The organism is Mycolicibacter sp. MU0083 (assembly GCF_963378075.1).
GTDB classification, from domain to species: Bacteria; Actinomycetota; Actinomycetes; order Mycobacteriales; family Mycobacteriaceae; genus Mycobacterium; species Mycobacterium kokjensenii.
This window is the reverse complement of sequence record NZ_OY726394.1, coordinates 3,885,498-4,000,840: the sequence shown is the minus strand read 5'-3', so window position 1 is coordinate 4,000,840 and position 115,343 is coordinate 3,885,498. Positions and strand designations below refer to the sequence as shown.

75 protein-coding genes, 5 tRNA genes, 1 other RNA gene and 1 pseudogene (2 of these 82 cut by a window edge) are annotated in these 115,343 nt (G+C 70.9%); 45 read left to right on the top strand and 37 right to left on the bottom strand.

The window, feature by feature from the left end:
• The 8 genes from RCP38_RS18610 to RCP38_RS18580 form a co-directional block, all read left to right on the top strand.
• Positions 1 to 2,042 carry the final stretch of a beta strand repeat-containing protein gene (locus RCP38_RS18610; RefSeq protein ID WP_308474377.1) on the top strand. 14,839 nt of this gene lie to the left of the window's left edge, so 2,042 of the gene's 16,881 nt are visible here — the last part of the coding sequence; its start codon lies off the left edge, out of view; its stop codon occupies positions 2,040 to 2,042.
• 618 nt (positions 2,043 to 2,660) lie between these two features.
• Positions 2,661 to 5,537, top strand: a complete 2,877-nt coding sequence (locus RCP38_RS18605) for a PGRS repeat-containing protein (protein WP_308474376.1) — start codon at positions 2,661 to 2,663, stop codon at positions 5,535 to 5,537.
• A 528-nt stretch (positions 5,538 to 6,065) separates the two neighbouring features.
• Positions 6,066 to 6,998 carry a PGRS repeat-containing protein gene (locus RCP38_RS18600; protein ID WP_308474375.1) on the top strand — a complete coding sequence of 311 codons (933 nt, stop codon included), beginning with the start codon at positions 6,066 to 6,068 and terminating at the stop codon, positions 6,996 to 6,998.
• A complete protein-coding gene (locus tag RCP38_RS18595) occupies positions 6,995 to 8,317 on the top strand; it encodes a hypothetical protein (protein ID WP_308474374.1) in 1,323 nt (440 codons plus the stop codon). The genes RCP38_RS18600 and RCP38_RS18595 overlap by 4 nt, the downstream gene beginning before the upstream one ends.
• 509 nt (positions 8,318 to 8,826) lie before the next feature.
• Positions 8,827 to 19,113 (top strand): hypothetical protein, encoded by a 10,287-nt coding sequence (locus RCP38_RS18590; RefSeq protein ID WP_308474373.1) that lies wholly within the window; start codon positions 8,827 to 8,829, stop codon positions 19,111 to 19,113.
• Between the two features lie 240 nt (positions 19,114 to 19,353).
• Positions 19,354 to 26,697, top strand: coding sequence for a PGRS repeat-containing protein (locus RCP38_RS18585; protein ID WP_308474372.1), 7,344 nt, complete (start codon positions 19,354 to 19,356; stop codon positions 26,695 to 26,697).
• A gap of 38 nt (positions 26,698 to 26,735) precedes the next feature.
• The gene (locus tag RCP38_RS20000; RefSeq protein WP_373692530.1) at positions 26,736 to 26,858 is read left to right on the top strand and encodes a ribbon-helix-helix protein, CopG family; all 123 of its coding nucleotides are present in this window, start codon (positions 26,736 to 26,738) and stop codon (positions 26,856 to 26,858) included.
• Entirely contained in the window at positions 26,852 to 27,163 is a 312-nt protein-coding gene (locus tag RCP38_RS18580) for a type II toxin-antitoxin system VapC family toxin (RefSeq protein ID WP_308474371.1), read from the top strand. The genes RCP38_RS20000 and RCP38_RS18580 overlap by 7 nt, the downstream gene beginning before the upstream one ends.
• 14 nt (positions 27,164 to 27,177) lie before the next feature.
• Here the strand turns inward: RCP38_RS18580 and RCP38_RS18575 are convergent, their stop codons facing one another.
• From RCP38_RS18575 to RCP38_RS18540, 8 genes are all read right to left on the bottom strand, one after another.
• Positions 27,178 to 27,573, bottom strand: coding sequence for a PIN domain-containing protein (locus RCP38_RS18575; protein WP_308477416.1), 396 nt, complete (start codon positions 27,571 to 27,573; stop codon positions 27,178 to 27,180).
• Positions 27,570 to 27,797, bottom strand: a complete 228-nt coding sequence (locus RCP38_RS18570; RefSeq protein WP_308474370.1) for a type II toxin-antitoxin system VapB family antitoxin — start codon at positions 27,795 to 27,797, stop codon at positions 27,570 to 27,572. The genes RCP38_RS18575 and RCP38_RS18570 overlap by 4 nt, the downstream gene beginning before the upstream one ends.
• Positions 27,798 to 27,862: 65 nt before the next feature.
• Positions 27,863 to 28,273, bottom strand: a complete 411-nt coding sequence (locus tag RCP38_RS18565; RefSeq protein WP_308474369.1) for a GtrA family protein — start codon at positions 28,271 to 28,273, stop codon at positions 27,863 to 27,865.
• Between the two features lie 238 nt (positions 28,274 to 28,511).
• Complete coding sequence (wzm, locus tag RCP38_RS18560) at positions 28,512 to 29,342, bottom strand: galactan export ABC transporter permease subunit Wzm/RfbD (RefSeq protein ID WP_308474368.1); 831 nt, start codon at positions 29,340 to 29,342, stop codon at positions 28,512 to 28,514.
• Positions 29,339 to 30,250, bottom strand: a complete 912-nt coding sequence (gene glfT1, locus RCP38_RS18555; protein WP_308474367.1) for a galactofuranosyltransferase GlfT1 — start codon at positions 30,248 to 30,250, stop codon at positions 29,339 to 29,341. Before glfT1 ends, wzm begins: the two co-directional genes overlap by 4 nt.
• Positions 30,247 to 31,050: a galactan export ABC transporter ATP-binding subunit Wzt/RfbE gene (gene wzt, locus RCP38_RS18550; RefSeq protein WP_308474366.1), complete on the bottom strand. Its 804-nt coding sequence runs from the start codon at positions 31,048 to 31,050 to the stop codon at positions 30,247 to 30,249. Before wzt ends, glfT1 begins: the two co-directional genes overlap by 4 nt.
• An 18-nt stretch (positions 31,051 to 31,068) precedes the next feature.
• On the bottom strand, positions 31,069 to 31,644 hold the full coding sequence (locus RCP38_RS18545; protein ID WP_308474365.1) for a bacterial proteasome activator family protein: 576 nt from the start codon (positions 31,642 to 31,644) through the stop codon (positions 31,069 to 31,071).
• Complete coding sequence (locus RCP38_RS18540; RefSeq protein WP_308474364.1) at positions 31,620 to 33,578, bottom strand: DUF6541 family protein; 1,959 nt, start codon at positions 33,576 to 33,578, stop codon at positions 31,620 to 31,622. Before RCP38_RS18540 ends, RCP38_RS18545 begins: the two co-directional genes overlap by 25 nt.
• 108 nt (positions 33,579 to 33,686) lie before the next feature.
• On the opposite strand from RCP38_RS18540, the gene RCP38_RS18535 reads away from it, so the two are divergent.
• Positions 33,687 to 34,883, top strand: a complete 1,197-nt coding sequence (locus RCP38_RS18535; RefSeq protein WP_308474363.1) for a cysteine desulfurase-like protein — start codon at positions 33,687 to 33,689, stop codon at positions 34,881 to 34,883.
• 563 nt (positions 34,884 to 35,446) lie between these two features.
• Positions 35,447 to 37,321 carry a fatty acyl-AMP ligase gene (locus tag RCP38_RS18530; RefSeq protein ID WP_308474362.1) on the top strand — a complete coding sequence of 625 codons (1,875 nt, stop codon included), beginning with the start codon at positions 35,447 to 35,449 and terminating at the stop codon, positions 37,319 to 37,321.
• A 4-nt stretch (positions 37,322 to 37,325) separates the two neighbouring features.
• Here the strand turns inward: RCP38_RS18530 and RCP38_RS18525 are convergent, their stop codons facing one another.
• Positions 37,326 to 39,125 (bottom strand): fatty acyl-AMP ligase, encoded by a 1,800-nt coding sequence (locus RCP38_RS18525; RefSeq protein ID WP_308474361.1) that lies wholly within the window; start codon positions 39,123 to 39,125, stop codon positions 37,326 to 37,328.
• Positions 39,126 to 39,378: 253 nt separating this feature from the next.
• On the opposite strand from RCP38_RS18525, the gene RCP38_RS18520 reads away from it, so the two are divergent.
• The 3 genes from RCP38_RS18520 (at position 39,379) to RCP38_RS18510 (ending at position 55,579) form a co-directional block, all read left to right on the top strand.
• On the top strand, positions 39,379 to 41,688 hold the full coding sequence (locus RCP38_RS18520) for an autotransporter outer membrane beta-barrel domain-containing protein (RefSeq protein WP_308474360.1): 2,310 nt from the start codon (positions 39,379 to 39,381) through the stop codon (positions 41,686 to 41,688).
• A 49-nt stretch (positions 41,689 to 41,737) separates the two neighbouring features.
• Positions 41,738 to 44,155, top strand: a complete 2,418-nt coding sequence (locus RCP38_RS18515; RefSeq protein WP_308474359.1) for a hypothetical protein — start codon at positions 41,738 to 41,740, stop codon at positions 44,153 to 44,155.
• 84 nt (positions 44,156 to 44,239) lie between these two features.
• A complete protein-coding gene (locus RCP38_RS18510) occupies positions 44,240 to 55,579 on the top strand; it encodes a hypothetical protein (protein ID WP_308474358.1) in 11,340 nt (3,779 codons plus the stop codon).
• Between the two features lie 26 nt (positions 55,580 to 55,605).
• Here RCP38_RS18510 and RCP38_RS18505 read toward each other — a convergent pair whose 3' ends face one another.
• Entirely contained in the window at positions 55,606 to 56,235 is a 630-nt protein-coding gene (locus RCP38_RS18505) for a GNAT family N-acetyltransferase (protein ID WP_308474357.1), read from the bottom strand.
• A 272-nt stretch (positions 56,236 to 56,507) separates the two neighbouring features.
• On the opposite strand from RCP38_RS18505, the gene RCP38_RS18500 reads away from it, so the two are divergent.
• Complete coding sequence (locus RCP38_RS18500) at positions 56,508 to 65,597, top strand: hypothetical protein (protein ID WP_308474356.1); 9,090 nt, start codon at positions 56,508 to 56,510, stop codon at positions 65,595 to 65,597.
• A gap of 242 nt (positions 65,598 to 65,839) precedes the next feature.
• Here the strand turns inward: RCP38_RS18500 and RCP38_RS18495 are convergent, their stop codons facing one another.
• Positions 65,840 to 66,466, bottom strand: coding sequence for a GNAT family N-acetyltransferase (locus tag RCP38_RS18495; RefSeq protein WP_308474355.1), 627 nt, complete (start codon positions 66,464 to 66,466; stop codon positions 65,840 to 65,842).
• Positions 66,467 to 66,668: 202 nt separating this feature from the next.
• Positions 66,669 to 67,637: an NAD(P)H-quinone oxidoreductase gene (locus RCP38_RS18490; protein WP_308474354.1), complete on the bottom strand. Its 969-nt coding sequence runs from the start codon at positions 67,635 to 67,637 to the stop codon at positions 66,669 to 66,671.
• A gap of 68 nt (positions 67,638 to 67,705) precedes the next feature.
• Between RCP38_RS18490 and RCP38_RS18485 the strand changes: the two genes are divergently transcribed.
• From RCP38_RS18485 to RCP38_RS18460, 7 genes and pseudogenes are all read left to right on the top strand, one after another.
• Positions 67,706 to 67,795: transfer RNA gene (locus RCP38_RS18485), tRNA-Ser, on the top strand.
• A gap of 50 nt (positions 67,796 to 67,845) precedes the next feature.
• Positions 67,846 to 68,028 (top strand): annotated as a pseudogene (locus RCP38_RS19995) (hypothetical protein); the annotation flags it as partial.
• Between the two features lie 278 nt (positions 68,029 to 68,306).
• The gene (locus RCP38_RS18480) at positions 68,307 to 68,804 is read left to right on the top strand and encodes a MarR family winged helix-turn-helix transcriptional regulator (protein WP_308474353.1); all 498 of its coding nucleotides are present in this window, start codon (positions 68,307 to 68,309) and stop codon (positions 68,802 to 68,804) included.
• A gap of 495 nt (positions 68,805 to 69,299) precedes the next feature.
• Entirely contained in the window at positions 69,300 to 69,806 is a 507-nt protein-coding gene (locus RCP38_RS18475; RefSeq protein ID WP_465270692.1) for a MarR family winged helix-turn-helix transcriptional regulator, read from the top strand.
• 93 nt (positions 69,807 to 69,899) lie between these two features.
• Positions 69,900 to 70,439, top strand: a complete 540-nt coding sequence (locus RCP38_RS18470) for a MarR family winged helix-turn-helix transcriptional regulator (RefSeq protein WP_308474352.1) — start codon at positions 69,900 to 69,902, stop codon at positions 70,437 to 70,439.
• A 503-nt stretch (positions 70,440 to 70,942) separates the two neighbouring features.
• A complete protein-coding gene (gene gjpA, locus RCP38_RS18465) occupies positions 70,943 to 72,076 on the top strand; it encodes an outer membrane porin GjpA (RefSeq protein ID WP_308474351.1) in 1,134 nt (377 codons plus the stop codon).
• Positions 72,077 to 72,134: 58 nt separating this feature from the next.
• Positions 72,135 to 75,263, top strand: a complete 3,129-nt coding sequence (locus RCP38_RS18460) for a PGRS repeat-containing protein (protein ID WP_308474350.1) — start codon at positions 72,135 to 72,137, stop codon at positions 75,261 to 75,263.
• A 131-nt stretch (positions 75,264 to 75,394) separates the two neighbouring features.
• On the opposite strand, the gene lipE is transcribed toward RCP38_RS18460, so the two are convergent.
• Genes lipE through RCP38_RS18440 form a run of 4 tightly spaced genes read right to left on the bottom strand, consistent with a single transcriptional unit; the run spans position 75,395 to position 78,646 of the window.
• Positions 75,395 to 76,636, bottom strand: a complete 1,242-nt coding sequence (lipE, locus tag RCP38_RS18455) for a lipase LipE (RefSeq protein WP_308474349.1) — start codon at positions 76,634 to 76,636, stop codon at positions 75,395 to 75,397.
• Positions 76,633 to 77,502 carry an acyl-CoA thioesterase gene (locus RCP38_RS18450; RefSeq protein ID WP_308474348.1) on the bottom strand — a complete coding sequence of 290 codons (870 nt, stop codon included), beginning with the start codon at positions 77,500 to 77,502 and terminating at the stop codon, positions 76,633 to 76,635. The genes lipE and RCP38_RS18450 overlap by 4 nt, the downstream gene beginning before the upstream one ends.
• Complete coding sequence (locus tag RCP38_RS18445; RefSeq protein WP_308474347.1) at positions 77,499 to 77,822, bottom strand: DMT family transporter; 324 nt, start codon at positions 77,820 to 77,822, stop codon at positions 77,499 to 77,501. The genes RCP38_RS18450 and RCP38_RS18445 overlap by 4 nt, the downstream gene beginning before the upstream one ends.
• Entirely contained in the window at positions 77,822 to 78,646 is an 825-nt protein-coding gene (locus tag RCP38_RS18440; protein WP_308474346.1) for a crotonase/enoyl-CoA hydratase family protein, read from the bottom strand. Before RCP38_RS18440 ends, RCP38_RS18445 begins: the two co-directional genes overlap by 1 nt.
• A 22-nt stretch (positions 78,647 to 78,668) precedes the next feature.
• Here RCP38_RS18440 and RCP38_RS18435 point away from each other — a divergent pair, with 22 nt between their 5' ends.
• Positions 78,669 to 79,244 carry a TIGR03086 family metal-binding protein gene (locus RCP38_RS18435; protein WP_308474345.1) on the top strand — a complete coding sequence of 192 codons (576 nt, stop codon included), beginning with the start codon at positions 78,669 to 78,671 and terminating at the stop codon, positions 79,242 to 79,244.
• Positions 79,245 to 79,300: 56 nt separating this feature from the next.
• Positions 79,301 to 80,512 carry a TerC/Alx family metal homeostasis membrane protein gene (locus tag RCP38_RS18430; protein ID WP_308474344.1) on the top strand — a complete coding sequence of 404 codons (1,212 nt, stop codon included), beginning with the start codon at positions 79,301 to 79,303 and terminating at the stop codon, positions 80,510 to 80,512.
• On the opposite strand, the gene RCP38_RS18425 is transcribed toward RCP38_RS18430, so the two are convergent.
• From RCP38_RS18425 to RCP38_RS18415, 3 genes are read right to left on the bottom strand one after another with little or no spacing between them, the layout of a single operon-like run.
• Positions 80,488 to 80,952, bottom strand: coding sequence for a DUF4334 domain-containing protein (locus RCP38_RS18425; RefSeq protein ID WP_308474343.1), 465 nt, complete (start codon positions 80,950 to 80,952; stop codon positions 80,488 to 80,490). The genes RCP38_RS18430 and RCP38_RS18425 overlap by 25 nt on opposite strands.
• A gap of 12 nt (positions 80,953 to 80,964) precedes the next feature.
• Positions 80,965 to 81,378, bottom strand: a complete 414-nt coding sequence (locus RCP38_RS18420; protein WP_308474342.1) for an SRPBCC family protein — start codon at positions 81,376 to 81,378, stop codon at positions 80,965 to 80,967.
• A gap of 13 nt (positions 81,379 to 81,391) precedes the next feature.
• Positions 81,392 to 82,438 (bottom strand): pyridoxal phosphate-dependent aminotransferase, encoded by a 1,047-nt coding sequence (locus tag RCP38_RS18415; RefSeq protein WP_308474341.1) that lies wholly within the window; start codon positions 82,436 to 82,438, stop codon positions 81,392 to 81,394.
• A 101-nt stretch (positions 82,439 to 82,539) separates the two neighbouring features.
• Here RCP38_RS18415 and RCP38_RS18410 point away from each other — a divergent pair.
• Together RCP38_RS18410 and RCP38_RS18405 are read left to right on the top strand one after the other, a co-directional pair.
• Positions 82,540 to 82,628: transfer RNA gene (locus RCP38_RS18410), tRNA-Ser, on the top strand.
• Positions 82,629 to 82,665: 37 nt separating this feature from the next.
• Positions 82,666 to 82,738 (top strand) — tRNA-Arg (locus tag RCP38_RS18405).
• A gap of 164 nt (positions 82,739 to 82,902) precedes the next feature.
• On the opposite strand, the gene RCP38_RS18400 is transcribed toward RCP38_RS18405, so the two are convergent.
• From RCP38_RS18400 to RCP38_RS18365, 8 genes are all read right to left on the bottom strand, one after another.
• Positions 82,903 to 83,649 (bottom strand): hypothetical protein, encoded by a 747-nt coding sequence (locus tag RCP38_RS18400; protein ID WP_308474340.1) that lies wholly within the window; start codon positions 83,647 to 83,649, stop codon positions 82,903 to 82,905.
• A gap of 7 nt (positions 83,650 to 83,656) precedes the next feature.
• The gene (locus tag RCP38_RS18395; RefSeq protein WP_308474339.1) at positions 83,657 to 84,382 is read right to left on the bottom strand and encodes a hypothetical protein; all 726 of its coding nucleotides are present in this window, start codon (positions 84,380 to 84,382) and stop codon (positions 83,657 to 83,659) included.
• Positions 84,379 to 84,648: a hypothetical protein gene (locus RCP38_RS18390; RefSeq protein WP_308474338.1), complete on the bottom strand. Its 270-nt coding sequence runs from the start codon at positions 84,646 to 84,648 to the stop codon at positions 84,379 to 84,381. The genes RCP38_RS18395 and RCP38_RS18390 overlap by 4 nt, the downstream gene beginning before the upstream one ends.
• Before the next feature lie 9 nt (positions 84,649 to 84,657).
• Positions 84,658 to 85,410: a hypothetical protein gene (locus RCP38_RS18385; RefSeq protein WP_308474337.1), complete on the bottom strand. Its 753-nt coding sequence runs from the start codon at positions 85,408 to 85,410 to the stop codon at positions 84,658 to 84,660.
• 28 nt (positions 85,411 to 85,438) lie between these two features.
• On the bottom strand, positions 85,439 to 85,747 hold the full coding sequence (locus RCP38_RS18380) for a hypothetical protein (RefSeq protein WP_308474336.1): 309 nt from the start codon (positions 85,745 to 85,747) through the stop codon (positions 85,439 to 85,441).
• Positions 85,748 to 85,814: 67 nt separating this feature from the next.
• Positions 85,815 to 87,071, bottom strand: coding sequence for an amidohydrolase (locus RCP38_RS18375; protein WP_308474335.1), 1,257 nt, complete (start codon positions 87,069 to 87,071; stop codon positions 85,815 to 85,817).
• Positions 87,068 to 88,066 (bottom strand): phosphotransferase family protein, encoded by a 999-nt coding sequence (locus RCP38_RS18370; RefSeq protein ID WP_308477414.1) that lies wholly within the window; start codon positions 88,064 to 88,066, stop codon positions 87,068 to 87,070. Before RCP38_RS18370 ends, RCP38_RS18375 begins: the two co-directional genes overlap by 4 nt.
• 50 nt (positions 88,067 to 88,116) lie before the next feature.
• Positions 88,117 to 88,461, bottom strand: coding sequence for a nuclear transport factor 2 family protein (locus tag RCP38_RS18365; RefSeq protein ID WP_308474334.1), 345 nt, complete (start codon positions 88,459 to 88,461; stop codon positions 88,117 to 88,119).
• Between the two features lie 75 nt (positions 88,462 to 88,536).
• Between RCP38_RS18365 and RCP38_RS18360 the strand changes: the two genes are divergently transcribed.
• The 5 genes from RCP38_RS18360 to RCP38_RS18340 all read left to right on the top strand — a co-directional run bounded on the left by RCP38_RS18360 (position 88,537) and on the right by RCP38_RS18340 (position 93,754).
• Positions 88,537 to 89,241: a response regulator transcription factor gene (locus tag RCP38_RS18360; protein ID WP_308477413.1), complete on the top strand. Its 705-nt coding sequence runs from the start codon at positions 88,537 to 88,539 to the stop codon at positions 89,239 to 89,241.
• Entirely contained in the window at positions 89,219 to 90,733 is a 1,515-nt protein-coding gene (locus RCP38_RS18355; protein ID WP_308474333.1) for a sensor histidine kinase, read from the top strand. Before RCP38_RS18360 ends, RCP38_RS18355 begins: the two co-directional genes overlap by 23 nt.
• 277 nt (positions 90,734 to 91,010) lie before the next feature.
• Positions 91,011 to 91,145 carry a hypothetical protein gene (locus RCP38_RS18350; RefSeq protein ID WP_308474332.1) on the top strand — a complete coding sequence of 45 codons (135 nt, stop codon included), beginning with the start codon at positions 91,011 to 91,013 and terminating at the stop codon, positions 91,143 to 91,145.
• A gap of 44 nt (positions 91,146 to 91,189) precedes the next feature.
• Entirely contained in the window at positions 91,190 to 93,067 is a 1,878-nt protein-coding gene (locus RCP38_RS18345; RefSeq protein WP_308474331.1) for an alkyl/aryl-sulfatase, read from the top strand.
• 33 nt (positions 93,068 to 93,100) lie between these two features.
• On the top strand, positions 93,101 to 93,754 hold the full coding sequence (locus RCP38_RS18340; protein ID WP_308474330.1) for a histidine phosphatase family protein: 654 nt from the start codon (positions 93,101 to 93,103) through the stop codon (positions 93,752 to 93,754).
• 1 nt (position 93,755) lies between these two features.
• On the opposite strand, the gene RCP38_RS18335 is transcribed toward RCP38_RS18340, so the two are convergent.
• On the bottom strand, positions 93,756 to 94,085 hold the full coding sequence (locus tag RCP38_RS18335; protein WP_308474329.1) for a LapA family protein: 330 nt from the start codon (positions 94,083 to 94,085) through the stop codon (positions 93,756 to 93,758).
• Positions 94,086 to 94,187: 102 nt separating this feature from the next.
• Here RCP38_RS18335 and RCP38_RS18330 point away from each other — a divergent pair, with 102 nt between their 5' ends.
• Complete coding sequence (locus RCP38_RS18330; protein ID WP_373692394.1) at positions 94,188 to 94,784, top strand: putative glycolipid-binding domain-containing protein; 597 nt, start codon at positions 94,188 to 94,190, stop codon at positions 94,782 to 94,784.
• Here the strand turns inward: RCP38_RS18330 and RCP38_RS18325 are convergent.
• Positions 94,750 to 95,691, bottom strand: coding sequence for a prephenate dehydrogenase (locus RCP38_RS18325; protein WP_308477411.1), 942 nt, complete (start codon positions 95,689 to 95,691; stop codon positions 94,750 to 94,752). The two genes, RCP38_RS18330 and RCP38_RS18325, sit on opposite strands and share 35 nt — an antisense overlap.
• Before the next feature lie 84 nt (positions 95,692 to 95,775).
• Between RCP38_RS18325 and RCP38_RS18320 the strand changes: the two genes are divergently transcribed.
• The 3 genes from RCP38_RS18320 to RCP38_RS18310 all read left to right on the top strand — a co-directional run bounded on the left by RCP38_RS18320 (position 95,776) and on the right by RCP38_RS18310 (position 96,881).
• The gene (locus RCP38_RS18320; RefSeq protein ID WP_308474328.1) at positions 95,776 to 96,297 is read left to right on the top strand and encodes a tRNA adenosine deaminase-associated protein; all 522 of its coding nucleotides are present in this window, start codon (positions 95,776 to 95,778) and stop codon (positions 96,295 to 96,297) included.
• Positions 96,294 to 96,761 carry a nucleoside deaminase gene (locus tag RCP38_RS18315; protein WP_308474327.1) on the top strand — a complete coding sequence of 156 codons (468 nt, stop codon included), beginning with the start codon at positions 96,294 to 96,296 and terminating at the stop codon, positions 96,759 to 96,761. Before RCP38_RS18320 ends, RCP38_RS18315 begins: the two co-directional genes overlap by 4 nt.
• 29 nt (positions 96,762 to 96,790) lie before the next feature.
• Positions 96,791 to 96,881 (top strand) — tRNA-Ser (locus RCP38_RS18310).
• A gap of 134 nt (positions 96,882 to 97,015) precedes the next feature.
• Here the strand turns inward: RCP38_RS18310 and RCP38_RS18305 are convergent.
• The 3 genes from RCP38_RS18305 to RCP38_RS18295 are packed head-to-tail and all read right to left on the bottom strand — an operon-like array spanning position 97,016 to position 100,096.
• Complete coding sequence (locus tag RCP38_RS18305) at positions 97,016 to 97,879, bottom strand: DUF4333 domain-containing protein (protein WP_308474325.1); 864 nt, start codon at positions 97,877 to 97,879, stop codon at positions 97,016 to 97,018.
• A gap of 13 nt (positions 97,880 to 97,892) precedes the next feature.
• Complete coding sequence (locus tag RCP38_RS18300; RefSeq protein ID WP_373692529.1) at positions 97,893 to 99,353, bottom strand: neutral zinc metallopeptidase; 1,461 nt, start codon at positions 99,351 to 99,353, stop codon at positions 97,893 to 97,895.
• A gap of 2 nt (positions 99,354 to 99,355) precedes the next feature.
• Positions 99,356 to 100,096 (bottom strand): Rv3717 family N-acetylmuramoyl-L-alanine amidase, encoded by a 741-nt coding sequence (locus RCP38_RS18295; RefSeq protein WP_308474323.1) that lies wholly within the window; start codon positions 100,094 to 100,096, stop codon positions 99,356 to 99,358.
• Between the two features lie 50 nt (positions 100,097 to 100,146).
• On the opposite strand from RCP38_RS18295, the gene RCP38_RS18290 reads away from it, so the two are divergent.
• Positions 100,147 to 101,514, top strand: a complete 1,368-nt coding sequence (locus tag RCP38_RS18290; RefSeq protein ID WP_308474322.1) for a WS/DGAT/MGAT family O-acyltransferase — start codon at positions 100,147 to 100,149, stop codon at positions 101,512 to 101,514.
• An 8-nt stretch (positions 101,515 to 101,522) separates the two neighbouring features.
• Here RCP38_RS18290 and RCP38_RS18285 read toward each other — a convergent pair whose 3' ends face one another.
• A complete protein-coding gene (locus RCP38_RS18285; RefSeq protein ID WP_308474321.1) occupies positions 101,523 to 103,025 on the bottom strand; it encodes a serine/threonine-protein kinase in 1,503 nt (500 codons plus the stop codon).
• Positions 103,026 to 103,256: 231 nt separating this feature from the next.
• Positions 103,257 to 103,661 carry a DUF302 domain-containing protein gene (locus RCP38_RS18280; RefSeq protein ID WP_308474320.1) on the bottom strand — a complete coding sequence of 135 codons (405 nt, stop codon included), beginning with the start codon at positions 103,659 to 103,661 and terminating at the stop codon, positions 103,257 to 103,259.
• 77 nt (positions 103,662 to 103,738) lie between these two features.
• Here RCP38_RS18280 and RCP38_RS18275 point away from each other — a divergent pair, with 77 nt between their 5' ends.
• The 6 genes from RCP38_RS18275 to RCP38_RS18250 all read left to right on the top strand — a co-directional run bounded on the left by RCP38_RS18275 (position 103,739) and on the right by RCP38_RS18250 (position 110,940).
• Entirely contained in the window at positions 103,739 to 104,644 is a 906-nt protein-coding gene (locus tag RCP38_RS18275) for a haloalkane dehalogenase (protein WP_308474319.1), read from the top strand.
• A 24-nt stretch (positions 104,645 to 104,668) separates the two neighbouring features.
• Positions 104,669 to 105,703 carry an ATP-dependent DNA ligase gene (locus RCP38_RS18270; RefSeq protein WP_373692393.1) on the top strand — a complete coding sequence of 345 codons (1,035 nt, stop codon included), beginning with the start codon at positions 104,669 to 104,671 and terminating at the stop codon, positions 105,701 to 105,703.
• 1 nt (position 105,704) lies between these two features.
• Entirely contained in the window at positions 105,705 to 106,736 is a 1,032-nt protein-coding gene (locus tag RCP38_RS18265; protein WP_308474316.1) for a DNA polymerase domain-containing protein, read from the top strand.
• 190 nt (positions 106,737 to 106,926) lie between these two features.
• The gene (locus RCP38_RS18260) at positions 106,927 to 107,349 is read left to right on the top strand and encodes an MmpS family transport accessory protein (protein WP_308477410.1); all 423 of its coding nucleotides are present in this window, start codon (positions 106,927 to 106,929) and stop codon (positions 107,347 to 107,349) included.
• Positions 107,346 to 110,255: an MMPL/RND family transporter gene (locus RCP38_RS18255; RefSeq protein WP_373692392.1), complete on the top strand. Its 2,910-nt coding sequence runs from the start codon at positions 107,346 to 107,348 to the stop codon at positions 110,253 to 110,255. The genes RCP38_RS18260 and RCP38_RS18255 overlap by 4 nt, the downstream gene beginning before the upstream one ends.
• A 217-nt stretch (positions 110,256 to 110,472) precedes the next feature.
• Positions 110,473 to 110,940, top strand: a complete 468-nt coding sequence (locus RCP38_RS18250; RefSeq protein ID WP_308474315.1) for a DUF5078 domain-containing protein — start codon at positions 110,473 to 110,475, stop codon at positions 110,938 to 110,940.
• Positions 110,941 to 110,959: 19 nt separating this feature from the next.
• Here the strand turns inward: RCP38_RS18250 and RCP38_RS18245 are convergent, their stop codons facing one another.
• The 3 genes from RCP38_RS18245 to RCP38_RS18235 all read right to left on the bottom strand — a co-directional run bounded on the left by RCP38_RS18245 (position 110,960) and on the right by RCP38_RS18235 (position 112,216).
• Positions 110,960 to 111,298, bottom strand: coding sequence for a DUF4226 domain-containing protein (locus RCP38_RS18245; protein WP_308474314.1), 339 nt, complete (start codon positions 111,296 to 111,298; stop codon positions 110,960 to 110,962).
• 30 nt (positions 111,299 to 111,328) lie between these two features.
• Positions 111,329 to 112,048: a lipid uptake coordinator LucA gene (locus tag RCP38_RS18240; RefSeq protein ID WP_308474313.1), complete on the bottom strand. Its 720-nt coding sequence runs from the start codon at positions 112,046 to 112,048 to the stop codon at positions 111,329 to 111,331.
• An 82-nt stretch (positions 112,049 to 112,130) separates the two neighbouring features.
• A tRNA-Ser gene (locus tag RCP38_RS18235) sits at positions 112,131 to 112,216 on the bottom strand.
• 91 nt (positions 112,217 to 112,307) lie between these two features.
• Here RCP38_RS18235 and ffs point away from each other — a divergent pair.
• From ffs to RCP38_RS18215, 4 genes are all read left to right on the top strand, one after another.
• Positions 112,308 to 112,402, top strand: an RNA gene (gene ffs, locus RCP38_RS18230) — signal recognition particle sRNA small type.
• Positions 112,403 to 112,434: 32 nt separating this feature from the next.
• Positions 112,435 to 113,709, top strand: a complete 1,275-nt coding sequence (locus RCP38_RS18225) for an aspartate aminotransferase type Ic (RefSeq protein ID WP_308474312.1) — start codon at positions 112,435 to 112,437, stop codon at positions 113,707 to 113,709.
• 1 nt (position 113,710) lies between these two features.
• Positions 113,711 to 114,316 carry a CHAP domain-containing protein gene (locus RCP38_RS18220; RefSeq protein ID WP_308474311.1) on the top strand — a complete coding sequence of 202 codons (606 nt, stop codon included), beginning with the start codon at positions 113,711 to 113,713 and terminating at the stop codon, positions 114,314 to 114,316.
• A 54-nt stretch (positions 114,317 to 114,370) separates the two neighbouring features.
• Positions 114,371 to 115,343: the 5' end (the start) of a DNA polymerase III subunits gamma/tau gene (locus tag RCP38_RS18215; RefSeq protein WP_308474310.1), read on the top strand. The gene runs 1,028 nt beyond the window's last position; 973 of the gene's 2,001 nt are visible here — the first part of the coding sequence; it begins with the start codon at positions 114,371 to 114,373; its stop codon lies off the right edge, out of view.

The following is a 115,343-nucleotide window of genomic DNA, read 5'->3' as shown; positions in this document are numbered from 1 at the left end:
GCGGAACCGACGCGGTGGGTGGTAACGGCGGTAACGGTGGCCAGGGCCTGGTCCAGGGCTACGGCTCCACCACGACTGACGCCACCGCGGCCGGCGGTAACGGCGGCAACGGCGGTAACGCTGGCACCGACGGCGCAACCGGCGGCACCGGCGGCGAAGGCGCAATGGGCCGCGTGCGAGGCAGCGCCGACGGCGTGGAGGCCATCGGCGGTGCCGGCGGCGACGGTGGTGACGGTGGTCAGGGTGCCGCTAATGCCGGCGGTTCCGGCGGTGCCGGTGGCATGGGTGACGCGGGTGGCATCGACGGCGACGGCAGCACCGTCACAGGAGGTGCAGGCGGCGCAGGCGGTGACGGCAGCGCCGACGATGCCGGCGGTGACGGCGGTCAGGGTGGTGCGGCCACCCTCACCGGTGGCGGCACCGGTGTTGCGCACGACAGCGAGGTGACCGGTGGTGCCGGTGGCGATGCGATCGGCAACGGCACCGGTGGTGCGGGTGGCGCCGCGAACGTCTCGGTGACGCAGGACAGCACGTTGGAAGACAGCTCTGCCACAGGTGGCGCTGGCGGTGACGGTAGTGACGGGGGCACCGGTGGCGCCGGTGGTGAGGCGGTCCTGACGGTCAGTGACGGCAGCACGGTCTCCGACGTGCACAGCATCGGTGGCGCCGGCAGTGACAACGCTGCTGACGCAGAGGCCGGTACCGACAGTGCCGGCGGGCACGCCGGTCTCCAGGCCTTCGCCAAGTTCGGCGTCATGAGCGACGGCGACGACGGTGCCGGGATCAACGGCGGCACCGGCGGAGCCGGCGGCAAGGCCGAGGTCATCGTCGGGGGCGGTGGCTCGGTCGACGGCGTCACGGCTCAGGGCGGCAACGGTGGTTACGGCACCGACGGTGGCGTCGGTGGTGCCGGCGGTGTGGCCAGCGTGCAGGCGGAGAACGGCGGCAAGATCGACGGTGTCGAATCCACCGGCGGTAATGGTGGTGACGGTAAGAACGGCGGTGATGGTGGTGCCGGCGGCCGAAGCCTGGTCCAGGCCAACAAGGCCGGCAGCACCGCGACCGGTATCTCGACCGCCGGCAACGGTGGCGTGGCCGACGGTGAGGGCAGTGAAGGCGGTGACGGCGGCCAGGCATGGCTGGGCGCGATCGCAGTCGACAGCAGCGTCGAAGGTAAAGTCATCGGCGGCAACGGCGGTACCGGTGAGGACGGCGGCGTCGGCGGCGCCGGTGGCGAGGGCATCCTGCTGTCGCACTCGCTGGCCGTTGGTAGCAGCACCGGTGATGCCGACACCCTCGCGCAGGCCGGCAACGGTGGGAATGCCACGGGAGAAGGCAGCGTCGGTGGTAAGGGCGGTAACGGCAATATCGGCACCTACGGCAACGGTGACGCGGTCGTGACCGGTATCGCTCAGGGCGGTACCGGTGGTGACGCCAGCAACGGTGGCACCGGTGGTAACGGCGGCGAGGGTCACGTGTCCGCTGAGGTCCCCGGAGCAACTGCGTCGGGTACCGGCATCGGCGGTAACGGCGGCGAAGGTGACGGCGCTACCGGAGGCAACGGTGGTCAGGGCTGGGTGCAGGCCACCGGTGGCGGTACTGCGGGAACCGCCTCCGGAACCGGTATCGGCGGTAACGGCGGTAACGCCGGCGGCGAGAACGGTGGTAACGGTGGCAACGGTGGCCAGGGTTTGGTCCAGGGTTACGGCGGTACCACCACCGACGGCACTGCGACCGGTGGTAACGGTGGCGACGGTGGTGCCGGTGGCGAGAACGGCGCTGTCGGCGGTAACGGCGGAAACGGCGGTCTGGGCAGTGTCAAGCACGGCGACGAACTGACCGCGACCGGCGGTAATGGCGGTGGCGGCGGTGCCGGCGGTACCTACGTCGACGCGACCAACGATGGGGCCGGCGGCGCCGGTGGTGCCGGTGGTGCTGCGGCCAATATCGATGGCATCGGCGGCAACGGTGGCAACGGCGGCAACGGTGGCGCCGACGGCGAGCGCGGCGCCGACGGCGAGGCAGGCACCCCCGCTTCGTAACGCACCGTCGAAGAAGTCGCTGCGGCCCGGTCCTCCCGACCGGGCCGCAGCGCGTTTGTGGGTATTGCGGGCGCCCCCGCGGTGAGCCCACGGATCGGCTCCCGCCTCCCAGCCCACATCCAGGAAACGTCTGCGGCCCGGTCTCCCGACCGGGCCGCAGCGTTTTCCGGGTTAGCTGGCAACGTCGGGGGCACCGGGCGGGCGTCGCTGATCGTCCATTCGACCCCACCAGCCTCAACATCCCCAGAACCGGCGAGAACTCCGAAAGGCCCGGGCTTTCGGGCCACAAACTGCGTCGAACGTCCGAATATGTCCACCTGTAATCATAACTTTCGTACGTTACGCAAGCGTAAATATGACTCGTGGTCTTAGGTGTGCGCCGCGTGGCCAGAATATGCGGAGTTTCGCGTTAACTGGCGTCGAAGTCAGCAAACAACTCGACTTATTATCACGGCAAACATGCCCGTGACCTGCAGCAACGTATTACATCCACGAAGCGATAAGACATCTGATCGGTAATTTTGGAATTCCTTTGACTAACGCCGATAAGCGGCTTAACGTCCTTCGCTATCAGCTTTTGTCGAATGTCCGTTATGTCCCCGTTAAGGAGCAGAGATCATGTCTCGTCGCCATCGGAGTGAATCCACCAAGCGTCGCTACCGCCGGGTGATCGGCGCGAGCAGCGCGGCCGCCGCATTCCTGGCCTTCGGTATGGCGCCCGCGGTCGCACCGCCGGCCCAGGCCGACGACTTCGGGCTGGACTGGTTCTGGGATCTGTTCGACCCCAACACCTGGGCCGACCCGGGCACCGCCGACGGCGGCCTGGCCGGCCCCGACTTCGCGATCATGTGGCAGGAGAACGCCTACCTGCCCTTCCACGACTTCCTGCAGGACTGGATCAACTCCGACTTCGGCCAGGTCGTGAACGGCGTGATCAACGACCTGTTCGCGCCGTTCACGGGGGACGCCTGCGGCGTGATCTGCAACGGCGCCGACGGCACCGAGGACAGTGTCGACGGCCAGACCGGCGGGCTGTGGTTCGGCGACGGCGGCGACGGCTGGAACTCCGACATCGAAGGAGTGGCCGGCGGCAACGGCGGCCTGGCCGGCGGCATCGGCAACGGCGGTGACGGCGGCTCGGGTGGCCTGGGTGCCGACGGCGGCAACGGCGGGCACGGCGGCGAGATGTGGGGCAACGGCGGCGACGGCGGTGCCGGCGGCGCGGGCACCGCACAGTTGGCCGGTGGCAACGGCGGCAACGGCGGATCCTCGGGCCAGGCGCAGGACTCGCTGGGCTTCGGCGCCTGGGGCAACGGCGGCAACGGCGGCGCCGGCGGTGCCGGCTGGTCGGGCACCGATGGCGCCACCGGCAGCTTCGAGGACGGCGGGACCGGTGTCGGCGGTGACGGTGTCGCCGGTGGCATCGGCGGCCAGGGCGGTAACGGCGGCGACGGTTCGTCGTGGATGGGCATCGGCGGCACCGGTGGTGTCGGCGGCGCCGGCGGCAACGGCGGTAACGGCGGGACCGGGGCCGAGGGTCTGGCCGGAACCTTCGCCAACGGCGGCGACGGGACCGGCGGCGTCGGAGGCACCGGCGGCAACGGTGCCGCCGCGGGCCAGGCCGGCCAGGGCGGTCAGGGCGGTAAGGGCGGCTCGGCCGACGGTGCCGCGGGTGCGGTCGGTGACGCCGGTGTGGACGGCCGTGGCGGTGACGGCGGCGTCGGCGGCCGCGGTGCGAACGGTGCGGACGGCACCGTCGATGACGAGGGCTTCGTCGTCGACGCCCCGACCGCCGGCGGTAATGGTGGCACGGGTGGCGCCGGTGGCCTGGGCGCCGCCGACGGCCTCGGCGGCAACGGTGGCACCGGTGGCCAGGGCGGCGACGGTGGTGCCGGTGCGGGCCTGCTGTTCGACGGCTACGCGCAGACGGGTGCGGCCGGCGGGACCGGCGGTGACGGCGGACTGGGAACCGACGGCGGCGCCAACGGTGCCGGGGGCGACGGCGGTTCCGGCGGCAACGGTGCCGGCGAAGGCGACGGAGCCACCGGCGGTAACGGCGGGACCGGCGGCAGCGGCAGCGCCGGCACCGCCGACGGGGTCGGTCACGGCGGCGGTGGCGGCGGCGGAGGCGGCGGCGCCAGTGTGAGCGGCGGCGGCACCGCCGACATCACCGGCGGGGACGGCGGTGCCGGCGGTGACGGCACCGCGGACGGCCCCGGAGCCACCGGCGACACCGGCACCAGCGTGCGGGCCTTCGTCGACGAAGACAGCACGATCACCGGCAACACCATCGCCGACGTTCTCGGGCCCAACGGCGGTCGCGTAGAACTGATCGCCACCGGCGGCGGCTCCATCACCGGCAACACCCTGGGCGGTGGCGCCGGCACCGACACCGCACTGGGCGGCGATGTCACGGTTGTCGCCTACGGCCCCGGTAGCACCGTCACCGGCAGCACCGTGACCGGCGGCAACGCCGGAGCCGGCAGCGACGGCGGGAACGGGGGCACCGCACTGGCCGGTGCCGAAAGCGGCGCGGTCATCGACAACGTCACCGTGACCGGCGGTGACGGCGGCGCCGGCGGTAACGACGGCACCGGCGGTGACGGTGGATCCGCTGAGGCCGTGGCCATCGGCGCGGACTCCACCATCACCAACGCCTCGGCCACCGGCGGCAACGGCGGCGACGGTGACGGCGGCGACGGCGGCGACGGGGGTTCCGGCTTCCTGGTGGTCGACTCGGCAGGCGGCACCATCGGCGGCACCGACGTGACCGCTGAAGCCGTCGGCGGCAACGGCGGTAACGGCACCGACGGCGGCCAGGGCGGTGACGGTTCCTGGGGTGAGCTCGAGGCCACCCAGGGCGGGCTCGCCTACGGCAGCGCCACCGGCGGCAACGGTGGTGATGCCACCGGCACCGACAGCGTCGGCGGCGCCGGCGCCAGCGGGGTGATCGAGGCCGGTCGTCCCGACGGCGGCGGCGGGGGCACCGCGCACGGCACCGCCCAGGGCGGCCACGGCGGCGACGCTGAAACCGGCGGCCTCGGCGGCGCCGGCGGCAAGGGCAGCATCCTGGCCGGCGGCGACGGCGCCGAGGCCAGCGGTACGGTCACCGGCGTCAACGGCGGGTCCGGCAGCAACGGCGGCACCGGCGGCAGCGTCTTCAACGGACAGTCCACCCAGATCTCCGCGCTCGGCGACGGTGCCACCGCCACCGACAACACGGTGGTCGGTGGGACCGGCGGCGACGGCATTGACGGCGGCCAGGGCGGCGCAGCCGGCTACGTCCACGTCGGGGCCTTCGGTCCGGGCGGCCCGGTCGCGTCCACCGAACCGGGCAGCTACACCAACGGTGATGTGACCGGCGGGGACGGCGGCTCCGGCACCGGAGTCGGCATCACCGGCGGCGACGGCCAGTCCTACGAGACCATCAACAACGACGGGACGGTCTCCGACGGCGACACCTTCACCGGCACCAACGGAGCCAACAACCCCTGATGACGACTTCCTTTCACTAACCCCCTGGAAGGCGCCTCGACCCGGTCACCCCCTGGCCGGGTCGAGGTGTTTTCGGGGGTGGCCTGGCAACGGTTCGGGGTGTCGGCCCGACGGAGACGGTCGCCGATTCGACGTTTGCCGCATAGCTCCCCCGAAAGCGGCGAGAACTCCGATCAGCTGGAGCGTACGGGAATCCGTGACCCCGAATTTCCGAATATCTCTACCCGCGGACGTAATTTTCGTATGACGCAGCCGCGTAATTCTGACTCGCGGTACCGCCGAATTATCGCACGCCGGGAAATAACGAGATCGTTCCGCGATCCGGCGTTGCATTCAGCAAACATTTGCGCCCATGTACCCGGCTATCTGAGCCTGTGAACTGCGGTGACGCGTTACCCGAGTCCGCCGGCAATAGCGATATCCGGTAATTATTCGATTTGTCGGACGAACTCCCGATAAGCGATCTACGGTCCCTCTTTATCAGGTTCTACCGAGTGATCGTTATGCCCCCGTTAAGGAGCTCTGGTCATGTCTGGTCGTGCGAGGAATGAATCCACCAAGCGCCGCTACCGCCGGCTGATAGGCGCCAGCAGTACCGTCGCCGCTTTCCTGGCATTCGGTGTCGCGCCTGCGGCGGCACCACCCGCCCAGGCCGATGAGCTGTTCGGGCTGGACTTCGCGTGGCTCACCGACCTGTTCACCGCGGACCCGGGGGCGTCCGAGGGTGGCTGGGGTGACGCGGACTTCGCGCAGAGCTGGCAGGAGACCTTCTACCTGCCACTGCACGAGATGATGCAGGACTGGATCACCAGTGACTTCGGTTCCAGCGTCAACGACGTGGTGAACTTCCTGTTCGCGCCGCTGACCGGGGACGCCTGCGGGCTGATCTGCAACGGTGCCGACGGCACCGAGGGCAGCGTCGACGGCCAGACCGGTGGGCTGTGGTTCGGCGACGGAGGCAACGGCTGGTCGTCGGATGTCGAAGGGGTGGCCGGCGGCAACGGTGGTCTGGCCGGTGGTTGGGGCAACGGTGGTGACGGCGGTGCCGGTGGGCTGGGTGCCGACGGCGGCAACGGTGGCCACGGCGGCGAGATGTGGGGCAACGGCGGCAACGGCGGGGCCGGGGGCAACGGCTGGAACGGTGTCGACGGCATAACCGCGGGCATCCTCGGCGCCGATGGCGGCGACGGCACGGCCGGCGGTGCCGGCGGCAACGGCGGGATGGGTGGTTCGGCAGACGGTGCCGCGGGTGCGCTCGGGGCGGCGGGGGTGGACGGCCGCGGCGGCGACGGCGGGGTCGGCGGCCGGGGTGCCGACGGTGCGGACGGCACCGTCGACGACGACGGCATGGCGCTCGAGCCCCGACCGCCGGTGGGACCGGCGGCCACGGCGGTGCCGGGACCGCGGACGCCGGGGGCAACGGCGGCGGGGGCGGCGGCGGGGGCGGTGGCGCCGTCGTGACCGGTGGCGGCGCTGCCGAGATGGCGGGCGGCGACGGCGGTGCCGGGGGCGACGGGACCGCGGACGGCCCCGGAGCCACCGGCGGAACCGGCACCGGCGTGCGGGCCTTTGTCGATATCGACAGCACGATCAGCGGCAACACCGTCGTCGACGTCCCCGGCTCCGGTGGCCATGTCGAGCTGGTCGCCGTTGCCGGTGGCTCGATCACCGGCAACACCCTGCAGGCGGGCGTGGGTACGGGCGTCAGCGGAGGCGGTGACGTGCTGATCGTCGCCGAGGGTGCCGGGAGTGCGGTCACCGACAGCACCTTGATCGGGGGCAACGCCGGGGCCGGCAGCGACGGCGGCACCGGAGGATCGGCGACCGCCCGCGCCTCAGCCGGCGGCGTCATCGGCGATGTCACCCTGCAAGGCGGGAACGGCGGGGCCGGCAACAACGGTGGCATCGGCGGCGCGGGTGGGGTAGCCCAGGCATGGGTCGCCGGCACCGACAGCACCATCATCGCGGCGTCGGCCACCGGTGGTGATGGCGGTTGGGGCAACGCCGGTGTCGGTGGTTTCGGTGGGTCCGGCTTCCTGACCGTCAGCAACCCCGGCGGCAGCATCGACGGCACCGAGAGCACCACCGTGGCGCAGGGCGGCGCCGGCGGCGACGGTATCGACGGCGGCCGGGGCGGCGACGGGTCTAGGGGTGAGCTCGCCGCCCTCCAGGGTGGGCTCGCGCACGGATCGGCCACCGGCGGCAGCGGTGGTGACGCCACCGGCACCGACAGCGTCGGCGGCAACGGCGCCGGCGGGATGGTCTACGTGGGCCACCCCGACGGTGGCGCCGGGGGTATCGCACACGGCACCGTCCACGGCGGCAACGGTGGCAACGCCACGGGCGGTGGTACCGGCGCCGACGGCGCCGGCGGCAGCATCTTGGCCGGTGGCGAGGGCGCCGAGGCCAGCGGCACGGTGACCGGCGCCCACGGCGGGGCCGGTATCGACGGTGGTATCGGTGGCGGCGTCCCCCGCGGTGCGGAGACGTCGCTCTTCGCGTTCGGTGACGGCGCCACCGCCACCGACGGCGTGATGGCCGGCGGTACCGGCGGCGACGGCATCGACGGCGGCCGGGGCGGTGCGGCGGGATATACCAGTGGCGGGGTGCGCGGCGTCGACGGCACCTATATCAACGGCAACCACCAGGCCGGCAACGGCGGCAATGGCACCGGCGCCGGCAACACCGGCGGCGCCGGCCAGTGGTTCACCGTCGAGGTTCACGGCGGCACCACCGACGGCATCGTGTGGACGGGCTATAACGGCGCCGACGTTCCGTGATGCGGGGTGGTGATCGCGGCCCCCGCTTGCGCGCCCCACGAGTCCGACGTGACCGACAACACTAGTGATGTGAATCCCGCCGGTGTCGTGGCCACCGGAACCGACGGAGCTAACGGCCCGTAGTGCTCGGGGAGGCTCCGGCCGCTCCGGCGGGTGCCTGGGCGTGGTGCCTCGGCCCGGACCCTCGACCGGGCCGAGGTGCCTTGGCGTTGCGCAGGAAGCGGTCGCAACCCAGGGTGCCGTCGGCGCGTGGGGCCCGGCGCGGCCGCGTCGTCGTCAACCGCGGACCAGCAAAATCAGGGCACCGCAAATTATTTGAAAAAACTGAGCGTATTTATCCGCAAAATCACCTGAATGGCGTTGCGGCCGGCCATGGGGTCGCGCGAAGAATCAGCAATGATAGCCACATTCTGGTGTTTTACGCGCATTAGTTGACTAACCATTCAACTTTGCTAACCTACCGATTCACAGTTTTTTCTAAGCAAAACCAAGTTTTCAGGAGAGTGCCTGTGTCCCGTCACCGTCGTAGTGGGTTCAGCGGCCGTCGCAGTAGCCGGGTGATCGGGGCCGGTACCGCGGTCGGGGCCTTCCTGGCGTTCGGAATGGGGCCGCTGGCTGCGGCGCCGACCGCGCACGCCGACATCGACGACGTGTGGGCGGACTTGTTCGGTGCCGACCTCGGTGGCGCGGTCTCCGACCTCGGCGTGGACTGGACGGATCAGGCCGCGTGGGGCGTGGTGTTCGATCCGGCCTCCTGGGACGGAGTCTTCGAAGGCTTGGGTGACCCGGCCGCCTGGGATGCGGTCTTTGAAGGTTGGGACTGGAGCGGTCCGGGGGCCGCGGATGCCTCCTTCGACTGGGGCCAGATCAACTGGCTGATGCCGTTCGGCGACGGTGCCGACGGCACCGCGGACAACCCCGACGGTGGGGCCGGTGGCTGGCTGTTCGGTTCCGGCGGTGCCGGCTGGGACGCCGATGGGACCGGTGCCAGTGATGACGGCGGCGCCGGTGGCCAGGGCGGCCTGTTCGGCGGCAACGGCGGCGACGGCGGTGACGGCTTCGGGTCCGGCAACGGTGGCGACGGCGGCGCGGCGGGCCTGTTCGCGTGGTTCAGCCACGGCGGTGACGGCGGTGACGGCGGCAGTGCCGTCACGGCTGGCGGCGACGGTGGCGCGGGCGGTGCCGGTGGTGACGCCGCGCAGTGGGGCCTGTTCAGCACGGCCGGTGCCGGTGGTCTCGGTGGTGACGGCGCCCTCGGACTGGCGGGTGTGACGGCGGGCTTGGCCGGCGCATCCGGCGGTGATGGCCAAAACGGTGGTGCCGGCGGCGCCGGTGGTGCCGGCGGCAAGGGCTCGGTGCTGTTCGGCAAGGGCGGTGCCGGCGGCAACGGTGGCGCCGGCGCAGACGGTGGTGTCGGCGGCGACGGTGCCGACGGCTCGGACGGCACGACCGCGCAGACGGATGCGACATCCGGTGGCAACGGTGGTGCCGGCGGTAACGGCGGTGCCGCGGGTAAGGCCGGGGCCGGTGGTGCCGGCGGCTGGTTCGCCGACGCCGGAGCTGCGGGCGCGGCGGGAACGCAGGGCGAGGGCGCGGCCGGCGGTAACGGTGGCACCGGTGGCGACGGCGCCGACGGTGCCGACGGTGCCGACGGCGACGCCACCCATCGCGACGGCTACGACGGTCAGGCCGGCGGCGTCGGTGGCAACGCCGGTCTCGGTGGTGCCGGTGGCGTAGGTGCAGGCGGGCAGGCCGCCGACGGCGAGGACGGCGTCGCGGGCGCCGGCGGTGCCGGTGGTAATGGCGGTGCGGGCTTTGCCGGCGCCGACGGAACCCTGGCCGACCCAGACGGGCAGGCCGGTGGCGCCGGTGGTGCCGGTGGCAACGGTGGCCTGGGTGGCCTGGAAGCCGACGGAGTGACCCGCGCCGCCGAGGGCGACGGCGGCAACGGTGGTGCCGGTGCGGCCGGTGGGCACGGTTTCGACGCGCTGGCCGAAGGGGCCGGCCCGGGGATCTCGGGTGGTCACGGCGGTGCCGGTGGTTCCGGCGGTGTCGGCGGTAGTGGTGCCGTCGCGGGTGTCCACGGCGCCGGCGGCGCCGGCGGAAACGGCGGTAGCGGCACCGATGGCGCCGACGGCGCCGACGGTGGCACGGGTGCGGCCTACGACCCGACCGGTCAGGCCGGTGGCAACGGCGGCGACGGTGGGAACGCCGGCGTCGGCGGCGTCGGCGGCGCCAACGGCGACGGCACCACTGCGGCCGGGGGCCTCAGCGGTGTGGCCGGTGCCGGTGGTGACGGCGGCCGGGGTGGCGACGGCTATGACGCGGCCTCCGACAGCGGTGCGCTGGCCGGCACCGCCGCCGGTAACGGCGGTGTGGGCGGTAACGCGGGCCGCGGCGGCCTGGAGGCCGACGGCGTCACGCGTGCGGCCGCGGGTGTCGCCGGTGACGGCGGCGACGGCGGCGACGGGAAGGACGGCGTCGACGGAATCGACGGCGACGCCACCGACATCGACGGCACAGCAGGGCAGTCCGGCGGCCGCGGCGGCAACGGCGGCCTCGGTGGTCTGGAGGCCGACGGCGTTACCCGCGCAGGCACCGGCACCGGTGGTGACGGCGGCGACGGCGGCAAGGGCGGCCACGGTTGGGATGCGGTGGCCGCCGGGGCGGGACCGGGCACCGACGGTGGCGCCGGTGGTGCCGGCGGCCACGGTGGCCTGGCCGGCACCGGTTCGGTTGCCGGCAACCACGGCGTCGGCGGTGCCGGCGGCAACGGAGGTTCCGGTACCGACGGCGTCGACGGGGTTGCCGGTACCGCGGGCACCGCGGCCGACCCCGACGGCACCGCCGGCACCGACGGCACCGACGGCGGCAACGCCGGAGCCGGTGGGCTCGGCGGCGACTCCGGCAACGGCACCCGTGCAGCCGACGGCGTCGACGGTGTCGGCGGGCGTGGCGGTAACGGTGGTGCCGGCGGCGCCGGCTACAACGCCGCAGCCGATGCCGGTGCGGCGGCGGGCACCGATGGCGGGCACGGTGGTGCCGGCGGTAACGCCGGTAAGGGCGGCGCGTTCGGTGTCGATGGCCAGGCCGGCGTGGGCGGCAACGGCGGCGCGGGTAAGGCCGGCGCGGCGGGCGCCGCAGGTGACGCGGCCGACATCCACGGGCAGACCGGTGGTGCCGGCGGTAACGGCGGTAACGGCGGCCAGGGCGGCCTGCAGGCCGACGGCACCACGCGGGTGGCCGACGGTGTCGGTGGCGCCGGTGGTGCCGGTGGTGCCGGCGGCAGTGGATTCCAGTCCGCGGTGGCCGGTGCCGATGGCGGCAACGGTGGTGCCGGTGGGATCGGCGGCAACGGCGGTACCGGTTCGACGGCCGGCGCCGGCGGCGTCGGCGGTAAGGGCGGTACCGGCGCGGCCGGTGTCAACGGTGCCGCCGGTGCGGCCGGCACCGCGGCCGACCCCGACGGCACAGCCGGTCAGGCCGGTGGCGACGGCGGTAACGCCGGCGCCGGTGGTGCGGGCGGCCTCTCCGGTACGGGCGTGCAGGCGGCCTCGGGTGCGGCCGGCGGTGCCGGTAAGGGCGGCAACGGCGGTGTCGGCGGTGCCGGCTACAACGCTTCCGCGGACGGAGCTGCGGCGGCGGGTACCTCCGGCGGCAACGGCGGGGCCGGCGGTGACGCGGGCAAGGGTGGCCAGCTGGTCGGAGGCGGTAACGCCGCCGACGGCACCGCCGGTGTCGGCGGCAACGGTGGCGCGGGCAAGGCCGGCGCGGTCGGTGCCGCGGGGACCGCAGCCGATCCCCACGGCCAGGCCGGTGGCACCGGCGGTAACGGCGGTAACGGCGGCCAGGGCGGACTGCAAGCCGACGGCACCACGCGGGTGGCCGACGGTGTCGGTGGCGCCGGTGGTGCCGGTGGTGCCGGCGGCAGTGGATTCCAGTCCACGGTGGCCGGTGCCGACGGCGGCAACGGTGGTGCAGGTGGCACCGGCGGCAACGGCGGTACCGGTTCGACGGCCGGTGCCGGCGGCGTCGGCGGTAAGGGCGGTACCGGCGCGGCCGGTGCCAACGGTGCGATCGGTGCGGCCGGCACCGCGGCCGACCCCGACGGCAAGGCCGGACAGGCGGGCGGCGACGGCGGTGACGCCGGTGCCGGTGGTGCGGGTGGCTTCTCCGGCGCGGGCGTGCAGGCGGCCTCGGGTGCGGCCGGCGGTGCCGGTAAGGGCGGCAACGGTGGTGCCGGTGGTGCCGGGTACGACGCTGCGTCTGATGCCGGTGCGGCGGCGGGAACCGCCGGTGGTGACGGCGGCGCCGGTGGCGACGCCGGTAAGGGCGGTCAGCTCGTAGGCGGCGGTACCGCGGCCGACGGAGTTGCCGGTGTCGGTGGTGCCGGTGGTGACGGTAAGGATGGCGCGGCGGGAACTGCCGGTAATGCCAGCAGCATTCACGGTGGCGCCGGCACGGCCGGTGGTAACGGCGGTAACGGTGGCCAAGGTGGCCTGGAGGCTGACGGCAGCACTCGGGCGACCAGTGGTGCCGGTGGTGACGGCGGCAAGGGTGGTGCCGGTGGCGCCGGGTATGACGCGGTCGCCGATGGCGCGGCAGCAGGTACTTCCGGCGGTAACGGTGGTGTCGGCGGCAACGGTGGCACCGGTGGGAGCGGTTCGACTGCGGGTTCGTTCGGTGCCGGTGGTGTCGGCGGCAAGGGCGGTTCGGGTACCGACGGTGCCCACGGTGCGATCGGCACGGCCGGGGATGCTGCGAATCCCGATGGCGGCAAGGGCGGTGACGGCACCGACGGCGGTAACGCCGGTGCCGGTGGTGCGGGCGGTTTCGCCAACGGCGGCAGTGGAACTCAGGCCGCGAGTGGTGGTGACGGTTCGGCCGGTAAGGGCGGCAACGGTGGTGCCGGTGGTGCCGGGTACGACGCTGCGTCTGACGCCGGTGCGGCGGCGGGAACCGCCGGCGGTGACGGCGGCGCCGGAGGTAACGCCGGTAAGGGCGGTCAGCTCGTAGGCGGCGGTACCGCGGTCGACGGTGCCGCGGGTGTCGGTGGTGCCGGTGGTGACGGTAAGGATGGCGCGGCGGGAACTGCCGGTAATGCCAGCAGCATTCACGGCACCGATGGCACGGCCGGTGGTAACGGCGGTAACGGTGGCCTAGGTGGCCTGGAGGCCGACGGCAGCACGCGGGCGTCCAGTGGTGTCGGTGGATCTGGTGGCCAGGGTGGTGCCGGTGGTGCCGGCTATGACGCGGTCGCCGATGGCGCGGCAGCAGGTACTTCCGGTGGTAACGGTGGTAACGGTGGTAACGGTGGTACCGGTGGGAGCGGTTCGACTGCGGGTTCGTTCGGTGCCGGTGGTGTCGGCGGCAAGGGTGGCTCGGGTACCGACGGTGCACACGGTGCGATCGGTACGGCCGGGAATGCTGTGAATCCCGATGGCGGCAAGGGCGGCGATGGCACCGACGGCGGTAACGCCGGTGCCGGTGGTGCGGGTGGTTTCGCCAACGGCGGCAGTGGAACTCAGGCGGCGAGTGGTGGTGACGGTTCGGCCGGTAAGGGCGGCAACGGTGGTGCCGGTGGTGCCGGGTACGACGCCGCATTGGATGTCGGTGCGGCGGCCGGAACCGCCGGTGGCGACGGTGGCGACGGTGGCAACGCCGGTAAGGGCGGCCTGGAGGCCGACGGTACGTCTCGTGCCGACGATGGTGCCGCGGGTGTCGGTGGCAACGGTGGTGACGGCAAGGACGGTGCCGTCGGCACCGCCGGCGATGCTCTCAACGTCGTTGGCGGCACCGGCACGAACGGTGGTAACGGCGGTAACGGTGGCGTCGGCGGTCTAGAGGCTGACGGCAGCACTCGGGCTGGCGCCGGTGTCGGTGGTGACGGCGGCAAGGGTGGTGCCGGTGGCGCCGGCTATGACGCGGTCGCCGATGGCGCGGCAGCGGGTACTTCCGGCGGTAACGGTGGTGTCGGCGGTAACGGTGGCACCGGTGGCGGCGGCTCGGTCGCCGGCTCCGACGGTGCCGGTGGCGTCGGCGGCGACGGTGGCTCGGGTACCGATGGTGCCCACGGTGCGATCGGTACCGCTGGTGACGCCGCTAACCCCAACGGCGGCAAGGGCGGTGACGGCACCGACGGCGGTAACGCCGGTGCCGGTGGTGCCGGTGGCTTCGGTGGCGATGGCACTCAGGCCGCCGACGGCGACAACGGGTCGGCCGGCAAGGGCGGCAACGGTGGTGCCGGTGGTGCCGGGTACGACGCTGCGTCTGACGCCGGCGCGGCGGCGGGAACCGCCGGCGGTGACGGCGGCGCCGGAGGTAACGCCGGTAAGGGCGGTCAGCTCGTAGGCGGCGGTACCGCGGTCGACGGTGCCGCGGGTGTCGGTGGTGCCGGCGGCGACGGTAAGGACGGCGCGGCGGGAACTGCCGGTAACGCCAGCAGCATTCACGGCACCGATGGCACGGCCGGTGGCAACGGCGGTAACGGCGGCCAGGGTGGTCTAGAGGCTGACGGCAGCACTCGGGCGTCCAGTGGTGTTGGTGGATCTGGTGGTCAGGGTGGTGCCGGTGGCGCCGGGTATGACGCGGTCGCCGATGGCGCGGCAGCAGGTACTTCCGGTGGCAACGGTGGTGTCGGCGGCAACGGTGGCACCGGCGGTACCGGTTCGACTGCCGGCTCCGACGGCGCCGGTGGCGTCGGTGGTGACGGTGGCTCGGGTACCGATGGTGCCCACGGTGCGATCGGTACCGCCGGGGACGCGGCTAACCCCAACGGCGGCAAGGGTGGTGACGGCACCGACGGCGGTAACGCCGGTGCCGGTGGCGCCGGTGGCTTCGGTGGCGACGGTGCTCAGGCCGCAAACGGCGACAACGGTTCGGCCGGTAAGGGCGGCAACGGTGGTGCCGGTGGTGCCGGCTACGACGCCGCCTCTGACGCCGGTGCGGCGGCGGGAACCTCCGGTGGCGACGGTGGTGCCGGTGGTAACGCCGGCAAGGGCGGCCTGGAGGCCGACGGCACGTCGCGGGCCGACGACGGTGCTGCCGGTGTCGGCGGCAACGGTGGCGACGGTAAGGACGGTGCCGTCGGCACCGCCGGCGATGCCCTCAACGTCGATGGCGGCACAGGAACGAACGGCGGTAACGGCGGTAACGGTGGCCAGGGCGGCTACAACACCGACGGCAGCCAGGCGCTGCAGGGCGACGGCGGTAACGGTGGCGACGGTGGCGCCGGTGGCCAGGGCTTCAACGGGACGGCCGGTGCGCTCGGCAGCCCCGACGGTGGCCACGGCGGCAGCGGTGGCGTCGGCGGCACCGGTGGCGCCGGCGGTAGCGGCCACGTCGCCGGTAGCGGCGGAAACGGCGGTACCGGTGGCGCCGGTGGTGACGGCGGTGCGGGCCTGAACGCAGCCGCGGGCAGCGGCGAGGCCGGCGGCGACGGCGGAAACGCCGGCGCAGGTGGCCAGGGCGGCCTCGGTGGTAACGGTGGTAGCAGCGATTCCGGCGTGAACGGCAACGGTGGCAACGGCGGCGACGGCGGTAACGCCGGCACGGCCGGAACCGGTGGTGACGGTGCCGGCGGCGGCACGGCCAACACTGCCGGCGCCGGTGGTAGCGGTGGTGACGGTGCCAGCGGCGGGGATGTCGGTGTGGGCGGTGCGGCCGGCACGGGTACGGGGTCGGACGGCAGCGCCGGTGCGTCCGGTGCCAACACGGGTACCAGCAGCGACGGCGGTGCCGGCGGTGACGGCGGTGACGGTGAGGGCTACACCACCGTCGGTCTGACCGACACCGGCCAGCACGGTGGCGCCGGAGGTGCCGGTGGCGCCGGAGGCGACGCGGTCGGCACCGGAACGGCCGGCGCCGGTGGTGCCGGTGGCGACGGCGGTGCGGGTGCCGCCGGTGACGAAAGCAACCCGTCGCGCCTGCACGGCGTCGACGGCGGCAACGGTGGCGCCGGCGGCCAAGGCGGCCAGGGCGGCCTGAACGCCGACACCACCCGTGCGGCGACCGGTGACGGCGGCGACGGTGCTGCCGGTGGCGAAGGCGGTACCGGAACCCTCACCGGCGGTGACGGCGGCACGGGCGGTGCCGGCGGGTCGGGTGGCCTCGGCGGTGTCGGCGGCGCCGGCGGTGACGGTGCCGATCCCCTCCCCGGCGGATTCGGCGGCGGCAAGGGCGGCGCCGGTGGTGTCGGCGGCGATTCCGACGCCGGTGACGGGGCCGCTGGCGGTCACGGCGGCCAGGGTGGCGCGAACATCGGCCTCGGTGGCGCCGGCGGTGCTGGCGGCAATGCCACCGGCGATGTCGGCAACGGTGGTGCCGGCGGCAACGGCGGCCACGGCGGCGACGGGCTGTTGTCGGGTCCGGGTGCGGGAGTCTCCGGTGGTGCCGGTGGCGTCGGCGGCGACGGCGGCGACAGCAAGGTCGGCACCGGTGGTGCCGGCGGTACGGGCGGCAACGGCGGCGTCGGCAACATCGGTGCGGGCAAGGGTGGCGCCGGTGGAGCCGGTGGCGACAGCCAGTCCGGTGACGGCGGTACCGGCGGTGACGGCGGCAACGGTGGCGACGGACTCACCGGCAGCTTCGGCGGTGGACCCGGCGGCAACGGCGGTGCCGGTGGTGCCGGCGGATCCAGTGACTCCGGTAACGGTGGTGCCGGCGGCCACGGCGGTGACGGCGGCATCGGCGCCGATGGTCCCGCGGGCACCATGAACGGCAGCCTGACCGGCCCCGACTGGAGCGCCGGCGGCAACGGCGGTGACGGTGGTACCGGTGGATCCAGCAACACCGGCAACGGCGGCCGCGGCGGTGACGCCGGAAACGGCGGCGCCGCGGGCAACGGCGTCGGCCTCGACACCGACGGCGTCACCGGGCAGACCGGTGGTGCGGGCGGCGCGGGCGGCACCGGTGGCGCCGGCGGCAGCAGCGTGGACGGCGACGGCGGTAACGGTGGCCAGGGCGGCATTGGTGCTGCCGGTGGCAACGGCTCCGACGGTGCAGATGCTGCAGCCGGCACCGACGACGACGGTGGTAACGGAGGCAACGCGGGTGCCGGTGGTGCCGGTGGCAACGGTGGCGCCGGCGGTACCAGCGTCACCGGGGCCGACGGGACCGCGGGTAGTGGAGGTAACGGCGGCAACGCCGGAACCGCCGGTGACGGCGGCGACGGCGCCGGTGGCGGCGGCAACGCCACCGCCGGTGACGGTGGCAATGGCGGTGACGGTGCCCTCGGTGGTGCCGGCGGTGCGGCCGGTGCCGATAGCAGCGGCAGCAACGGCACCGACGGCGCCGACAGTGCGGGCGGTACCGGCGGCAACGGCGGCAACGGGGACGACATGAGCGGCCTGCTACCGCAATCCGGTGGTACCGGCGGCCACGGCGGCCGCGGTGCCGGAACCGCCAGCGGTGGCGCCGGTGGCGCCGGCGGCCAGGGTGCGGGCCTCGGCCCGGACGCGGTCGGTGGTCTGGGCGGTGACGGCGGTGCCGGCGCAGCAGCAGGCGGCTTCGGTGGCGGCGGCGGTGGTGGTGGCGGTGGCGCCCTGGTCTTCGGCGGCGGCACCATCGACGGCAGCACCATCACCGGTGGCGCCGGCAGCAACGGCGAAGACGGCACCGCAAGCGCACCCGGTGCAGCGGGCCAGACCGGTGGCGCCGTCGTCGTCCAAGCCCAAGGTGACCTGTCCAACGTGACGATCACCGGTGGCGCGGCCTCGGCCACCGCGGCAGGCGGCACCGCAACCGTCACCGTGGACGCCGGCAGCAGCATCGAAGACAGCACGGTCACCGGTGGCGCGGCCGGCGACGGCGGCGCCGGCGGCAACGCGTCGCTGGTCGCCACCGGCGGCAGCAGCATCACCGGCAGCCACGCCATCGGCGGCAACGGCAGCGACAGCGCGGCCGGCGGTGCCGCCAACGTCATCGCCGTCGACGGTGCCGAGATCACCGACGTCACCGCCACCGGCGGGCACGCCGGGGCCGGATCCGACGGTGGCACCGGCGGTGCCGGCGGTATGGCCGAGATCTACGCCAACGGCGCGGGCTCGAGCATCACCAACGCGTCGGCGACCGGTGGCGAGGGCGGCGCCGGTGACGGCGGCGTCGGCGGCAACGGTGGCGCCGGTTTCCTGGTGGTCGACAACGCCGGTGGCACCATCGGCGGGGCCGGCTTGACCGCCGAGGCGACCGGCGGCAACGGCGGCGACGCCACCGATGCCGGCAGCGTCGGCGGTAACGGCGCCAGCGGTGTGATCGAGGCCGGTCGTCCCGACGGGGGCGGCGGCGGTACCGCCCACGGCACCGTGCAGGGCGGCAACGGCGGCGACGCCGAAACCGGCGGCACCGGCGGCAACGGCGGCAAGGCCAGCATCCTGGCCGGCGGCGCCGGTGCAGAAGCCAGCGGTTCGGTCACCGGCGTCCACGGCGGCGCCGGTAGCGACGGCGGCAAGGGCGGCAGCGTGGTCGCCGGAGCCTCCACCCAGATCACTGCGCTCGGTGATGGTGCGATCGCCACCGACAACGTGATCGCCGGTGGTACCGGTGGTGACGGTGTCGCCGGCGGCCAGGGTGGTGCAGCCGGTTACGTGCACGTCGGGGCAACCGGTCCGGGTGGACCGACCAGTCCGACCAGCCCGGGTAGCTACACCAACGGGGCCTTGCAGGCCGGTGACGGCGGTAGCGGCACCGGGACGGGAAACACCGGTGGTACTGGCCAGTCTCAGGAAACCGTCAACAAGAACGGTCAGACCTCCGACGGTGTCACCTGGACCGGCAGCAACGGCGCCGACGTGCCGTAACACCGGCGGGGCGGATCCCTCCGTTCCACCCAATCCCGAGGCAGGCACCTCGGCTCAGACTTCGGTCCGAGCCGAGGTGTTTTGCCCTGTCAGATAGTCCGCTATATCGAGCCGTGACATAAACATGTAGTACGAACGTCTGTATTTATCTCCTGTAGTCGATTAATTCGGAATCGCTGCTAACGTCGCCCTTAAGTGAGTTCTAGGTATCTATGAACTCTTTATTAAGGGGATGCGTTTATGGCCGGTCGCCGTCAGATCACCCGTCGCGGCAGCCGGCTGATCGGCGCAGGCAGCGCCATCAGTGCCTTCCTGACCCTCGGACTCGGGCCGTGGACCGCGGCGCCCGCCCACGCCGACCTCGACGACGTGCTCATCGACCTGCTCGGCTCCGAGCTGGCCGGCGGCTTCGTCGGCCTGAGTGTGGACTGGGCCGACCAGGATGCCTGGGCGACCGTGTTCGACGCCGACGGTTGGTCGACGTTCTTCGACGGCTTCGGCGCAGAGGTGTTCGACCTGCCCGGGCCGGCGGCGGCTTTCAGTTGGAGCGAGATCAACTGGGCGATGCCGTTCGGTGACGGCGCCGACGGCACCGCCGAGCACCCCGACGGCTACGCCGGCGGCTGGATGTACGGCAGCGGCGGCGACGGCTGGGATGCCGACGGGGTGGCCGGCGTCAACGGCGGTGCGGGCGGTCAGGGCGGGTTGTACGGCGGCGACGGTGGCGCCGGCGGTGACGGCTACGGCAGTGGCTCCGGCGGCGATGGCGGTGCCGCGGGCATGTTCTCGTCGTTCAGCTCCGGCGGTGCCGGCGGCAACGGTGGTGCGGCCGGCGGCCACGGCGGCGACGGCGGTGACGCCGCCCAGTGGGGCATGTTCAGCGATGCCGGTGCCGGCGGCAACGGCGGTGCCGGGCTGGCCGGTGCCGCGGGGGCTACGGGCCTGCTGGCCGGTGCCGCCGGTGGTGCCGGATCCAACGGCGGCACCGGCGGCAACGGTGGTGCGGGCGGGCGCGGCTCGGTGTTCGGTACCGGCGGCAAAGGTGGTGCCGGGGGAATTGGCGGTGCCGGGGGAGCCGGCGGTGACGGTGCCGACGGCGCGGCCGGAACCGCCGTCGCGGCGGCCGGCAGCGGTGGCAACGGCGGTGCCGGCGGGGACGGTGGCGCGGCCGGTCAAGCCGGTGCCGGCGGTGCGGGTGGTTGGCTCGGTGACAGCGGCGCCGCGGGTGCGGCCGGCAGCCAGGGCGCCGGAGGACTCGGTGGCGACGGCGGATCCGGCGGTGCCGGGGTCGACGGCGCCCACGGTGCCGACGGCACCGCCACCCACCTCGACGGCTACGACGGCACGGCCGGCGGCGCCGGGGGCAACGCCGGAGCGGCCGGCAGCGGTGGCCACGGTTCCGGCGGGCAGGCGGCCGCCGGGCAGGACGGCCTCGCGGGCGTCGGCGGCCGGGGCGGCAACGGCGGCGCGGGCTTCGCGGGCTCGGCCGGTACCGCAGCCCAACCGCACGGCAGCGCCGGCGGAAACGGTGGTGCCGGTGGCGCCGGCGGGCTGGGCGGCTTGACTGCCGGCGGTGCCGGCCGCGGTGCGCAGGGTGCCGGCGGTGACGGCGGTGCCGGTGGCGTCGGCGGTGCGGGATACGACGCCCGGGCCGATGCGAATGCCGCCGCCGGGACATCCGGTGGCAACGGCGGGGCCGGAGGTTCCGGCGGGTCCGGGGGCCAGGGCGCGACCAACGGTGCCCACGGCACCGGTGCTGCCGGCGGCGCCGGGGGCAGCGGCACCGACGGCGCCCACGGTGGGTCGGGTGCCCGCGGTGTGGCCGGCGACCCCGACGGGCGTGCCGGCCGCGCCGGCGGCAACGGTGGCGACGCCGGGCACGGTGGCGCCGGGGGCTTCTCCGGCAACGGGAGCTTCGCGGCCGACGGCGCATCGGGTTCGGCGGGCAAGGGCGGCAATGGCGGGGGCGGCGGCACGGGATTCCGCGGTGCCGACGGCTCGCTGGGGGTGGCCGGCGGCAACGGCGGTCGCGGCGGTGCCGGCGGCGCCGGTGGCCTGGGTGGCCAGGAGACCGACGGCACCCGTGCCCTGCAGGGCGCCGGCGGCAACGGCGGTAACGGCGGGGCCGGCGGCCGGGGCTATGACGGCGCGGCCGGCGCCGACGCGACGGCCGGATCCGGAGCCGGGGCGACCGGTGGCGCCGGTGAGTCCGGTACCGCCGGCGGCAACGGAGGCTCCGGCGGTGTCGCCGGTGCCGGCAGCACATCCGGAAATGCCGGTGCCGGTGGTGTCGGCGGTGCGGGTGGTTCCGGTGGCCGGGGTGGGCATGGTGCCGCGGGCGCCGATGGCGGTGTGACCCATGTCGACGGCTACGCCGGTGGTGCCGGCGGTACCGGTGGACATGCGGGGGCCGGCGGGCTAGGTGGACTCAACGGCGATGCGGGACGTGCGGCCACCGGTGCCGACGGGCTCGCCGGTGTCGGTGGCAACGGCGGTGCCGGCGGTGCCGGGTTCCGCGGCGCCGACAGTACGAGTGCCGGGGTTGCCGGTGGCGCCGGTGGCAGTGGTGGTGCCGGTGGTGACGGCGGCCTGGGTGGCCTGAAGGCCGATGGTTCGGGCCGTGCCGAGCAAGGTGTCGGCGGCGCCGGCGGCGACGGTGCTGTCGGTGGTGCCGGATACAGCGGCAAGGCGGGCACCGATGCGGTGCTCGGTTCCGGTGCGGGGGCTGCCGGTGGTGTCGGCGAGTCGGGAACCGCGGGTGGTGCCGGCGGTTCCGGTGGCCTCGGTGGCGGTGGCCGGACCGTCGGCCTGGACGGTCTTGGCGCGGCCGGTGGTGCGGGTGGTTCGGGCGGCCGGGGCGGTCACGGTGCCGCGGGCGCCGACGGCCATGCCACCCATGCCGACGGCTACGCAGGCGGTTCCGGCGGCGCCGGTGGCGCTGCCGGTGCCGGCGGCGCGGGCGGCTCAGGCCGGCAGGGCGTGGCCGCCGACGGCGCCGATGGCGCTGCCGGTGCCGGCGGCAACGGTGGTGCCGGTGGTACCGGCTATGACGCTGCCTCGGATGTCGCTGCGGCTACCGGTACTGCCGGTGGTCATGGTGGTGTCGGCGGCGATGCGGGCCTGGGCGGCTTGCAGGCCGATGGTGTCGCGCGCGCGGCCGCGGGTGTGGCCGGTGTCGGTGGTGATGGCGGGGATGGCAAGGACGGTGCCGACGGTGCGGCGGGCACTGCTTTGCATCTCGATGGTGGCGCGGGTCAGGCCGGTGGCGCCGGCGGCAACGGCGGCCTGGGTGGCCTGAACGCTGACGGGCAAACCCGTGCAGCACAAGGCGATGGCGGAGACGGTGGTGCCGGTGGGCGCGGTGGTGCCGGATTCCAGGGCCGCGACGGCGCGCAGTTGGGTGCGGCTGGGGAGAACGGCGGAACCGGTGGCGCCGGTGGGGCCGGTGGTGTCGGCGGCCGCGGAACCCAGGACGGCGTTGCAGGTGCCGGAGGTGTCGGCGGAAACGGTGGCGCCGGTGGCGCCGGTGCCGACGGCGCGGCCGGTGCGGCGGGTACTGCAGCGGATCCCGATGGTGGTGCGGGTCAAGCCGGTGGTGCCGGCGGCAACGGCGGCCAGGGCGGCGTCGGCGGGCTCAGCGGAGCCGGCGTCCGAGCCGCCGCGGGCACCGTCGGCGTCGGTGGCAACGGTGGTGCCGGTGGCCGCGGCGGTGACGGCTATGACGCGGTGGCTGCGGGTGCAGGGCCGGGTGTTTCCGGTGGCCATGGTGGTGCCGGCGGTGACGGTGGTGTCGGCGGTAGCGGTAGTGCTGCGGGTCGTCACGGTGCCGGTGGTGTCGGTGGTGATGGCGGTAGCGGCACCGATGGCGCTCATGGTGCTGCCGGTGATGATGGCACTGCGGAAAATCCTGATGGCACAGCGGGTCACGCCGGCGGTGATGGCGGTGATGCCGGTCGCGGTGGTGTCGGCGGCAATAACGGTGACGGAACTCGGGCTGGATCCGGCGAAGACGGCTCTGCCGGTGTCGGTGGCAATGGTGGTGCCGGCGGCGCTGGCTACGACGCTGCCTCGGATGTCGCGGCGGCTGCAGGCACCGCCGGTGGTCATGGTGGAGTCGGTGGCGATGCCGGCTTGGGTGGCCTGCGGGCCGATGGTGTCGCGCGCGCGGCCGCGGGTGCGGCCGGTGTCGGTGGTGATGGTGGGGATGGCAAGGATGGTGCCGCCGGTGCGGCCGGAACCGCTTTGCATCCGGACGGCGTGGCGGGTCAGGCCGGTGGTGCCGGCGGTAACGGCGGCCTGGGTGGTCTGAACGTTGATGGGGAAACCCGTGCGGCACGAGGCGATGGCGGCGATGGTGGTGCCGGTGGTCGTGGCGGTGCCGGGTATGACGCGGTGGCTGCGGGTGCGGGGCCGGGTGTTTCCGGTGGCCATGGTGGTGCCGGCGGTGACGGTGGCCTCGGCGGTTCCGGCACCAATGCTGGCGCGCACGGCGCTGGTGGTGTCGGTGGTGATGGCGGTAGCGGCACCGATGGCGCTCATGGTGCTGCCGGTGATGATGGCACTGCGGAAAATCCTGATGGCACAGCGGGTCACGCCGGCGGTGATGGTGGTGATGCCGGTCGCGGTGGTGTCGGCGGCAATAACGGTGACGGAACTCGGGCTGGATCCGGCGAAGACGGCTCTGCCGGTGTCGGTGGCAATGGTGGTGCCGGCGGCGCTGGCTACGACGCTGCCTCGGATGTCGCGGCGGCTGCAGGCACCGCCGGTGGTGACGGTGGTGTGGGCGGTGATGCCGGCTTGGGTGGCTTGCAGGCCGATGGCACGTCCCGTGCGGCCGCGGGTGTGGCCGGTGTGGGTGGTGACGGCGGGGATGGCAAGGATGGTGCGGCCGGGGAGGCGGGTACTGCGGCGGATCCCGATGGTGGTGCGGGTCAGGCCGGTGGCGCCGGTGGTAATGGCGGCCTGGGTGGTCTGAACGTTGATGGGGAAACCCTTGCGGCACAAGGCGATGGCGGCGACGGTGGTGCCGGTGGTCGCGGCGGTGACGGGTATGACGCGGTGGCTGCGGGTGCGGGGCCGGGTGTTTCCGGTGGCCATGGTGGTGCCGGCGGTGACGGTGGCCTCGGCGGTTCCGGCACCAATGCTGGCGCGCACGGCGCTGGTGGTGTCGGTGGTGATGGCGGTAGCGGCACCGATGGCGCTCATGGTGCTGCCGGTGATGATGGCACTGCGGAAAATCCTGATGGCACAGCGGGTCACGCCGGTGGCAATGGTGGTGATGCCGGCCGTGGTGGTGTCGGCGGCGACAACGGTGACGGGTCCCGGGCTGCATCCGGTGAAGACGGCTCTGCCGGTGTCGGTGGCAATGGTGGTCACGGCGGGACGGGCCGCGCCGGTGACAACAGCACCACCGCGGGCGTTGCCGGCGGCAACGGTGGCGCCGGCGGTTCCGGCGGCGACGGCGGCCTGGGCGGCCTGAGAGCCGACGGTCAGACCCGCGCTACCCAGGGCGTCGGCGGCAACGGTGGCGCCGGCGGTGCCGGCGGACTCGGCTACACCGGCAAAAACGGCGACCACGCCGTTTCCGGCGTCGGCAACGGCGCCGCCGGCGGTGCCGGCGAATCGGGCACCGACGGTGGAAACGGCGGCTCCGGCGGTAAAGCCGGTTCCGGCAGCACCAGCGGCACGGCCGGCGCCGGTGGCGTCGGCGGAAACGGGGGCAACGGCGGCCGCGGCGGTAACGGCGCCACCGGCGCCGACGGCACCGCCGGCCACCTCGCCGGATACGACGGCGGTGCCGGTGGGGACGGCGGCCACGCCGGCGCCGGCGGACTCGGTGGCCTCAACGGCGACGCGGGCCGCGCCGCAGACGGCACCGACGGCACGGCCGGCAACGGGGGCAACGGCGGCGCCGGCGGTACCGGAGCGGACGGCCGGAACGGCACCGCCGAAGACGGCGTCGTCACCTCCGCCCCGACCGCCGGCGGCACCGGCGGCACCGGTGGCAACGGTGGCCGCGCCGGCCTCGGTGGCAGCACCCCGGCCGTCGGCGGTAACGCCGGTGCCGGCGGCACGGGCGGCAACGGCGGCCACGGCGCCACCGAAGCCCTCCTGGACGACGGCTCGAGCTCCGGCTGGGCCGACTACATCCCGTTCGCACAGGACGGCGCGGCCGGCGGCACCGGCGGACAGGGCGGCATCGCCTACGACGGCGGCCGCTACGGCGACGGCGGCGACGGCGGCACCGGCGGCACCGGCGGCAGCTACGGCCCGGGAGCCGGCGGCGGCGTCGGCGGCTCCGGCGGGCAGGGCAGCCACGGCAGCACCACTGCGGCCGGCAACGGCGGTGGTGGCGGCGGCGCCGGCGGTGGCGCCGCGGTCGTGGGCGACGGCGAGGTCATCGACGGACTCCAGGGCGGCGCCGGCGGAACGGGCGGAGACGGCACCGCGGCCGGCGTTGGCCAGACCGGCGGCACCGGCAGCGGCGTGGCCGTCGAAGTCGACGCCGACAGCCTCGTCGCCGACAACACCTTCATCGGCACCACCGGCGGGCTGGGCGCCGACGCCGGCGACATCGCCATGCGCGCCACCTGGGGCGCGGCGATCGTCGGCAACACCATCGCGGCCGGGCAGGGATCGACCACCAACGAGGCCGGGAACGTCTTCGTCCGGGTCGAAGGCCTCGACGCCCTGGTCATCGACAACACCATCACCGGCGGCAGTGCCGGCGCCGGCGTCGACGGCGGTGTGGGCGGCGCCGGCGGCGAAGCCTACGTCCAGGTGTACGACGGTGGCCTGCTGCAGGACGCCACCGTCACCGGTGGCAACGGCGGCACCGGTTCCCACGGTGGGCTCGGCGGCGACGGTGGCAGCGCGCAGGTGCTGGCCCTGGGCTTCGGCTACCTCGTCACCGGCGACGTCACCGGCGGTGACGGCGGCACCGGTGACGGCGGGTTCGGCGGCACCGGCGGCTCGGGCTACTTGATCGCCGTCGACGGCAGCATCTTCGCGCAGGTGACCGGCGGCGTCGGCGGCATGGGCGTCGACGGCGGCCAAGGCGGCATCGGCGGCGAGGCCACCGCGTTCGCGGTCGACGGCTACGCGGAGGGCACCGTGACCGGCGGCAACGGCGGCGCCAGCGGTGCCGCGGCCGGCGGCCACACCGGCGGTGACGGCGGCTACGGCGGCGACGCCGAAATCAGCGTCGACTCCGGCGGCATCATCCTCGACAGCGCCGCGACCGGCGGCAACGGGGGTACCGGCGGTGCCGGATCGGCGATCGGCGACGGTGGCGCCGGCGGAAACGGCGGCAGGGCGACCATCTCGGTGACCAACGACGGCCTGCTCGACGGCGACCGGGCGGCCGGCGGGGGCGGGGGTAACGGCGGTTCCAACGGCATGCCCGGCGGCGACGGCGAGGACGACATCGTCAACGTCGACGGCGCCGACACCGGAATCGGCGGACCGGGTACCGGCGGCGGCATCGGTGGACCGGGTACCGGCCCCGGTCCGGGTCCCGGCATCGGTCCCGGCATCGGGATCGGCGGCATGGACGTCGTACCGACAAACCCCAAACGGTCCTAGGGGGCCGAAGGGTTTTTCGCGGGCGGAAGGAAACCCGGATCAATATCTACCTCGACGAGGAACAGGCTGCGCACCTGGACGTTTTGGCGGCGGCAGAAGGCATCTCACGTCACGCCGAAAGGGCCCTCGATAGCGGCCAGATCCGTGTCGCGCGATGCTGACGCCCCCGCTCGGGGCCCGGATGAGCGCGGTCTCGGTGGTGGAGGTGACCGGTGGTATGCGTTCCGCGGAACGGCGTGCGGTGTCGGCGTTGCTCTCGGCTTTCCGGATCGAGGAGGTCACCGAAGTAGTCGCGCGTCGTGCCGGTGATCTGATGCGTCATCGCCGGCGGGCGCACAGCGGGATTGGGCTCGGGGATTACCTGATCGCGGCGACGGCGGAGATCAACGGGTTAGAACTCGCCACTCTCAACGTGCGGCACTTTCCGACGTTCCCCGACCTGCGTCCCCCGTCTACGCTCGGCTGATCTCTGCTGCCCACTCACGTCAGCTCGCGAACCTGCAAGCCCGGACGCACCGCGGCGATCCGCGGGTAGTCGCGGTCGGCGTGCACCACGCCGGCCCCGTGGTGCAGGGCGGTTTCGGCGATGAACAGATCGGGGAGTGGCGTTCGATGCCACATCCCGTGGTGATGGGCTAAATCGTGCTGCAGGCGGCGCACCCGGCCGAAGATATCCTGCGGTGTGGCCAACACCGGGAATGCCCGACGCAGCGAGGTGGCCTGACTGTCGTAGTCGGATGCCGAGCGCGCCGAGTACAACCATTCGAGTTCACTCATCTCGCAGAGGGCCAGATCGGCGATGTCGATACCGTCGGGTAGTGGTGCACCGCCCGCCAGTCGCACATGGGCGCTCTTATCGAGTAGCCACCGCGTCACCGCCACGCCCGATCTGAGAGCAGAACCTCGGTGTCGACCTGTGCGTCGGTGTCCGCGAGATGCTCGGCGATCCGCCGGCGGCGCTCGGCGGTGGCGCTGTCGGACTCGGCGATCAACTGTCGCAGCGCGGCCTCTACCGTCGACCGCAGTGTCTGTCCTGTCACCGACTGGGCTTCCCGCACCAAGTCCTCGTCAAGCTCGATCGTCGTCCGCTTCACCGCCATGCGTACATATTAATCCAAGATGCGTACATATGCTCGCGGACCAGCTCTCCCACGTTGGGGGCGGCTCAGCGGGACCGGAAGATCAGCGTCCGCTGCACCACGAAGTTGATAACGGTCGCGGTGCCCTGCGCCACCACGAACGCCACCGGCAGCGCCCAACGCTGGTAGTCCAAGAGTTCCAACACCAGATGGTTGATGCCCACCTGCACCGCGAACGTCACCGCGTACAGCGCCATCACCGCCACGAAACGTCCGGCGTGCGCCGAGGATTGGAACGTCCAGCGCCGATTGATCAGATAGGCGGTGGTGGTGCCGGCGACGAAACTGCACGCCTTGGCCGCATCGACCGGGACGTCGAACACCAGGTACAGCAGCAGATACAGCCCGAAGTCCACCGCCGCCGACAGCGCACCGGTCACCAGGAAACGCCACACCTGCGTCGACAGTTGCAGGGGGCCGCGGTTGGCTTCGGTCACCCGGGCAGCTTAATGAGCGCCATCGAAGCCGGCGTGCCACGGGTCATCCGGTGGGAGATCGCTGCGCCAGCGCATTTACCTCCTGACAGCAGTGCTATCAGGCTAGGCGGGACGCCGTTCTTCTGCACCGTGCTATCGCCGGTGATATCCGATTCTGCAAGATCCACATGGTCGCCCGACGGTACGCACGGGACGGATGGGACGACGCGGACAGCCCGGGACCCGAGGTCCCGGCTCGCTACACCCAGTACGCCACCCGCGACCGGTACTTGCGCAGCACCAGCGCCGCCACCGCCCAGCCCACCACGGTCAGCACCAGCACCACCGCCCAGTGCCGCAACGGCTGATGCGCCCCCAGCAGCGGCAGCCGCACCAGATCCAGGTAGTGCATCAGCGGATTGAACTCGATCACCGTCGTCCAGCGCGACGCGCCCTGGGCGCGCAGGGTGTCGTAGTTCCAGATGATCGGCGTCATCAGGAACAGCAACTGCACCACCGAGAACAGCAGCGGGGCGATATCGCGGTAACGGGTGGCCAGAATCCCGAAGCACAGCGACACCCACACACAGTTCAACGCGATCAGCGCCAGCGCGGGAATCACCGAAAGATCCGCCCACGACCAGGGTTTGGGAAAGATCATCGCGATCGGTATATAGATGACGATGTTGTGCGCGAACAGGATCATCTGCCGCCACACCAGCCGGTAGACGTGCACACTCAACGGGGTCGGAAGTTGTTTGATCAGGCCCTCGTTGGCGACGAACACATCGGCGCCCTCCAGGATCGCCGCGTTCAGCAGGTTCCACACGATCAGCCCCAGCGTCACGTACGGCAGGTGCACGGCCAGGTCCAGGTGGAACAGCTTGGAGTACAGCCCGCCCATCGCCACCGCGGTGGTGGCGGTGCCGATGGTGATCCAGAACGGGCCCAACACGCTGCGCCGGTAGCGCTGCTTGATGTCCTGCCAACCCAGGTGCAGCCACAGCTCATGGCGGCGGAAGCCGTCCACCAGGTCGGCCCGCGCCCGGGCGAACGTGTTGGACTTCGCGGCAACGTCGTCGAAACTCATTGCTGCCTCTCCGGTTTGGCGAACTGTTCGCGGCGGCCCAGTCCGCGCAGTCGGGCCCACTGGATCAGGCCGGCCGGATCGCGGCGCGACACCAGGAAGAACCAGCCGAACCGCAGCCACTCCTGCAGCAGCAGTCGCCGCATCCCGGGCTGGGCCATCAGGTAGCCGCGGTTGCGGTAGGTGTAATAGCGCTTGGCGGCGTTGTCGGGGTACTGGGTGTGCATCCGCCCACCCAGGATCGGCTTGAACTCCTCCGACCCGCACGGGTGCAGGTACGCGGCGGTCAGGCAGGTGCCGAACGGCAGCCCGGAGCGCACTAGCCGGCGGTGGATCTCCACCTCGTCGCCGCGCATGAACAACCGCAGATCCGGTACGCCCACCGCATCCAACGCGTCGGCGGTGAACAGTGCCCCGTTGAATAGCGACGCGATTCCCGGCAGCAGGTCGCCGCCGGTCGCGCCGTCGCGCAGGTCGGCGACTTCGCGCCGCCACACCAGGCCGCGCCGCAGCGGGAACGCCAGCCGCGACGGATCGTCGATGTTGCACACCGTCGGCGACACCTCGGCCAGGCCGTGGCGGGCCGCACACGCCAGCAGGGTGGCCAGCACGCCGGAGTCCGCCGGCCGCCCGTCGTCGTCGGCCAGCCACACCCAGTCCGCGCCGGCGGCCAGCGCGTGCAGCATGCCCAGCGCGAAACCGCCTGCCCCGCCCAGGTTCCGGCGGGACCCCAGATAGGTGGTCGGCACCGGTTGCCCGGCCACCAGGTCGGCCACCGCGGGATCGGCGTCGTTGTCGACGACGATGATGTGGTCCGGTGTGCGGGACTGCGAACACAGCGCCTGCAGGGATTCGGCCAACTGCTGCGGGCGCCGGTGGGTGACGACGACGGCGTAGACGGTCTCGGTCACGCCCGGCCCTGCGTCTCGGCAAGCACCTCGCGGACATGCCGGGCGGCGTCGGGCCCCTCGTAGGCGCCCACCACCTCCTCGATCCCGCCGGTCATCCGCACCGCGCCGTGGTCGATCCACATCGCCGTCTTGCACAGCCGGGCCAGGAACTCGTTGGAATGGCTGGCGAACACCAGGATTCCGGATCGCTCCACCAACGCCTGCAAGCGGGTCTGCGCCTTCTTCAAGAACTCCGCGTCCACCGCGCCGATGCCCTCGTCGAGCAGCAGGATCTCCGGGTCGATGCTGGTGACCACGCCCATCGCCAACCGCACCCGCATGCCGGTGGAGTAGGTGCGCAGCGGCATCGCGAGATAGTCGCCCAGCTCGGTGAACTCGGCGATCTCGTCGACCTTGGCGGCCATCTGCTTGCGGGTCTGCCCGAGGAACAACCCGCGGATGATGATGTTCTCGTAGCCGGAGATCTCCGGGTCCATGCCCACACCCAGATCGAAGACCGGGGCCACCCGGCCCACCACCCGCGCCGATCCGCGGGTGGGCTCGTAGATGCCCGAAAGTAGCCGCAGCAGAGTCGATTTGCCCGCACCGTTGTGGCCCACCAGGCCCACCCGGTCGCCGAGCTTGAGTGACATGGTGATGTCGCGCAACGCCTCGACCACCACCACGTTGGCGTTGTTGCGCCCGATCGCGCCGCCGGCCTTGCCCAGGAACGCCTTCTTCAGCGACCGCGACTTGGCGTCGAAGATCGGGAACTCCACCCAGGCGTCCCGGGTTTCGATGTGAGGATCGTTGCTAGACAAGGGGATTCCGCTTTACCGTTACAGGTACTGGCCGGAGCCGGTGTGGCCGTGACCGTGGCTGGACCCGCCGGGATGCTGGCCGGACGGCAGGGCGCCGTGGCGCATCTGCTCCAGCTGTGCGCGAGCCGCCATCTGCTGGGCGAACAACGCGGTCTGGATGCCGTGGAACAACCCTTCCAGCCAGCCGACCAGCTGTGCCTGGGCGATCCGCAGCTCGGCGTCCGACGGGGTGGCGTCCTCGCGCAGCGGCAGCGTCAGACGCTCCAACTCCTCGCGCAGCTCCGGGGCCAGGCCGTCCTCGAGTTCGCGGATGCTCGCCGCGTGGATCTCCCGCAGGTGCGCCCGGCTGGCGTCGTCCAGCGGTGCGGCGCGCACCTCCTCGAGCAGTTGCTTGATCATGGTGCCGATCCGCATCACCTTGGCGGGCTGCTCGATCAGGTCGGTCACCGACCGCTCGTCGTCGTCGCCGGTCTCGGCGTCGGTGTCCGTGCCGGCGGCCAGCAGCCGCGGGTCGGCGCCGCTGATGATCTCGACGCCGTCCGCGTCGTCGGAGCCGTTACCGCCGATGCTCAACGTGCTGCCCCTCCCTGCCATTCGTAGATGCTTGCCCCGCCATTGTCGTAGATCTTGGCCCAGGACCGTGATTTCTCCAGTGACACTAGCCCGTCGGGCAGCGGGAAACCGCGCACCGTCGGACTGCTGATCAGCACATAGCGGATATTGAGGTCGCGCACCGCGGCGGCCACCCGCGGATCGGTGTCGGCGTCGTCGGCGTAGGCCCAGAAGATGAAGCGCTGCGGGCCGGGGCCCTGCTGCTGCGGATAGTCGTAGTGCGTCCACAGTGGGTGCAGGCCGGCCACCGCGTACATCCACGCACTGCCGTCGATGTTGGCGTTGCCGATCACGGTGTCGCGGGCCCCGGGCAGTTGCCCCAGGTGTGAGTAGGCCTCCAGGTCGCGGGCGTCGACCAGCACCGAGTCGTATTTGTCGCCGAACAGGAACGCGTGCCGCGGCAGGTAGTGCCAGCCCAGTCCGACCGCCGTCGCCGCCACCAGCACCGCGGCCGCTACCTGCGGCCGCGGCAGTCGGGAAGCCGCCATCGCGGCCAGCCAGGCCAGGCCCACCCCGGCCATCGGCACCAGCAGCAGCGTCATCGCCGCCATGATCCGGCGCGGATCGCTGTAGAACAGGTCGGTGAACGGGCCCAGCGCCGCGCCGACGAACCCGCCCGTCGGCGCCGAGGACTGCACCACCGCCACCGCCAGCAGCGCCCACAGCGCCAGCGGCCACCACACCCTGCGCACCGCCAGCCATCCCGCGCCGGCCAGTGTCAAAGCCACCAGCGCGTACTGGATCGGGAAGTCGTTGAGGTGGCGGGTGTGCATCAGCAACGCGTCGAGCACCGCCGACTTGCGGCCCTCATGGGTCAAGAAGGCGTGCCCGGCGATGATCTCGGCCTGCTTGCGCACGCTGAGCAGTTGCGGCATCAGCAGCAGCACCGTCGGCACCAACACCCCGGCCAGCGCCAGCGCGTCGCGCCGCTTGCCCCGCAGCGGGTTCCACAGCGCACCGTCGCGCGGGCACAACCACCAGGCACCCAGCAGCAGCAACGCCACCACGCCCCCGGTCAGGTGCACCGAGAACACCCCCAGCAGGGCCAGGGTGGCGACCGGAATCCGATCGCGCAGGGTCCGCACCGCGGTGGTCAGCGCGAAGGCCGGCACCACCAACCCGTAGGCGACCAGGTTGGGCATGGCCGCGGTGCCGAACTCGACATAGGGCAGGGCGGTGAACGACGCCGACAGCGCGCCGGCCGCACCCGAGGCCAGCGCGGTGCGCCCGGCCGTGGTGACCCGCTGCAGCAGATTCCAGGTCAGCAGCGCGGCGCCGACCGGGAACAGCCAGACCGAGGCGGCGACGCCGGCCACCGTATAGGCGGTGGTGGGCGCGGCCCCGGTGAGCTGACACAACACCGCGGTCAGCGCATGGAACGCCGACGGGTAATACAGCGGGGCGTGGGTCTCCACGTTGCGCAGTTCGCCCATATGGGTGGGGGAGGCCTGCCCGGTGTCGAGGATGAAACGCACGGTGTTGGCGTGCCACACCGCGTCCCAGGTGCTGGGGATGGATTGCCAGTCGGGGATGCCGCGCACCGCCGCCCAGCCGATCAGCACCACCCCGATCAGGGTGCCCGCCGCGACGGTCAGCGTCGGCCCGATCGCGGTGGCGGCCGCCGCGACGTGGATGCCGGGACGACGGTCGAGAGCCCGCCGGATCCCGGTCGCCGACGCGTAGGCCAGGGCGCCGACGACCAGCAGGGCGACCAGGGCGGTGGTCGCGTTCCACGGGATGCCGAGGGCGCCCAACGGCACGATGGCCAGGCCCACCACGCCGTAGGTCAGCGCCGGGCCGACGGTCAGGGCCAACGGCCGATTCAGGCCGGCGCCGATGCCCACCAGGGTGCCGGGAAGTACCAGGAGTAACAGCGCTGCGGCCAACGCCCAGACCGTTCCAAACCCCGGAAGCACTGCACTAGTATGTCTGCAAAGGTCTTACCAGCCGGTAACGCGGGCAGCTATCTCGCTCTCCGAGAGGTTCACCCGAGGCCGATTTTTCAGAGTTCTAAGGTACTTGCCATGACCTATGACGTCGCTCGCGTGCGTGGTCTGCACCCGACGCTGGGTGACGGATGGGTTCATTTCGATTCGCCGACGGGAATGTTGATCCCGGATTCGGTGGCGACCACCGTGTCGACCGCGTTCCGCGGATCCCTGGCAAAGGCGTCCGGTCCGCACCCCGGTTCCCGGCGCAGTGCCGCGGTGCTGGTGGCCGCGCGCCAGGCGGTGGCCGATCTGTTCGGTGCCGACCCGGCCGGGGTGGTGCTGGGCCCGGATCGTGCGGTGCTGCTCAGCGCGCTGTCGGATGCCGCGTCGTCACGGGTCAGCTTGGGCTACGAGGCCGCGGTGACCCGCCTCGACGACGAGGCCAACATCGCGCCGTGGGTGCGCGCCGCCAATCGCTACGGCGCCAAGCTCAAGTGGGCCGAGGTCGACATCGAGACGGGCGATCTGCCGAGCTGGCAGTGGGAGAACCTGATCACCCCGGCCACCCGGCTGGTGGCGCTGACGTCGGCGTCCGGGGTACTGGGCACCGTGGTGGATCTGCGGCCGGTGACCAAGCTGATCCACGAGGTGGGCGGCGTGGCGGTGGTCGACCACTCCGCGGCGGCCCCCTTCCAGCTGCTCGACATCAACGATGTCGAGGCCGACGTGGTGGCCGTCAACGCGGCCTGCTGGGGCGGGCCCCCGGTGGGGGCGTTGGTGTTCCGGGATCCGGCGCTGATCGACACGTTCGGTTCGGTATCGCTGAACCCGCATGCGGCCGGGCCGGCGCGGCTGGAGGTCGGCCTGCACCAGTACGGGCTGCTGGCTGGACTGGTGGCCAGTGTGGAGTACCTGGCCTCGCTGGACGAGTCCGCGCGGGGGAGCCGGCCGGAGCGGCTGGCGCTCTCGATGCGCTCGGCCGGTCAGTACCTCAACCGGCTGTTCGACTATCTGCTGGGCTCGCTGCGGTCGCTGCCGCTGGTGATGGTGATCGGCAGCCCCGAGGCGCGCATCCCGGTGGTCAGCTTCGCGGTGCAGAAGGTGCCCGCCGAGCGGGTGGTGCAGCGACTGGCCGACAACGGTGTGCTGGCGATCGCCAACGCCGGCTCCCGGGTGCTGGACGCCATCGGTGTCAACGACATCGGGGGAGCGGTGACCATCGGGTTGAGCCACTATTCGACGACGGCCGAGGTGGACCAGTTGGTGCGTGCCCTGGCGTCGTTGGGCTGAGTCGGTCAGGGCTCCCAGCCGTCACCGCAGTGTCGTCATCCTCAAATGTCCCAATTGTCACCGCAGGTGAGGGTGTGGTGTGGTGCCCGCCTCTGAGCGACAGTTGATCGTTATGTCAAGTTGATTGGCGTTGATTGGCGGTCGACTCGGGCTCGGTGGTGGGGTCGGTGGTGACTGGCGCCGCGGAGTGTGGCGGCACCGATGGTGACTGGCGCCGCGGAGCGTGGCGGCGGCCGGTGGGCGGCGGTTATGTCGGTAATGGCCGTCGCACGCTGTGCCGACAAGTCGACTAACACCCGTTGTCGCTCAGAGGCGGGCACCACGCCATGTACTCCTGACCGGTTACTGACGAGACTGGTGTGTCGTCCCGGATGCATGGGGTGATTGGGGTGTGTGAAGTCCGAGCGCACGGCAGGGGGTGGAGTCGGTGGGCCGGGCAAGCGCGGAAACCGGACGCCCAGCAGCGGGGACGGGCGGGCGCCCCCACTTCGCCCGACGTCGCCGCCGTCGCGAGCTACGCTGTGGGCCGTTCCCCACGCACTTGTTGAAGGCAGACGTAGAACATGGCAGAACTGACGAGCTCCTTGGCGCCCCTGGAGCTGGACACCCTGGTTGACCTGATGCAGCAGCAGGCTGCGCGTTTTCAGGACACCCCGGCGTTCATCTTCTGCCCGGAGGGCGACACCGAAGAGGCGAGGGTCACCTACCGGGATCTGGATCGGCGCGCCCGCTCGATAGCAGCCAGCCTGCAGCGTCGCGGCGCCGGCGGACAGCGGGTGCTGGTGTTGTGCCGCCCCGGGGTGGACAGCGTCGTCGGATTGTTCGGCTGCTTCTACGCCGGTGCCGTCGCGATCCCGGTCGACGAGCACTGGCCGATCCGCCGGATCGAAACGGTAGTCCCCGAAGCAGATGCCCGGTTCGCCCTGGCGACCGCCAAGACCCAGGCCAAGATGAAGGCTGCCGTCGACGGATTGAGCGACGGTCCAAAGCTGACGTGGCTGGCCATGGACGAGGTCGAGGACGACGGTTCGAGCTGGGAACTGCAGAACATCAGCGGCGACAGCCTCGCGATGATCCAGTACACCTCGGGCTCCACCGGGGTGCCCAAGGGGTGCGTGCTCACCCACCGCAACTACCTGGCCAACCTCGAAGTCATGCGTTGGGCGTTGAACCCCCCGGACGATGCGCCCGTGATGAACAGCCCGATCAGTGGAGTGTCCTGGTTGCCGCAGTACCACGACATGGGATTCGTCGGCGGCATCCTGGGCACCATTTACGGGGGACGCAGCACCGTCTTGATGTCGCCGAGCGCGTTCCTGATGCGCCCGATCCGCTGGATGCAGGCGATCTCGCGTTTCCAGGCGACCATCACCGCCGGGCCCAACTTCGCCTACGAAGCCTGCGTCAAGCGCAGCACCGCCGAGCAGCGCGCGGAACTAGACCTGTCGAGTCTGTCGATCGCGGTGCTGGGCGCCGGACCGATCAACCCCGAGACGCTACGGTCCTTCACCGAGGCGTTCGGTCCGTCCGGATTCCGCCCCGAGGCCTTCATTCCCGCCTACGGACTGGCCGAGGCCACCCTCGGCGTGACCGGCATGTCCAAGTCGCCGGTCCCGGTGGTCACCTACTTCGACCGGAGCGCCATCAGCGAGGACAAGGTGGTCGAGACACCCGCCGATGCCGAAGGGGCCGTCGGCCTGGTGGCGTGCGGGGTACGGCCCGCCAATCAGCAGGTGCTGATCGTGGACCCCGATACCCGGTTGCGTCGTAGCGCCGAAGAGGTCGGCGAGATCTGGGTATCCGGACCCAGCGTCGGCGTCGGCTATTGGAACCGCCCCGAAGAGACCGAGCACGCGTTCAACGCCCGCCTGGCCGACACCGGGGAGGGTCCCTTCCTGCGCAGCGGCGACCTCGGGTTCTTCCGGGACGAGGAACTCTACGTCACCGGCCGCTACAAGGACCTGATGTCGATCGCCGGCTACAACCACTACCCCAACGACATCGAGCTGACGGTGCAGGCCTGCCACCCGGCGTTGATGCCCAGTCGTGGCGCGGTGTTCCTACTGCCGACCGAACCCTATGCGCCCGAGTACATGGTGGTGGTGCAGGAGGTGCACCACCACGAGGCGGCCGGCACCGATCTCGACGAGCTGATCGCATCGATCCGCGAACAGGTCCGGGCCCGGCACGGCATCGACGCGCAGGCGGTCGTGCTGCTCAAGCCGATGCGGATTCCCACCACCACCAGCGGCAAGATCCAGCGCAGCGCGTGCCGGGACCAGTACCTCGCCGGGGAACTGTCGGTGCTGGCGGAGTGGGCCGAACCCAAACCGGCGACCAACGCCGCGAACGGGGTCCAGCGTGCGTTGATGGCTGGGCTGGGCCGGCTCGTCGCCAATCAGCTGGGGCAGCGGGTGCCCCGCCCCGGAAACAACTGAGGGCCTATCGACCCTGCCGTGACCGCCGTTGCGCGGCGGCTTTGAACGCACTGCCCAGTAGGCCCAGGTCGGGGCGCCCGGCATTGGCCTTGGGTGCGGGTTGCGCATGCCATTCGGCGACCGGGGTGAAACCGCCTGCCTGGAAACGTTCCCGGGCCGCACTGCGCTGGATCTTGCCGCTGGTGGTGGTCGGCACGTGGGTGGGCTCGACCAACAGCACGTCGTTGACCGCGATGCCCTGGGTGGCGAGGATCCGCGCACGGATGGCTTCGATGGCACCGGTCAGGTCCGTCTCCAACGACGCACGGTTGACCTCCTGGACCACCACCAACTGCTCGTCGGCCCCTCCGCCCGGTCTGACCGTGAACGCCGCGCAGCGGCCCGGCATCAGCGCCGGATCGCTGCGGCTGGCCGTGTCCTCGATGTCGTTGGGGTAGTAGTTGACATCGCGGATCGTGATCAGGTCACTCCACCGGCCGGTGACGAACAGTTCTCCGGCGCAAAGGAAGCCGAGGTCGCCGGTGCGCAGGTACGGGCCGTCGTCACTGTCGGCCAGTCGTGCGCCGAAGGTTCGTTCGGTCTCCTCGGGCCGTCCCCAATAGCCGAGCGCGACGCTCGGGCCCGAAGTCCAGATCTCACCGACCCGATCCGGCGGGCACTCGAGCCGAGTCTCCGGATCCACGATCAGTACCCGCATGTCGTCCAGCGCCGGGCCGCAGCTGACCAATGGCACCGCGTCGGGGTGATCCGCGGGGACGTCGACCAGGTGATTGCGACTGAGCTCGCCGCGATCGACATAGCGGGCGCCCCCGACCTCCGGGCTCTGCATCGCGGTCACCAGTAGCGCGGCCTCGGCCAAGCCGAATGCCGCCTGAATGCTGTTCAGCTGAAAACCCGCCGGCGCGAATGCCGCGGCGAAGTCCTGCAACGTTGCGGCGCGTACCGGTTCGGTGCCGATCCACGCGTGTATCACGCTGGACAGGTCGAGGGCCGCACGCTGTGCGGGTGTTGTGGTCTTGACGCACAGATCGAAGGCGAAAGTCGGGCCGCCGGTGATGGTGACCCGGTGCCGCGAGAGCATCTCCAGCCAACTCAGCGGCCGTTTGATGAACGTGTTGGGCGCCATGAGATAAGTGGTGATGCCGGTGTAGAGCATCTCCAGCATGCCGCCGATCAGACCCATGTCGTGGTGCTGGGGTAGCCACCACATCGCGATATCGCCGTCGTGGCCGTTCCAGCGCCGGCGGGACACCTCCATGTTGTGCAGCAGATTCCGGTGGCTGACCATCACGCCCTTGGGAGCCTTGGTGGAACCGGAGGTGTACTGAATGAGCGCGACGTCGTCGGGGCCGAGCTGCGGCGGCATCCAGCCGTGGGCGTCGTGGGCGTCGTCGTCGAGGAGGCACCACTGCGGTGGGTTGTCGGGTGTCAGAGCGTCGATCGGTCCGCGGATCCGGGTCTGCATGGTCGTGGTCGCCAGCACGAACCCGGCGTTGATGTCGGCGGCGATCAGCTTGAGTCTGGTGATGTTCTCGTTCATCGGCGCGGGAATGGCGCCCGCATAGATACAGCCGAAGTAGCCGATGGCGTTGTATATGCCGGGTTCGCACGCCAACAGGACATGGCGGCCCGCGGCACCGCGGCGCTGGAGGTCGGCGGCTATCGCGCGGGCTCGCACGTCGAGTTCCCGGTAGCTGATTCGGTCCTGTTCGGCCGTGCCGTCGGGCCAGTAGCTCAAGGCGGTTTTGTCGCCGTAACGGTTGGCCTGCAGCTGGAGCATGTCCATCAGGTTGGTCGCGATCATGGTGCCCCCTACCTTAGCGATCGGCCAGGTCGTCGACAGACCATGAGTGACGGCTGAACAAACATCGGAAAATAACGCGAACGTCACCGCGACATGGGGATACACTCGTCCGCGACGGTGCACTCCTATCGCATCACGTGCGATTCAACCGGGTTTCTACGAAGTTTTTCCTTACAACGTTTCCCGTTAGACAATCGGAAAAACTCATGTAAGTTTAAGCAACGTCCGTAGTCAGTACCCGTAGGAGAGCATGATGCAGCTGGCGCTTCGCCCGTACGTCACCCCCGGCGTCGCCATCGCTGGTGCCGCATTGATCGCGGTAAACGGTGTGGTCCCCACGGCTGTACTGCGGCCTCAACTTGAGCCCCAACGGGGCCTTCCGGCCGTTCAGAACCATGCGGTTCAGCTCACCGCGGACTTCTTCACCCCGTGGACCGACCTGTTCGAGAACACCGCCAACAACCTGGTGGCGATGGGCACCGACAACGGCTGGGGCAACCTGCTCGAGCAGATCTTCACCGACCCGAGTTCGCTGTCGCGACTGCCGGAGGTCTTCGACTTCCTGGGCCAGATCATGCCGACGATCAGCGGCGAAGACCCGGTCATGGTGCTGCTGTCGCCGATCCTGACCATCGGCATGGGCATCATCGGTCCGCTGGTCACGGTCAACGACGAGATGCAGAAGATTCTCAACGAGATCTTCAACCCGACCGACCCGATGGACCCGTTCGCGGCCATCTTCACCGCGTTCCCGCGGTTGCTCGACGCGTTCCTGAACGGCACCAGCACCATCGACATCGCCGGCATCAGCATCCCGGCCTTCAACGGCATCTTGGCCGCCGGTCAGAACCTGGTCATCGACATGACCGGCAACGACCTGGTCGAAGGACTCGGCATCGGTGACGAGACGATCGCCAGCCTGCTGGACCAGACCGGCATCGGCACCATGGAAGTCTCGGCCATGCTCACCGGCCTGCTCGACACGGTGGGCTTGGGCGATCAGACCCCGGTCGACGTGGTCGACCTGCTCGGCCTGGGCGACATCGAGGCCGCCAGCGCCTTCCTGACCATCCTCGACGCGGTGGGCATCGGCAACCCCACCATCGACGAGATCATGGACATGCTGGGCATCGGCGACGTCGCGGTGGCCGACCTGGTCATCGACATCACCGACGCGCTGGGCTTCGACAACACCACGGTCGTCGACATCACCGACGACCTGGGCATCTCCGACCTCAAGCTGGCCGACCTGGGTGTGTCTGTCTTCAACGCGATGGGGATCGGCGACCCGACGGTCAACGAACTGCTCGGCGACATCGGCGCCGATGACCTGACCCTCAACGGCCTGCTGCAGACCGCGCTGGACGCCTTCGGCCTCGGCGGCCAGACCCCGGCCTCGCTGATCGACGCGCTCGGCGGCGGCGACCTCACCTCTCACGAGGTCATCACCTCGCTGCTCAACGGCCTGGGGCTGGGCGACCAGACCATGATGGACCTGCTGAGCTCCGCCGGGATTGCCAACGCCGACGTGGGCGCCATGATCGTCACCATCCTCGGCGACGCCGGCAACACCACCATGAACGACGTCCTGACCTACGCGGGCTTCGGCACCGTCACCCTCGCCGACGTCGTCCAGCTGATGGGCATCTACGACATGTCGATCGGCGATCTGCTCACCAACATGCAGAACATGGGCATCATCGGCAGCCTGACCATCGACGACGTGCTCCGGGCCACCGGGGCCACTCCGCTGGACAAGGGCGGTGACGCGGATCTGGCCGAGTCGCTCGCCGGCATGACCATCGGCTCCATGCTGGGCGACGGGGCCGACGACTCGATCGTCTCGCTGCTGGGCGAGATGGGCAACATGACGCTGGCCCAGATGATCCAGGAGAACTTCGCCCAGACGCTCGGCGACATGCTGGGCGCCGCCGGCTACGCCGACATGACCCTGACCGACCTGGTGCTGGCGAACATGCCCGACCAGCCGCTGGCGGACCTGCTCGGGCCGATGGGTTCCACCACGCTGTCTGACCTGATCAACCAGCTGGTGCCGGCGGATCAGACCATCGCCGACATGCTCGGCGAGTCCGGCCTCGGCGACCAGCACATCAGCGACCTGCTCGACCAGTTCCTCGGCGACCAGACCGTGGCCAACGCCCTCGACGACGGTGGCCTGGGCGGCATGACCATCGAGGACATCATCCGTCAGGCGCTCGGCCCGGCCAGCGTCAACGAGATGCTCGACGAATACGGCATCGGCGGCCAGTCGCTCGGCGACCTGCTCGACCAGTTCTTCGGCACCTCCACCATCCACGATCAGCTCATCGACCTGGGCCTGGGTGCGCAGACCCTCAACGAACTCGTCGAATCGCTGTTCGGCACCTCGACCGTCACGTCGCTGCTGGGCGATTTCGGCACTCAGACCGTCGATGAACTGCTGGCCTCCCTGGGCATGGGTGACATCACGCTGATCAACGCCCAGATCGAGGAGTTCTTCGGCTCGATGGCCTACTGGCTCGACGGCCTGGGCGACCAGATCGCCGAGGTGCTCGGTGGGTAAGCGGCAAGACCGGTACAGCAACTTCGGAACTTCCGTCCGGGAGGGCGTCATGCAGCAAACACTTCGTCCCTACATCACCACCGGTCTGGCCGTCGTCGGAGCGGGGCTCGTCGCGGTACCGACCGTGGCGTCGAACCTGCCGCAGCTGCAACAGCTTTCGGCAGTGCAGCACCGGTCCGTCGCACTCACCGCCGACGGCGATTTCTTCTCGGCCTACACCGACCTGTTCAACAACACGGTGGCCAACCTGCAGGCGCTGAACCAGAACTCGGTCGACATGTGGGGCCTGCTGCAGCACATCTTCACCCACCCCGATCAGGCGATCTCGGGCATCCCCGACGTCATCAACATCTTCACCAACGCGATGCCCAGCATCGGCGTCCAGATCATGCCGTTCCCGGCGCAGATCGACATCGAACTGCCGCTGTGGATCAACTCACTGCTCGCCGGCCTCGGCCCGTGGATGGCGATGTTCGCCGCCTCCCAGCAGCTCATCGACCAGATCTTCGACTTCAGCGACCCGATGGGCGCGCTGTCGGCTCTGCTCGGCGCGCCGGCCACACTGCTTGACGCCTTCCTCAACGGCACCCAGGGCTTCAGCTCCGGCGACCTCAGCATCCCGCTGTTCAACGGGCTGCTGACTCCGGGCCAGTCGATCGACGCGAACTTCGACATCGGTAGCGTGGTCGACCTGTCCGGCATGGGCGACACCACCCTGATCGACCTGCTGGATCAAGCCGGCATCGGCAACGTCCCGCTGGAGACGCTGATCCTCGACCTGCTCGACGGTGCCGGTTACGGCCACATGACACCGGTGGACCTGCTCGACGAGTTCGGCATCGGCACCCAGCAGCTCTCCGAACTGCTGATCGGCCTGCTGCACGGCGCCGGCATCGACAACCCCAGCATGGCGGAGTTGCTGACCGATCTCGGTGGCATCGACCCCGAGGACTCGATCGCCAGCCTGCTGATCGCACTGCTCAACATGCCCGGGGTCGACATCGGCAACCCCACGCTCACCGACCTGGTCATGAGCTTCCTCGGTGAGGGCGCCACCGTGGGCGGTCTGATCAAGGAATTCCTCGGCGCGCAGGGCAGCGAATCGCTGTCCAGCCTGGTCGACCCGACCTGGACCGTGGGCGGTTTGATCACCGACTCGCTGGGCAACCCGCCGCTGACCGATCTGTTCGCCGAACTCGGACTGGGCGACGTGACCATCGGCTCCGGGATCACCATGCTGTTCGGCGAGATGGGCGAGCAGACCCTGATCGACATGCTGAACAGCGGCATGATGGGCCCGGACTTCACCGGTGACACCGGCCTGTTGGACCTGTTCGCCGGAATGTTCCCGCCCGGGACCACTCTCGACGACATGATGGCCGACTTCGGCTCGATGACGCTGGGCGAGCTGATGGCGGAGATGACGATCGGGGAGAACACCCTCGGCATCCCGCCGGAGACCCCGTTCCTCGACATCAAGATGACCGAGATGCTCTCGACGGTCTACCTGCCCGGCGAGACGGTTCCGGTCGGCGACACCCCGCTATCGCAGATCCCCGGGTTCCCCGAGGACATGGCCTCGCTGGTCGACAAGATCGGCAACCCGACCCTGAACGCCCTGTTGGGCACCAACACGGTGGGGCAGACCCTGGAGAACCTGGGGCTCTACGACGCCACCCTCACCGAACTCGTCGGCGCCGTCGGCATCGGCGGCATGGACCTGGGCTGGCTCTTCGGCGAACTGGGCGACCTGAGCGGCAACGTCACGCTCGAGGAGTTCCTCACCGACCTGGGCTTCAACCCGACCCTGAACGACCTGATGGTCAGCATCTTCGACGGTATGGGCTTGGCCAACACCTCGGTCCTGGAGCTGTTCACCGACTGGGGCATGAGCAGCATCGGCCTGCAGAGCTTCATCGAGAGCCTCGGGCTGCAGAACATGAACATCCAGGAGATGCTGAACAACCTGGGCTTCAACAACATCGACCTCGACATGGTCATCGACCGGTTCGGGTTGAGCGGCATCTCGATCGAGGGCCTGCTGAACGGCCTGGGGATGGGCGACCAGCACCTCAACGACGCCATCGAAGACCTGCTCGGCGGTGTCTCGATCGGCAGCATGCTCGGCGGCTTGGGCCTCGACGAGGTCCACATCGACGACTTCATCACCGACGTGATGACGTCCATCCTGGGCGACCCGACCCTGGGCACCCTGCTCGGCTGGCTGGGCCTGGACAGCAACGATCTGAACACCATCGTCTCCAGCCTCGGGCTCGACGGCGTCACGATCGACTCGCTGCTGACCGACCTCGGCTTCGGGACCCTCGACATCAACGGATTGCTGGACGGATTGGGCCTGACAGATCTGGGTCTGCTCAGCATCAACGGCGAATTCTTCGGTCTGGCGGCCGAGTGGTTCAACGACATTCCGAACCAGATCGCCGAAGCGTTGGGCTACACCGGCTGAGCCTGCTGATCAGGCCAGCCGATCCAGAACTAATCGACAGACAACACGAGCACAACTGTGGGCCACACAGATAGGAAATCCCAAATGGCGGTACGGCGTAACACTTCCGGCAACGGTCAGCAGGGTCGGCGCGGCCGACGGCTTCTGGGCGCTAGCAGTGCCGTTGGCGCGTTTCTGGCGTTCGGGATGGCGCCGTTGGCGGGGGCGCCGGTGGCGCGGGCCGATGATCTGGACTGGTTTGGTGCGGATCTGACGGAGGCGTTTGCGGATCTGGGTTCGCCGGGGTCGTGGGAGACGATTTTCGACGGTGAGTCGTGGGAGCCGTTGCTGTCGAATGTGGGTTTGTCGTTTGATTCGTCGTTGGCGTTGGTGCCGGGTTCGGCGGCTGCTGATGATTGGTTCGGGTCGTTGTTCTATGACCCGTTGCATGAGTTCGGTCAGGATTTCCTGGACAGTTCGTTCGGGTCGTCGGTTGCGGACTTCATCAATATCTTCGGTTTTGGCACGCTGCTGATCGGTAACGGTGAGGACGGTGTCGATGGGGGCACGCTGGCTGAGGCTGCCGGTGGTGCTGGTGGTCTGTGGTTCGGTGATGGTGGTGCCGGTGGGACGGCTGCTGATGGCACCGGTGGTGCTGGTGGTGCGGCGGGTAGTTTCGGTGATGGTGGTGCTGGTGGTGCCGGTATCAATGGTGGTGATGGTGGTGCTGGTGGTGCCGGTGGTTGGTTCATGGGTGTCGGCGGTGATGGTGGCGCTGGTGGCACTGGTGTCAATGGTGGTGATGGTGGTGTTGGTGGTGCCGGTGGTGCCGGTATCGGTTTTGCTTATGGCGTTGGTGGTAACGGTGGTGTCGGTGGTGACGGCGCCCTCGGCCTGGCCGGCGCGGACGGTGTCGTCGGCACTCTCGCTCTAGACGGTCAGTTCGGCAATGCCGGCGGCAACGGTGGTGCCGGTGGTGCCGGTGGTAAGGGTTCGTGGCTGATCGGGTCCGGCGGCCAGGGCGGTGCCGGCGGCCAGGGCGCCGACGGCGGTAACGGCGGCAACGGCGCTGACGGTAGCGATGCGGTCACCCCGGGTGGCGCGGGCGGCGATGCCGGTGATGGTGGTGACGGTGGCGTCGGCGGTAAGGGTGGTGCCGGTGGTGCCGGCGGTGCCGGTGGTCTGCTCGGTTCTTCGGGCAAGACCGGTGACGGCGGTGACGGTGGCAACGGTGGTGCGGCCGGTGTCGGTGGCGACGGTGGTGACGGTGCCGACGGTGATGCCACGCACATCGACGGTGGCCAGGGTGGTCGCGGTGGTGACGCGGGTGTGGCCGGTGCGGCCGGTGCCGGTGGTGCCGGTGCGACCAATGGCGCTGCGGGTTCGGTAGGCGAGGCGGCGACCGGCGGCGGTGACGGTGGTCGGGGTGGCGACGGCGCGGACGCGACCGTCGCCGGAACCGCAGGTGGTGCCGGCGGTGCCGGTGGTGACGGTGGTTCGCTGGGCAACGGTGGTGCCGGCGGTAACGGCGGCGCCGGTGCCGAAGGCATGGCCGGATACACCGATGTCAACGGTGATGGCACGACGGGTCTGGCCGGTGGTGCCGGTGGTGTCGGTGGCGCCGGTGGTGCCGGTGGCTCCGAAGCCGGTAACGGTGGTGCCGGTGGTGTCGGTGGCCGCGGTGGTACCGGTGGTGTCGGTGGCGCGGGCGCCGACGGTGCTGCGGGTATCGATGCCGCAGCCGGTTCCGGTGAAGACGGCGGCGACGGTGGCGACGCGGACAACACGGCCGGCAACGGTGGTGTCGGTGGTGTCGGTGGCGCCGGTGGCGCCGGTGGCGCGTCGACGCACGGCACGGCCGGCGCGCACGGCGCCGGTGGCATCGGTGGCGACGGTGGCGCCGGTGGGGCCGCGGGTAACGGTGGTGCCGGTGGTGCCGGTGCCGGTGGCGCCGCCCCGGGCGACACCCAGGCGGCGGCCGGTGCCGGCGGTAAGGGCGGTAGCGCCGCCGACTCGGTGGCCGGACAGGGTGGTGCCGGTGGTGCCGGTGGCTCCAGCGGCGGTTCGGCGACGGCGGCCTCGGGCGCCGTCGGCGCGGATGGCGCCGCGGGTAACGGTGGTGCCGGTGGCGCCGGCGGTAAGGGCGAGGTGCTCGCCGATGGCACCGTCCAGGACGGTGGCCGCGGCGGCAACGGCGGCGACGCCGGGACCGACGGTGACGGTGGCGCCGGTGGTATCGGTGGCCAGGGTGCAACCGGCGTGCACGGCGAGACCGACATCAACGGTGACGGGACGGCCGGCGGGACCGGCGGTAACGGTGGCGCCGGAGGCACCGGTGGCGCCGGAGGCACCAACTCCGGCACGGGCGGCGTAGGCGGGGCCGGCGGTACCGGTGGTACCGGCGGCAACGGTGGTGCGGCAGACGACGCGTCGGTCGCCGGTGGAACCGGTGGCCGCGGCGGCGACGCCGGTGCCGGTGGAACCGGTGGAGCCGGTGGCGCCGGTGGTACCTCGACCATCGGTGCCGGTGGCGCCGGTGGCGACGCGGGCAACGGTGGCGCGGCCGGTGAGGCGGCCGACGGTGGCAAGGGCTTGGGCGGCGGCGACTTCGACGCGGCCGGTGCCGGTGGTGTCGGTGGTAACGGTGCGAACGGCGGCGCGGCCGGTGCGGCCGGCAGTGGTACCGATGGCGGCGCCCTCGGTGGTGCGGGCGAGGTCGGTGCCGGTAGCAACGGCGGTGCGGGTGGCGCCGGCGGCGACGGTGTCGGGTTGGCCAGTGATGGTTTGACCGGTCAGGCCGGTGGAGTCGGTGGTGCCGGTGGTAACGCGGCCGCCAGCGGCAACGGTGGCGCCGGTGGTGCCGGTGGCCGCGGTGCCGACGGCACCGATGGCAGCACGGACGGCAACGGCGACGGAACCGCCGGTGGCAACGCCGGTGCGGGCGGCGCCGGTGGTACCGGTGGTGCCGGTGGCACCGACGCCGGTGACGGTGGCATCGGCGGTGCCGGTGGCCAGGGTGGTATCGGTGGCGACGGCGGTGCTGCCGACGATGCGACCGTGGATGGTGCCGCGGGTGGCGCCGGCGGCAACGCCGGAAACGGTGGTGCAGGTGGTGCCGGCGGCACCGGTGGCACGTCGGCCACCGGCAACGGTGGTGCCGGTGGTGACGCCGGTGACGGTGGCGCGGCGGGCCTGGCCGCGGCCGGTGGTGCGGGCCTCGGCGGGGGCGGCGGCGACGCGGCCGGTAGCGGTGGTCGCGGTGGTGACGGTGCCGATGGTGGTGCCGGCGGTGTCGCGGGTGTCGGCGGTGCCGGTGTGGACGCGAACGCCAACGGGGCTGACGGCGCGGCGGGCGAGGCCGGCCAGAGCAGCGATGGTGCGGCCGGTGGTAACGGTGGTGCCGGTGTCGGGTTGGCCAGTGATGGTTTGACCGGTCAGGCCGGTGGTGTCGGTGGTGCCGGTGGTGACGCGGCCACCGACGGCAACGGTGGTGCCGGTGGTGCCGGTGGTGCGGGTGCCGAAGGTGCGGCGGGTATCACCGACATCAACGGTGATGGCACCGCGGGTGGTGTCGGCGGCGCCGGTGGTACCGGTGGTGCCGGTGGTGCTGCGGGTAGCAACTCGGGTACCGGTGGTGCCGGTGGTGCCGGCGGCAAGGGTGCGACCGGTGGTAACGGTGGCGCGGCGGCGGATGCGACGGTGGCCGGCGAGGCCGGTGGCAATGGTGGTGCGGCCGGTGCCGGTGGCGCCGGTGGTGCCGGTGGTGCCGGTGGCGCGTCGGCGGCCGGTGACGGTGGTGCCGGTGGTGACGCCGGTGACGGTGGTGACGCGGGTCTGGCTGCCGCCGGTGGTGCGGGCCTGGGTGGCGGTGGCTTTGATGCCGCCGGTAACGGTGGTCGTGGTGGTGACGGTGCCGATGGTGGCGCTGCCGGTGTCGGTGGTGTCGGTGGTGCCGGTGTGGACGCGAACGCCGATGGTGGCGATGGTGGCGCCGGTGAGGCCGGTCTGCACAGTGATGGTGCGGCCGGTGGTAACGGTGGTGCCGGTGTCGGGTTGGCCAGTGATGGTTTGACCGGTCAGGCCGGTGGTGTCGGTGGTGCCGGTGGTGACGCGGCCACCGACGGCAACGGTGGTGCCGGTGGTGCCGGTGGTGCGGGTGCCGAAGGTGCGGCGGGTATCACCGACATCAACGGTGATGGCACCGCGGGTGGTGTCGGCGGCGCCGGTGGTACCGGTGGTGCCGGTGGTGCTGCGGGTAGCAACTCGGGTACCGGTGGTGCCGGTGGTGCCGGCGGCAAGGGTGCGACCGGTGGTAACGGTGGCGCGGCGGCGGATGCGACGGTGGCCGGCGAGGCCGGTGGCAATGGTGGTGCGGCCGGTGCCGGTGGCGCCGGTGGTGCCGGTGGTGCCGGTGGCGCGTCGGCGGCCGGTGACGGTGGTGCCGGTGGTGACGCCGGTGACGGTGGTGACGCGGGTCTGGCTGCCGCCGGTGGTGCGGGCCTGGGTGGCGGTGGCTTTGATGCCGCCGGTAACGGTGGTCGTGGTGGTGACGGTGCCGATGGTGGCGCTGCCGGTGTCGGTGGTGTCGGCGGTGCCGGTGTGGACGCGAACGCCGATGGTGGCGATGGTGGCGCCGGTGAGGCCGGTCTGCACAGCGATGGTGCGGCCGGTGGTAACGGTGGTGCCGGTGTCGGGTTGGCCAGTGATGGTTTGACCGGTCAGGCCGGTGGTGTCGGTGGTGCCGGTGGTGACGCGGCCACCGACGGCAACGGTGGTGCCGGTGGTGCCGGTGGTGCGGGTGCCGAAGGTGCGGCGGGTATCACCGACATCAACGGTGATGGCACCGCGGGTGGTGTCGGCGGCGCCGGTGGTACCGGTGGTGCCGGTGGTGCTGCGGGTAGCAACTCGGGTACCGGTGGTGCCGGTGGTGCCGGCGGCAAGGGTGCGACCGGTGGTAACGGTGGCGCGGCGGCGGATGCGACGGTGGCCGGCGAGGCCGGTGGCAATGGTGGTGCGGCCGGTGCCGGTGGCGCCGGTGGTGCCGGTGGTGCCGGTGGCGCGTCGGCGGCCGGTGACGGTGGTGCCGGTGGTGACGCCGGTGACGGTGGTGACGCGGGTCTGGCTGCCGCCGGTGGTGCGGGCCTGGGTGGCGGTGGCTTTGATGCCGCCGGTAACGGTGGTCGTGGTGGTGACGGTGCCGATGGTGGCGCTGCCGGTGTCGGTGGTGTCGGTGGTGCCGGTGTGGACGCGAACGCCGATGGTGGCGATGGTGGCGCCGGTGAGGCCGGTCTGCACAGTGATGGTGCGGCCGGTGGTAACGGTGGTGCCGGTGTCGGGTTGGCCAGTGATGGTTTGACCGGTCAGGCCGGTGGTGTCGGTGGTGCCGGTGGTGACGCGGCAGCGTTCGGCAACGGTGGTGCCGGCGGTGTCGGCGGCGTCGGTGCGAGCGTCGCGGGTATCACCGACGCCAACGGCAATGGCACTGCCGGATTCACCGGTGGTACCGGTGGCAACGGCGGCCAGGGTGGTGCGGGCGGCACCACGGCCGGAAACGGTGGTGCCGGTGGTAACGCCGGACGCGGCGGCAACGGCGGCGCCGGTGGCGCGGGCGCCGATGCGTCGGTGGTCGACACCGACGGTGGCAACGGCGGTAACGCCGGTAACGGCGGTCAGGGCGGTGTCGGTGGCCAGGGTGGCGACGCCACCGACGGCCTCGGCGGCGCGGGTGGTGCCGCCGGTGACGGTGGCGACGCCGGTACCGCGGGTGTCGGTGGCGTCGGCCTCGGCGGCGGCGGCGGCACGAACGCCGGCAACGGTGGTGCCGGCGGCGACGGTGCCGACGGTGGTGCCGCCGGTACCGCGGGTCTCGGTGGGACCGGAACCGACGGTGCCGCGGAAGCCGGTGCGGCCGGAAACGATGGCGTCGGCAGCGACGGTGGGGCCGGCGGCCAGGGTGGCGCCGGTGCCGGCCTGATCTCCGGAACCAACACCGGTCAGGGCGGTGGCACCGGTGGTGCCGGTGGCAACGCGGCCTTGGTCGGCACCGGTGGTGCCGGCGGTCACGGTGGTACCGGTGCGACGGTGCACGGCATCACCGACGTCGACGGCAACGGCACCGACGGTGCCGACGGTGGTAACGGTGGCACCGGTGGTGTCGGTGGCGCCGGTGGAACCGTGTCCGGTGACGGCGGTGTCGGTGGTAACGGTGGCGCAGCCGGCCATGGCGGCAACGGAGGTAGCGGTGCGGACGGCACCGCGGGAACCGACGCTGTCGCAGGTAGCGGCGGCGATGGCACCGACGGCGGCGACGCCGGTGACGGTGCCGTGGGTGGTAACGGCGGCACCGGCGGTAACGGTGGCTTCGGCGGTACCGCGACCAATGGCGCGGCAGGTGCCGAAGGTGTCGGTGGCGCGGGCGGCAACGCCGGCGACGCGGGCAACGCCGGTAACGGCGGTAACGGTGGCCACGGCGCCGGCGGCGGCACCGCGGACCAGGCCGGTTCCGGTGGCTCCGGTGGCCAGGGCGGTGTCCGCGGCGAGGCCGGTGCCTCCGCGGGCCAGGGCGGTTGGAACGCCAGCCTCACCGAGCAGGCCGCCGAGGGCGCGGCCGGTGCCGCGGCGACCGGCGGTAACGGTGGCGCCGGTGGTAACGGTGGTGCCGGTATCACCCGCGCGGACGGCACCGCGCAGGACGGTGGCCATGCCGGTGACGGTGGTGCGGCCGGTCCGGTCGGCGTCGGTGGCGCCGGTGGCAACGGTGGCGCGGGCTCGGCCGGTATCGCCGGGATCGACGGTGTGGTCGACGGCGCCGGTAACGGCGGCAGCGGCACGGACGGCACCGCGGGCGGCGCCGGCGGCAACGGCGGCAAGGGCGGCGACGGCGGAACCGAGTCCGGCGATGCCGGTGCCGGTGGTGCCGGTGGTGCCGGTGGAGCCGGTGGACGCGGCGGTCACGGTGCCAGCGGCACCTCGGCACAGTCCGCGGCGTTCGGCAGCGGCCTGGCCGGCGGCGACGGCGGACACGGCGGCGACGGCGGTTCCGGCGCCATGGGCGGACACGGCGGTCAGGGCGGCGTCGGCGGTACCGCGACCGATGGCAACGACGGTGCGGCCGGTATCGGCGGCAACGGCGGCCAGGGTGGTGCTGCGGGCAACGCCGGCAACGGTGGCAACGGTGGCAACGGCGCGGGCGGCGGTTCCAACGCGGCAGCCGGCCGCGGCGGCAACGGCGGCGACGGCGGTGACCGCGGCGACTTCGGTCTCGGCGGCAAGGCCGGCCTCAGCGGTGACGGCCAGAAGGCGGTCGACGGTGGCAACGGCGGCGCCGGCACCGGCGGCAACGGTGGCAACGGCGGACGCGGCGGAAGCGGACAGCTGCTGGCCAACGGCAACCCGCAGCACGGCGGCATCGGTGGTGCCGGCGGCGACGCCGGAACCTACGGCAACGGCGGTGCGGGCGGCTTCGGTGGCGCCGGCAGCATCGGTGGCAACGGTGCGAACGGCACGGCCGCCTCGGTCGACGGCCGCAACGGCCAGTCCGGCGGTAACGGCGGCGACGGTGGTGCCGGTGGTGCGGGCGGCACGATCTCCGGTGACGGTGGCGCCGGTGGCGGCGCCGGCTTGGCGGGCAACGGCGGCAACGGCGGCAACGGTTTCGTCGGCAAGGCCGGCCTGGACGCGATCGCCGGCACCGGCGGTGTCGGCAGCGACGGCGGTGACGGCGGCAACGGCGGTAACGCGGGTAACGGCGGTAACGGCGGTAACGGTGGTGCAGGCGGCACCGCGACCAACGGCAAGGCCGGCGTGGGTGGTTTCGGAACGGTCGGCGGTAACGGCGGTAACGCCGGTAACGGCGCCGACGGTGGCGACGGTGGCGACGGTGCCGGCGGCGGCGTGAACGCTCTGGCCGGCTCCGGCGGCAACGGCGGTCACGGCGGTGACATCGGTACCGCCGGTACCGGCGGCACCGGGGGTGCCAACGCGGACGGCACGCACCGAGCCGACGGCATCGACGGTGCCGCGGCGACGCACGGCGGCGACGGCGGTAACGGCGGCAACGGCGGCAACGCCGTCGGCAGCCACCAGGCCGGTGGCAAGGCCGGTAACGGTGGCGACGGTGGCAACATCGGCGACGGCGGTAACGGCGGTAACGGTGGTCACGGCACCATCGGTGCGGCCGGATCCACCGGTGGTGACGGGCACGGCACCGATGGCGCCATCGGCACGGCCGGTGCGCTGGGCGGCAACGGCGGCGCCGGCGGCTCGATCTCGGGCAACGGCGGTAACGGCGGTAACGGCGGTAACGGCGGCAGCGGCGGTACGGGTGGCAACGGTGCCGCAGGGGTCAACGGTGGCCACGGTGGCAACGGTGGCGCCGGTGGCGACGCGGCATCGGGCGCCGACGGCGGCCAGGGTGGTAGCGCCGTCAACGGGCTCGCCGGCAACGGCGGCAACGGCGGTAACGCCGGTATCGCCGGGAACGGTGGCACGGGCGGCAACGGCGCCGGCGGTGGCGTGAACGCCGCGGCCGGCAACGGCGGCAACGGTGGTGCCGGTGGTGACCGTGCCGCAGCCGGACTCGGTGGTGCCGGTGGCACCGGCAGCGGCGGCCCGGGCATCGACGGTACGGACGGATCGTTGAGCGGTGGTGGCAACGGCGGCAACGCCGGCCACGGTGGTCTCGGCCAACTGCTCGTCGACGGCACTTCGCAGGCCGGCGGCAACGGCGGTATCGGCGGTGCGGCCGGCACCATCGGTAACGGTGGCGCCGGCGGTAACGGTGGCGCCGGTGCGTTGGGTGCCAACGGCGTCATCGACGGCAGCGGCAACGGCACCGACGGTTCCAACGGTGGCGCGGGCGGTAACGGTGGCGTCGGCGGTGCCGGCGGCAGCATCTCCGGCAACGGTGGTGCCGGTGGCCGCGGCGGCACCGGCGGTACCGGTGGTGTCGGCGGCGTCGCCCAGGGCACCGACGGACAGAGCGCGGCGGCCGGCAGCGGCGCCGACGGCCAGGACGGTGGCGACGCGGGCATCAGCGGTAACGGTGGCGTCGGCGGTCACGGTGGTGCGGGTGCCCTCGGCGGCGCCGCCACCAACGGCACGCAGGGTGCTGCCGGTGCCGGCGGTATCGGCGGTAACGGTGGTGCCGGCGGTGCGGCCGGTCGTGGCGGCAACGGTGGTGACGGTGCCGGTGGCGGCAGCGACCTCGTGGCCGGCGACGGTGGCGACGGCGGCAGCGGCGGTTACGCGGGCTTCGGCGGCGCGGGCGGTAACGGCGGTATCGGCGGCAACAGCACCATCGCGGCCGACGGCAAGGCGGGCGCGGACGGCGATGTCTCCACCGGTAACGGTGGAGCCGGCGGTAAGGGCGGCAGCGGCGTCCTGATCGGCGGCGTGGCGCAGGCCGGTGGCGCCGGTGGTACCGGCGGGGACGCGGGCGCGGTCGGCAACGGCGGCGCGGGCGGTGCCGGCGGTGCGGGTGCCTCCGGCACGAACGGAACCACCGATGGGTCCGGCAACGGCATCGACGGCATCAGCGGTGCGATGGGCGGCCAGGGCGGCGACGGCGGTGCCGGTGGCACGGTCTCGGGTAACGCCGGTGTCGGTGGTGCCGGTGGCCACGGCGGCAGCGGTGGCAACGGTGGCAACGGTGCCGTCGGCGTCAACGGTGCGGCCGGTGGTCACGGTGGCGCCGGTGGCGACGCTGCGGCCGGTGGTGCCGGTGGTGCGGGTGGCAGTGCCATCAACGGCGCCGCGGGTGTCGGCGGTAACGGCGGCAACGCCGGTAACGCCGGTAACGGTGGTACCGGTGCGGCCGGTTCCGGTGGCGGCGTGAACCACGTCGCGGGGAACGGCGGTAACGGTGGCGCCGGTGGTGACCGCGCCGCGGTCGGCGCCGGTGGTGCCGGCGGCGTCGGTAGCGGCGGACCTGCCGCGGACGGCAACGACGGTGCACTCGGCACCGGGGGTAACGGCGGCGCGGCCGGCAACGGTGGTACCGGCCAGATTCTCGCCGACGGTTTCGCCCAGACCGGTGGTAACGGCGGCAACGGTGGCGCGGCCGGAACGGTCGGCACCGGTGGTGCCGGTGGTGACGGTGGCGCGGGTGCGGCCGGTACCCACGGGATCACCGAGGCGTCCGGCGACGGCACCAACGGTGTCGGCGGCGGCGACGGCGGATCCGGTGGCAACGGTGGTGCCGGCGGCACGGTCTCCGGTGACGGCGGACGTGGCGGTGTCGGTGGCACCGGTGGCGCCGGCGGTAACGGCGGCGACGCGGCCGACGGTCTGGCCGGCGCGGACGCGGCCGCCGGTAGCGGCGGTAACGGCGGTAACGGTGGCGACGCCACCGGAACGGCCGGTGACGGTGCCGACGGTGGCACCGGCGGCAACGGTGGCTATGGCGGTTCCGCGACCAACGGCGCGGCGGGTGCCGACGGCGCCGGCGGCGTCGGCGGTGCGGCCGGCTCCGCGGGTAACGCCGGTGACGGCGGCCGCGGTGGTCATGGCGCCGGTGGCGGTGGCGGTGCGGTTGCCGGTTCCGGCGGCAACGGTGGCAACAGCTCCAGCACGGCGGGCGCGGTCGGCACGGCCGGGGCCGGCGGTTGGGACGGCGACCACACCACGCAGGCGGCCGGCGGCGCGGCCGGCGTCGCGGGCAGCACCGGAAACGGTGGGGCCGGCGGTAACGGTGGCACCGGATCCAACGCGACCAGTACGACCGCGGCCCAGGCCGGTGGCGACGGTGGCGTGGGCGGCGACGCCGCACTGCACGGCAACGGCGGCGCCGGTGGTCAGGGCGGCGCCGGTGGCCAGGGCCTTGCCGGGACGACCGGGACCACGGGAACCACGGGTGGCGAGCGGGCCGTCGGCGGTACCGGCGGTATCGGTGGCGACGGCACTGCCGGTGCCGCGGGCGGCGCAGGTGGTGCCGGCGGTGCCAGCGGCACCGAATCCGGCAACAGTGGCGCCGGCGGTAAGGGCGGTGCCGGAGGTTCCGGCGGCAACGGCGGTGACGGTGGCGTCGGCGGCAAGGGTGGCACCGGTTCCAAGGGCAACACCGCCGGTGCCGGTGGCACCGGTGGCACCGGTGGTGTCGGCGGTACCGGAGGCTCCGCGGGCGCCGGTGGCGCCAGTGGCGCACTCCGCAACGGCGACGGTTCGGCCGGTGGCGTGGGCGCCGATGGTGCCGACGGCAAGGGCGGCAACGGTGGCACCGGTGGTAAGGGTGGCGTCGGCGGCAACGGCAGCACCGGCAAGAACGGTTGGTCTGCCGGTGGTGGCGGCAAGGGCGGCACCGGTGGTACCGGTGGCGCGAGCGGCAGCGGCCTGCCCGGTGGGACCGGATCGGCCGGGGCCAACGGCGGCAACGCCAGCGGTACCGACAGTGCGACGCCCGGTCAGGGCGGCGCCGGTGGTACAGGTGGCAAGGGCGGCGGATCATGATGATCCGCCGCCCCCGGCGACCGGTCTTAGGCGTCTGCGCTGTGGATCGGAATGTCCTCCGGCGTCCTCGGCCAGCAGAACAGCGCGATGCGCTGGTTCCACTTCGGTACGAAGTGCTCGCCCAGGAAGGTGCCGCCACGGTGCTGCCAGGCGCGGCGTCCCAACGAGTCTTCCGCAGCGTGGGTGTCTCCGATGATCCGCCGGCATTGCGGTTCGATCTCGAACATGCTGTTGACGAGGGCGAAGAACAGCGGACCCCCGTGCCCGCGCTTGAGCATGCTGAACTCGCCGAAGGCGATGTGCAACCCGACGTCATAAGGATGCGCGTCGTAGAGGACGGAGACGTCGTCTTGGGCGGCTCGGAACAGCTCCATGTAGGCCATGGGACGGTCGTCGATGCTGATGACGTACGGCCGGGAGTAACTGCCGGAGAACTGGATGCCCAGATGCTGGCGCCATTGGTCGGCCGGGTAGTCGTAATGCCATGTCTCGGCCAGGTGCGGCCGGTTCATCCAGTCGGAGATCAACTCCGCGTCGCCGTCCGGGTCGGCGAAACGCACACTGTACGGCTCGGGGAACACCGGCAGCGGCGGCGGTGGAACGGCGCGAACCTCCTCGGACACGTTCGCCAGCTGCCGTGCCATCAGCGAACTCATATCGCCCCCGAATCCGTTGTCGCCGGTGCGATTTCGGTAGCCATCAAAAATTCCTCCTGGATCTCCATGGACGGCAACGCCGTCACCAATGGGTCCGCTCATAATGCCATGCGCGGAAGCGCCCGTCAGCGCCGAAATGCGGCGTGGCACAACCTGAATCAGCCACCGAGATTCCGCCGGCTGTGCTGAGTCCTCGGCACCGTCAAACACACCAAAACTTGATTCGACAGACCATCACCGACATGGGTTCGCAGCAGAATAGGGAGTCCCACATGACTGGAAAGCAGCACCGCGCAGAACGCCGTGGTTTCAACGGCGCCGACGGTCGCCGGCGTGGCCGGCGTCTGTTGGGGGCCGGTAGTGCGGTGGGCGCGTTTTTGGCGTTTGGGATGGCGCCGTTGGCGGGGGCGCCGGTGGCGCGGGCTGATGATCTGGACTGGTTTGGTGCGGATCTGACGGAGGCGTTTGCGGATCTGGGTTCGCCGGGGTCGTGGGAGACGATTTTCGACGGTGAGTCGTGGGAGCCGTTGCTGTCGAATGTGGGTTTGTCGTTTGATTCGTCGTTGGCGTTGGTGCCGGGTTCGGCGGCTGCTGATGATTGGTTCGGGTCGTTGTTCTATGACCCGTTGCATGAGTTCGGTCAGGATTTCCTGGACAGTTCGTTCGGGTCGTCGGTTGCGGACTTCATCAATATCTTCGGTTTTGGCACGCTGCTGATCGGTAACGGTGAGGACGGTGTCGATGGGGGCACGCTGGCTGAGGCTGCCGGTGGTGCTGGTGGTCTGTGGTTCGGTGATGGTGGTGCCGGTGGGACGGCTGCTGATGGCACCGGTGGTGCTGGTGGTGCGGCGGGTAGTTTCGGTGATGGTGGTGCTGGTGGTGCCGGTATCAATGGTGGTGATGGTGGTGCCGGTGGTGCCGGTGGTTGGTTCATGGGTGTCGGCGGTGATGGTGGCGCTGGTGGCGCTGGTGTCAACGGTGGTGATGGTGGTGTTGGTGGTGCCGGTGGTGCCGGTATCGGTTTTGCTTATGGCGTTGGTGGTAACGGTGGTGTCGGTGGTGACGGTGCGCTTGGCCTGGCCGGCGCCGTCGGCGGCGTAGGTCTAGACGGCGCGACCGGTGCTGCCGGTGGCGCCGGTGGTAACGGTGGTGCCGGTGGTAAGGGTTCGTGGCTGATCGGGTCCGGCGGCCAAGGCGGTGCCGGCGGCCAGGGCGCCGACGGCGGTAACGGCGGCAACGGTGGCGACGGTGTCGACGCCACCGCGCCCGGTGCTGACGGCGGTGCCGCCGGTGATGGTGGTAACGGTGGCGTCGGCGGTAAGGGTGGCGCCGGTGGTGCCGGCGGTGCCGGTGGTCTGCTGGGTTCTTCGGGCAAGACCGGTGACGGCGGTGACGGTGGTAACGGTGGTGCGGCCGGTGTCGGTGGTGACGGTGGTGACGGTGCCGACGGTGATGCCACGCACATCGACGGTGGCCAGGGTGGCCGCGGTGGTGACGCGGGTGTGGCCGGTGCGGCCGGCGCCGGTGGTGCCGGTGCGACCAACGGTGCTGCGGGTTCGGTAGGCGAGGCGGCGACCGGCGGCGGTGACGGCGGTCGGGGTGGCGACGGCGCGGACGCGACGGTCGCCGGCGGAACGGGCGGTGCCGGCGGTGCCGGTGGCGACGGTGGTTCGCTGGGCAACGGTGGTGCCGGCGGTAACGGCGGCGCCGGTGCCGAAGGCATGGCCGGATACACCGACGCCAACGGTGATGGCACGACGGGTCTGGCCGGTGGTGCCGGTGGTGTCGGTGGCGCCGGTGGTGCCGGTGGCTCCGAAGCCGGTAACGGTGGTGCCGGTGGTGTCGGTGGCCGCGGTGGCACCGGTGGTGTCGGTGGCGCTGGCGCCGACGGCACTGCGGGTCTGAACGCGGCGGCCGGTTCCGGCGACAACGGCGGTAACGGTGGTGACGCGGACAGCACGGCCGGCAACGGCGGTGTCGGTGGTGTCGGTGGCGCCGGCGGTGCCGGTGGCGCGTCGACGCACGGCACGGCCGGTGCGCACGGCGCCGGTGGCATCGGTGGCGACGGCGGCGCCGCGGGCAGGACCGGCGTCGGCGGTAACGGTGGTGACGGCGCCGGTGGCGGTACCGGAGTGGCAGCCGGAAACGGTGGTAATGGCGGTGCCGGTGGTGACGCCGGCGTCGGCGGTGCCGGCGGTGCCGGTGGCTTCAGCGGTGGCACCACGTATGCGGCCGCCGGCGCGGTGGGTGCAGACGGTACCGGCGGCAACGGCGGTAACGGCGGTACGGGCGGCGCGGGCGAGGTCCTCGGCGACGGCACGGTCCAGGCCGGTGGCCAGGGTGGTAACGGCGGCGACGCCGGAACGGTCGGCGATGGTGGCGCCGGTGGTACCGGTGGACAGGGTGCGACCGGCATCGCCGGCAGCACGAACATCAGCGGTAACGGAACGGATGGCGTCGACGGTGGCGCCGGCGGTGCCGGTGGTATCGGTGGTGCCGGCGGTACCACCGCCGGCAACGGTGGTGCCGGTGGTGCCGGTGGTGTCGGCGGTACCGGTGGTGCCGGTGGTCACGGCCTGGACGGTCAAGCGGGCGACGACGCGATAGCCGGCAGCGGCGGCGACGGCACCGTGGGTATCGGCGGTGGCGACAGCGGTAACGGTGGTGCCGGTGGTGTCGGCGGTCAAGGCGGTGCCGGTGGTACGGCGACCGCCGGAGACGCCGGCGCTGACGGCGACGGTGGCCGCGGTGGTACCGGTGGCGCGGCCGGTGACGCCGGAAACGGCGGTGCCGGCGGTGACGGTGCCGGCGGTGGCACGAATGCGGTTGCCGGATCCGGTGCACAGGGCGGCACCGGTGGTAACCGCGGTGCGGCCGGTGCCGGTGGTGCCGGTGGCTGGAACGCGAGCGCGACCGAACAGGCCGAGCAGGGTGCGGCCGGCGCCGAGGGCGGCGGCGGCAACGGCGGTGCCGGCGGCCGCGGCGGCGACGGCGAATTGATCCTCGGCAACGTGGCCCAGGCCGGTGGCCACGGCGGCACCGGCGGTGCGGCCGGTACCGACGGCGACGGCGGTGTCGGCGGTGCCGGTGGTGACGGCGCGGCGGCGGTCGACGGGACCACGATCGGCTACGACGGGACGACCGGTGGGACCGGTGCCGTCGGTGGCGATGGCGGCGCGGGTGGTATCGGCGGGTCGAACTCGGGCAACGGTGGCGCCGGTGGCGCCGGTGGCAACGGTGGTGCCGGTGGTGACGGCGGCGAGGCGTTGAACGCCGACACCTACGACGGCTCCGGCGGCAACGGCGGTGGCGCGGGTGCCGGTGGTGCGGGCGGCAACGGTGGTGTCGGCGGTGCGGCGGCCAACGGGACCGGTGGTGCCGGTGGCGCGGCGGGCAACGGTGGCGACGCCGGTACCGCGGCTGAAGGCGGCTGGGGCGGCGGCGGCGGTGGCGCGACCAACGCCGGCAACGGTGGTAACGGCGGTGACGGAGCAGACGGTGGCGCCGCGGGCAATGCCGGCGCCGGCGGCGCGGGCGTCGACGAAGGTGCCATCGGCGCTGCTGGTGAAGTCGGACAGCACGCCGACGGGGCCGACGGTGGTCGCGGTGGTGACGGCTTCGGCCTGATCGGTGGCTCGACGATCGGCCAGGGCGGCGGCCAGGGCGGCCAGGGCGGAAACGCCGCCTCGGTCGGCAACGGTGGTGTCGGTGGAACCGGTGGCACAGGTGCCACCGTCCATGGCGAGACCGGCAACGACGGCCACGGCACCGACGGCTACCAGGGTGGCGTGGGCGGCCAGGGCGGCCAGGGCGGCCAGGGCGGCAGCGTCTCCGGTGACGGTGGCGCCGGTGGTGTCGGCGGTATCGGTGGCAACGGCGGTAACGGCGGCGATGGTGCCGACGCGACCGTGGCCGACACCGACGGTGGCAACGGTGGCAATGCCGGGGCCGGCGGTAACGGCGGTAACGGTGGCCAGGGTGGTGCGGCCACCGACGGCACCGGCGGCGCCGGCGGGAACTCCGGTTACGGCGGCAACGGCGGTGTCGCCGGTAACGGTGGCAAGGGCCTCGGCGGTGGCGGCGGCGACACCGCGGGCGACGGTGGTGCCGGTGGCGCCGGGGCCGACGGTGGTCTGACCGGCACGGTCGGCACCGGTGGCGCGGGCAGCATCCAGGGCGCCGATGGCAGCGCAGGCCTCGACGGTGTCGCCAGCGACGGCGGCATCGGTGGCGCCGGTGGCGCCGGTGAAGGATTGATCGCCGGCACCGACATCGGCCAGGGCGGCGGTAACGGTGGTGTCGGCGGCAGCGGCGGCAACGTCGGCAACGGTGGTGCCGGTGGTGCCGGCGGTGTTGGCGCGACCGTGCACGGGTTCACCGACATCGACGGCAACGGCACCGCGGGCTACCTCGGCGGTGTGGGCGGCAACGGCGGCACCGGTGGTGCCGGTGGTGCGACGGCCGGTAACGGTGGCGTCGGCGGCAACGCCGGGCGTGGCGGTAACGGCGGTAACGGCGGTGCGGGCGCGGACGCGATGATCGCGGACACCGATGGCGGTAACGGCGGTAACGCCGGTGCCGGCGGCCAGGGCGGTGTCGGCGGCGAGGGCGGTGCCGCAGCAGCCGGTGTCGGTGGCGCCGGCGGTGACGCCGGCGACGGTGGTGACGCCGGTGCGGCCGGCACCGGTGGCACCGGCCTCGGCGGCGGTGGCGCGACCAACGCCGGTAACGGTGGTGCCGGTGGTGACGGTGCCGACGCCGGCATCGCGGGCACCGAAGGCCTCGGCGGTATCGGTGTCGACGGTGACGGTGCGGCGGGCGCGACCGGTACGGACGGTCTCGGCAGCGACGGCGGCGCCGGTGGTCAAGGTGGCGTCGGCGTCGGCCTGATCACCGGCAGTGACCTCGGCCAGGGCGGTGGCGCAGGCGGCCACGGTGGTGACGCGGCCACGGCCGGCAACGGTGGCGCCGGTGGTAACGGCGGCGCCGGTGCGGCCGGCGAAGCCGGGGTGACTGACGGCAACGGCGATGGCACCAACGGTGGTCACGGTGGTGTCGGTGGTTCCGGTGGCGTCGGTGGCGCGGGCGGCTCGGACGCCGGTGACGGTGGCGCCGGTGGCGTCGGTGGCGCCGGTGGTGCCGGTGGCAACGCCGGACACGGCGCCAATGGCACTGCCGCACTGGTGACCCCGGGTACCGGGGCCTCGGGTGCAAACGGTTCCGACGGCGGCGATGGCGGTATCGGCGGTAACGGTGGCGCCGGTGGAGACGGTGGTGCCGGCGGTACCGCGACAGCGGGCAGTGCCGGAGCGGACGGTCTCGGCGGCCTGGGCGGCAACGCGGGCAACGCCGGTAACGCCGGTGACGGTGGCCGCGGTGCGGACGGCACCGGCGGCGGAACCGGCGCGGTGGCCGGCAGCGGTGGCGACGGCGGCGACGGCGGCGTCCGGGGTACCGCCGGAAACGCGGGTGAGGGCGGCTGGGACGCCGGCCACACCACGCAGGCCGACGCCGGTAACGCCGGCGCCGTTGCGATCGGCGGCAACGGTGGCGCCGGCGGCAAGGGCGGCAACGGAATGGTGTTGGCAGACGGCACCATCCAGGCCGGTGGCGCCGGAGGCCACGGCGGTGACGCCGGACCCATCGGTAACGGTGGCGCTGGCGGTAACGGTGGCGCCGGTGCCCACGGCACCGCCGGATCGACCGCACTGGCCAACGGTGGGACCGGCGCCGACGGCGCGGCCGGCGGCCACGCCGGTAACGGCGGTAAGGGCGGCGAGATCTCCGGTAACGGCGGTCTGGGCGGCGTCGGCGGTGCGGGTGGTAACGGTGGCGTCGGTGGCGCCGGTGTTGCGGGCCTCGCCGGTGCCGACGCGGTTGCCGGTAGCGGCGGCAACGGCGGCGACGGCACCGACGGCGGCAACGGCGGCCAGGGTGGTAACGGCGGCACCGGTGGTAACGGTGGTCAGGGCGGTACCGCGACCAACGGCAAGGCGGGCCTGGACGGCACCGGTGGGATCGGCGGTAACGGCGGTGCGGCCGGTGACGCCGGCGACGGTGGCCGCGGTGGTCACGGCGCCGGCGGCGGAACCGAAGACACCGCGGGATACGGCGGTAACGGTGGGGCCGGCGGGGATCGCGGCACGGCGGGCCAGGCCGGCAAGGGCGGCTTGAACGGTGATGGCGTCACCTACCGCAACGACGGTGCCGCCGGTGCGGCCGGCGGCGGCGGCAACGGTGGCGACGGTGGCGCCGGCGGTAACGGCGACCTGCTCGCCGACGGCGCGACCGGCCAGGCCGGTGGTAACGGTGGTAACGGTGGTGCGGCCGGTGCGTTCGGCAACGGTGGCACCGGTGGCGCCGGCGGTCGCGGTGGCGACGGTGAAGCCGGTGTGACCGACGGCGACGGCAACGGCACCACCGGTGGTAACGGTGGCGTCGGCGGTGCCGGCGGCACCGGCGGTGACGGCGGCACGGTCGCCGGTGACGCGGGCGCAGGTGGTGCCGGTGGCGTCGGTGGTGCCGGCGGTAACGGTGGTGCCGGTGTGATCGGTGCTGCCGGTGAGACGGGCGGCAACGGCGGCCAGGGCGGTGACGCGGCCGCCGGTGGCGCGGGCGGCCAGGGCGGCAACGCCAGCCAAGGCGCCGGTGGCGTCGGTGGTGTCGGCGGTGACGCCGGGGCGGCCGGCAACGGTGGTGCCGGTGGTCACGGTGGCGACGGCGCCGAAGGCATCGCGGCAGGCAACGGCGGTACCGGTGGCGACGGTGGTAACCGTGCCCAGGCCGGAACAGGCGGCGGCGGTGGTCTCGGCCAGGGTGGCGCGCAAGCCGCCGACGGGCAGGACGGCACCAGCCTCGTCGGTGGCGACGGCGGCGCCGGTGGTAACGGTGGCGCCGGTGTTGTCCAGGCCGACGGCACCGCCCAGGACGGCGGTAGCGGTGGTCAGGGCGGTAACGCCGGGGCGATCGGTACCGGTGGTGCCGGTGGTAACGGTGGTGCCGGTTCGGCGGGTATCGACGGAACCACCGACATCAACGGTGACGGCACGGATGGCACGGCCGGTGGTCACGGTGGAGCGGCCGGTAACGGTGGTGCCGGTGGCACCGTCGAAGGCAACGGTGGTGCCGGTGGTGTCGGTGGTGTCGGTGGCCGCGGTGGTCACGGTGGTGCCGGCGACAACGGCGCGCACGGTACCGATGCGGCCGCGGGCAGCGGTGACAACGGTGGGGCCGGCAGCGATGCCACCAGCACCAACGGCAGCGGTGGCGCCGGTGGTAGCGGTGGAGCCGGCGGCACCGGTGGTGTCGCGACCAACGGCCAGGCCGGTGTGGACGGCGCCGGCGGTGCCGGTGGCGACGGCGGCAACACCGGCGACGGCGCCAACGGTGGCAACGGTGGTGCCGGTGCCGGCGGCGGCAGCGGACTCGTCGCCGGATCCGGCGGTAAGGGTGGTGCCGGTGGCACCGCCGGAACCGCTGGTCTCGGTGGTGCCGGTGGTACCGGCGGCGACGGTACCGCCGGTGCGGCCGGTCAGGACGGCGCCGTGCTCGGCGGCAACGGCGGTAACGGTGGTGCCGGTGGCAACGCGGCGGCCGGTCAGGCCGGCGGTGACGGTGGTGCCGGTGGCGACGCCGGAACCGTCGGGCACGGCGGTGCCGGTGGTAACGGTGGTGCCGGTGCCCACGGTGCGGCCGGTGGAACCAGTGGTGTCGACGGCACCGACGGTGAGGCCGGTACCGCCGGTGGTAACGGTGGTGCCGGTGGTGCCGGTGGCTCCATCTCCGGTGACGGTGGTGCCGGTGGTGTCGGCGGTGTCGGCGGCAACGGCGGTGCGGGCGGCGACGCCGCAGACGGCAGCGCGGGCACCAATGCCACGGCGGGTAGCGGCGCCAATGGCGGTACCGGTGGCGACGCGACCGGTACGGCCGGTGACGGTGGCGCCGGTGGTGTCGGTGGCGCCGGCGGTGCGGGCGGCACGGCGACCGATGGCGACAGTGGAGCCGATGGTGTCGGCGGCGTCGGTGGTAACGGTGGTGCGGGCGGTAATGCCGGCTCCGGTGGCCGCGGTGGCGACGGCGCCGGCGGCGGAACGAACGCTGCCGCCGGTAACGGTGGTGCGGGCGGTAACAGCAGCAGCGTCGCCGGTGCGGGCGGTGCGGCCGGAGCGGGCGGCGTCGGTGGCGACGGTGTGACCGAAGCCGACAGCGGTGTCTCGGGTGCCGAGGGCGCGGCCGGTTCCGGTGGAACCGGTGGCAACGGTGGCAACGGCGTGACCCTGGGCAGCGGACTCGCGCAGGCCGGCGGCCACGGTGGTGTCGGCGGAAACTCCACTGCCGAATACGGCAACGGCGGTACGGGCGGCAACGGCGGTAACGGCGCAGCCGGTACCTCCGGCACCAATGCCGCCACCGGTGCCGGTGCGGCCGGCGGTAACGGCGGTAACGGCGGCGCCGCCGGACAGCACGGCACCGGCGGAACCGGCGGTAACGCCGGGAGCGGCGGCAAGGGTGGCAACAACACCTCGACCGCAGCCAACGGTGGCGCCGGTCAAAATACCCCGAAGGACCCGCAGGGCCAGGGGATGGCCGGTGGTCAGGGCGGCAGCGGCGCCAAGGGCGCCAGCGGGTTCGCCGGCGGTGCCGGTGGCATCGGCGGTGTCGGCGGTGCGGGCGGCACGGTCACCGGCGACGGTGGTGCGGGTGGCCTCGGTGGTTCCGGTGGTGCCGGCGGCACCGGCGGGACCGGTGGCAACGGTGGCACCGGCGGCAAGGGCTCTGACGGCGGCCTCGGTCTGCCCGGCCGTGCCGGCGGAATGGGCGGTGTCGGTGGACAGGGCGGCGACGGTGGCACCGGTGGTAACGCCGGCGCCGGCGGTGCCGGTGGTGTCGCGCTCGGTGACGGCCGGGCCGGGGCACACGGCGACGCCGGGGTGGCCGGTAAGGGCGGCACCGGTGGTCAGGCCGGCAACGGTGGTACCGGTGGTGCACCCGGTGCTGGTTACAACGGCCTGGCCGGTCAGGGCACCGGCGGCGGTGGCACCGGTGGTTCCGGTGGTAACGGCGGCGTGGGCGGCACCGGTGGCCAGGGTGGCACCGAGGCCGACGGCAGCACCGGTATGGCCGGATCCGGCGGTAAGGGCGGCAACGGCGGCAACGGTGTCAACGGTGCCTCCAAGCCCAGCAAGTCCAACTGGGCCGGTAGCGGCGGCAACGGCGGCGACGGCGGCCAGGGCGGTGCGAACGGCAACGGCGTCGCCGGCTCGGCCGGGACCGACGGTACGGCCGGCGGTAAGGCCACCAGTGGCAGCAGCACCGTCGGTAAGGGCGGCGCCGGCGGCATCGGCGGTGCGGGCGCGCCGTAACGGCTGGCCTCGCCGATTGGCCTTCGGACAGACCGCGGAGTCCCCGGTCCCGACACGCGATGTCGGGGCCGGGGATTCGCCCGTAGTCGGCCCCTCCTCGCGAGGGTGCGTGTCTGTTCCGCGACACACCGCGAATCCTGACAGTCTGTGCACCCTCGCGGCGGCCTAGGTGTGCTCAGCAGATACGAAAAGGGCGGTGACAGATACTGATCCGTCACCGCCCTTCGGTCGCCTTTACGGCGTTAAGAGGACTCGCGATAGCCAGGGATGTCGTCAGGGGTCCGCGGCCAGGCGAACAGCACGATGTGTTGATCCCACGTGGACATGTAGTGTTCGCCCAGGAAGGCGCCGCCGCGCCGTTCCCAGAATCGACGGCCGTAGGAGCCGGCGGCCTGGGAGTCTCCGATGACACGTCGGCATTGCGGTTCGGCCGCAAAGATACTCGAGACCAACGGACCGAAGATGTTCTTCCCGTGGCCCTTTTCAACCATGTTGGGATCCGCCATGGCGCCGTGTAAGCCCACGTCGTATGGATCGGCGTCGTAAATGGTGGACAGGTCATCCTTTGCGGCACGGAACAACTCCATGTACCCGAGCGGCTCACCGTTGACGCTGTAGACGTAGGGACGCGAATAGCTGCCCCCGAATTGGACGTCCAGATGCCGCTGCCACTGGTCGGGCGGGTACGCGTAGCCCCATGTCTGGGCAAGGTGCGGTCGGTTCATCCATTCGGAGATCATCGCGGCGTCGCCGTCTTGGTCTGCGAAACGAATGCTGTACGGCTCGTCGAGGATCGGAAGCGGCGGCGCGGGAACCATCAGAACCTCGTCGCTGACGTCGATCCGCTGCCGCGGCATCCGGGTACTCATGAGGCGTCCGAATCCGTTGTAGCCGACATGGTTTCGGTAGCCATAGCAGGTGCCTCCCGGGAGTCATCGGACGGCAGGGCCGTCACCAATCGTTTCGCCAATGATGTTACGTCGGCGCCCGGTTCCTCTGGGGGCGAGCGTGCGCGTTTGCACCCAGACACGCCGAGAAAATCGGCAATCTGCGCACGTTCGCCGCCGGCTCCTACACCGTCAGCACGACCTTGCCGGTCACATCCCCCGACGCCAGCAGTCGATGCGCCTCGCCGGCCTGCTCAATGGACAGCCGAGCACCGATCACCGGCTTGATCCGGCCGTCGCCGATCATCGGCCACACCTCACGGGTGACCGCCTCGACGACGGCGCCCTTGCCGTGCGGGCCGTCCACCGGCCGTCCGCGCAGCGCGGTCCCGATTACCCGGGTGCGCCGATTGATCAACTTGCCGATGTTGAGCTCACCCTTGACCCCACCCTGCATCCCGATGATCACCAGTTTCCCGTCGTCGGCGAGCGCATCGACGTTGCGATCCAGGTAGACCGCGCCCATGATGTCCAAGATGACGTCGGCGCCGCCGGCCTCGCGGACCCGTGCCACGAAGTCCTCGTCGCGGTAGTTGATCGCGATCTCCGCACCCAGTTCCCGACAGAATTCCAGCTTGGCCTCCGACCCGGCCGTCACTGCCACCCACGCGCCCAACTGGCGGGCCACCTGGATGGCGTGGCTGCCCACCCCGCTGGCGCCGCCGTGCACCAGCAGCAGTTGGCCCTCGGACAGGCCGGCCGTCATCACCAGGTTCGACCAGACCGTGCAGGCCACCTCGGGAAGCCCCGCGGCGTCCTCCAGGCTCACCCCGGCCGGCACCGGCAACACCTGCCGGGCGTCCACCGCCACGAATTCGGCATAGCCGCCGCCGGTCAGCAACGCGCAGACTTCTTGTCCCACCGACCAACTCGTAACCTCGTCACCGACGGCGGCGATCACCCCGGAGACCTCCAGGCCGACGATCTCGCTGGCCCCCGGCGGGGGCGGATACACCCCCATCACCTGCAGCAGGTCGGCTCGGTTGACCCCGGCCGCGGCCACCCGGATCAGCACCTCACCGGGGCCGGGTGCCACATCGGGCACCTCTTGCCATGTCAGGACCTCGGGCGATTCGACGACGATGGCACGCATGCCGAACACGCTACTACCGGCCCGATCCGGCCCGAACGCATTGTGGCGCCCGGGGTACGATTTCCGGCGGTGGCGTGGCAGAGCGGCCTAATGCACTCGCCTTGAAAGCGAGAGACGGCTAACACCGTCCGGGGGTTCAAATCCCTCCGCCACCGCCAGTCCCGTTCTCTCGTTGACTCTGCACTCAGGGCGGTCGCTACTCGCACTTTTGCGCCCTGAGCGCAGAGTCAACTTCGCCGACGGCTCTGAATTCCCAGCGCCGGTGAACAATTCCTACCCATAGCGCGTGTTATCGATCCGGGTCTACGACGGGACCTGCCGGGACCACAACTCCGCCCGTAACCAAGGCTGGTTGCGGACTGCGCTCCAGGACGGGCGGCTGGCCCGCGGCGGCTACCCGAACGTGTCGAATCCGGGGGGCAATCCGCCAGGCTCCGACGGCGTCCTGCCGAGGAGTGCCGCCGCGACCCCGCGGAGGATCCGCGGGTCAATCGCTGGCATGCAGCGCGCCGCATGCCGAAATCGCCTGCACGACTATACTTCTCATGTCGAATTGACATCCGCGAATGGCTCGGCCGCCGTGCCCGGAATCCGGTATTGTCCAATGTGAGTTCGTATATATGGAACATCGCTCGCTAAATGCCGCCACCCCTGGCTAGCATGTCGAGAATGACGCGCCCGTCCCGTCGTCGCACGGCCAGCGATCTGCCGGGCCTCGACATCGCCGAACAACGGTCATGGCAGAACTATCTGCACGCCGCGTTGCGGTTTCACACCGCAATGGACCGCTGTCTCACCGAAGCGCACCACCTCTCGGTGATCGACATGCGGGTCCTCGACATTCTCGACAGGTCCGCCGACGGTGCCGCGCGGATGGGGGATCTGGCCGATGCTCTGGCGGCGAATCCGCATCATATGACCAAGCGCATCCACCGGCTTGAGGAGCGGGGTCTGGTTCAGCGCGAACAGAATTCCGCGGATCGACGCGGCGTGGTGGCCCGGATCACCGAAGAGGGACGCAGCGTGGCGGTGCACGCCAGCCGCGATTACGCCCAGGGGGTCAAGGCCCATCTCATCGGTTCGTTGTCTCGCCGCCAGCTCACCACCCTCGAGGAGAACTGCCGCCGTATCAATGTCGGTCTGGGTCAGACGAAGCCGACGCTCTAGCCTCCGGGCTGTGTATCGGCGCGGAGCATGCGGCATCATCGACGTGATTTGTTGGTGCACTGACCGACGTGCGGTACTCCCACGGCACCCTCAGTCGACTTTTCCGGCGTTTGCTCCCAGGCGAAAACCGGATATGGAGGACGTCGATATCGGTGGGTGGTCGCTCGTTCTATTACTAGGACATGCAGCTAACTTGAATTAGCCGGGACCGGGTCGATATTCCGTGTTAGACATCGATGTGACCCGCCGTCTAGCTACCTAAGCGTCGCGCTAGAACGTGTTCTGATCGTTACCCGCGAGTTAGTTTCCGATTGAATCAACTAGGCGCGGTAGTAGAGTTTGCGGGCCGTGGGCCAAAAGTGCTCGGAGCAGCATCGATGACATTCCGGTGAGAGTTGCGGGCCGCCGCGTGGCGGTAGTCATCTGGTCGTCATGATGTGGTCCATCGCGATTTCGGCGGCTGTTCTGCAACGCAATTCGGTACCGTCGCCCGCCGTGGAGCAGATGGGTGCCGGTGCACCGGCGCTGTGGTTGCCAGGACTTGACGACCTCGAGCAACGGTCGTGGCAGCAGTTCGCGGAATCGTCGACGCGTCTGGTGGTCGCGCTGAACCAGACCTTGACGGAGCAGCACGGGCTCGGCCTGTTCGAACTTCGGCTGCTGGAAGTCCTCGCCAAGTCCGACTCCGGATCCGCGCGGATGAGTGAACTGGCCGGCGCGTTGATGTTGTTGCGCAGCAGGGTGACCTGGCTGACCGGTCGCCTGGAAGCGCAAGGGCTCCTGCGGCGGGCCCGCTTCGCCGGCGATGGTCGGGGCGTGCGGGCCGAGATCACCCCCGCCGGCCGGAATCGGGCGGCCGAGGCCCGCAAGACCTACGCCCAGTTGATCCGGGTGCTGTATGTGAACCGGATGTCCCGACAGCAGATGCTGGCGCTGGGCGCCAGCTGCCAGCAGATCAACGAATCGATGGCGGCGGCCGAGCTTCGGGTCAAGCCGAACTAAGTCGAGCCGCACGGCGTTACATCGCGGCCCCTGGTGCAAATACTTCTGAATTCTCCCCACTGGCAGCACGCCTCCTCATTACCATCGCCCGGCATGGGACGCCGGACGGCGATTGAACGGGCGATATGGGAGCTTCCCGCGCTCGACCCCGCAGAGGGCGCGTGTGTACAGCTGTTCATGGAGTCATCGTTGCGACTGTTTGCGGCGTTGAACCATCGACTGATCACCGAACACGGTCTGCCCCTGTTCGGTGTTCTGGTGCTGGATCTGCTGGCCCGATCGGCGTCGGGATCTGTCCGAATGGGCGACATCGCAGAGGAATTCGCCATGGCGCCCAGTCGTGTGACCCAACTGATCACACGACTGGAGGCGCGGGGCCTGGTCGCACGGCGTCAACACCCCGGCGACCGGCGAGCGGTGCTGGCCTGCATCACCGACGAGGGCCGGGGGTTGCACCGGCCCGCCGTGGCGACTTACGCGCGGGCGATCCGCGTGCACTACCTGGAGCGACTGTCGCGGCCGCAGGCGATCGCCCTGGGTGACGTCTGCCGTAGGACCGGCGCGCAGATGAGGCCGGCCGGGGCGCGCCGGACACGGCATTCGACGACCGGGATCCCTGCCGTGACAGTTTGACGGATTCTCAGGTAGGCCGTGGCCTCAACCGGCGTCGCCGGACGCAGCGTCGCCTGCTCGCGCGGCGCGCTTTCCGTTCCGACCGCTGGTCACAGCGGTTGACAGGCGTCAAGAATTGTCGGCGCAAAAGTTTGCTTATGTTGATGAATGTGCGGGAGGTTCGGCACTTGAGAAGCGTTTTTTCGTCTCGCGCGAGGAAATCGTCGATTGTGCATGTCGCAGCAGTTCAGCAAGGTATTTCGCACCGTCTCGACGCGGAATAGGTCAGGCTGAACATGTTTCAATTCTTACCAGTCGGTAATTTCCAATTGAACCACTAAATGCCGGTCAATAGTTTGCTGTAAAGCGCCGCAAAACTGTCTACCTCGCGTTATCCGCGTCCCGGCGATTGCCAGTGCGAGTACGGGCGATTAACTTTGCGGACCTCATCCCTAGGACTGGTGTTTTTCAGGTCATGCTCAGTTACTTTTCGGGCACTGAGTCACATGACCGAAGGAGCTCCCTTGCACGCCATTCTTCGCCCCTACGCAACGGCCGGCGTCGTCATCGCCGGGACCGGCCTGATCGCCGCCACACCGGTGGCGGCGCCGGCACCCGCGGCGCCCGCGGTCATCGATGTCGCGCTCACGGGGCTGCCCGGCATCGTCGACACCTGGCAGGACGTGTTCAACACCGCGTCGGCCAACGCCACAACGCTGCTCAACAACTACATGCTGGCCCCCGGGGTGGCCTGGCAGCAGCTGTTCGCCAACTGGATGGGCTACACCCAGCAGTTCCTGGACGACCCGAGCAGCAGCACGTTGGCCGACATCAACACCCAGATCCAGGACCGCTGGGTAGCGGTTCGTGACGGCTGGGCGGTGCAGGACATGCTCGCCGCGACAAAGGGTCTCGTCACGCAGCACACCCTCGACGGGGCAGGACTGACCGGCCACGCCTTCCTGTACAACCAGTTGCCGAGCTTCCTGCCGCCCGACATCGACGCCGAGTCGGTGACGGCCGTCGTCGACTGGCTTACGTCACCGCTGAGTGCGGTCATCATCGGCTCACTGGGTCCCGGCATCAGCCCGTGGGTCGCGATGATGAACAGCATCGACGACGGCGACGGCTTCAGTGAGATCATCGCCAACACCTGGGGTGGCTTCCTCAACGGCGCCACGCTCAGCCTCGACTTCCTACTGCCGATGATCAACGACGCAGGATTCCTCCCCGTCGGAATGAGCTTGGACCACTTGGAGTTTGCCTTCGGCGGCCTCCTCACTCCCGGCTCGGTGTCGGTCGGCCCGTACGAGGTCCTGGGTACCGGTGGCGAAGTAGTCGCGTCGATCCCGGCGGTCGGCGGCTCAATCTTCAACGGCATCGGACTGGAAATGGTCGGCGTGCCACTGCTCAACACCATCGCCATGGACGGCCAGGCCATCGGCCCCATCGCGGCCTGGGAGGCGTGGGGTCAGATCGTGGGGGCGCTGCTCGGCTCCGGTTGGAGTGGGAAAGGCGCGGTCGTCGTGACGCCGCCGATGGCGGGTGTCGAACTGCCGGTGATACCGGACGACCTTTTCGATGACGGCGGAGCCAGCGCGGAAGCGACGAACGTCTTCAGCGGTCTACAAGACCTGCTCGACGACATCTTCTCCTGAAACCGCTTATCAAAACTCAACTACCCCAGCGCTTTACATCTTAGAAAGGTGTTCCTCAATGAGTCGTCGTCACAGCAGCAGCCGGCGTCGCGGTCAAGCCGGCCGGACGCGCCGCAACCGGATCATCGGAGCCGGTGGTGCGGCCGGTGCATTCCTGGCGTTCGGGATGGCGCCCCTGGCGACCCCGCCGTCGGCTCAGGCCGACGGGTTCGACTTCGGGTGGGATTGGTTCGACCCCGCGACCTCGGCCGCCGATGCCCCGCTGGGCGCGGCCGCCGGCTTCTTCGACATGAGCACCATCATCGACCAATGGTTCTACGAGCCACTGCATTTCGGTGTCGAGGCGTGGATCAACAGTGACCTCGGCGAGTGGGTCAACGGCTGGATCAACGAATCGTCCGGACTGTTCCTGATCGGTGACGGTGCCGACGGCACCGCCGACAACCCCGACGGCGGCGACGCCGGACTGTGGTTCGGCGACGGCGGCGACGGCTGGAGCAGCGACGAGGCCGGCGTGGCCGGCGGCGACGGTGGTGCGGCCGGCTGGTTCGGCAACGGCGGCGACGGCGGTGACGGTTTCGAGAGCAGCGCCGGCGGCGCCGGCGGCGTCGGCGGTACGTTCATGGGCCTCGGCGGTGACGGCGGTAACGGTGGTGACGGTGTCGGAGTCGGCGCGGTCGGCGGGGTCGGCGGTGCCGGCGGTGACGCGGTCGGCTGGTTCTTCGGCAACGGTGGCAACGGCGGCCAGGGCGGTAAGGGCACCGATGGCGCCGCGGGCAGCTACGCCAACGGTGGTACCGGCCACGGCGACATCGGCGGCTGGGGCGGCAATGGCGGGGTCGGCGGCCGCAGCGGCTATTACTTCGGCAACGGTGGCCAGGGCGGTGACGGTGGCGTCGCCGGTAACGGCGGCGCCGCGGCCAACGGGGTGGATGACGGCATCGCGGGTCACCTCAACGGTGGTAACGGCGGTCAAGGAGGTGCCGGCGGCACCGGCGGGCTCGGTGGGGTGAAGTTCAACGGCTCCTTCGGGCAGGCCGGCGAAACCGGGACCGGTGCCGACGGAGGTAACGCGGCCAACGGTGGCGAGGGCTACCGGGACGAGGACACCGGCGACTACCTGGGCAAGGGCGGCAACGGCGGCACCGGCGGCACGGCCGGCAACGGCATCGTCGGCGGCAACGGCGGGTCGTCCGGCGACGGCGGTGACGGAACGACCGGCGGTAACGGCGGTATCGGCGGGCGAGGCGGCGCTTCCGAGGGCGCCAACACCGGCGGCGCCGGCAGTGCCGGCGGCGAGGGCGGCTTCGGCACCAGCAAGGGCGGCAACGGCGGTGTCGGCGGTGCCGGTGGCAACAGCGTCGAGGGCAACGGTGGCGCCGGCGGCAATGGCGGCAACGCAGGCGATGCGGCCACCGATGACGACAGCATCCAGACCACCGGCGGCTCCGGTGGCAGCGGCGGGCTCGGCGGCGCGACCGCCGAGGGCAAGGGCGGCACCGGTGGGCTCGGCGGTGCCGCCGGTAGCGGAACCTATCTCGGCGGCAACGGCGGTCAGGGTGGCGCCGGTGGCGCCGTGACGGCCGGCAACGGCGGCGTCGGGGGCGACGGTGGCAAGGGCGCCGACGGCGGGCAGAGCACCGGGTGGACGTCGGGCAGCGGCACCATCTTCAGCAAGGGCGGCAACGGCGGCAACGGCGGGGCCGGAGGAGCCGGCGCCTCGGGCACCGGCGGCCACGGTGGTGACGCCGGCAACGGCGCCGACGGGGCCACCGGTGCCGATGTCGCCAGCACCGGCGGCAACGGTGGTAATGGTGGTGCCGGCGGTGCGGCGGCGGCAACGCTGACCGGTGGTGGCGGTACCGCCGGTGATGCCGGGGCCGGTGGTCACGGTGGCAACGGCACCGCCTCCGGCGGTAACGGCGGCACCGGCGGCGTCGGCGGAGCCGGATTGTTTGTCGGCGGTGACGGCGGCGATGGCGGTACCGGCGGCAGCAGCGGCGGCGTCTCGGCCGTCGGCAACCCGTTCGGCGTCAGCCACGCAGGTAACGGAGGCGCCGGCGGTGCGGGCGGGGTCAGCGCGCTCACTCCGCAGGCCAGCGGCCAGCCTGGGCCCGGCGGGCACGGCGGCAACGGCGGCAACGGCGGTAGTGGCGCAGGTGCGGTCAACGGTGGCACCGCCGGCGTCGGCGGCAGCGGCGGCGCCGGCCTCAACGGCGGCGAAGGTGGTGACGGCGGGGTCGGCGGCGCAGCGACCGGCACCGGCAACGGTGGCAACGGTGGCAACGCCGGCAGCGGCGGGGCCGGCGCGCCCGGGCACAAGGGAATTGCCCACCCATCCGGCGCCGGCGGTGACGGCTGGAACGGTGGTGACGGCGGCAGCGGCGGCAGCGGCGGGGCCGGCGGCACGGCGGTCAGCGGCAACGGCGGTAACGGTGGCAATGCCGGCAACGGTGGCACCGGTGGTGTCGGCGGCGTGGGCGGAAAGGGCGGTGTCGACGCGAACGGCAACGGCCTCGACGGCGGTAGGGGCGGGACCGGTGGGGCCGGCGGCCTTGCCAGCGGCACCGCGGGTGCCGGCGGTGTCAGTACCGGTGGCACCAACGGCAACGCCGGCAGCGCCGGAGTCGACGGCAACGGTGGCGCCGGGGGCGCCGGTGGCGTGGGCGGCAACGGCACCGCGGGTACCGCCGGGAGCAGTTCTGCGAATGGCGCGGGCGGCAACGGCACCGACGGAGGATCCGCCGGCAACGGTGGGGCCGGTGGCACCGGTGGCACCTCGGTCGGCGGTCAGGGTGGCGCCGGTGGAATGGGTGGCGCAGGTGGTGCCGGTGGCGCGGGCGGGGCCGGCGGCAATGGCGGCGTGAACTCCGCCGGCGACGGACTGGCCGGCGGTGACGGCGGTGATGGCGGTGCGGCCGGTAAGGGCGGCGCCGGGGGAACCGGTGGCAACAGCACCAGTGGCGTCGACGGAACTGCGGGCACCGGTGGTCTCGGTGCCAGCGGCGGCGCGGGCGGCAACGGTGGCAACGGTGGCGTGCCGACCGGTGGCGGGACCGGTGGAGCCGCCGGCGACGGGGGCACTGGCGGGGCCGGCGGGGACGGCGGCCCGGGGGGCACCCCGGACGGCACACCCGGCATCGACGGCGCCGATGGAGCAAACGGAACGCCTGGCGTCCCCGGCTAAGGCGTACCGTTCAAGCGCCGCGGCCGTCGAGTCACCCACTCAGGAACTCGGCGGCCGCGGTCGCGTTCCCACCCCGTTCATACTGCACCCAGGTCACACCCCACTTGCACTTCGTCGCCATGGGTGCGGCGTCAACGGGTTGTGCGGGGGATCTCCGCGCTGATCGTGTCCATCAATGCCCGGTACCGCTTGACCTCCGGGTCCTGGCCGGGCTTGCCGCTGGAGATCAACCCCGCCGACAGTCCACGCTGCGGGTCGGTCCAGATCGCGCAGTTCACCAGACCCAGATGCCCGAACGCCGCCGGCGCGCCGCGGCCGAACGGCCCGAACCGCTCCGAACCCAGCATGAAACCGGTGCCCCAGCGCAACGGCGCCAGCCCGGTGGCCACGTCCGGCCGCAACCGTCGGCACTGCCGCACCGCGCCGCGCATCGTCGCCGCCGACAGCACCCGCACGCCGTCCGATTCGCCTTCGCCACGCCAGATCTCGGCGAATCGGGACAGCTCGTCGGCGGTGGAGATGGTGTTCGACGACGGCACCACGGTGGTCAGGAAGAACGGGCTGTTGGTGACGGGGATGATCTCGTGCACCGACCCGCCGATCGCCTTGCGGAACACCGCCACCGCCGCGCCGGTGGGCTGCACGCCGGTGGGATGGCTGGGCGCCACCAGCGGGATATCGGCCGGCGCCACCCCGTAATTGGTCCACCGGAACCCCAGCGGCTCGAGGATCTCGGTGGCCAGCACCTCACGGATGTCGCGCCCGGTGGCGGCCCGGACGATCTCGCGGGTCAGCGGCCCCCAGGTCAGCGCGTGATACATGTGCATCAGCCCCGGCGGGTAGATCGCCTGCAGGTTGGCCAGCTGCGCCTGGGCGTACTCCGGGTCGTCCGCCCGATTCAGGTCGGGTTTGGGCCCGGTCGCGAACGGCACCCCGGCACTGTGGGTCATCACGTGACGAATAGTGGTGCGGGCCTTGCCATGACGGCCGTACCCGGGAATGTAGTCGCTGACCCGATCGTCCAGCGAGAACGCCCCGCGCTCGACCAGCATGTGCATCACCGTGCTGGTGATCGCCTTGGCGGCCGAATACACGCAGAAAGGGGTGTCCACCCGCACCGGAACGAGCTCCGCGTCAACGGGATCCGACGGGCCGTTGCCCCAGCCGTGCCCGATCGCGCGGTTCAGAACCACCCGGCCGTCGACCCGCAGGCACAATTGGATGGCCGGATGCAGGCCACCGGCATACCAGTGCCGGGCGGCGGCCCAGATCCGTTCCACGGCTGCGGAATCGACACCCGAGTGGTCCTCGGCGCCGATCGCGGTCACGGAATCCAGATCGGCGGGCAGGCGCACCCGGCCGTCGGCGGTCATGACCGGCCCCGCCCGAAATACAGTTCCTGCGTCGCCACACACACCAGCTGGCCGGCCCGGTTGTACAGCGTCGCGCTGGTCAGCCCGCGTCCGCCGACGCCGCTGGGGGTGAACTGATCCGAGAGCACCCAGTCCGACAGGTCGACCGGTCGCTGGAACCACAACGCATGGTCGATCAAAGCGTTGAACGTGGCCGCCTGATTGGTGGCCCGCATCGCCAGCGCGGTCTCCACCATCTTGGTGCCGGTCAGATACGTCAGCAGCGCGCTGTGCATCACCGGGTCGGCGGGCACCGCGTCGACGGGCTTCCACCACATCCGCAGTCGCGGCGAAGGAGTGCCGGTATCCATGGCCAGCCGCGGCGGCGTGTCGATGTAGCGGACGTCGAACGGGTGCGGCTGCACCCAGTAGCCGCCCAGCTCCGACGCGTAGGCGGCATGCTGCTCCTGCGACGTCGGAAGCGATTCCGGCGCAGGAACATCGGGGAGAGGCTGCTGATACTGCGGCGCGTCGACGGCCACCGTGAACGACGACAACACCTCGAGCAGGATCTGGCCGTCCTGGCGCGCGGTGACCTGCCGGGTGGACAGCGTGCCGCCGTCGCGGGCCACCTCCACGTGCATGTCGACCGGGCGGCGGGCATCCCCGGCCCGCAGGTAGTAGACGTGCACGCTGTGCGGCACCCGTCCGGGCGCGGTGCGGCTGGCCGCGATCAGCGCCTGGCCGGCGATGTGCCCGCCGACGATGTGGTGCGCCGGGTTGTCCATCTGGGTGGCGACGAAGTGCTCGTCGTCGACGCGGTCGACGTCCAGTGTGGCGATGATGTCTGCCAGCGTCGGCTGCCGGTGGGGCACTTCAGAACTCACGCGTGCGCTCCGATCTCCATCAGGTACACCCCGGCGCCGATCAGCACCACGCCGCCGGCCATCATCGGGGTGAACGGGTCGTCGAACAAGAATCGGGCCAAAACAGCGGTCAAGGCCACGCCGATGCCCGACCAGACACCGTAGGCCACCCCCACCGGGATGCCGCGCTTGAGCACCATCGCCAGCAAGACGAACGACGCGGTATAGCCGACGGCCACCGGGATCGCCCACTGCCATCGGCTGAAGCCGTCGGAGGCACGCATCGACAGCGTGCCGGCGACCTCGAACCCGATCGCCCCGAGCAGCAGCAGCCAGGCCATCACTCGCCGGTGAACTCGGGCTTGCGTTTGCCCATCATCGCGCCGATACCCTCCATCAGATCCTTGGACGCCAGGAACGCCGAGTTCCAGGCGGCGACGTAGCGCAGGCTGGCCGCCACCCGGTCGGTGCGCTGCTCGTCGAGCACATCCTTGACCCCGGCCACGGTCAGCGGCGGGTTGGCGGCGATCTCGGCCGCGGTCGCGTGCGCGGCGGCCAGGCAGGCCTCGGCGTCGTCGAAGACGTCGTTGACCAGACCGATCTTCTCCGCGCGGGCCGCGTCGATGTCCTTGCCGGTCAACGCCAGCTCGCGCAGGTGCCCGTCGGACAGGATCAGCGGCAGCCGGGCCAGGCTGCCGACGTCGGCGACGATCGCCAGTTTCACCTCGCGCACGCTGAACTTCGCGTCCGCCGAGGCGTAGCGGATGTCGACCGCCGAGATCAGGTCCACCCCGCCGCCGATGCACCAACCGCTCACCGCGGCGATCACCGGGGTGCGGCAGTCGGCGACCGCGGTGATCGACCCCTGCATCTGCTGCAGCTCACGGTGGAAATCCGCGCGCGGCCGGGCCAGCGCACCGCCGTCGGCCATCATCGGGGTCAGGGTGCCGCCCATGGCGGCCAGGTCCAGCCCGTAGCTGAAGTTCTTGCCGGAGCCGGTCAGCACGATCGCCCGCACCTCGCGGTCGGCGTCCAACTCGGCGAAGACGACCGGCAGTTCCGCCCAGAACGCCGGACCCATCGCATTGCCCTTGCCCGGTCCGATCAGCGTGACCTGCGCGACGTGGTCTTTGATCTCGACGGTTACGGATTCGTATTGGCCCATGGTCAAACCGTAGCCTGGTCGCATGACCTCCGAACTGCGACCCGGCTCTGGCGATCCGCCCGCCGACGAACTCGCCGCAGCGGATGCCGCGTGGGCGGTGCTGCAGCGGGTGCTGAGCGGCATCACCAGCGACGACTGGTCCAAACCGACGCCGTGTTCCGAGTTCGACGTGGCCCGGCTGACCGACCATCTGCTGCATTCGATCGCGGTCTTGGGTGGCCCGGCGGGCGCCGAACTCCCAGAGCCCAGTCCCACCGATTCGCCGGAACACCGGGTCGGGCCCGCCGCCCGGGCCGCCCTGGATGCCTGGCGCCGCCACGGGCTGGATGGCGTTGTCAGCGTCGGACCCGCCGAGATGCCGGCCAGGACGCTGGTCGGGATCTTGGCGCTGGAGTTCCTGGTACACGCGTGGGACTACGCGACGGCGACCGGCCGCACGCTGGACGGCGTGGAGTCGCTGGCCACCTACGTCCTCGGCCTGGCCCGCACGATCATCACCCCGGAGGGTCGGGTGCGCGCGGGATTCGATGAGCCCGTCGACGTCGGCGCGCCCGCATCAGCCCTGCAACAGCTGATCGCCTTCACCGGCCGGTCATAGCCCCGCAACCTGCGCGCCAACTCGACGTCGTACCGCCCGCATAACGTGGGTGACGTATGAACGTTTCTGGGTGGGTCTGGGCGCTGACGATCATCGGCCTGCTGGGGCTGCTTGGATTCGACTTCTTCGGCCATGTCCGCAAGGCACACGTCCCGACGTTGCGGGAAGCGGCGATCTGGTCGGCCGGCTACGTCGGCATCGCGGTGCTCTTCGGGGTGGGGATCTTGGTGTTCGGCGGGATGGCCGCCGGCGGGGAGTACTTCGCGGGGTATCTGACCGAGAAGGCGCTGTCGGTCGACAACCTGTTCGTCTTCCTGGTGATCATGGCCGGCTTCCGGGTGCCGCCGGCCGATCAGCAGAAGGTGCTGTTGTTCGGGATCGTGTTCGCGCTGGTTGCCCGGACCGGCTTCATCTTCCTGGGCGCGGCTTTCATCGAGACCTTCGCGTGGGCGTTCTACTTCCTGGGGTTGATCCTGTTGCTGACGGCGGGCAGCATGCTGCGCTCGGCCAGCGGTGACGAGGCCCTCAAGGCCGACAACGTCGCGATCAGGCTGGCCAAACGGGTCATCCACACCAGCGAGCACTACGACGGCGACAAGCTGTTCACCATCGTCGACGGCCGCCGCGCAATGACCCCGATGCTGTTGGTGATGGTCGCCATCGCCGGCACCGACGTGATCTTCGCGCTCGATTCACTGCCGGCGATCTTCGGCCTCACCCGCGACACCTACATCGTGTTCACCGCCACCGCGTTCTCGCTGCTGGGGCTGCGGCAGTTGTACTTCCTGCTGGAAGGTCTGCTGGACCGGCTGGTCTACCTGTCCTACGGGCTCGCGGTGATCCTCGGCTTCATCGGCGTGAAGCTGATCCTGCACGGCCTACACGAGAACAACGTGCCGTTCATCAACTCCGCCGAACCGGTCGATGTCGTCGAGATCGGCACCGGGGTGTCGCTGCTGGTGATCGGGGGCGTGCTCGCGGTCACCGTCGCCGTCTCGCTGCTGAGCCGACGCGGCCGCGGCCAGGCCGCGATCGCCAACGCCAGGCGATACGCCACCGCCTACCTGGACACCGGGGCCGAGCACAGCACCGCCGAACGGGAACGGATCTACGCGCGACTGCTCGACGAATGCGATCAGATCGTGGAACTCGATCCCGGCGACGGCCGGCTGGTCCGTGACGACCCGGCGCTGATCGATCTGCTCGACCGTGCCACCGCCGACCGGCTACGTGATCCCGACGGTCAGTCCCGCTCGAGGAAGAAGTAGAAGTACCGGCCGTTGTCCAAGACTCCCGCCTTGCCGTTCATGATGCCCAGCACGGTGTCGTCGTCGACGCGCTTGAAGTGGTCGTGGGTGGGCTGGCCGTCGTAGACCATGGTCGCCACCATTTCGCCGCGGAACTCCTCGGTCCACAGGCTCGCCTCGCCCTTGCCCAGCTTGACGTTGGAGAACTTGTTGCCGTCGTCGTCCAGGCAGACCAGCGGCTGCACGTCGGTGATCGACTTGAACGTCTTGCCGTACCAGCGGGCCTTCTCCAACAGGCCGTTCATCTTGTGGCCGGTGACGAACTCGCCGCCGCGCCACTCCCCGATCATCTGCTCCAGGGTGGCCGGCGGCAGCGTCGCCCAGAATGCGTCGAGCTCGGCGTCGGCGATGGTGTCGGTGCGCGCCCGGAGCGCGTCGAACGTCGTGCGTGCGTCAGTCATCGGGGGATCTCCTTATCCGGCCTTGTTCACGGCCCGCTTGAGGCCGAACAGCAGTCCGTTCGCCAACATCGAGGCCACCAGCGGCAACGAGTTGTCGGCGCTGACGGTGTAGCTGATCTGGGTTCCGGCTCCGGCCGGCGCCAGCGTCACCTCGCCGACGTAGTTGCGGAACGGCACACCCTTGACGCCGCGGTAGCTCAGCCGCCGCTCCGGTTCGAAGGCGATGATCTCCTCCACCAGGGGAGCCATCCCCGGCACCGCCTGGATACGACGCTGCGCGCCCACCCCGTTGGGCTCGGGGGCGCCGGGCGTGATCACGGTGATCTTCAAACCGGGCGCCCAGGAGGACATGCCCTCGTAGTCGGTGAGCACGGCCCACACCTGGGCCGCCGAAGCGGCGACGGTGGCAGTCGCGGTCGCGTGCATAACGGTTCCTTCCTCAGCGATACGTCTGTGCGAACCGTAACAGTGCGTCGTTCTCCTCCGGCGCGCCGATACTGACCCGCACACCGTCCTCGCCGTACGGGCGCAGCACCAGACGGGCCGCCGCGGCCGCCGCCACGAAGTCCGCAGTGCGCTCGGCCAGCGGCAGCCACACGAAGTTGGACTGCGAATCCGGCAGCTCGAATCCGGCGTCGCGCAGGGCCGCCGACACCCGGACCCGTTCGGCGACCACCGCGTCGGTGCGCGCCAGCAGTTCGTCGGCGGCGTCCAGCGAGGCGATCCCGGCGACCTGGGCCACGCTGGACACCGTGAACGGCACATAGACCTTGCCCAGGGCGGTGATGATCTCCGGGGCGCCCACCGCGTAGCCCAGCCGCAGCCCGGCCAGCCCGTAGGCCTTCGAAAAGGTTCGCAACACAACCACGTTGGGGTGCCTGCGCACCAGGCCCAGGCTGTCGGGCAGCAGGCCGTCGCGGATGTACTCCACATACGCCTCGTCGATGGCGACCAGGATGTGCGGCGGCACCGCGGCCACGAACGCCGCCAGCGCGTCGGGGTCGACGACGGTGGAGGTGGGGTTGTTCGGGTTGCAGACGAAGATCAGCCGGGTGCGGTCGGTGATGGCGGCCAGCATCGCGTCCAGGTCGTAGGTGTGTGCGCGCAACGGCACCTGGACCGGGACGGCGCCGGCGGTGCGCACCTGCAGCGGGTAGATCTCGAAGCTGCGCCAGCCGAAGATCACCTCGTCGCCGGCGCCGGTGCTGATCTGGATGAGCTGCTGGCACAGGCTCACCGACCCCGCACCGGCCGTCACATGCTCGGGCCCGAAGCCGACGTGTTCGGCCAGTCGGGCGCGCAGCGCCGCGTAGCCGTTGTCCGGGTAGCGGTTGATGGTCGCCAGGGCGGCCTCGACGGCTTTGACCACGCTGGGCAGCGGCGGCAGCACCGTCTCGTTGCTGGCCAGTTTGATCGATCCGGGGACGGTCTTGCCTTCGACGTAGGCCGGCAGCGCGGCCATCTCCGGGCGCAGGTGGACGGTCACGGACCACAGCATATGTGTGCTGTTCGCAGGGCATGACGGCGCGGCAATGACCCCGCGGTTTTAGAACTGGGGCAGTGATCCGGTACCCTCAACGAGTTCGAGGAGGCGTGCCAGAGCGGCCGAATGGGACTCACTGCTAATGAGTTGTCCTCTTTACGGGGGACCGGAGGTTCAAATCCTCTCGCCTCCGCAACGGCCGGGCTTGCTCGACCGACAACTGAAGACCGGCGCCCGTAGCTCAACGGATAGAGCATCTGACTACGGATCAGAAGGTTGGGGGTTCGAATCCCTTCGGGCGCACCGTGTTAGTACCAGGAAAGCCCCGGCTCCGGCCGGGGTTTTCCCGTTCGCGGGCTTACTAGAACTCGTTCACTTTGCATCCAGGGCGGGCCCTACTCGCACTTTTGCGCCCTGAGCGCAGCGTCAACGGGGGGAATGCGGGCTGCGCCCACAGTCAGCGTGGACTACGGGCGGACCACCGGGGCGTTGGCGGTGAACCAGGCGGTCTTCTCCTGCCACGACCGCGTCAGCCCGTAGGCGAAGACGCCCACCGACAGGCAGATGCACGCCCAGATCGCCGGGCCGGCGTAGTGCCCGAACAAGATCGAGATGACGGCCACGGCGAGCGCCGCCACCGCGAACAGCATCGCCACCACGTACAGGGTCAGCGTCGCCTTCGCTCGCGGGTCGTGCCGGAGCGCCAGCAACAGCCGGTTGACGTAGGCGCTCATGAACAGCACGATCGCGCCGGACGTCGCCTCGTAGACGGTCAGCCAGATGTCCCCGCTGAGGGTGGTGAACATGTCCGGCACGGCACCGCGTTCGGACTTGGCGAACGTCACCAGCAGCACCGTGACACCCAGCCCGAGCGGTACCAGTAGATGTTTGCGCATGATCGGCAGCACATTCGCGGGATCGGTCAGCCGAACCAGCATGTGGTAGACGTTCGCGAGCACCCCCACCAGCAGGCACAGCCATCCGACCAACTGCTGGAGGTTCCAGAACCCCGTCACCGTGTGCAGTGCCGGGCCCAGCTCGTCGCCGGCCCACGGGGTCAGCAGCAACAGTGCCAGCCCCTCCATGGCGATGGCTAAGGTCGCGCCGGCCTCCCAGCGTGACCACCAGGTGTCGCGGCGTACCCACAGGCAGTACGCCACCATCGTGAGCGTGCCGGCGATGAACGCAGAGGTGATGAAATCGGCACTGACCATGAGCCGTTCACCGTCCGCCCGCTACCGGGGTGAACCAGGAACTCTTCGCTTTCCAGGATTGCGCCGACCCGAAGGCGAATGTCGCTACCGCCATGCAGATGCAGAACCAGATGCCGGGAGTGGCGTCGTCTCCGTCGACCCAACTGGAGCCCACCACGATCAGGCACGCCGCGGTCGCAAACGCCATCGATACCAGGAAGATGTCGATGGTGGATTTGGCCCGCGGGTCGTGACGCAGGGTCAGCATCAGCCGGGAGACGTAACCGCTCAGGTAGATCACCAGCGCGCAGCCCACGATCTCGTACAGCATCATCCACGCGTCATTGCTGGGAGCGGCGAAGATGTCAGGCTGGTACTGCTGATCGGAACGCAGGTATGCCGGGACCATTACCGCCAAGCATAGCGAAATCGGGATCAGCAGCTGCCGACGCATGATCATTCGCACCTGATCGTGGTCGGCCATCCGCACCAGCATGTGGTAAATGTTCGCGGTCACCGCCACGATCAGGCCCAGGTGGCCGAGCAGTTGCGGAACGTTCCACACTCCGAGGCTGCGGTGTATCTGCAGCCCGATCGTGCGACTGGCCCACGGCGACATCAGCACCAGTGCGCAGGCCTCGAGTGCCAGCGCGAAGCTGGCGGCGTTCTCCCAACGCGACCACCAGGTGTCGCGGCGAACCCACAGGCTGTACAGGACCAGCGCGACGGTGGCGCCGATCATCGCGCCGATCATCGGGCATCACTCACCTTCGCCCGATTCTCGGCGTCGAACCAGCACTGGATGGCGAAGACGTCCGCGCAGGGCGGGATCATCGGGCGGGGGCGCACCGGCATACGAACGATAGTGGCGGTGATGGCCGCGATCAGGAACAGTTGGCCCGGCATCTGTGGCAGATTCCACAGCGCGCACCCGATCAACACGACCGCGCAGGTGGCGCGGCGACCTCGGAGGCTATCGGCGACGATTACCGGTGGCGCGGCAATGAGTGCTGAGACCATTGCGCGTTCTCACGACATTGCTTGCGGGGGCTTGGCTTCCGGCATCGCGCGCCCGTTGTGGGCGAACCAGGCGGTTTTGGCCTTCCAGGAGCGGGCCGAGCCGTAGGTGAAGATAGTCATGGATACGCACGCGCACAACCAGACCAGGGTGCTGACGTCGGCGTCGATCCAGGTGGTGCTGATCTGCGCCACCAAGCCCGCGAGCGCGAAGGCCGCCGACGCCGCATAGAGCTCGATGGTCTCCTTGGCCCGCGAATCCGATCGCAACACCAGCAGCAGCCGGGTCGCATAGCCGGACAGATAGATGAGCAACAGGCACAGTGTCACCCAGTACGCGTCCAGCCAGGGGTTGCCGCTGGCGGTCGCGAAGCCGTCGGGGTGATAGCCGGCGTCGGCGGCGACGAACAGTCCGATCAGCACGACCGCGCCCACGTGTACCGGTAGCACCACCTGCCGCCGGAACATCGGACGGGCTCTGCGGTAGTCGGTCATCCGCGGCAGCATGTGATAGATGTTCGCCGCGATCGCGACGACGAAGCAGAGATGACCGGCCAACTGCTGGACGTTCCACAGTCGCACGGCCCGGTGCAGCAGCGGCCCGAAATGGTGCGCAGCCCAAGGCGACATCAATGCCACGGCACACGTCTCCAGTGCGATGGCCACGGTCACGCCGATCTCCCAGCGTGACCACCACGTGTCGCGACGCACCCAGAGGCTGTACAGGGCCACCAGCATGGTGGCACCCACGAAGGCCGACGTCATGCGTCGACGGTACTTCTCGGAGACCGCGCTAGACGGGCGGTTTGTCCAGATCCGCCTTGAGGTCGCCGAGGCGCAGCGGCCGCGACGACTCCTCCAGGTACTCGGTGACGGAGTCGTGTTCGATCAAGCCGAACCGCACCTGCAGGTCGACGGGATTGAGCCCGAAGTACCTGGCGACGCGGATCAGATTGTCGGCACTGATCAGCCGTCCCTCGTGGGCCGCCTTGTAGTAGGCGGACTTGCGGTACCCGAATGCCTCGTAGACCTCGGTCGCGCCGAGCGGCCGGCCCACGAGGTAGGGCAACACTACGGTTGGGTCTTTGTGACGATCGTCCACAGCAATAAACCTTAGCTCGTTCTTGTGGACCGCACAAGTATTTTAGCAACTCCGGGGAGCGTAATTACTACGACGGCCTACTGGAAGTAAGCAAAAATAGCATTACACGGGCCACAATCTTGGTACCGACGGGTATTGCGGAGAGGTCGACTACATAATCCGGCGAATGTGGCGCATAGGGGAAGGTTTGTCCCCTCGCCGCAGACTCTGCGTAGACCTGAGCGTCGGCAACTCCCAGCAGAAGATAGGCCAGCGGCACCTCGTGGTGGGGTCCTTTGAGCAGATGGCAATCCTCCGAGCCGGTCAGCGCCGGCAACTGCCGCACCACGTTCGCGGCGCCGAGCATGCCCTCCAGGGCGCCCGCCACCCGCTCGGTCAGCGCGGCGTCGTTGACCAACGGCCCGGCGCCGCCGGCGAGGGTGATCTCCGGCAGCAACTCGTCGGGCATGTCGTAGCTGCGCGCGATCCCGGTACAGATCGCCCGGATGCCGGCGAGCATCTGCTCGCGCACGGCGGGATTGAGCCAGCGCAGGTTGACCTTGAGCTCCGCACGATCCGGGATGACGTTGTAGGCGGTACCGGCCTGGATCGCGCCGACGGTCAACACCGCGGTCTCACTGGGCGAGACGGCCCGACTGACGATGCTCTGGAACTGCACGACCGCCTGAGCGGCCATCAGCACCGGATCGCGGGCGTACTGCGGCATCGATCCGTGCCCGCCGACACCGTGGAAGACGATGTCGATCTGGTCGGTGCCGGCCAGTTGTTCGCCGCCCTCCGCGGCGACCATGCCCACCGGGATGGGCGCGGTGTGCACCGCGACGAAGGCGTCCGGGCGGGGTGCCACGTCGTAGAGGCCCTCGTCGATCATGTGCTGGGCACCGCGGGTCGGTTCCCCGGCGGGCTGCCCGACCAGCACCGCCGTGCCCGACCAGGAGTCGGTGGTCTCGGCGAGCACCTTGGCCAGCCCGAGCATCCAGGTCACGTGCGCGTCGTGGCCGCACAGATGCCCCAGTTCGGGATTGGCGCTGGCGTAATCCAGGCCGGTGGCCTCCGGAACCTCCAGCGCATCCATGTCGGCGCGGTACATCACCACCGGGCCGGGGCCGTTGGCCAACACCCCCACCACGCCGGTGCGGGCGATCCCGGTGGTCACCGTGTACCCGAGGTTGCTGAGCGCCTGCGCGACGATCCGCGCGGTGCGGACCTCGGCGAAACCCAGTTCGGGATTGCGGTGCAGGTCCTTGAAGATGTCGGTCAGCCGGCGGGTGTCGGCCGTGACGATCCGGTCGATGGTCTCGATCACCTCGGGCGAGACGGTCATGCCGCACCCGCCATCCAGGTCTGGGCCCGGTCGAACAGCCAGACCGCGGCCTCGTGCAGTTGTTCGCCGACCTCCTGCTGCGCCATACCGGCCGAGGCCCGGGCCAGCGTCCCCTCGATCACGATCGCCAGCTTGAACGCCGCCATCACCTTGTACCAGTCCAGGTGCGTCAGGTCGCGATCACTGCCCTCGGCGTAGCGCTGCACTAGTTCGGCGGGGGAGGCCAGTCCGTCCATGCCGGTCAGGGTGTGGCTGAACACGCTGGAACCGTCGTCTTGGCGCCACGTCGCCAACAGCCAGCCCAGATCCAGCAGCGGATCGCCGATGGTCGACATCTCCCAGTCCACGATCGCCGCGACCTGCGGCCCGGTGGGGGAGAACATCACGTTGGCCGCGTGGTAGTCGCCGTGCAGGATGCCCGGCCGCCACGACGTCGGCACGTTGGCCTGCAGCCAGGCGGCGACCTCGTCCAGGCCGGGCAGGTCCGGGCCCGGATAGTTCTCGAACTGCCGGTAGGAATCCAGCTCCGCCAGCCACCGCGGCACCTGACGCTCCAGGAAGCCGTCCGGTTTGCCGTAGTCGGCCAGCCCCACCGCGACATGGTCGACGGCGCCGAGCTTGGCCAGGGATTCGGCCATCGACAGTCCCATCCCGTGCCGGACCGTCGCATCACCGGCGTGCAGGGCGGGCAGTTCGCCGCTGGCGTTGAACCCCTCGACGGGCTCCATCAGATAGAACACCGCGTCCCCGAGCACGGCGGGGTCGTCGCAGACCGCGATCAGCGGCGGGTGCGGCACGTCGGTGCCGGTCAGCGCGGACAGCAGGCGGGTCTCCCGCAGCATGATCGCGTTGCTGCGCGGCCGCAGGTGCCGCGGACCGCGCCGCAGCACGTAGCCGCGGTCGGCCCGGGTGAACCGCAGCATGACGTTCTGGGTTCCGCCGGCCAGCTCGGTGATGTCTTCCAGCGGGCCCTCGCCCAGTTGCCGATCCGACATCCATTGCGCCACCGCTTCGAGGTCCACGGAGCCTGAACCTACCCGGTGCGTCAGGCTTTCGAGCGGGCTTGCTGGGAGATGGTCTGCACCCGGATCGTGTCGTCGCCGAACAGGAAGGTGTCCACGCCGTCGACGGCGAAAGCCGGTGCGTCCAGCGTCCACTCCAGCAGTAGCGCATCGCCGTGGTAGGTCTGCGATTTGACGGTGAACTCCGCACCGGACAGCGCCGAGGCCAGTTGGCCGAACGCGGCCCGGATGCCGCCGAGGCCCTGCGCGACGCCGGCGGCGGTGATCAACGCCGACTCGTCGTCGTAGTCGACGAGTAGTTCCTCGACGTCCTGGGCGAGCAGGGCGGCGAGGTGGTGGTCGAAGATTTCCTGGGGTGTGCGTGCCATCCGATGAAGATAGCGGGGCGACCGACATACTGGAACGCGATGACTGCGTCACGGGGATCGGCGGAACGTGTCGTGATGTCGCGCGCCGACGGCAAGCCGGTGACCGTGCTGGTGGTCGACGACGAGCCCGTGCTGGCCGAGATGGTGTCGATGGCGCTGCGCTACGAGGGCTGGAACACCACCACCGCCGGTGACGGCGCCGCGGCGATCGCGGCGGCCAAGGCCGAGCGCCCCGATGCGGTGGTGCTCGACGTGATGCTGCCCGACATGAGCGGCCTGGACGTGCTGACCCGGCTGCGCGAGATCAACCCGCTGCTGCCGGTGCTGTTCCTGACCGCCAAGGACGGGGTGGAGGACCGTATCGCCGGGTTGGCCGCCGGCGGCGACGACTACGTCACCAAGCCGTTCAGCATCGAAGAGGTGGTGCTGCGGTTGCGCGCGCTGCTGCGCCGCACCGGGATCAGCACCGCAGACTCCGGAGCCCAGATCGTGGTCGGGGATCTGGTCCTCGACGAGGACTCCCACGAGGTGACCCGCGGCGGTGACCCGATCACGTTGACGTCCACCGAATTCGAGTTGCTGCGCTACCTGATGCACAACGCCAAGCGGGTGTTGTCCAAGTCGCAGATCCTCGACCGGGTGTGGGACTACGACTTCGGCGGCCGGGCCAACATCGTCGAGCTCTACATCTCCTACCTGCGGAAGAAGATCGACAACGGCCGCCCCCCGATGATCCACACGCTGCGCGGCGCAGGGTATGTGCTCAAGCCGGCTCCCTGACGCGCCGCACACCGGCGCGTGGCGTAACTGGTCGCTGCGGTCCCGGTTGCTGGTCGGGCAGATCGCCCTGCTCACCCTGGCCTGCCTGGGCATCGGCGCGGTCACCGAACTGGCGCTGTACCAGTACCTGGTCGGCCAGCTCGACCATCAACTCCAAGACGCCGCGCGCCGCTCGTCGCGGCTGCACGCCCAACCGCCGCCACCGCCGGGGCGCCGCCAGCACCGGCCGCGGCCGGGCCCGGGCCCGGACTTCCTCGACGCCCCCGGCCAGCAGGCCGGAATGGTCGGCGCCGTGCGGGAACCCGGCGGGGGCGACGACGTGGCCGATGCCGGCTATCTGAGCATCTCGGGGCTGCGGGAGGACCTGAGCCCCACCGCCACGGCGCAGTTGGCCGGCGTCACCCTCGGCGCGGCCCCGGTGACCCGCCGCTTAGACGGCATCGGCCGCTACCGGGTGGTCGCGACCGAATCCCGGCACAGCGACGACGTGATCGTCACCGGGCTGCCGCTGGCGCCCGTCGAGGACACCCTGGTGCGGGTGCTGCTGATCTTCGGGCTGCTGACCCTGGTCGCGGTGGCCGCGGTGGCCAGCGCCGGCAGCGCGGTCATCCGGCGGGCACTGGCCCCGCTGCGCCGGGTCGCCCAGACCGCCGGCGAAGTCGCCGACCTGCCGCTGGACCGCGGCGATGCGACGCTGCCGGTGCGGGTCGCCGAATCCGACTCCAACTCGCGCACCGAGGTCGGACAACTCGGTGCCGCGGTCAACCGGATGCTCGAGCACATCGCGACCGCGCTGGCCACCCGGCAGGACAGCGAGACCCGGGTGCGCCAGTTCGTCGCCGACGCCAGCCACGAGCTGCGCACCCCACTGGCCGCGATCCGCGGCTACACCGAGCTGGCCCAACGGATCCCGGTCGCCGACAGTGCCGACGCGCAGGCCCTGACCCACGCGCTGAGCCGGGTGCAGTCCGAAACCGAGCGGATGACCCAGTTGGTGGAGGACCTGCTGCTGCTGGCCCGGCTGGACTCCGGCCGGCCGCTGGAGCACGAACCGGTCGATTTGTCCCGGCTGGCGGTCGACGCGCTCAGCGACGCCCACGTCGCCGGCCCGGATCACCGCTGGCAGCTGGATCTGCCCGACGAGCCGGTGACCGCCCCCGGCGATGCGGCCCGGCTGCATCAGGTGCTGACCAATCTGCTGGCCAATGCGCGGGTGCACACCGGCGCCGGAACGGTGGTGACGCTCAGCGTCGAGGTGGACGGCGACGACGCGGTGCTGCGGGTCGCCGACGACGGCCCGGGCATTCCGGCGGAGTTCCTGCCGGAGATCTTCCAGCGCTTCGCCCGCGGCGACACGTCGCGGTCGCGCAAGGGCGGCAGCACCGGCCTGGGGCTGGCGATCGCCACGGCGGTGGTCCGGGCGCACCGCGGCAGCATCGCCGTCACCAGCGAACCAGGCCGCACCGAGTTCACCGTCCGCCTGCCCCGCTAGCCCTCCCCACTCGCGAACGTGCGTGTCTGCCCGGCGACACGCCGCTTTCGCCGTACAACTGCGCACGCTCACCAGCCGGGTTTACGCCCCAGGCCCACCGGGTAGGCGCACCGGATGAATCCCGAACCGCCACCCGGACCGGCCCGGCCGCAAGAAGCGCCGGAGCGCTTGGCCCCCGCCGAGCCGCCGGAGCGCTTGGCGCCCGAAGAAGTCCCGGAGCGCTTGGCCCCCGAGCGCGACCCGGAACCGCCCGACAACCCCGCGACGAGGTGAGCCCATGCGTGCTGAAGAAGGCGACGAGTCGATCCGCGATTACGCGCACCAGGCGCGAGAAACCCGAGAACGAGTCGGCCATCCCACCTGGTCGGCCCGACTGCGTCACGCGTGGAACACGTTCCGGCGACGCCGCTGACCTAAAACCGCCCCCGCGGCCGCATCGATGGCAAGCTGTGCGCCATGGAACGCCAGCAGGTCCCGGTCAGCCCGACGATCGAAGCCGCCCACGCCGCCCACCTGTCCGCGTTGCCCTTCGCTGACACAACGGATTTCGCCGACGCCGACCGCGGCCTGATCGCCACGCTGAGTCCGTGCGTCATCACCGCCGCCGATGGCCGGGTGGTCTGGGACAACGACAGCTACGACTTCCTCGCCGGCGACGCGCCGACTTCGGTGCATCCGTCGCTGTGGCGGCAGTCCCAACTCGCCGCCAAACAGGGCCTCTACGAAGTCGTCGAGGGCATCTACCAGGTGCGCGGCTTCGACATCTCCAACATCACCTTCGTCGAGGGCGACACCGGGATCATCGTCATCGACCCGCTGATCTCCACCGAGGTCGCCGCCGCCGCGCTGGCGCTCTACCGCGAGCACCGCGGCGGGGACCGCCCCGTGGTCGCGGTGATCTACACCCACAGCCACGTCGACCACTTCGGCGGCGTGTTGGGCGTGACCACGCAAGCCGACGTCGACGCCGGTCGGGTGGCGGTGATCGCCCCGGAGGGCTTCATCGAGCACGTGGTCGCCGAGAACGTCTACGCCGGACCGGCGATGCTGCGTCGCGCCGGCTACATGTACGGCACCATGCTGCAGCGCGGCCCGCAGGGACAGGTCGGCTGCGGCCTGGGGCAGAACACCTCGACCGGCGAGGTATCGGTGATCGTTCCGACCGTCACCATCACCGAGACCGGACAGACCCGCATCGTCGACGGTGTGCAGATCGAGTTCCAGATGGCACCCGGCACCGAGGCCCCGGCCGAGATGCACTTCTACTTCCCGCAATTCCGTGCCCTGTGCATGGCCGAGAACGCCACCCACAACATGCACAACCTGCTGACCCTGCGCGGCGCGCTGGTGCGCGACCCCCGGGCCTGGGCCGGATACCTCACCGAGGCCATCGACACCTTCGCCGGCCGCGCCGACGTCGTCTTCGCCTCGCACCACTGGCCCACCTGGGGAACCGAGCGGATCTCCGAATACCTTGGCCTGCAACGCGATCTGTACGCCTACCTGCACGACCAGACGCTTCGACTGCTGAATCAGGGCTACACCGGCGTCGAGATCGCCGAGCGGTTCCAGCTGCCCCCGGCGCTGGAGCACGCCTGGCACGCCCGCGGCTACTACGGCTCGGTGAGTCACAACGTCAAAGCCGTCTACCAGCGTTACCTCGGCTGGTTCGACGGCAACCCGGCGCGACTGTGGCCGCACCCGCCCGAGGCGTTGGGCCCGCGCTACGTCGCCGCCATGGGTGGACCCGACCGAGTGGTGGAACTCGCCGAAGAAGCCTTCGAACAGGGCGATTTCCGTTGGGCGGCAACGCTGCTCGACCACGTCATGTTCACCGAACCCGATCATGCCGGGGCACGCGCCCGCTATGCGGACACCCTCGACCAGCTGGCCTACGGCGCCGAGAACGCCACCTGGCGCAACTTCTTCCTGTCCGGGGCCACCGAACTGCGCACCGGGAAATTCGGCACCGCCGGGCAGGTCGGCTCCCCGGCGTTGATCGCCCAGCTCAGCGTCGAGCAACTCTTCGACAGCCTGGCCATCCGGGTCAACGGCCCCCGCTGCTGGGACCTGGACCTGGCCCTCGACGTCGTCTTCGCCGACACCGGCGACAATCACCGCCTAACCCTGCGCAACGGGGTGCTGGTGCACCGCAAGGCGCCCGCGGACCCCGACAGCGCCGACGCCACCGTCACCGCGGCCGGCAAACTCGCCATGCTGGGGGCGCTGTCGGGCAGCGGGACGCTGGAGGTGTCCGGGGATCAGAGCGCCTTGCCGAAACTGTTGACGGTGCTCGACGCCCCGGACCCGAATTTCAACATCGTCACCCCGTGACGGCGGTTCCAACTGGGCCTTTAGGGTGACAGCGTGCAGTTGCTGCTGATCCGCCACGCGCTCCCGCTTCGCAGCGAGTACGGCCAGGGCTCCGACCCCGAGCTGTCCGAGACCGGGTTCGAGCAGGCCCGACGCCTACCGGATGCGCTGGCACGCTTCCCGATCACCCGGCTGGTCAGCAGCCCGCAACGCCGGGCCATCCAGACCGGCGAACCGTTGGCCGCCCAGCGCGGGCTGACCATCGACATCGATGAGCGGTTCGCCGAATACGACCGGGAACTGGCCGGCTACCTGCCCGTCGAGCAGTTGCGCACCGAGCGGCCGCAGGACTGGGCCCGGATGGCGCAGGGCCTGCTGCCCGCCGGCGTCGACGAGGCCGCGTTCAGTGCCCGCGTCGCCGAAGCCCTCGCCGACGTGGCCGCCGGCGCCGACCCCGACGACACCGTCGCGGTGTTCAGCCACGGTGGCGTGATCAACGTGATCCTGCACCAGATCCTGGGCACCCAGCGGCTGCTGTCGTTCCCGATCGACTACGTGTCGATCACCCGGCTGCTGTACTCACGGTCCGGTCACGCCGCCGCGGCATCGGTCAACGGCACCGAACACGTCTGGGATCTGCTGCCGCGCAATCAGGCCCGGATGTCCGAGCCCGACCGGGACCGGGACGCCGGCGCGGCCGCGAACTGAGTCAGCGCTGCGCCGCCAGCGACTTCTTGGCGGCGCGCCGCAGCTGGAAGATCCGCGCGGTGCCGACCAAGGCGGTCACCAGCCCGCCGCAGATCGCGGCCAACAGGATCGCCACCCCCGTCGGCAGGCTCCACGTCCAGGTCAGAAACACCAACTCGACCGGACCGGTGTTCTGGGTGATGAACACCAACAGCACGATCAGCACCAGGAAACCCGCGATCAGCGCGCTCCACAGCGCTCCGGCACGGGTCAACGGCATCGCCGCGGCAGGCGGCGGCGTGCCGACGTCGCCGGGCGCAGGGTCGGAGGGCACAGTCGGGTCGCTGCTCATGAACGCCATCTTGCCGGTTCACGCGAGGAAATCAACGGGTTCTCGGCCATTTCCTCGCCCGGTGTCACAGCGGATCGCGGGCCCGTCGCTTACGGTGGTCCGGTGAGTGCAGCCCCGTCCGGCACCTGGCCGGCGATTCTGACCTGGCGGGCTCCCGACGCCCCGCGGATGGAATCGGTGCGCATCCAGCTGACCGGAAACCGGATCCGGGCCAACGGCCGGATCGTGGCCGGCGCCACCGCCGAGCACGCGGCGTTCGGCGTCTACTACGACCTGCACACCGATGAATCCGGGGCCACCAAACGGCTGGGCCTGACCGTCACACTCGCCGAACGCGAACGCCAACTGGTGATCGCCCGCGACGAAGAGAACATGTGGCTGATCACCGATGCCCGCGGCCAGACCCGCGCCGGCTACGACGGCGCGCTCGATGTCGACATGCTGTTCAGCCCGTTCTTCAACACGCTGCCGATCCGGCGCGCCCGGTTGCACGAGCGGGCGGCCTCGATCACCCTGCCCACGCTGTATCTGAACCTGCCGGAGATGTCGGTGGTGGCCGCGACCGCCGGCTACAGCAGCGCGGGCCCCGGCGGCGGCATCAAGGTGCACACGCCGGGCACCGATGCCCGCGGGACCACCCTGACCGTCGACGCCGACGGATTCGTCATCGACTATCCCGGGTTGGCAACGCGGATCTGATCACCCCGCCGGCCCGGCCGGCCGCGGCCAGCTCCCGGCGCCAGTCGTCCTCGCCGACGACGACGGTGACGATCTCGCTGCGCGGGAAACAGTCGTAGCGGGTGCGCGCGGCATGGCCGGGATTGACCAGGTCGGCCACCGAGTTCTCGTCGGCCAGCGACTCCCGCGCCGCGGTCAGCAGGGCGATCGCCCGGTCCAGGCGGGGTAGCAGTTGCGGCGCGTTGGCCTCGCACATGGCCCGCACCAGATCCGGTGCGGTGCCCGCGACCCGGGTGCCGTCCCGGAAGGACCCGGCGGCCAGTGCGAACGCCAGCGGCACATCGGCGGCGGTCACCGCCAGGGCCTCGGCCAGCAGATGCGGCAGATGCGAGATGGCGGCCGCGGCGGCGTCGTGCTCGTCCGAGCGGGCCGGGACCGCCACCGAACCGCAGTCCAGGATCAGCTCCAGCACTTGCCCGAACACGTCCGGATCCACGTGGTCGTCGACGCTGATCACCCACGGTGCGCCGGTGAACAGTTCGGCGTGCCCGGCCGGCCAACCCGAGTGGGCGGTGCCCGCCATCGGGTGGCCGCCGACGAAACGTGACAGCAGCCCGGCATCGGTGATCGCCTGCAGCACCGCGCCCTTGACGCTGGTGACATCGGTCAGCGGGCAGTCGGGTGCGAGCCGGCCGATGGGGCCCAGCAGCATCGGCAGGGCCGGGACCGGGACGGCGATCACGATCAGCGCACCGACCGCCGCGGCCCGCTCCAGGGCCGACTCCAACTCGGTGGTGGCGTCGAAGCCGTCGGCGACCGCGGCGTTGACCCCGTCGGCCGAACGGTTGTAGCCGAACGCCTCACGGCCCGCGGCCGCGGCCGCACGCAGCACCGACCCGCCGATCAGGCCGAGCCCCAGAACGCACACCGGAGTTTTCACTGTGCTTACCGCCACCTGTCCAGGTTGGCACACGCTGGTCATTGGCGTAGACGGCGACTACCGTAGGCGCCCATGGGAGCACAGGGCGCGTCCGCGCCAGGCCGGCCGGCGGACTCGCTGGACGGTTTCGCGGTGGCCGTCGTGCGCGAGGACGGCAAATGGCGGTGTACGGCGATGCGTGCCGCCGCGCTGACCAGCTTGTCCACCGCGGAGACCGAGCTACGCGAATTGCGGAGTTCCGGAGCGGTTTTCGGGTTGATCAACGTCGACGACGAGTTCTTCGTGATCATCCGCCCGGGGCCGGCCGGGGCCCGGCTGATGCTGTCGGATGCCACCGCCGCGCTGGACTACGACCTGGCCGACGAGGTGCTCGACGAGATCGACGCCGACATCGACGCCGACGATCTCGAAGACGCCGACCCGTTCGAGGAGGGTGACCTGGGCGTGCTGTCGGACATCGGACTGCCCGCCGCGGTGCTCAGCGTGATCCTCGACGACCCCGATGCGTCCATCGACGAGCAACTGCACCGGATCGCCGCCGAGATGGGATTCGACGAGCAGCTCACCGCGGCATTGCCGCGCCGCGATCGGTGACCGCCCTCCCCTCCGACGAGGACCTGATCCGCGCCGCGCTGGCGGCGGCCGCAGCGGCCGGCCCCGGCGATGTGCCGGTGGGTGCGGTGGTGGTCGGCGCCGACGGCACCGTGCTGGCGCAGGCCGCCAACGCCCGCGAAGCCCTCGGCGACCCGACCGCGCACGCCGAACTGTTGGCGATCCGCGCGGCGGCCACCGTGCTCGGCGACGGCTGGCGGCTGACGGGCGCGACGCTGGCCGTCACCCTGGAGCCCTGCACCATGTGTGCGGGCGCGCTGGTGGCCGCCCGGGTGGCCCGGTTGGTGTTCGGGGCGTTCGAACCCAAGACCGGTGCGGTCGGCTCGCTGTGGGACGTGGTGCGTGATCGGCGGATCAATCACCGGCCCGAAGTGCGCGGTGGCGTGCTCGAACAAGAGTGTGCTGCGCCACTGGAAGCCTTCTTCGCCCGGCAGCGATTGGGATGACGGGCCCCTCGTTGGGTACGCTGTCTGGCGGTGGCGTGTCCGAGCGGCCTAAGGAGCACGCCTCGAAAGCGTGTGTGGGGTAACCCCCCACCGAGGGTTCAAATCCCTCCGCCACCGCCAGAAGCCCCGCGCCTGTCTATGCAGGTAGCGGGGTTTTTTGCGGATGGGGTGCGGAACTGTGCCGCGAGATGCTCTCCACGCAGGAAAAGTGCGAGTAGCGACCTGCGTGAGCCCGATCTCGCGTAGGTGACCCGCTACCTCGGCCGGTCCACCGCGTAGGTGCCCTCGTCGTCGGTGAACTCCACCAGCACCTCGCGGTTCTTGCCGTCGACGATCACCGAGCAGGTGAAACTGTCGCCCCTGCGGACCTTCGGGTTGACGCCCTGGTTGCAGCGCACGTCGGTGACGCCGTCGCGCCCGTAGCCGTTGACCGGGTCGGTGAGCACTTGGCGCACACCGTTCTGCGCCGCCGCCACATCCAGTTCGCTGCGAGGGGAGCCGCCGGCCAGCCCGCGCACCACCAACGTCAGCAGCATGCCGAGCACGACCAACCCGACGGCGCCGACGGCGATCGCCATGCCCCGGTTCGACCGCTGCTGCGGCACAGCCGCTTTGGGCTGGGGTGCCGGCGGGATCACCCGGGGTTGCGGGCGCGACGGAGGTGACTGCGGCACGGGCGGCCGCGGGCCCGACGGCGGGTGCCGGTGCTCCGGCGGGGGCTGCCGGTGCGGCTCGTGCGCGGGCGGCGGGGGTTGCCGGCCCTCCAGATACCAGGGCTGTCGCGGCGGGGGAGACTGCCGCGGCGGGGACGGCGGTATCCGCGGGGGAGCGGCCGGCGGTGCGGGCCGGTGCGGCGGTGGCCCCGGCGGGCGCCACTGCGGGGGTTGTGGACCCCGCGGCGGCTGCGGCGGGCCCGGTTGCGGGCGCGGCGGCACGCGCTGCGGATATGCCCGCGGCGGGGGCTGCGGCGGCACCTGGGGCGGCACCTGCGGCGGGCGCTGCGGCGGACGCTGGGGCTGCTGCGGTTGCGGAACCTGCGCCGGCGGGTACGCCCGCGGCGGCAGGTGCCTGGTCCGCTGATCCGGTGGCCGCCGGCGCGGGTCGTCGGGGTGGCTCATACCGGCGCGCCCATCACGGGAACCGCTCGAAGCAGCCGTCGGCGTCGCCGTAGAGCCCGGAGCGGAACGCCAGGATGCGGGTGAAACCCGACGGCACGGTGTTGTCGTCGACGTCGCTGGCGACCATGCCGTTCATCAGCAACCCGGTGACCGCCTCGTCTAGGTCGCCGCTGCCCAACGTCAGGCCCGCGCCGGAGGGCAGCGTCATCGGCTCGGCCATCCGCCGCTGCGCCACCCCGGTCAGGCACGCCGCCCGCAGCCCCGCCGCCGCCGAGGTCAATCCGACCTGGCGTTCGTGTTGCACCGCAAGGGCATACCGCGATGTCACCGCCGACAGGCCGGTGTTGTCGCCCTGGGGCAGGCCGGTCGCCGACTGGTCTGATGGCCTGCTCATCTCCTGCAGGCCGGCCAGGTCCACGGCCACGGTGTGCGCATCCGGGCAGTAGGACACCGGGTCGGGCGTGCGGCCGCCGGGGCACGACGTCGACAGCGACAGCTCAGGCGGCCGGGACAACCCGAAGATCTGGCCCAACTGCTCCATCAGGATCGTCAGCACCGGCTCGTCGATGGTCAGATCACTCTGCTCGTACTCCGAATCGAACAGGGCGCGCGGCAGATTGCCGCGGCGCTTGCGGATCTCGTTCATGTCGATCTCGGCGCACATCTCCGCGCCGCCGTCGAACCCGGTCTGGAACGCGCCGACGCGATCCAGCGCGGTGCCGTGCTCGTCGGAGATCGACACCGGGTTATCCGGCGTGGACACCGGGTCGCGGATCACGATCAGACCGGCCAGCACGTGATTGAGCCCGTCCCCGGTGCTCAACTGGACGCGTGAGGAGTGGCCCGCGGCCACCCACTGCAGGTACACCCCGCCGAAGCAGTCCGCCTGCTGTTCGCGGACCAGCGTGCTGGTCAGCGGATTGACGATCCCGGCCATGTTCTGCAGCGCATGCCCGTACTCGTGTGCCAGGGTTCCGTTGATCGCCATGTCGCCGAAGTACTTTCGAGCCGTCGGCAAAAATTTGGCCCGATCCCAGGCCATGGTGTCCAGCGGTCGGCAGTACATCGCGTTGGGGAGTTTGTAGACGTTGGCGCCGCACACCGACGGGCCGGACGGATCGGTGGAGGCGTAGGACATCAGCGTCGAGACCGGCTTGAACCGGCCGCCGAGCGCGTCGGCGTAGTGCTGCGTCCAGAACTCCTCGATGTCATCGACGGCCAGCAGCGACAACCGGTCGATCTCCCCGCCGTCGGAGTTGTGCACGCGGGCCGTGATCGGCGGCAGTCCGTTGCGCGGGCCGCTGGGCCCCTCCGAGGCGCGCAGCCCGCCGACCCGGCCGGGGTCGTAGAGCATCGCCACCGGATGCCCGGTGATGACGGTGGGGGTGGTGTCCTGCGCGCAGCCGGCCAGCAGTGTCAGCACGGCGGCCAGGACGAAAAACGTTCGGGCGGTAGGGCTGAAGCGTCGCACCACGGTCACCTGGACAGGAACGCGACGATCCCGTCGACCACGGCCGCCGCATAGCGGTCCCGCCCGTCGGGGCTCTCCAGCAGTGCCGCGTCCTCGGCGTTACGCATGTTGCCCAATTCCACCAGCACCGCCGGGTATTCGGCCAGATTCAGCCCGGCCAGATCCGCCCGCCCGAACAGGCCGTCGGATCCCAGGTAGCTCGATTGCGGAATACCCGCCGCCGTCAACGCGTCTCGGATGTCGCCGGCCAGCGCCACGGCCGGGCCGGCCTGGGCGTCGTTGAGCGCCGGGTGCGAGTAGTTGACGTGAAAGCCGCGGCCCGAGGCCGGCCCGCCGTCGGCGTGGATGGACACGATCGCGTCCGGATGCGCCGCATTGGCCGCCGCGGCGCGCGCGTCGATGCACGGACCCGCCGAGGAGTCGTCGGCGCGGGAGAGTTCGGTGTGCACGCCCAGGCGATCCAGCTCGGCCCGGATGCGGTTGGTGACATCCCAGTTCAAGGCGTGTTCGGGGTAGCCGTCGTCAGCGGAGGTGCCGCTGGTCTGGCACGGCTTGGTGCCGCCGCGGCCGTTGGGCACCTGCTGGGAGAAGGAGGCGTCGGTCGCGCCGCTGTGCCCCGGATCCAGGAAGACGGTGCGGCCCGCCACGGCGGAAGCATCCGGCTCCGCGGGGGCGGTGGGCGCGACGATCCCCGCCACCAGCAAGCACAGGCCCGAGGCGACACAGACGACGGGCCGGCGACGCACCGGGAAAGACTAGCAAGCGCCGCCGACGTCAGACGGGGTCTAATGGGTTGATGCAACTGATGTCACCGACCGATTCGGTATTCCTGATGACCGAGACGCGTGAGCACCCCATGCACGTCGGTGGCCTGATGCTCTTCGAGCCGCCCGAGGGGGCCGGACCGGAGTTCGTCGGCGAGATCTACCGGGAGTTGCTGCGCTCCCGCGATCTGCAGCCGGCCTTCCAGAAGCGCCCGGCGAAGATTCTCGGCGGGTTCTCCAACCTGAGTTGGGCCTTCGACGACGACGTCGACCTCGAGTACCACGTGCGACGCTCCGCACTGCCGGTTCCGGGCCGGGTGCGCGACCTGCTGGAGTTGACGTCGCGGCTGCACGGCAGCCTGCTCGACCGGCACCGGCCGCTGTGGGAGGCCCACGTGGTGGAGGGGCTCGACGACGGCCGCTTCGCCGTCTACGTCAAGATCCACCATTCGCTGATCGACGGTGTCTCGCTGCTGCGCCTGCTCAGCCGCACCCTGTCGACCGATCCGCGGGCACCGGAACTGTCCGCCCCGTGGTCACCGAGCGCCGCTGGATCGCGCCCACGGCCACGCCCGGCTGCGCCGTCGCCGCTGCAGCAGCTGACCGGGATGGTCAAAGACGTTGCCGCACTCGGGCCGTCGACGGTGAAGCTGGCGCGGGCCGCGTTGCTCGAACAGCAGTTGACGCTGCCGTTCGAGGCGCCGCGCACCATGCTCAACGTCAACATCGGCGGCGCCCGCCGGTGCGCGGCGCAGTCCTGGCCGGTGCAGCGGGTGATCGCGGTCAAACGCGCAGCCGGTGTCACCCTCAACGACGTGGTGCTCGCGATGTGTTCCGGTGCGCTGCGGGCCTACCTCGACGAGCAGCGGGCGCTGCCGGAGCATCCGCTGGTGGCGATGGTCCCGGTGAGCCTGCGCACCGAGGCCGAAGCCGACTCCGGCGGCAACAAGGTGGGCGCGATCTTGTGCAACCTGGCCACCGACCAGACCGATCCGGCGCAGCGGCTGGCGATCATCAGCGACTCGATGCGCCGCAACAAGAAGGTGTTCAGCGAGTTGCCGCGAACCCAGGCGCTGGCGCTGTCGGCGGCCAACATGGCACCGCTGGCGCTGGCCGCCGTCCCGGGATTCGTCACGACGGCCAAGCCGCCGTTCAACATCGTCATCTCCAACGTGCCCGGCCCGGCCGAACCGCTGTACTGGGGCGGCGCCCGCCTGGACGGCAATTACCCGATGTCGATCGCACTGGACGGCCAGGCGCTGAACATGACCGTGGTCAGCAACGCCGGCAACCTCGACTTCGGGCTGGTCGGCTGCCGTCGGTCCGTGCCGCACCTGCAACGGCTGCTGGGCCACCTCGACACCGCGCTGGCCGACCTGGAGCGCGCGACCGGGGTATAGCCGGGCGATCAGTCGCAGAGCGCGACCAGCGTGTCGAGCTGGTCGATCAGCTTGTCCCGCAGCGGTTGCTGGACTTCGTCGTCGGGTGTCCGCCCCGCCAGGTAGCCCATCGCGAGCTCGCTGAGGGTGTCGGCGTAGCCGGTGGCGGCCACGGCCAGATCGGCGGGGGTGGCCGGCGCCGCCGCCAGATGCATCCGCAGGTAGTCGGAGCTGTGCGCCAGCGCCAGTCGCGCATTGGTGCCCACCGCCAGATCGCCGATCACGTTGCCCGGCTCGGGGTTGGTCATATTGGTGTTGAGCTGCACCGCGGAGCGGGCCACGTCGGTCGCGGTGCAGACATCGTGTTTCGCCGCACTGATCTCCGAGGCGCTGAAGGCCGTCGACGCAACCCCGGACGCGGTGGAATCGTCGGACGGTTCCGGTGCGACGCCGGTGGACTTCGGCACGAAAAGCCCGGCGACGGCGACCGTCAGCGCGAGCAACGCCGCGGCCAGTGCGGCATACCCGGTCCAGTGGGCCTTCGCCGGTTCCGGTGCGGCCACCGTCGGAGCCGACAGCGCCACCGGGGGTGCCGACTGCACCGGGGCGGATGCCGCGGTGGGGAACGCGGCGGTGGGCGCGCCGGGATTGGCGAACGGCGCGCCGGCCGGCGGGGGAGCGGGGAACGGCGCGGCGGGTGCCGCGGGTTGCAGCGCGCGCTGCGCCGCCTCACCCAGGGCGCCGGCGGTGCGGAAGCGGTGTGCCGGATCCTTGGCCATGCCCTGTGCGATCACCTGGTCGAGGGCCGCCGGAATACGGGGGTCGGTCTGGCTGGGGCGCGGCGGCGCCGCGGACATGTGCGCGGAGATGGTCTGTTCGATGCTCCCGGTCGGGAACGGTGTTCTGCCGGTGAGCATTTCGTAGAGGATGCAGGCCAGCGCGTAGACGTCCACCGCGCTGCCGACCGGCTTGTCGGTGAAGCGTTCGGGCGCCATGTGGGCGACCGATCCGATCTGGGTCCCGGTCGCGGTCAGGCTGGACTCGCCGGGCATCGCCGCGATGCCGAAGTCCACCAGGTAGACGAAGTCCGCGGGCGTGACGATGATGTTCTGCGGTTTGACGTCACGGTGGATCAGGTCGTGGGCGTGCGCGGCGTCCAGCGCGGCGGCGACCTGCACGATCAACGCCACGGCCCGCTGCGGCGGCATCGGCCCCCGACGGATCAGTTCCTGCAGGGTCGCGCCCTGGATGAGACGCATGTCGATGTAGAGGCTTCCGTCGATCTCACCCCAATCGTGGATCGGGATGACGTGCGGTTCCCGCAGCATCGCGGTGGCCCGCGACTCGCGCTGGAACCGGGTACGGAACCGTTCGTCGCCCGAATAGTGGTCGAGCAGGATCTTCAGCGCGACGGTCCGGTCTTTGCTGGTGTCGTAGGCCTCGTAGACCTCGCCCATGCCGCCGCGGCCGAGCAACCGGGTGATCTGGTACTTACCGAACGTCGTTCCGACGCGAGAGGCCCCCGCCGTCATTGCATCTCCTCGTTCGTTGGGTAGCTGAGAACGAGACTAGCCGCGACGGCGTGGCCGACGGGGATCAGGAGTGCGGGGCGTGCTGCTGGTCGTGCTGACCTTCGCACCACTGCTCGGGGGGAACCTGGGCGCGGACGTCGGCGACGTGATCACCGCAACCGGCCCAGGTGGTTTTGCCACAGACTCGACACGGCACGGGATAGCACATCGGCGGTTCCTTTCAGGTGCGCGTTACGCACCCGAAAGGATATCGATGACGGCGCCGATCTTCCCGCTTACCTCGTCGGCGATCGGCGCCAGCGCCGGATTGTCGACGACTTGGGCCATCAGCGCCGGATTCATCGCCTCCACCAGCACGGTGCCCGGATGCTCGACGTCCTCGCGGATCACGATGTTGCAGGGCAACAGCACGCCGATGCGCTTCTCGACGGTCACCGCCCGGTGTGCCAACGGCGGGTTGCAGGCGCCCAGGATCAGGTAGCGTTCCATCTCCTCGCCGAGCTTGGCTTTCAGCGTCGCCTGCATGTCGATCTCGGTCAGAACGCCGAAGCCGTTGTCCTTCAGGGCTTCCCGGGTCTTGGCGACGACCGTGTCGAAATCGGAGCCGGTCACCGCGGTGCTCAATGCGACGGACATGAATCCTCCTTGGTCGGTGTTGCCGCCAGCCTACCAGAAACCCCCGGGGGTATATACCCGCACGTTATCGTCGCTTCATGCAGATACTGCGCACCCCCGACGAGCGGTTCGCCGCACTCCCCGATTTCGCCTACCCCCCGCAGTACTGCGACCTCGACGACGATGACGGCGGCACGCTGCGGGTGGCCTGGGTCCAAGACGGCCCGTCCGACGGCCCGCCCATCCTGATGCTGCACGGCGAACCGTCCTGGTCGTACCTGTACCGCAAGATGATGCCGATCCTGGCCGAGGCCGGCTACCGGGTGATCTGCCCGGATCTGGTCGGCTTCGGCCGCTCGGACAAGCCCACCCGCGCCGAGGACCACACCTATGCCCGTCACGTCGAATGGATGCGGGCGCTGGCGTTCGACGTCCTCGACCTGCGTGATGTGACCCTGGTCTGCCAGGACTGGGGCGGGCTGATCGGGCTGCGGGTGCTCGCGGAGAACCCGGAGCGGTTCAGCGGCGTCGTCGTCGCCAACACCGGCCTGCCGACCGGGGATATCCCGATGCCGGAGGTCTGGTGGCGCTTCAAGGAGGCGATCCAGAGCGCGCCGGAGATCAACGTCGGATGGTTCGTGCAGTCCGGTTGCCGTCGGCCGATGACCGAGGCGGTGCGGGCCGGCTACGACGCGCCGTTCCCCGACGACAGCTACAGCGTCGGACCGCGGACCATGCCGTCGCTGATCCCGACGGACCCGGCCGATCCGGCCGCCCCGGCGAACCGGGCCGCGTGGGCCGCGCTGTGCGCGTCGTCGACGCCGATGCTGGTCGCCTTCAGCGACGGCGACCCGATCACCGGGGCGATGGCGCCGATCTTCCAGCGTGAGATGGCCGGGGCGCACGGCCGGGCACACCCGGTGATCCACGACGCCGGGCACTTCCTGCAGGAGGACGCCGGCGAGGAGCTGGCCCGCCACATCGTGGAGTTCCTGCGCCGCTGAGCGCCGGCGCCCATCATGGAGACCATGGACCCGCGCCTGGACCTGCCGGTGTCGCCGCCGGTGGCCCCGATGCTCGCCAAGGCCGCGGCCACGGTCCCCGGCGACGGCGGCTGGTCCTACGAACCCAAGTGGGACGGTTTCCGCGCCCTCGTGTTCCGCGACGGCGACGACGTCGTGCTGCAGTCACGCACCGGTAAGCCGCTGGGCCGTTACTTCCCGGAACTGCTCGACGCGCTGCGGGCCGAGATCGCGCCGCGCTGCGTGCTCGACGGCGAAGTGGTGGTGCCCCGTGAGATCGGCGGGCGCACCCGGCTGGACTGGGACGCGCTGAGCCAGCGCATCCACCCCGCGCAGAGCCGGGTGCGGCAACTGGCCGAGCAGACCCCGGCGCGGTTCATCGGCTTCGACGCGCTGGCGACCGGGGAACGCGCGCTGCTCGACGAACCGTTCCGGGTGCGACGCGACGCGCTGGCCGAGCTGATCGGTGCCGGTCCCAGCTGTCACGTCACCCGCGCCACCGCCGACCCCGAGCAGGCCACCCGCTGGCTGGACACCTTCGAGGGCGCCGGGCTGGACGGGGTGATCGCCAAGCGCGTCGACGGGCCCTACCTGCCGGGCAAACGCGACATGGTCAAGGTCAAACACCACCGCGACGCCGACTGCGTGGTGATGGGCTACCGCGTGCACAAGAGCGGCACCGGTATCGGGTCGCTGCTGTTGGGGCTCTACGACGCCGACGGGGAGTTGGTGATGGTCGGCGGGGCCGCGGCGTTCAGCGACGCCGACCGGCTGGCCCTGCAGGCCGAGTTGGAGCCGCTGCGCAGCGGCGAGGTCCGCGACGGGGAGGCCAGCCGGTGGAACTCCGCGGCCGACAAGCAGTGGATCCCGATCCGGCCCGAACGCGTCGCCGAGGTGGCCTACGACCAGATGGAAGGCCTGCGCTTCCGGCACACCGTGAAACTGCTGCGGTGGCGCCCGGACCGCGACCCGGCGAGCTGCACCTTCGACCAGCTCGAGGTGCCGCTGAACTACGACCTGGGCGACGTGCTGGAGGCCTGAGGTGACCGGCGCGGAGGAGTTGGATGTCGACGGCGTCGCCGTCCGCTTCACCAGCGGCGACAAGGTGTACTACCCGCGGTTGGGCGCCGCCGGCACCAAGCGGGCACTGGCCGACTACTACCTGGCGGTGGCCGGCGGCCCGCTGCTGAACCGGTTGGCGGGCCGGCCCACGCACCTGCAACGGTTCCCCGACGGGATCGGCGGTGCCGAGGTCTACTCCAAACGACTGCCCCGGGGACACCCCGAGAACGTGGAAACGTGCCGGGTGACGTTCCCCTCCGGGCGCACCGCCGACGTCCTCAAGGTCGTCCGGCCCGCCGACATCCTGTGGGCCGTGCAGATGAGCACCGTCACCTTCCATCCCTGGCCGGTGCGCTGCGCCGACACCGACCATCCCGACGAACTGCGCGTCGACCTGGATCCGCAGCCCGGTACCGGCTTCGCGGAGGCCCGCGCGGTCGCGCTGGACGTGCTGCGCCCGCTGCTCGACGAGCTGGGGCTGGTCGGCCACGTCAAGACCTCCGGCGGTCGCGGCCTGCACGTCTACCTTCCGATCAGCGCCGACTGGGATTTCATCGAGGTCCGTCGCGCCGGTATCGCGCTGGCCCGCGAGATGCAGCGGCGCGCACCGGATACCGTCACCGCCTCCTGGTGGAAGGAGGAGCGCGGCGAGCGGATCTTCGTCGACTTCAACCAGAACGCCCGCGACCGCACCATGGCGTCGGCGTATTCGGCGCGGGCCACCCCGATCGCCACCGTCTCCACCCCGCTGACCTGGGAGGAACTGGCGGGCGATGTCGACGCGGACGACTTCACCATCGCCACCGTGCCGGCGCTGCTGGCCCGGCGCGGTGACCCGTGGAGCGGCATCGGCGATCATCCGCAGTCCCTGCAACCGCTGCTGGAGATGGCGGCCGCCGACGAGGCCCACGGTCTGGGGGATCTGCCCTACCCGCCGAATTACCCGAAGATGCCGGGCGAACCCAAGCGGGTGCAGCCCAGCCGGGACACCGACCGCCACCCGCCCCGTTGACTCTGCGCTCGGGGCGCAAAAGTGCGAGTAAGCACCGCCCTGGACGCAAAGTCAACGCGAAACGCGGCGGGGGCGTCGACGCCGGAGCGGGCTGGGCGATCCGCCGGAAAGTCCGGTAGCGTGCGCTTACGCCCGTCGGCGTGGGTTAGGGTACCCAAAGCTCGTGGTGAAGGGGACTTCGATTTTCAAGGTGCTGAGCCGGGTGTGGATACCCCTGGTGATCGTGGTGGTGGCCGCCGTCGCCGCCTTCACCGTGCACAAGATTCACGGCCAGTTCGGCTCCGATAAGCGCCCGTCGTACTCCGACGGCCAGAACGACGAGACCAAACCCTTCAACCCCAAGCACCTGACCTACGAGATCTTCGGCCCGCCCGGAACCATCGCCGACATCAGCTACTTCGACGTCAACTCCGAACCGCAACGGGTCGAGGACGTTCCGCTGCCGTGGCAGCTCGACATCGTCACGACCCTGCCCTCGGTGGTGGGCAGCATTCAGGCCCAGGGTGACAGCGACAGCATCGGCTGCCGGATCACCGTCGACGGCGAGGTCAAGGCCGAACGTGTCTCCAACGAGGTCAACGCCTACACGTTCTGCCTGCTGAAGGCGGCATGAGCGGGATCGGAACGCGCACCGGCAGCGATCAGACGCACCGGCCGTTCATCGCCCGCACCCTTCGCAGGTTCGCCGTCCCGATCATCCTGGCGTGGGTGGCGCTGATCGCGGTACTGGTCGCCACGGTGCCGCCGCTGGAAGAGGTCGGCAAGGCCAACGCGGTGTCGGCCAGCCCCACCGACGCCCCCTCCATGCAGGCCATGACCGAGATGGGCAGGGTCTTCAAGGAGTCCGACTCCGACAGCACCGCGATGATCGTGCTGGAGGCCGACCACAAACTCGGCGACGCCGAGCACGAGTACTACGCCGAGGTGGTCGAGAAGCTCAAAGCCGACACCGCCCACGTCCAGCACGTCCAGGATTTCTGGGGCGACCCGATGACCGCCGTCGGCGCCCAGAGCGCCGACGGCCAAGCGACCTACGTGCAGGTCAACCTCGTCGGCAACATCGGCCAGGCGGCGGCCAACGACTCGGTCGAATCCGTCCGCAACATCGTGGACTCGGTCCAGACCCCGCCGGGGCTGACCGTCTATGTCACCGGCACCGCGGCACTCGCCAAGGACATGAACCACGCCGGCGACAAGTCGATGTTCAAGATGATGCTGGTCACCATCGGGGTGATCCTCACCATGTTGCTGCTGGTCTACCGGTCGATCATCACCGTCGCGGTGCTGCTGGGCATGGTCTACATGGAACTGAACGCGGCCAGCGGCGTGGTGGCGTTCCTGGGGCATAACCACTGGGTCGGGCTGACCACGTTCGCCGTCAACCTGATCGTCTCGCTGGCGATCGCCGCCGGCACCGACTACGCGATCTTCCTGATCGGCCGCTACCACGAGGCGCGCCAGAACGGGGAGGACCGCGAAAGCGCCTACTACACGGCGTTCGAGGGCGTCGCCCACGTCATCCTGGGGTCGGGCCTGACCATCGCCGGCGCGGTGTTCTGCCTCCACTTCACCCGGATGCCCTACTTCGTCTCGCTGGGCATCCCCTGCGCGGTCGGGATGCTCGTCTCGGTCTTCTCCGCGCTGACGCTGGGCCCGGCGATCATCACCGTCGGCAGCCGATTCGGCCTGTTCGACCCCAAGCGCGCCACCAGCACCCGCGGCTGGCGGCGGGTGGCCACGGTGATCGTCCGCTGGCCGGCGCCGGTGCTGGTCGCCGCGCTGGCGGTGGCGGCGGTGGGCCTGCTGACACTGCCGGGCTATACGCCGGCCTACGACGACCGCAAATACATCCCCACCGACATCCCCGCCAACGAGGGCTTCGCCGCCGCCGACCGGCACTTCTCGCAGTCCCGGATGCTGCCCGAGGTGTTGCTGATCAAGGCCGACCACGACATGCGCAACCCGGCGGACTTCCTGATCATCGACAAGCTGGCCAAGGCGGTGTTCAAGGTCGTCGGGATCTCCCGGGTGCAGGCCATCACCCGCCCGCAGGGCACCCCGCTGGAGCACACCTCGATCCCGTTCCAGATCAGCATGCAGAACGCCGGTCAGATGCAGACCATGCAGTTCCAGAAGAAGCGCATGGACGACATGCTGACCCAGGCCGAGGCGATGGGCGAGACCATCGCCACCATGCGCCAGATGCACGGCTTCATGAGCCAACTGGCCGGCACCACCCACGAGATGGTGGTGGACATGGACGACCTGCAGCAGCAGATCTACGAGATCCGGGACCACATCGCCGATTTCGAGGATTTCTGGCGGCCGATCCGCAGCTACTTCTACTGGGAACCGCACTGCTACGACATCCCGATCTGCTTCTCGTTGCGCTCGGCGTTCGACATGGTCGACAGCGTCGATCCGATGAGCGAGAGCATGGACAAGATGATCGGGCACATGGGCGACATGGATGCGCTGATGCCGCAGATGCTCGCCACCTTCCCGCCGATGATCGACACCATGGAGACCATGCGGACGATGATGCTGACGATGCACAGCACCATGTCCGGGATCTTCGCCCAGATGGACGACATGGCCGAAAACGCCACCGCGATGGGCAAGGCGTTCGACGAGGCCAAGAACGACGACTCGTTCTATCTGCCGCCGGAGATTTTCGAGAACCCGGACTTCAAGCGTGCGATGAACATGTTCTTATCCCCGGACGGCAAGGCCGTGCGGATGATGATCAGTCACCGCGGCAATCCGGCTACCGCCGAAGGCATTTCGCACATCGACAAGATCCGGACGGCGGCCGAGGAAGCGCTCAAGGGGACGCCGCTCGAGGACGCCGAGATCTACCTGGGCGGGACCGCGTCGTTGTTCAAGGACATGCACGACGGTTCCAACTACGACCTGCTGATCGCCGGGATCGCTTCGCTGTGCCTGATTTTCGTCATCATGCTGCTGATCACCCGTGCGCTGATCGCCGCGCTGGTGATCGTGGGAACGGTGGCGCTGTCGCTGGGCGCGTCGTTCGGGCTGTCGGTGCTGTTCTGGCAGTACCTGATCGGCATCCAGTTGCACTGGCTGGTGTTGGTGATGAGCGTGATCGTCCTGCTGGCGGTGGGGTCGGACTACAACCTGATGCTGGTCTCCCGGCTCAAGGAGGAGATCCACGCCGGGCTGAACACCGGCATCATCCGGGCGATGGGCGGCACCGGGAAGGTGGTGACCTCGGCCGGACTGGTGTTCGCGTTCACCATGGCGTCGATGGCGGTCAGCGACCTGCGCATCATCGGCCAGATCGGCACCACCATCGGGCTGGGGCTGATGTTCGACACCTTGATCGTGCGGGCATTCATGACACCGTCGATCGCCGCCCTGCTGGGCCGCTGGTTCTGGTGGCCCATCAACGTGTTGCCGCACGTCGGGGGGAAGGCCGCCCGGCATCGGGTCGCGGCCGAACGCGCACGCCGCGACGCCGACGAGGCGACCGGGGAGTTGGCGCACAACCGGTAGCCGGCTGTGAGCGATTCCATGCCCGGGGCCGGAAAACTAATTAGGTAGCATGGCTAAAGTTATGTAGCATTGCGTGACGAGTTCGAGTGGCTGCGCGGTCGTTTCACCGCCGCATTCGTCTCACCCGCTTCACCCGGCTCACGGGTCTCACCGGCGGGTTCGGCGGCCGAACAACCGATTAGAGGAGAGGACCGGGGGAATGGCTACAGTGGATTCCATGCGTAAGCACCGCCCGATTTTCCGGGGCGCCATCGTGGCCGCTGCGGCCGCCGCGTTGAGCGCCGCAATCCTGCCCGCCACCGCCGCCGCCGACGCGACCGACGACTTCCCGATCCCGCGCCGGGTGATCAAGACCGACTGCAGCGCCGAGCAGATGCTGGCCGCCAGCCGGGACTTCTCGCCGGTCTACTACGAGCGCTACATGATCGACATGCACAACAAGCCCGTGCAGGTGCAGCAGGCCACCATCGACAAGATGCACTGGTTCTTCTCGCTGGACGCCGCGCAGCGGCGGGCCTACTCCGAGGAGTTGGCGACCAACTTCGCCGACCCGCTGACCGTGTCGTGGCCCAACCACGCCAAGATCTTCTTCAACAACAAGGGCGTCGTCGCGAAGTCGACCGAGAATTGCAGCCAGTACCCGCGCGACGACATGTCGGTGTGGGACTGGTCCCCGAAGCCGTAACGGTTCTCGAACGGCGTTTCTAACCGGCCGGATAGCGGTCGGCCAGGGCCGACACCGCGTTCGCCCGCCGGCGGCTGTCGTCGGCCGCGTCGGCGACTATCCGATGGATCTCACGGGTCTTGGTGGCCAGATACTGCTGGAACTCTCGGTTGCCGGCCGGGGTGTCCAGGCCTGCCCAAGCGCCGGCCGATTCCCGGATCTCGGCCTCGAGGGCATCCAGGCGCCGCCGGGACTCGACGGTGGCCGCTACCGCCTGCTGCAGGATGGTCTGAAATTCCCGGTCGGCGGTCGCTGAGGCCGCCAGTCGTTCGGCGAGTGCGCTTTCGCGCGGTGGGAACGCACCGAGATGCTCGGTCATAGCGTCCAGGGTAGTCCGGCAGGCAGCCGGTCAGCCGTCTTTTTTGGCCTGACGCTTGCCGGTCGGGCGCAGTTCTTCGGTGTCCCCGGCTTCTTCGGCCGCGGCCTCGACGGTCTCTTCCGCGGCGTCGTCCGCCTCGACCTCGACGGTCTCTTCCGCGGCGTCCTCGCCGTCGGCCTCGTCGTCCCCGGCGTCCACGGTCTCGTCGGCGTCCTCGACAGGTGCCTCGGCTTCGGCTTCGGACTCGGCCGCCTCGGCCTTCTTGCCGCGGCGCCCACGCTTGGGCTGCTTGGGGGTCTTGAGCTTGATCGGTTTGGGCGGCGGCGCCGGCTGCTCGGCCACCGAGGCCAGGTAGAACGCGCCGATGCCCAGCAGGGCGATCGCGGCCGCGGCCCCGTAGATCCCGAACAGCCACATGCCGGCGTCGTCCAGCGACAGCCAGATCTCGCTGATCGCGGTGCCCAGGATCAGGGTGCCCGCTACCAGGGGTGCCACCGCGGCACCGGACAGCAGCGACAGGGCCAACTGCGGGGTGCCGAACTCCGGCTTGCGGGCCTGCTTGAGGGCCGCCGACACCGGCACGGCCGTCGCGCCGATCAGCAGACCGAGCAGAATCCGCATCACGGTGCCCAGGGTGTGCGGGGCGAAACCGGTCAGCTCCCACCAGCGGGGCAACACGAACAGGAAGTACAGGAGCGCGGCGAGAGCGGAGAGCGACGCGTGCCAAACCGTGGCGACGGTACGACTCACGCCACCTCCCATGCTCGTCAGTAGTGATTCAGGTGCGGCCGGACCAGCAAAACTGTCGGTCCGGCCGCACCTGTCTCGGGTGCGGAGGATAGGGGATTTGAACCCCTGAGGGCTATTAACCCAACCCGCGTTCCAGGCGAGCGCCATAGGCCACTAGGCGAATCCTCCGTCGGCAATGGTAGCTGAGTCCGCTGGGTGCTTTGCGCACCGCTCACCCTGCCCGGCTTCGCGACGCATCCGATCACCGCTAGACTCGTCTCTCGGACCCCGCGCGGCGTCCATCCTGTGAACTCCCCCAGGGCCGGAAGGCAGCAAGGGTCAATGGGCTCTGGCGGGTGCGCGGGGTCCCCTTATATGTCGGGCCTTCGACGTCGAAAGGCGCACCCGTGTCGCTGCATACCCTCAACCGTGCCGACCTGACTGCGCAGTATGAGCGCTTCCAGCGCGACTACGCCGACTTGCAGGCCAAGAAGCTCGCGCTGGACCTCACCCGCGGCAAACCCGCGCCCGAGCAGCTGGACCTGTCCAACGGACTGCTGGCCCTGCCCGGTGCGGGTGACTTCCGCAGCGACGACGGCACCGACACCCGTAACTACGGCGGCCTGCAAGGGCTGCCCGAGCTGCGGGCGATCTTCGGTGAGCTGCTCGGCATCGCGGTGCCCAACCTGATCGCCGGCAACAACGCCAGCCTGGAGTTCATGCACGACGTCATCGTCTTCTCGATGCTGCACGGCGGCGTGGACTCGCCGCGGCCCTGGAGTCAGGAGCCGGCCGTCAAGTTCCTGTGCCCGGTCCCCGGCTACGACCGGCACTTCGCGATCACCGAGACCCTGGGCATCGAGATGATCCCGGTCCCGATGCGCGAAGACGGCCCCGACGTCGACCTGATCGAGGAACTCGTCGCCGCCGACCCGGCGATCAAGGGCATGTGGACGGTGCCGATCTTCGGCAACCCGACCGGCGTCACCTACTCCTGGGAGACGGTGCGCCGCCTGGTGCAGATGAAGACCGCCGCGCCGGATTTCCGGCTGTTCTGGGACAACGCCTACGCGGTGCACACCCTGACCGCCGAATTCCCGCACCAGATCGACATCCTCGGGCTGGCCGCCGCGGCCGGCAACCCCAACCGGCCCTACGTGTTCGCCTCCACCTCCAAGATCACCTTCGCCGGGGCGGGCGTCAGCTTCTTCGGCGGCTCACTGGGCAACATCACCTGGTATCTGCAGTACGCCGGCAAGCGCTCGATCGGGCCGGACAAGGTCAACCAGCTGCGGCACCTGCGCTTCTTCGGCGACGCCGAGGGCGTGCGGCAGCACATGCGTCGCCACCAGCAGATCCTGGCGCCCAAGTTCGAGCTGGCCGCCGAGATCCTGCAGAGCCGGCTGGGCGAGTCGAAGATCGCATCCTGGACCGACCCCAAGGGCGGCTACTTCATCAGCCTCGACGTCTGGCCGGGCACTGCGCGTCGCACCGTCGCGCTGGCCAAGGACGCCGGCATCGCGGTCACCGAGGCCGGGGCGTCGTTCCCGTACCGCAAGGATCCCGAGGACAAGAACATCCGGATCGCCCCGTCGTTCCCGTCCGCCGAAGACCTGCGCGACGCCGTCGACGGGCTGGCCACCTGCGCGCTGCTGGCCGCGGCCGAACAGCTGCTGGGCTGACGTGCCGGGATTCGGCGCCAAAGCGGCGGTGGCGGCGGCCGCGTTCGCGATGCTGGGACCATTCCCCGCGGCGCACGCGCTGCCGGGACCGCCGGTCGACCCGCGCCCGGTGCAGCCGGTTGCGGCCGCATCCGCCGAGCCCGCGCCGCTGCCGCAGCGGGCCGTCGAGGAACTCGACATCTTCCGGGGTAACGCCGCCGAGGCCGCACTGGGCAACCCGGTGGTCTACGGCGACGGCCAGTGCTACCCGCTCGTGGAGCACTACATCCAGTCGCTGGGCTGGTGGCGCAACCACGATCCCAGCGTCAACGTCTCCGACCTGTACCACCATTTCCCCACCAACGGCCTGGACCGGTACTTCGACCGGGTGCCGTTCGAGGGCGGGCTCAACGAGCCGCGGATCGGCGACATCGTCGTCTACGACCCGGGCGGCGTCGTCAGCGAGCACGGGCACGCCGCGGTCGTCACCGACGTCCATGGCCATGGACCGCTGCTGCAGTACCAAACCGCCGACCAGAACTCCGGCGGCCGGTTGTTCGTGACCCTCAACCAGCGTGACTTCAGCCCGATGTGGAACACCTTGGGTTTTCTGCGCCCCAAACCGTAGTGCGCAATCCGCCGGGGCTACACCGCCGTCGGCGCGAACAAGTACCCTGCTGGCGTGGCGCTCTACCGCAAGTACCGGCCGGCAACCTTCGCCGAAGTAGTGGGGCAGGAGCACGTCACCGAACCGTTGTGCGCGGCATTGTCGGCGAACCGGATCAACCACGCCTACCTGTTCTCCGGGCCCCGCGGCTGCGGCAAGACGTCGTCGGCGCGCATCCTGGCCCGCTCGCTGAACTGCGTGCAAGGCCCGACGCCCACGCCGTGCGGGACGTGCGACTCGTGCGTGGCGCTGGCCCCCAACGGGGCGGGCAGCATCGACGTCGTCGAACTCGACGCGGCCAGCCACGGCGGCGTCGACGACACCCGTGATCTGCGGGACCGGGCCTTCTACGCGCCCGCCCAGTCGCGCTACCGGATCTTCATCATCGACGAAGCGCACATGGTCACCCCCGCGGGATTCAACGCGCTGCTCAAGATCGTCGAGGAGCCGCCGGACCACCTGATCTTCGTGTTCGCCACCACCGAACCGGAGAAGGTGCTGCCGACCATCCGCAGCCGCACCCACCACTACCCGTTCCGGCTGCTGGCGCCGCGGACCATGCGGGAACTGATCGGGCGGATCTGCGAACAGGAACACGTCGCGGTCGACGACGCGGTGTACCCGCTGGTGATCCGTGCCGGCGGCGGTTCCCCGCGGGACACGCTCTCGGTGCTCGACCAGCTGCTGGCCGGCTCCGAGCCGATGGACGGCAACCCCGACGTCAACCACGTCCGCTACCAGCGGGCGCTGGGCCTGCTGGGCGCCACCGACGTCGCCCTGATCGACGAGGCGGTCGACGCCCTGGCCGCCGGGGACGGCGCCTCGCTGTTCGGCGCGGTGGAGGCGGTGGTCGACGCCGGCCACGACCCGCGCCGGTTCGCCATCGATCTGTTGGAGCGGTTCCGGGACCTGATCGTGCTGCAGGCCGTCCCCGACGCGGTGGCCAAGGGCGTGGTCGACGCGCCCGAAGACATGCTGGAGCGCATGC

Coding starts and splice junctions, on each gene's coding strand:
- RCP38_RS18305 (WP_308474325.1), bottom strand. CDS start 97,879: ATGAGCCACCCCGACGACCCGCGCCGGCGGCCACCGGATCAGCGGACC.
- RCP38_RS18270 (WP_373692393.1), top strand. CDS start 104,669: ATGGACCCGCGCCTGGACCTGCCGGTGTCGCCGCCGGTGGCCCCGATG.
- RCP38_RS18500 (WP_308474356.1), top strand. CDS start 56,508: ATGACTGGAAAGCAGCACCGCGCAGAACGCCGTGGTTTCAACGGCGCC.
- RCP38_RS18375 (WP_308474335.1), bottom strand. CDS start 87,071: ATGACCGTCTCGCCCGAGGTGATCGAGACCATCGACCGGATCGTCACG.
- RCP38_RS18445 (WP_308474347.1), bottom strand. CDS start 77,822: ATGGCCTGGCTGCTGCTGCTCGGGGCGATCGGGTTCGAGGTCGCCGGC.
- RCP38_RS18520 (WP_308474360.1), top strand. CDS start 39,379: ATGCAGCTGGCGCTTCGCCCGTACGTCACCCCCGGCGTCGCCATCGCT.
- RCP38_RS18535 (WP_308474363.1), top strand. CDS start 33,687: ATGACCTATGACGTCGCTCGCGTGCGTGGTCTGCACCCGACGCTGGGT.
- lipE (WP_308474349.1), bottom strand. CDS start 76,636: ATGACCGCCGACGGCCGGGTGCGCCTGCCCGCCGATCTGGATTCCGTG.
- RCP38_RS18510 (WP_308474358.1), top strand. CDS start 44,240: ATGGCGGTACGGCGTAACACTTCCGGCAACGGTCAGCAGGGTCGGCGC.
- RCP38_RS18440 (WP_308474346.1), bottom strand. CDS start 78,646: ATGGGCCAATACGAATCCGTAACCGTCGAGATCAAAGACCACGTCGCG.
- RCP38_RS18435 (WP_308474345.1), top strand. CDS start 78,669: ATGACCTCCGAACTGCGACCCGGCTCTGGCGATCCGCCCGCCGACGAA.
- RCP38_RS18515 (WP_308474359.1), top strand. CDS start 41,738: ATGCAGCAAACACTTCGTCCCTACATCACCACCGGTCTGGCCGTCGTC.
- RCP38_RS18400 (WP_308474340.1), bottom strand. CDS start 83,649: ATGGTCAGTGCCGATTTCATCACCTCTGCGTTCATCGCCGGCACGCTC.
- RCP38_RS18365 (WP_308474334.1), bottom strand. CDS start 88,461: ATGGCACGCACACCCCAGGAAATCTTCGACCACCACCTCGCCGCCCTG.
- RCP38_RS18425 (WP_308474343.1), bottom strand. CDS start 80,952: ATGACTGACGCACGCACGACGTTCGACGCGCTCCGGGCGCGCACCGAC.
- RCP38_RS18495 (WP_308474355.1), bottom strand. CDS start 66,466: ATGAGTACCCGGATGCCGCGGCAGCGGATCGACGTCAGCGACGAGGTT.
- wzm (WP_308474368.1), bottom strand. CDS start 29,342: ATGAGTTTCGACGACGTTGCCGCGAAGTCCAACACGTTCGCCCGGGCG.
- RCP38_RS18355 (WP_308474333.1), top strand. CDS start 89,219: ATGTGCTCAAGCCGGCTCCCTGACGCGCCGCACACCGGCGCGTGGCGT.
- RCP38_RS18360 (WP_308477413.1), top strand. CDS start 88,537: ATGTCGCGCGCCGACGGCAAGCCGGTGACCGTGCTGGTGGTCGACGAC.
- RCP38_RS18290 (WP_308474322.1), top strand. CDS start 100,147: ATGCAACTGATGTCACCGACCGATTCGGTATTCCTGATGACCGAGACG.
- RCP38_RS18335 (WP_308474329.1), bottom strand. CDS start 94,085: ATGAGCAGCGACCCGACTGTGCCCTCCGACCCTGCGCCCGGCGACGTC.
- RCP38_RS18525 (WP_308474361.1), bottom strand. CDS start 39,125: ATGATCGCGACCAACCTGATGGACATGCTCCAGCTGCAGGCCAACCGT.
- RCP38_RS18320 (WP_308474328.1), top strand. CDS start 95,776: ATGGGAGCACAGGGCGCGTCCGCGCCAGGCCGGCCGGCGGACTCGCTG.
- RCP38_RS18280 (WP_308474320.1), bottom strand. CDS start 103,661: ATGTCCGTCGCATTGAGCACCGCGGTGACCGGCTCCGATTTCGACACG.
- RCP38_RS18255 (WP_373692392.1), top strand. CDS start 107,346: ATGAGCGGGATCGGAACGCGCACCGGCAGCGATCAGACGCACCGGCCG.
- RCP38_RS18505 (WP_308474357.1), bottom strand. CDS start 56,235: ATGAGTTCGCTGATGGCACGGCAGCTGGCGAACGTGTCCGAGGAGGTT.
- RCP38_RS18430 (WP_308474344.1), top strand. CDS start 79,301: ATGAACGTTTCTGGGTGGGTCTGGGCGCTGACGATCATCGGCCTGCTG.
- RCP38_RS18585 (WP_308474372.1), top strand. CDS start 19,354: ATGGCCGGTCGCCGTCAGATCACCCGTCGCGGCAGCCGGCTGATCGGC.
- RCP38_RS18605 (WP_308474376.1), top strand. CDS start 2,661: ATGTCTCGTCGCCATCGGAGTGAATCCACCAAGCGTCGCTACCGCCGG.
- RCP38_RS18345 (WP_308474331.1), top strand. CDS start 91,190: ATGGAACGCCAGCAGGTCCCGGTCAGCCCGACGATCGAAGCCGCCCAC.
- RCP38_RS18545 (WP_308474365.1), bottom strand. CDS start 31,644: ATGGCAGGGAGGGGCAGCACGTTGAGCATCGGCGGTAACGGCTCCGAC.
- RCP38_RS18420 (WP_308474342.1), bottom strand. CDS start 81,378: ATGCACGCGACCGCGACTGCCACCGTCGCCGCTTCGGCGGCCCAGGTG.
- RCP38_RS18580 (WP_308474371.1), top strand. CDS start 26,852: ATGCTGACGCCCCCGCTCGGGGCCCGGATGAGCGCGGTCTCGGTGGTG.
- RCP38_RS18570 (WP_308474370.1), bottom strand. CDS start 27,797: ATGGCGGTGAAGCGGACGACGATCGAGCTTGACGAGGACTTGGTGCGG.
- RCP38_RS18600 (WP_308474375.1), top strand. CDS start 6,066: ATGTCTGGTCGTGCGAGGAATGAATCCACCAAGCGCCGCTACCGCCGG.
- RCP38_RS18370 (WP_308477414.1), bottom strand. CDS start 88,066: ATGTCGGATCGGCAACTGGGCGAGGGCCCGCTGGAAGACATCACCGAG.
- RCP38_RS18275 (WP_308474319.1), top strand. CDS start 103,739: ATGCAGATACTGCGCACCCCCGACGAGCGGTTCGCCGCACTCCCCGAT.
- RCP38_RS18490 (WP_308474354.1), bottom strand. CDS start 67,637: ATGCGTGCCATCGTCGTCGAATCGCCCGAGGTCCTGACATGGCAAGAG.
- RCP38_RS18350 (WP_308474332.1), top strand. CDS start 91,011: ATGCGTGCTGAAGAAGGCGACGAGTCGATCCGCGATTACGCGCACCAG.
- RCP38_RS18530 (WP_308474362.1), top strand. CDS start 35,447: ATGGCAGAACTGACGAGCTCCTTGGCGCCCCTGGAGCTGGACACCCTG.
- RCP38_RS18390 (WP_308474338.1), bottom strand. CDS start 84,648: ATGGTCTCAGCACTCATTGCCGCGCCACCGGTAATCGTCGCCGATAGC.
- RCP38_RS18245 (WP_308474314.1), bottom strand. CDS start 111,298: ATGACCGAGCATCTCGGTGCGTTCCCACCGCGCGAAAGCGCACTCGCC.
- RCP38_RS18395 (WP_308474339.1), bottom strand. CDS start 84,382: ATGATCGGCGCGATGATCGGCGCCACCGTCGCGCTGGTCCTGTACAGC.
- RCP38_RS18480 (WP_308474353.1), top strand. CDS start 68,307: ATGACGCGCCCGTCCCGTCGTCGCACGGCCAGCGATCTGCCGGGCCTC.
- RCP38_RS18470 (WP_308474352.1), top strand. CDS start 69,900: ATGGGACGCCGGACGGCGATTGAACGGGCGATATGGGAGCTTCCCGCG.
- RCP38_RS18285 (WP_308474321.1), bottom strand. CDS start 103,025: ATGACGGCGGGGGCCTCTCGCGTCGGAACGACGTTCGGTAAGTACCAG.
- RCP38_RS18460 (WP_308474350.1), top strand. CDS start 72,135: ATGAGTCGTCGTCACAGCAGCAGCCGGCGTCGCGGTCAAGCCGGCCGG.
- RCP38_RS18385 (WP_308474337.1), bottom strand. CDS start 85,410: ATGACGTCGGCCTTCGTGGGTGCCACCATGCTGGTGGCCCTGTACAGC.
- RCP38_RS18250 (WP_308474315.1), top strand. CDS start 110,473: ATGCGTAAGCACCGCCCGATTTTCCGGGGCGCCATCGTGGCCGCTGCG.